We start from the raw sequence: 113,913 nt of genomic DNA, 5'->3' as shown, positions 1-113,913 counted from the left end.
CGCGGGGAAAGGGTTTGCCTGATGAGCCCATTCATGACAAAGCGCGGCTTCTTGCCCCCGATTCCGTTCCCGCGCCTGTTCCCGTTCCCCCTCCCGCCAATCCCGTTCTGGCTGGGCCTTTGGGCGTCAGGAAAAACGGGATCAGGGCCGCGCGCTGTCTGAGCCGAAGGCGAGTTTGCGCGGACCCCCGTTTTTCCTGGCGCTCAAAGGTTGCCCGTAGCGCAGCGCAGGGACCCAGACAGCCGGGTCGCCTTTCTTTTGCCTACTTTTCTTTGGCGAAGCAAAGAAAAGTAGGTTGCCGCCGGGCAACCCCCGGCCAGCAGGCCCAAGCAAAGCTCAACGCGAACAAATCCGCAGCTGAACGGATAACAGGCGCAACACCATGAACCTGTCCGGCCCCTTCATCGACCGCCCTATCGTTCATGCACAAGCGGGGGTTCCCGCACCCGAATCCGCATCCGTTCCCGCTCCCGCCAATCCCGTTCTGGCTGGGCCTGCGATGAGCGGTAAAAGCGGGATCAGGGCCGCGCGCTGTTTGAGCCGCAGGCGAGTTTGCGCGGACCCCCGCTTTTGCTTCTCATCACAGGTTGCCCGTAGCGCAGCGCAGGGACCCAGACAGCCGGGTCGCCTTTCTTTTGCTTACTTTTCTTTGGCGAAGCAAAGAAAAGTGAGTTGCCGCCGGGCACCCCCCAGCCAGCAGGCCAACGCAAAAAAAAACCAGGCCCAAGTAAAAAAACGGTCAGCTATAAATTCAATAGCTACCAACGACCACCCAACCTGCGCAAAAGCAGCTTTCCATATAAATTCAGCAAGTAAACCAGCAGGGGCCAAGCGATGAACCTGTCCGGCCCCTTCATCCACCGCCCCATCGCCACCATCCTCCTGACCCTGGGCCTGGCCCTGGCCGGGATAGGCGCCTTCTTCGTCCTGCCTGTCTCCCCCCTGCCCCAGGTCGATTTCCCGGTCATCTCGGTCAGCGCCTCGCTGCCAGGCGCCTCCCCCGACACCATGGCCAGCAGCGTCGCCACGCCACTCGAAAGACGCCTGGGCGTGATCGCCGGCGTCAACGAAATGACCTCCAGAAGCGGCACCGGCTCGACCCGCATCAGCCTGCAGTTCGAACTGAACCGCAAGATCGACTCGGCCGCCCGTGAAGTACAGGCCGCCATCAACGCCTCGCGCGCCGACCTGCCCGCCACGCTGCGCAGCAACCCGACCTACCGCAAGGCCAACCCCGCCTCGTCGCCGGTCATCATCCTGGCGCTGACCTCCAAGACCCGCTCGCCCGGCCAGATCTACGACGAAGTCTCCAGCCTGGTGCAGCAAAAAATCGCCCAGGTGCCGGGCGTCGGCGATGTCGAACTCGGTGGCGGCTCCTTGCCCGCTGTGCGCGTCGAGCTGCTGCCCTTCGCCCTGAACCGCTACGGCGTCAGCATGGAAGACGTTCGTGCCGCGCTGCAGGCGGCCAATGCCAACCGGCCGCGCGGCGCGATTGAAGGCAACGGCCAGCGGCTGCAGATCTATGCCGCCGGCAACACCGCATTGGGCGGGCTGCGCGCGGCCGATTACCGGGGGCTGGTCATCGCCTGGCGCAACGGCGCGGCGATCCGGCTGAGCGATGTGGCCGAGGTTAGCAATGGCGTGGAAAACACCAACACGCTCGGCCTGTTCAACGGCCAGCCGGCGGTCGTCGTGCTGGTCACGCGCCAACCCGACGCCAACGTGATCGCCACCGTCGATGGCGTGCGCGCGCTGTTGCCCGAGCTGCAGGCGCAACTGCCGCCGGATGTGGATCTGCAGGTGGCATCGGATTCGACCAATTCGATCCGCGCCTCGCTGCACGAAATCGAGGTCACGCTGCTGATCTCGATTGCGCTGGTGGTGCTGGTGGTCAGCGCATTTTTGCGCAGCGTGCGCGCCACCTTCATTCCGGCCGTGGCGACCGTGGTGTCGCTGCTGGGGACGTTTGGCGTGATGTATTTGCTGGGCTTCAGCCTGAACAACCTGAGCCTGATGGCGCTCACGGTGGCGACCGGCTTCGTCGTCGATGACGCCATCGTGGTGCTGGAGAACACCAGCCGCCACATCGAAGCCGGCATGGACCGCTTCAAGGCAGCGCTGCTGGGCGCGCGCGAGGTCGGCTTCACCGTGCTGTCGATCAGCCTGTCGCTGGTGGCGGTGTTCATTCCGCTGCTGTTCATGGGCGGGCAGACCGGCCGGCTGTTCCGCGAATTCGCCGTCACGCTGTCGGCGGCGGTGATGATCTCGCTGGTGATCTCGCTCACCACCACGCCGATGATGTGCGCCTGGCTGCTCAAGCCGCCGTCGAGCAATCAGCCGCCCGGACGTATTTCGCGGGCTTTCGAAAACACCTTCAAGCGCCTGCTCAAGAGTTATGAAACCGCACTGGACTGGGCGCTTTCAGCCAAACTGCTGGTCATGCTGAGCCTCTTGGCCGTGATCGGGCTGAATGTTTATCTGTACATCGCCGCGCCCAAGGGATTTTTTCCGCAGCAGGACACCGGCCAGATCAACGGCTTCCTGCGCGCCGACCGCAGCATTTCCTTCCAGTCGATGCAAAGCAAGCTCAAGCAGCTGGTGGACACCATCCGCGCCGACCCGGCGGTCGATACCGTGGTCGGCTTCACTGGCGGCTCACGCGCTGGCGGCGGCTTCATGTTCATCAACCTCAAGCCAGTCGCGCAGCGCAGCGACTCGGGCCAGGCGGTGATTGCGAGGCTGCGCCCGAAACTGGCGCAGGTCACCGGCGTCAGCATCTTCCTGAATCCGGTGCAGGACTTGCGCGGCGGCGGCCGGCAGAGCAATTCCACCTACCAGTACACGCTGAAAAGCGACAACGCCGCCGACCTGAAACGATGGGCGACGCGGCTGGCCGACCAGATGAAGGGCGCCAGCGCACTGACTGACGTGGACACCGACCAGGAAGAAAACGGCGTCGAGACCATGGTCACGGTGGACAAGGAAAGCGCCGCGCGGCTCGGCGTGAGTTCGCGCGACGTCGACAACGCGCTGTACAACGCCTTTGGCCAGCGCCAGGTGGCGACTATCTATGGCGAGATGAACCAGTACAAGGTCATCATGCAGGTGGCGCCGCGCTACATCGGCAGCCCCGAGGCGCTGAAGGACATTTATGTGCCGGCCAGAAACACGGCCGCCGCCAGCACGGCTTCGGGCGCTACCGGCACGTCCGTCGTGAACCCTGCCCTGCGCGACCCGTCGTCTGGCCAGGTGCTGACCACCGCCGTCACCACCATGGTGCCGCTGTCAGCGATTGCCAGCTTCAGTGAAAATTCGGCGGCGGCATCGATCAGCCATGAAGACGGCGAACTCTCGACCACCATTTCCTACAACCTGGCCACCGGCAGCACGCTCAGCGATGCGCAGGCCGCCGTCCGGGAATCGGAAGCCGCGATCGGCCTGCCCAACAACGTGCGCGGCAGCTTTTCGGGCACGGCGCTCAGTGCGCAGCAGTCGCAGGGCGAGCAGCCGCTGTTGATCCTGGCGGCGCTGGTGGTGATCTACATCGTGCTTGGCATTTTGTACGAAAGCCTGATCCACCCGCTGACGGTGATTTCGACGCTGCCGTCGGCTGGCGTGGGCGCGTTGCTGGCGCTGCTGCTGTTCAAGATGGACCTGTCGATCATTGCGCTGATCGGCATCTTTTTGCTGATCGGCATTGTCAAGAAAAATGCCATCCTGATCATCGACTTCGCGCTGGACGCCGAACGCGCGCGCGGCTTGACGGCCGTGCAAGCGGTGCGCGAGGCTTGTTTGCTGCGTTTTCGGCCGATCCTGATGACCACGATGGCCGCCATTCTGGGCGCGCTGCCACTGGCCATCGGCTTTGGCGAAGGGGCGGAACTGCGCCGGCCACTGGGCATCACCATCATTGGCGGACTGATCGCCAGCCAGTTGCTGACGCTCTTGAGCACGCCGGTGGTGTATGTGCTGCTCGACAAGCTGCGCCGCCGCAGTGTGTCGGAACGCCACCTGAGCCGCCATCCGCACGAGCCGCCTGAGATGTCGGATATGGCGCCGCACCCTCTTGCGCCCTCTCCCTCTGGGAGAGGGCTGGGGTGAGGGCCAGCGGACGCAAAACCATCATAAAAAATCCTGTGCCTGGTCAAGCCCCACCCCGCAACCGTCGGTCCCGCAAAGGCCGGAATGACGAATTCATAAAGCCGCCCATGCGTTCAAAACTGCCTTTTCACCTTTTCACGGTTGCCGCACTGGTTTTAGCGGTCAGCGGCTGCGCCGTCGGCCCCAATTACCAGCGCCCTTCCACGCCGGACATCAGCGCCTTCAAGGAAGCCGCTGGCTGGGTGCCCGCTGCCCCCGCCGATGCGCTGGAACGCGGCCCCTGGTGGTCACTGTTCGGCGACCCGGTGCTCGACCAGCTGGCCGCGCGGGTCGAGGTGTCGAATCAGAACGTCGCGGCAGCCGTGGGCGCTTATGCGCAGGCGCGCGCACTGGTGCGTGAACAGCGGGCCTCGATGTTTCCCTCCGTCACGCTCAATGGCGGAGCCAATCGCTCGCACAGCAGCTCGGGGAGCAGCTCGACCAGCGTCAACGGCGGCAGAACGGGCCACAGCTTCAGCGCCAGCATCGGCACGAGCTGGGAGCCCGATGTGTGGGGCCGATTGGGCCGCGCGGTGGACAGTGCCTCGGCCAGCGCCCAGGCCAGCGCCGCCGACCTGGCGTCGGCCCGGCTGTCGGCGCAGGGGGAACTGGCGATCAATTACCTCACGCTGCGCCAGGTGGATGCGCAAAAAGCGCTGCTGGAAAACACGCTGGCCGGATTTCAGCGCACGCTGGAGATCACACAGAATCGCTACAGCGCCGGCATTTCGGCCAAAACCGACGTGCTGCAATCGCAAACCCAGCGGGCCAATGCGCAGGCCGACGATGCCGGGCTGGTGCGCCAGCGCGCGCAACTCGAACATGCCATCGCCGTGCTGGTGGGCGAAGCGCCGGGCAATTTTTCACTCGCGCCTGCCGCGTGGAACCCCCGGGTGCCCGAAGTGCCGCCCGGCGTTCCGTCCACGCTGCTGCAGCGCCGCCCCGACATTGCCGCTGCCGAACGCCGCGTGGCCGTGGCCAACGAGCAGATCGGCATTGCGAGAAGCGCCTATTACCCCAGCCTGCCGCTGGGTGCGTCGTATGGATTCGGCGCCAGCCGCGTGGCCGACCTGTTCAGCGCGTCCAGCAGCGTCTGGTCGCTCGGCCTGTCGGCGGCGCAAAGCCTGTTCAATGCCGGCGCCACCACCGCACGCGTGCAAGGCAGCGAAGCCGCGCATGCGCAAGCGGTGGCGCGTTACCGACAAACCGTGCTGACCGCCTTCCAAGGCGTTGAAGACCAGCTGGCCGCCACCCGCGTCCTGCTGATCCAACAGGATTTGCGCCGCCAGGCGTCCGAAGCCGCCGACCAGGTCGAGCAGCAGGTGTTGAACCGCTACCGCAGCGGCCAGGTCAGCTACACCGAAGTCATCACCGCCCAGGCCACCGCACTGAGTGCGCGCCGCGCGCTGGTGCAGGCCATGGCCGACCGCCAGACCACGGCCGTGGCGCTGATCCAGTCGCTCGGCGGCGGCTGGCAGGCAGGGCCATGACGCTGGCGGCGCCCGGCACCAACGGTTGATCTTTCTGGACGGGGTTCATTGGATAACTGCCCTGCAACACCGGCCAGGCAACATTTTTGCCAGGCGTTGCGCTGACGATATGCCCCATGTTCCTGAAAATCGTCTGCAACGACCCATTGTTGACCTGGATCAGCATGCCCCTAAAGCGAATGGGGGATAGTCCCATCAACAAAGGGAGCGACCACCATGAAACTGATGACTGACCTGTTTTCCACCGACTATGGCCTGATGAGCATCATCGGCATTGCCTTCATGATGGGCATGGGGGTGTTCTTTCTTCGCCTGTTCACGGGCAAGATGAAGCACGATCCGACGGTCTCCCGCAAATAAGCTGCCCGCGTGCCTGCGGCACCGTCGGTTAACGACCAAACAGGCACTTTGCGCAATACTGGCGAACGTAGGTAGCTATAAAAAATATAGCAGTTTATCTAAACACCGGCGGGTTGTTCCCGCTGATGCAGTGCCGCCAGAAAAAACCGCGTGGCTTCGATCAGCGGCCTGTCCCTTCGGGTGATGGAGCCAAACGATTCCATCTTGTGCCGGATGGGGCATGGCAACACCCGGAGCAGCCCATGGCGCGCGTAGGTGTCGGCAATCGACAGCGGCACGACGCCGATCATGTCGGTTTCTGCAATCAAATTGGTGGTGGTCAGGATGGACGCGGTTTCGATCAGGCCCCGTGGCAAGGGTGCCTGCTGCATCCTGAATTCCTGTTCCAGCACCTCGCGCATCGGGCTGCCGGTGGGCTGCAATATCCACGGGTAGCCCAGTAAACGGTCAAACGGCACTGATTTCTGCCGGGCCAGCGGGTGATGCATGCCGACGACAATGGCCAGTGCCTCGTTTTCGAGCGGCGTGAATTCATAGTCGGCCCACTGCCCGCCGCGAATCCGCCCGACCGCCACAGCCAGCACGCCTTCTCGCAGCAGCTCCAGCAGCCGGTCGCTGGTGTCGAGCGTGACATCGAGCGACAGCAGCGGATAGGCTTTTTTCAGCGCGATGATGGCCTGCGCCAGCAAGGTCGGCGACGGCGCCATGATGCTGTCCACCGACAGGCGGCCCGAACTTCCCAGCTGCAATTCAGCCAATACCCGGGTCATCGACTCGATGGAACCCCGCATTCCCCGGAAATAGCCCAGCACGCTGGTCGGCGGCCAGGTGCAGATGAGTTTTGACACCGATGCCATCGGTCATCGGCCAGATCAGGAATGGCCGCATGAAACCCCTGACGGTAGCCAGCACCAAACGCAATCCGCAACGACCCAATGTGCCCGCCATGGCGGAAGCCGGTCTCAAGGGTGTGGAAATGAATGCCTGGTACGGCATTTATATGCCCGCCTCGACACCCAGGGCAGTGCAGGATCGCGTGTACACCGAAGTGACCCTGCTGGCCATGCCTGAAACGCACAGCCGGCTGAGCGCCATCGGCGCCAACCTGACGCCGATGACGCAGGCCCAGTTCGCTGCCTTTCACACGGCGGAAAACAAACGTTATGCCGAGCAGATCACCCGCAAAAACATCAAGCTGGACTGAAGCCATGAACACGCAGCAGAACCCGGTCACCGCCCTGACCCTGGGCGACGCGGCCGGTATTGGCCCCGAGCTGATCGCCCGCCTCCTCAGCCAGCCTGGCATCACGGACGGCGCCAACATCGTGCTGGTGGGTGACGCCTGGCTGTGGCAGGACGGCCAGGCCATTGCCGGCCACCGTATCGCCACGCAAGCCGTTGCGTCGCTGGCCGAAGTGTGCAGCCGCGCGGTCCAGCATCTGCCCGCATTTCTGGCCGTTGACACGATTCAGCCGGCAGACGTACAGCGCAGCCAGGCGCTGGCCGCCTGCGGCACGGCGGTGCTCAAGGTGCTCGACCTGTGCATGGACGGCGCCAAGCACGGCGAAGTCGATGCCATCTGTTTTGCGCCGTTGAACAAGCAAGCCATGAAGATGGGTGGCATGCAGCATGAGAACGAGTTGCACCACTTTGCCGACTACCTGGGCGTGACCGGCTATTTTTGCGAGTTCAACACGCTGGGCGACCTGTGGACTTCGCGCGTGTCGTCGCACATTCCTCTGAAAGCCGCTGCGGCCATGCTCAGCAAGGAACGCACCGTGGACGCTGCCCGGCTGATCTACCAGTCGCTGCAAGCCAGTGGCACGGCCGCGCCCAAGGTGGCGATTGCCGCCTTCAACCCGCATGGCGGCGACGGCGGCGTCTGCGGACAGGAGGAAATCGACATCATTGCGCCAGCGGTTGAAGCGCTGCACGCCAGCGGTTTTCCGGTCGATGGCCCCTTTCTGCCAACACGATTTTCCTGAAAGCACATGACGGCCACTACCAGGCCATCGTCACCATGCACCACGACCAGGGCCAGATCGCCATCAAGCTCATGGGTTTCAGCAAGGGCGTGACGGTGCAGGGCGGCCTGCCGATGCCCATCACCACACCGGCGCACGGCACGGCTTCATTCCCGAAAACCCGGGAGTCATCCCCATGAAAATCAAATCCGTACGCGCCCGTGTTTTTGAGTGGAAGGGCAAGACCGTTCCGCCACAGGGCAATTTCTGCTCCAACGCCATGGACCTGGTGTATTCCAACACCGAATCCATGCGCACCCTCCGCTTTCATTCGTGGTCGGTGGTCGAGATTGAGACCGACGACGGCATCACCGGTCTGGGCAATGTCGCCCTGGCCCCGGCGATTGCCAAGGCCATCATCGACCAGTATTTGACCCCGCTGGTGCTGGGCCAGGACCCGTGGGACTACGAATACCTGTGGCAGCGCATGTACCGCGCCACCCACGCCTGGGGCCGCAAGGGCGTGACGATGGCGGCGATTTCGGCGATTGACCTGGCGATCTGGGACATCCGGGGCAAGTCGGTCGGCAAGCCGGTGTTCAAGCTGCTGGGCGGGCGCACCAAGGAAAAATTCCGGTCTGTTACTCCAAGCTCTACCGCATCAACCTGGACGAGATGCAGGCCGAGGCGCAAAAATACCTGGATCAGGGCTTCACCATGTTCAAGTCCCGCTTCGGCTATGGCCCCGCGCACGGCACGAAAGGCGTGGCGATTCGCGAGGTCATCGGTTACGACAACGACCTGATGCTGCAGTGCGACATGGGCTGGATCCTGGAATACGCCAAGCGCATGCTGCCCAAGCTGGAAAAGTTTGAGCCGCGCTGGCTGGAGGAACCCGTGATTGCCGACGACATCGACGGCTATGCCGAGCTGAACCAACTCACCAGCATCCCGATTTCGGGCGGCGAGCATGAGTTCAGCCTCTGCGGCTTCAAGCAGTTGCTGGACAAAAAAGCCGTCAGATTGGTGCAGTACGACACCAACCGCGTCGGCGGCATCACGGCCGCGCACAAGATCAATGCGCGGTGCGAAGCCCACAGCGTGCCCGTCATTCCGCACGCCGGCCAGATGCACAACTGCCCCCTGACCATGAGCACGCTGGCATCGCCGATGAGCGAATACTTCCCCATGTTCGACGTCGAAGTCGGCAACGAGCCGATCTATTACATCTTCGACGGCGAGCCGGTGGCCGAAAACGGCTTCGTCCAGCTCGACGACCACAAGACCGGCCTGGGCTTGACCCCGAAGACCGGGTTCCTGGACCAGTTCAACATCATCGAGTGACCATGACAGCACGATACCAGGGCGTATTTCCGGTGGTGCCCACCACGTTCAAGGACGCAGGCGAGCTTGATTTGCCGAGCCAATTGCGCTGCATCGACTTCATGGTCGACGCCGGCTTCACCCGCCTGTGCATCCTGGCAAACATTTCAGCGCAGTTCCTGCTGTCAGACGCCGAGCGCGAGGTGCTGACGGCCGCCATCCTCAAGCATGTGGCGGGCCGCGTGCCGGTGATCGTCACCACCACCCATTTCGGCACTCAGGTCTGCCCCGAACGCAGGCGCCGCGCGCAGGACATGGGCGCAGCGATGGTGATGGTGATGGTCAAGCCGCCCTACCACGGCGCCACCTTGCGGGCCAGCGAGGAAAAGATCTACGAGTTCTATGCCGCGCTGTCGGACGCCATCGACATTCCCATCATGATCCAGGATGCGCCCTGAGCGGCACGCCGCTGCCGGTGCCCTTCCTGGCGTGAATGGCGAAAGAAATCAAGCAGGTGTCGTATTTCAAGATTGAGACCGCAGGCGCGGCGTCCAAGCTGCGCGAGCTGATCCGCCTGGGCGGCGATGCGATTGAGGGCCCGTGGGACGGCGAGGAAGCCATCACGCTGCTGCCCGACCTGGATGCCGGCGCCACCGGCGCCATGACGGGTGGCGCCTTCCCCGACGGCATCCGGTTGATCATGGATGCGTAAACCTCTGGCAACCGAGAGGAAGCCCTCGCCCAATACACCCGCTGGCTACCGCTGATCAATTATGAAAACCGCCAGGGCGGCATCCTGACACCCAAGGCGCTCATGAAGGCCGGCGGCATCATCGACTGCGAAGCACCACGACATCCGTTTCCGGCCATGCACCCCGAGGTGCGCCAGGGCCTGCTGGAAACCGCCCGGCGGCTGGACCCGATAGTGCGGCGCTGGGGAAAATGAAAGGGCACGTAATTGCTATGTATTCAATAGCTATAGATACCCAAGGATACTGCGCAAAATCCTATTTTCATCAATAAATAGCTCTCGCGCCGGGTTCAAGACCGTATAGTGTCGGCCACCCGCTCGGCACAGGCCCTGGCCTGCGCGGCATCACGTGCCTCGACCATCACGCGCAGCAGCGGCTCGGTGCCGCTGGCCCGGATCAGGATACGTCCGGTGTCGCCCAGTTCGGCCGTCACCGCTTTGGTTTGCGCCGCCAGCTCGGTGCTGTCTTTCCAGTTCTGACCCGGCTTGAGCCGGACATTGATCAGGGTTTGCGGAAACAGCACCACATCCGACAGCAGTTCCGACAGCGTCTGCTGGCTGCGCACGCAGGCCTGCAGCACCTGCAGCGCACTGATCAGGCCGTCGCCGGTGGTGTGCTTGTCCAGCGCCAGCAAATGGCCCGAGCCCTCGCCGCCCAGCAGCCAGCCGCGCTTTTCGAGCTCTTCAAGCACGTAGCGGTCACCGACCTGGGCGCGCACAAACTCGAGGCCTTTGGCTTTCAGCGCCACTTCCACGGCCATGTTGGTCATCAGGGTGCCGACGGTGCCAGGAACCTTTTCGCCACGTGCCAGGCGCTCGTTGACCATCAGGAACAGCACTTCATCGCCGTTGAACAACCGGCCTTCGGCATCGACTACCTGTAGCCGGTCGGCGTCTCCATCCAGTGCGATGCCGTAGTGAGCGTTGTTGGCGCGCACGGCCGCCACCAGTGCATCCGGATGGGTTGCACCGAAACCGTCGTTGATGTTCAGGCCATCAGGCGCGCAGCCAATGGCGATCACCTCCGCCCCCAGTTCATGAAACACCATGGGTGCGATCTGGTAGGCCGCCCCGTGCGCGCCATCGACCACAATCTTCAGGCCTTTGAGCGTGAGGTCGTTGGCAAACGTGCTTTTGCAGAATTCGATATACCGTCCGGCAGCATCGTCAAGCCGACGGGTTTTTCCGAGTGACGCTGAATCTGCCCAGACTGGCGGCTCATCAAGTGCGGCTTCCACCGCGGCCTCCCATTCGTCGTTGAGCTTGGTGCCATGCGCACTGAAAAACTTGATGCCGTTGTCGGCAAAGGGATTGTGGCTGGCACTGATCACCACGCCCAGGCTGGCGCGCTGCGCCCGCGTGAGGTAGGCAACGCCGGGCGTCGGAAGCGGGCCGAGCAGCACCACGTCAACGCCGGCTGAGTTGAAACCGGACTCCAGCGCGCTTTCCAGCATGTAGCCTGAAATCCGGGTGTCCTTGCCGATCAGGACGGTCGGGCGTGCTTCGGTCCTGCGCAGCACACGTCCCACTGCATGGGCCAGTCGAAGTACGAAATCAGGCGTGATGGGGGCCTGGCCTACCGTGCCGCGGATGCCATCGGTGCCAAAATATTTTCTTGTCATGGGTGTTGATTTTTGAAGTTGTCCAGCAGTGTTCAGCCCAGGAAAGGCACGACTTGGCACTGATTTTATGGCCGTCCTTTGGACTTGGACGGTGTGATTACCATTTACTGTGCACCGCAACAATCAAGCATCCGGCGCCTGCGGCTGTCAGCTGGCGGCTTTCCAGACTTTCAGCGCCTGCACAGTTTCCCGTACGTCATGGACTCGCACGATACGCGCCCCCCGTTCGACGGCAAGCAATGCGGCCACCACGCTGGGAACCATGCGCCCCGCAGGCGAAGCAGTTGCCGGATCATCGCAAACCGCCGCCAGCGATGATTTGCGCGACCAGCCCGCGAGCAGCGGATAGCCAGCCGCCAGCAATTCACGCTGGCGTGCCAGCAGGGCAAAGTTCTGCTCGACGGTCTTTCCGAAACCAATACCCGGATCCAGCACAATACGGGATTTTTCGACACCCAGGGCTTGCAGGCTGCGGGCTGCCTGCTCCAGAAAAGAAAGCACTTGAGGAAGTACATCACCCTGCATGGGCGTTGTCTGCATGGTTTGCGGCTCGCGATGCATGTGCATCAGGCAGACACCGCAGGACGCATGTGCCGCCACGGCCTGCAGTGCGCCAGGCTGGCGCAGCGCCCAGATGTCGTTGATGATGTCGGCGCCAAGATCAAGTACGGCGCGCATGACCTCGGGCTTGTACGTGTCCACCGAAACCGGGACGCCCAGGGTGACGGCATGGCGAACCACCGGAAGCACGCGGGCCAACTCCTGCTCCAGCGGTACCGGCCATGCGCCAGGACGGGTGGATTCGCCTCCTATGTCAAGCAGGTCCGCACCGTCGTGGACCAGCTTTTCACAATAGGCCAACACGGCTGACAAGTTTTCTGTGGCGGCGTCATAGCGTCCACCGTCAGAAAACGAATCTGGCGTCACATTGACAATGCCCATGACGCGGGGTTGCGACAGGTCGAGCTGAAAGCGCGAGGTTTGCCAGATCACAAAATTTCCTTGCTGGTGACAACGGGTTGAACGATGAAGCGGGTCGTGGCCAAAACGGCAGCCCCAAAGAAAAACCGGGGACGGGCCCCGGTTTCTAGGTTGTGCGGCTAACTTGACGGTTCAATCAGGCAGCGTTGGGCGCCGGGTCAGTCGTGACCGCTGGACTGCCACCACTGGGGCCGGTGCCGCCGCTGCCAACGGAAGGATTGCGCGGCGTCCAGTCCTTGGGAGGACGTGGCTCCTTGCCGGCCATGATGTCGTCCATCTGCTCGACGTCAATGGTTTCCCATTCCAGCAAGGCCTTGGCCATCGCGTGCATCTTGTCCTTGTTGTCTTCGATCAGCTTGCGGGCTATGTCGTATTGCTGGTCAATGATGCGGCGCACCTCGGTGTCGACCTTTTGCAGCGTGGCTTCACTCATGTTGTTGGTCTTGGTCACCGACCGGCCCAGAAACACTTCGCCTTCGTTCTCTGCATAGACCATGGGGCCGAGCGCATCGGTCATACCGTAGCGCGTGACCATATCCCTGGCCAGTCCCGTGGCGCGCTCGAAATCGTTGCTCGCGCCGGTGGTCATCTGGTTCATGAACACTTCTTCAGCAATACGGCCACCGAACAGCATGCTGATCTGGCTGAGCATGTATTCGCGGTCATAACTATAGCGGTCCTGCGCTGGGAGGCTCATCGTGACACCCAAGGCACGGCCACGCGGAATGATGGTCACCTTGTGCACCGGATCGCACTTGGGCAGCATCTTGCCAAGCAGTGCATGGCCAGACTCATGGTAAGCCGTGTTGCGACGCTCTTCCTCGGGCATGACCATGCTCTTGCGCTCGGGGCCCATCAATATCTTGTCCTTGGCTTTCTCAAAATCCTGCATCTCCACCGTGCGGGCACTACGGCGCGCGGCCATCAGGGCGGCTTCGTTGCACAGATTGGCCAGATCGGCGCCAGACATGCCAGGGGTACCGCGCGCAATCACGCTGGCGTTCACGTCCTGGCCCAATGGAACCTTGCGCATGTGTACATTGAGAATCTGTTCGCGGCCGCGAATGTCAGGCAGCGTGACATACACCTGGCGGTCAAAACGGCCTGGGCGAAGCAAGGCCGCATCCAGAATGTCGGGGCGGTTGGTGGCAGCCACCACGATCACGCCAACATTGGTTTCAAAGCCGTCCATCTCGACCAGCATCTGGTTCAAGGTCTGCTCGCGCTCGTCATTGCCACCGCCCACACCGGCACCACGCTGGCGGCCAACGGCGTCAATTTCGTCAATAAAAATAATGCATGGCGCATTTTTCTTGGCATTGTCGAACATGTCGCGAACCCGGGCAGCGCCCACGCCGACGAACATTTCAACAAAGTCGGAACCGGAAATCGAGAAAAACGGGACCTTGGCTTCGCCAGCGATTCCCTTGGCCAGCAAGGTTTTACCCGTACCCGGGGGGCCAACCAGCAGCAAGCCGCGGGGAATGCGACCGCCGAGTTTCTGAAACTTGGCCGGGTCCTTCAGGAAATCGACCACTTCCTTGACTTCTTCCTTTGCCTCGTCGCAGCCCGCGACGTCAGCAAACGTCACGGTGTTGGTGGATTCGTCCAGCATGCGCGCCTTGGATTTTCCAAAACTGAAGGCACCGCCCTTGCCGCCCCCCTGCATTTGCCGCATGAAATACACCCACACGCCAATCAGAAGCAGCATCGGTCCCCAACTGACCAGCAGCGTCATGAGCAACGAGCCTTCTTCACGCGCCTTGACATCAAACTTCACATCGTTGGCAATCAAATCGCCAATCAAACCACGATCCAGGTAGGTGGCGGTAGTCCGGATTTTGCGGTCGTCGGTCGTGGTAGCCACAATTTCAGTGCCCCCCTGACCTTCGGCAATGGTCGCCGCCTTGATGCGCTTGCCGCGCACCTCTTCAAGGAACTCGGAGTAACCCAAGTAATTAGAGCCAGTGCCAGAGCGCGTGTCGAATTGCTTGAACACGGTGAAAAGCACCATGGCAATGACCAGCCAGATTGCTACTTTAGAAAACCACTGATTATTCAAGGACTGCTCCGATATATGAATCCAAAACCGACTGCATCGCACATGCGCCTTATTTTAGGCGTTTCAAGAGGCTAAACCGACGATTAAGGCTTTGCGTCCCTTTGCATGGCACGGATTTAACAGGATGTTTTCAGTTCCAGTAACTGGATTTCATCTTCACGTCACATTTTCAGACTCTTGCCAACCAGAAAGGTTTCAGAAGAATTTGACCGTGAAGCCTTGGGTTTTATGCGTTTGACGACTTTGAAAGTGGATTGAAAAAGCTTGACGAGGTCGTCATAGCCGCTGCCGTGAAACAGCTTCACCACCAGCGAGCCGTCCGGTTTCATGCGGGACTGGGCAAACTCCACCGCCAGTTCGACCAAGTGGGCGATGCGCGCTGCATCCACCGACTCAATGCCGGACAGATTGGGTGCCATGTCCGAAATCACCAGATCAACCTTGACGGCGCCCTGCTCCGAGCGCAAGGCCAGTTCCAGTTTTTCCAGCACGTCGGGTTCCCGGAAATCGCCCTGGATGAAGGCTACGCCTTCAATGGGTTCCATGGGCAACAAGTCCAGCGCAATGATGCGGCCATTGAGCGCGCCCGCAGCGGCGCCGGTCGGCGAGAGCTTGCGCCGCACATACTGGCTCCAGGCGCCGGGCGTGCTGCCCAAATCGACCACGCAGTCGCCAGGCTTGACCAAACCCAGCGTCTCATCCATTTCCTTGAGTTTGAAGGCCGCACGGGCCCGGTAGCCCTCTTTGCGGGCCTGCTTCACATAAGGGTCGTTGATATGGTCGTGCAACCACGCCTTGTTGACTTTTTTACCTTTTGCATCACCCTTGACCGCCACCTTTGGGGTCGATTTGGGGAGGAGCTTGTGGTCTGACTTGGCATTTACTTTCATGGCGCCTATTGTCGTCTTCCCGACACCACCGATAATTGCGTATGGCTCAAATACAACTTACCCCTGCCCAGCGCAAAGACCACCGCGCTGAAGCGCATCATCTCAATGCCGTCGTGATGATTGGCTCTGACGGCCTCACCGACAATGTAAAAAAGGAAATCGACGCTGCACTGTCCGCCCATGGCCTGATCAAGGTCCGGGTCCAGTCCGACGACCGCGCAGGCCGCGAAGACATGTTCCGCTCCCTGGCCGAGGAATTTGACGCCGCGCCCATCCAGCACATTGGCAAGCTGCTGGTGTTCTGGCGGCCGGTTCCCGAGAAAGAGAAAAAAGTCACCGAAGACCGCATGGCCGGCCCGCGCGATGTCAAGGTGCTCAAGAACAGTTCGCGCTACGGCCAGCGGCCGGAAGTCAAGACCTTGCGCGTGCTTGGCAACCAGCGCCTCACCCCGGGTGGCAGCGTCAAGCGCGCCAAGCCCCGGCAGCAAGTCAGCGTCAAGAAACGCTCGCAAGACTGACCTTACCCCCAAGCCTTTAACCGACCTCGCTGGTCGGTTTTTGCATTTTCGTGGCCAAAACAACCTGCGGCCTTTAGATTCCCCCTACCCGCCCACAGCTAACCGTGATGACCAATCCACTCCTCGATTTCTCCGACGTTCCCCTGTTTGACCAGATCCTGCCCGCGCATGTCGGCCCGGCGATGGACGACTTGCTCGCCAAAGCCGAAACGGCGCTGGCGCAGGTCACGGCGGCCGACTTTGCAGCGACCTGGAGCGGCATTGCCGGCGTGCTCGACGTGGCCACCGAAAATCTGGGCCGCGCCTGGGGGGCCGTCAGTCACCTGAACAGTGTGGCGGACACACCCGAGTTGCGCGCCGCCTACAACGCCGCCCTGCCCCGTGTCACCGAATTCTGGACGCGCCTGGGCGCCGACGAACGCCTGTATGCCAAGTACAAGGCCATCGACGTGGCGAGTCTGAATGACGAGCAGCGTCAGGCACACAAGAATGCCATCCGCAACTTTGTGCTCTCGGGTGCCGAACTGACGGGTGCAGCCAAGGAGCGATTCGCGCTAATCCAGGAGCGCCAGGCTGAACTCAGCCAGAAATTCAGTGAAAACTCGCTTGACGCCACCGATGCCTTTGCCTATTACGCCACCGATGACGAAATTGCAGGCGTTCCAGAAGACGTGTTGCAAACTGCCAGGGCGCAGGCCGAGGCCGAGGGCAAGGCCGGCTACCGGCTGAGCCTGAAAATGCCAAGCTACCTGCCGGTGATGCAGTTCGCCGACAGCAGCAACCTGCGTGAAAAGCTTTACAAGGCCTACACTACGCGCGCCAGCGACCAAGCACCGGCCGAATTCAGCCAGTTTGACAACAGCGCCGTGATGCGCGAAATCCTGGCCTTGCGCCAGGAAGAATCGCGACTGCTGGGTTACCAAAATTTCGGCGAAGTCTCGGTGGTGGCCAAGATGGCCAAGTCGCCTGAAGAAGTCGTGACCTTTCTGCGCGACCTGGCCCGGCGCGCCCGGCCATATGCCGAAAAGGACATCGCCGACCTGCGCAGGTTCGCGGCCGAGAAACTGAACCAGTCGGACCCCAAGCCTTGGGACTTTGCCTACATCGGAGAAAAGCTCAAGGAAGAGCGTTATGCCTTCAGCGAGCAGGAAGTCAAGCAGTACTTCACCGCGCCCAAGGTCCTGGCAGGCCTGTTCAGGATTGTCGAAACCCTGTTCGAGGTGCAGATTCGCGAGGATTCAGCGCCTGTGTGGAAGCCCGGCGTGGCTTTTTATCGCATCGAGCGCGATGGCCAACTGGTCGGCCAGTTTTACCTTGACCAGCCCGCCCGTACCGGCAAGCGCGGCGGTGCCTGGATGGACGATGTGCGTGCCCGCTGGTTGCGCCCCGATACCGGCAAGCTGCAAACGCCTGTTGCCCATTTGGTGTGCAATTTTGCCGACAGCGTCGGCGGCAAGCCGGCGCTGCTGACACATGATGACGTGACCACGCTGTTTCACGAATTTGGCCACGGACTGCACCACATGCTCACGCAGGTCAACGAGCACGATGTTTCGGGCATCAGCGGCGTCGAATGGGATGCGGTCGAACTGCCAAGCCAGTTCATGGAAAACTTCTGCTGGGAGTGGGAAGTGCTCGGGCAAATGACGGCGCACGTCGATACTGGCGAGCCGCTGCCGCGCGCACTGTTTGAAAAGATGCTTGCCGCCAAGAACTTCCAAAGCGGCATGCAGACATTGCGCCAGGTCGAGTTTTCGCTCTTTGACATGCTGCTGCACACCTCGCACAACCCGGACGAGGACCTGATGGGCCTGCTCAATGAGGTGCGCCGGGAAGTGGCGGTGATTTCCGCGCCGGCCTACAGCCGCACGGCACATACTTTCAGCCATATCTTCTCAGGCGGCTACGCAGCGGGCTACTACAGCTACAAGTGGGCTGAAGTGCTTTCGGCCGACGCGTATGCGGCTTTTGAAGAAACCGCAGCCGCCAACGACGAAGCAGGAAGCGGCAAATCGACGGTCAGCGTGGAAGCCGGGAGAAAGTACCGCCAGGCCATCCTCGAAGCGGGCGGAAGCCGCCCCGCCATGGAGTCGTTCAAGGCATTTCGAGGCCGCGAACCTTCACTCGACGCCTTGCTGCGCCATCAGGGCATGGCTTGAAACCCTTGCTGAAAATACTTTGCATGACTGGACCGGTCCCATGAAATCAAGCGCATTGTGTTTTTCCGGATGCAAGGCACTGCTGGCGCTGGGGCTGGCAGCCGGCGCACTGGCTTCATTGCAGGTGCAGGCGCAGCAGGTTTACCGCATTGTCGGGCCCGATGGCAAGCTGACCTTTTCAGACCGTCCGCCACCCGCGGCGGCCCCCCATGCAAGTATCAGCGAAGCCAACGCCTATGGTGGCACGAGCACCCCGGCGCGCGCCGGCCTGCCGTTCGAACTCCGACAGGTGGCGCTCAAATACCCGGTGGTCCTGTACACGGGCGACAACTGCTTACCCTGCGGCGCGGGCCGCTCGCTGCTGACCACCCGGGGCGTTCCATTCAGCGAAAAAACGGTCACGACGGTCGCTGACACCGAGGCGCTGCAGCGCCTGAGTGGTGAAGCGTCACTGCCCTTCCTGACCATAGGCAGCCAGCAGCTCAAGGGCTTTTCGGATGCCGAATGGACCCAGTTCCTGAACGCCGCCGGTTATCCAAAGTCTTCGGTCTTGCTGTCCGGTTACCAACTGCCTGCGCCCGTGCCGCTGGTGGCCGGCTCACCCTTGCCGGCGCCGCCGCCTTATGGAGAAAGCAAAGCGCCGAAAGCGGCGACAAAAACCCCTGCGACACGTCCGGTACAGGCGCCTGCCGACAGCAGCAACCCGGCCGGCATCAAATTCTGATCGATGTGAAGACCATGTTATTAGAGCCCGCCGATCAACAGATCGGTTACGGGCAAGCGCTGCGTCATTGCTGAAGTTTTTTGGTTGCACGTTTGGCACTATGCGGCACACAAAGGCCGCCATGCACCAACGAAACAGCGAAGAAATCACCTTCCGCAAGCTGGAGGTTCTGCTGGCGTACATGGAAACCGGCAACCAGACGCGTGCGGCCGAGTTGCTCAATGTCAGCACGGTCAGCGTGCACTGCGCGCTTCACTGCCTGCGATCAAAGCCTTGACCATCGCACGAGCGGCTTGACCGTGAATGTCCGAGACCAGCACATTGAGCCGGATGCCCGCATCGGCCAGCCGTTTGTGCAGCCGGTTCTACTCGCTTGCCAGCATGCCGCCGAGCTTTTGTCGCTGGCGGGCAATCAAACGCTTGTAACGGATGTCGGCCTGCGAGATGAAGGACGCGCGCAGCAAGCCCGCACGCGCCAGCGTGGCGAGCCACTGCGCATCGGCCACATCGGTCTTGCGCCCAGGCGCAGTTTTGACGTGCCGGGCATTGAGAACTCAGGCAACGATGCCTACTTTTTCCAACGCTGCAAACGGACTTTTCCAGTAAATGCCCGTGCTCTCCATGACCACCACCTCGGGAGCAATTGACTTGGCCCACTCGGCCAGCACCCGACGGTCACGCTTGAAGTCGCCAAATTCGCGTGAGTCCACAGTCACCCATCCGTCGGGCTGCTCGGCTACCGCAAAGGCGCTGATCTTGGCTTGGTGAACGTCCAGTCCAATGACGCGTTTATAGATCGGCGTGAGTTCCATCACGCTTCTCCTTGAACGAAAAACACGACACTCCAAGGCGTGTCGTCGCCCAAGGGGGCCTCCATTGAACGGCCTGTCAGGCAAGTCTGACGGCGCTTTTTAACGTGCGCTGTCAGACACCTCGCAAGAGGCGGTGCCAAGCAATCCGGGGTACGAGTCAATGGTGGCGGGTCGAGTTAGGTTTCGCGGTCCAAAGCCATCAAAAGTTTTCGCGACCTCCGCCTCTGGGCGACTACACACCCTCGCAGTGTCTTTCATGATCCGGGGTGCTGCACGCCTTGCTGCATGAAAGTTAGGCGGGTGTCCCGCGACCGGGGGCGAGTTTGAGACTGCATGCTTGCTCCATAAAATCGCATTGAAAGCAAAGATATTCGAGCAGGCCGGCCAAATCAATGAACCTTGCCGTGGATTCATTACGCTGCGCGCAAAGGTTGCAGCCGGGAAAGACACCAACGCCATGAACGGCGGTGCCCGGCAGGCATACGGGGCAAGCTTCAACGCGTTCTGCTGCGTCGTTTCGACACCGTCCGCCAGCGCCAGACCAGCGAGATCACTGCATAGCTGAGCAGCCCCATCAGAACGGCGGTGATGCACAGCCCGACCACCAGCGGCCTGCCCAGGGCGGCGATGCGCTGCCACAGGCTCAGGGTGTTTTCGATCTCCTCCGTGCCGATGACTTCGAGGTCTTTGTGCACTGCCTTCTCGCCCGTGACCCAGATGCCCAGCCGGTAGGCGCCGTAATAGATCGGGGCGAAGGTCAGCGGATTGCTGACGAGCGTGCTGGCCACGGCAGCCGGGACGTTGGCGCGCAGCAGCATGGCCGCTCCCACCGAGAGCGGAATCTGAGCCACCGGAACCAGCAGGCCAAAAAAGACGCCCACGGCCACGCCCATCGCCACGCCGCGCCGGGACCAGTGCCAGAGCTTGGGCTGGTCCAGCCACGGGCCGAGCCAGGCCAGCCAGGGGTTGCGGCTGATCTGCGCACGGCTCGGGATGCGGGCGCGCAATCGTTCAAGCAGGCTCATGTGTCATGGTTTCCGGGTGGACAAGCAGCTCTGACGTTACGCATCACGGCTGCTGACGAACAAAGACAAGGACAACGCGCCCGTCAATGGAAAGGCGCTTAAAACACCAGGGTTTCAACGCCCTCGTCCGTTCCCAGCAAACAAACATGCGCCTTTTGGAACGCAAACACTCCCACCGTCACCACGCCGGGCCACTGGCTGACCAGCGACTCGAAGGCCAGCGGATCGGCAATCGTCAGGCCGGTCACGTCCAGGATGTGCTGACCGTTGTCGGTGACCAGCGGCTGGCCGCCCTTGTGGCGCACGGTGGCCGCGCCGCCCATGGCCTCGAATTGGCGCGCAATGCGCCGCGTGGCCATCGGAATGACCTCGACCGGCAGGGGAAAGCCGCCCAGCGTGGCGACGTATTTGGACTTGTCGGCAATGCAGATGAAGCGGCGCGACTGCGCGGCAACGATCTTCTCGCGCGTCAGCGCCGCGCCGCCGCCCTTGACCATGTGGCCGGCGTGGTCGATCTCGTCGGCGCCGTCGATGTACACCGCGAGTTCGTCGACTTCGGCGGCATCAAAGACCTTGATGCCCAGCGCCTGCAACCGCTCGGTTGAAGCGTTCGAGCTGGACACGGCACCTAGAATCCGGTCCTTCATCGTCGCCAGCGCGTCGATGAACTTGTTCACCGTCGAGCCGGTGCCGATGCCAACGATGCTGCCGTCCTCGATGTAATGCAGGGCGGCCTGGCCAACCAGGGTTTTGAGCTCGTCTTGGGTCATGGTGTGCTTTGTTGGGGAAATGCAGTTGGGATGAAACAGTTTTTGCGACAATCGCGGCTCATGCCTTTCGGGCCCAAGCGCTTCGCCAAGCCCACACAAATCCACCGCTCTCAGCCCGAATTATCCAATGTCCCTGTTCCCCTACGCCCTGGCCCGTCCCTTTTTATTCGGGTTCGACCCCGAGACCGCCCATGACCTGACCATGGCGTCACTGGCGCGCACCCAGGGCACGCCGCTGTCAGCCCTGTATTGCGGTACGCGGGTCAACGATCCGGTCGAGCTTGCCGGCTTGAGCTTTCCCAACCGGGTGGGCATGGCCGCCGGGCTGGACAAGAACGCACGCTGCATCGACGGCCTGGCCGCCATGGGATTCGGCTTTGTCGAGGTCGGCACGGTGACGCCCAAGGCGCAGCCTGGCAACCCGAAGCCGCGTATGTTCCGCCTGCCAGAGGCCAATGCATTAATTAACCGCCTGGGCTTCAACAACGACGGGCTGGACGCTTTCCTCGTCAATGTGCAGAAGTCGAGCATTCGCAAGCCAGGCGCGAAAAGCTCGCTGCTGCTGGGCCTGAACATCGGCAAGAACGCCGCCACGCCGATTGAAAATGCGGTGGACGACTACCTGATCTGTCTTGATGGCGTGTACCCGCATGCCGACTACGTCACCGTCAACATCTCCAGCCCCAACACCAAGAACCTGCGCGCGCTGCAAAGCGACGAGGCGCTAGACGCCCTGCTCGGCCAGATTGCCGAACGCCGCGAAACGCTGGCCAGCCGGCATGGCAAGCGCGTGCCGATTTTTGTCAAGATTGCGCCCGACCTGGACGACGCGCAGGTCGAAGTGATTGCCGCCACATTGAAACGCCACGCGATGGACGGCGTCGTGGCCACCAACACCACGCTGGGCCGCGACGCCGTCAAGGGCCAGCGCCATGCCGAGGAGGCCGGCGGCCTGAGCGGCGCGCCGGTGCTGGCGGCGAGCAACCGCGTCATCGGCCAGCTGCGCGCCGCACTGGGCACGGGCTTTCCCATCATTGGCGTGGGCGGCGTGATGAGCGGGCTGGACGCGGTGTCCAAGATCAAGGCCGGCGCCGACGTGGTGCAGATCTACACCGGCCTGATCTACAAAGGCCCGGCACTCGTCGCCGAGGCTGCAAATGCGATTAAAAAGTGCCGTTAGCGCAATAGCGGCGTGTGCGAGCAGCTATTATTTTGATAGTTTCAAACGATTGAAAAGCTGCTTAACGGTTGCCTGAAAGTGCGCCAGGGCATGTACGTTGATTTCCATGCTGTTGTGACGCGTGAGTTAGCGCATGGCGCGACACCACTTGGTTGCCACGCGACCGCTTTGCGCGCACTCAACGCGGCATCCAGCCCAGGCCGGCCGAAGTTCCTCCTGGCTCGCCGCCCTTTTTCGGACGGTATTCGCAGCCAATCCAGCCGTCCCAGTTGCAGGCCGCCGACACCTCATCGATCACACTGAACAGGTAGGGGTAATTTATTTCGCCGATGTCGGGTTCGTGGCGCTCGGGCACACCGGCCACCTGGAAGTGCCCGACCGTGCCGGTGGGCAGGTACTTGCGGATTTTCATCGCCACATCGCCTTCGACGATCTGGCAGTGGTACAGGTCCATCTGCACCTTGAGGTTGGTCGCGCCGACCTGGGCAATGATCTCGTGCGCATGGTCCTGCCGGTTCAGGAAGAAACGAGGAATGTCCCGTGCATTGATGGGTTCGATCAATACGTCGCAACCTCTCTGCGCGGCCTCTGCTGCGGCCCAGCGCAGGTTGCTTGCATAGGTCGGTTGCACTTCCTCGCGCTCCTGCCCCGAAGCGATCAAGCCCGCCATCAGGTGGACGCGCGGGCAGTCCAGCGCCTCGGCGTAGTCCAGCGCAAGCAGCACCCCAGCGCGAAACTCGGCCTCCCGGCCCGGCACCGACGCCGTACCCCGGTCACCGGATTTTTCCCAGGCCGTGGCAATGGAGGCGGCATCGGTGCCACCGGGTGGCGCATTGAACAACACTTGTTGCAGGTCGTTGATCTTCAAACGCGCAGCCAGTTCCGCTTTGTCAAAGGCGTAAGGAAAGAGAAATTCGACGGCTTTGAAACCATCGCCGGCAGCCGCTTCAAAGCGTTCCAAAAACGGCAGTTCGGGGTACATCATGGACAGGTTGGCTGCAAATCTCGGCATGGCGGTCTCTGGATTGGGTTTAAAAATGATTCAAAATAATAGCTGCTCGCGCAGGCAGGGAAAGGGCAGCAGGCCGACTTGCCCCACAAGCCGCCTACCAGCGCGCACCGAAAGTCTGGCGCAGTGCTTCGATCTGCTCCCCGCACAGGGGCAACGGCGGTTCCTTTGCCAACGTCATCAGCCGCGCAGTTTCTTCCAGCTCTTCCAGCACGGCCATGGCCGCTGCGGGGCTCTGATGCCAGACATTCGGTCCGAGCCGGGCCAGCATCACAGCGCGTATGGGCATACCCTGCCGCCCGTAATGCGTGATGGCCTGCGCCACCTTCGCCGCTGCTGCGGAATCGCCGGGCCGGTGGTATTCAATGAGTGGCACATGACCCACCTTCATGACAAAGTAAGGCGTGATGGGCGGCAACAATTCTTCGCCCACCGCGCGCAGGCTCAATGCGACGCAGTGCGTGCTGTGGGTATGAATCACGCACTGCGTTGACGGATCAAACGGTTCGGCCGAGGCGTAAATGCCGGCATGCAGCGCAATCGTCTTGCTGGCCGTGTCGCCACTCAGCTGCTTCGCGTTGGCATCGAGCCGCGACAGCCGCGCGGGGTCCAGAAAGCCCAGGCAGGCATCGGTCGGTGTGATCAGAAAGCCCCCGCCTTCGGACGCAGCCAGCCGCACGCTGATATTGCCAGCCGTGGCGTGCACATAACCCCGGTCAAACAGGCTTTTGCCCACACGGCAAATTTCTTCGCGTGCCTGGGTTTCGCTCAGCCCAGTCATGTCGCCCGCCAAACAACCACAAGAAAGACCCAGGTTCGCATGGGTGGCAGTGCCGCTATAAAGCGGCAAACGTGGTGGCGGTATTTCATGCCAGCATGCTAAAGGCTTTGGTGAAGAAGTCGTCGCTGCCGAAGTTGCCGGACTTCAGCGTCAGGTGCAGCCCATCGTGGCTGGCCATGGCCGGCACGCGCTGGATAGCAACAGGGTCATCGTCGGCCACTGGGGCTTCAGCGATGACGTTCGGAGCAGATCGCGGGGACGCTGGTCTGGCGTGACACCATGGCACACCGGGATCAATCTGCGGGCCGATCTGTAATTGCGTGATGCCCAGCGCCTGGACACAGGCGCCCGAGGTTTCACCCCCTGCCACCACAAGTTGCCCGACGCCGCATTCCACCAATCCACGCGCCACAGCCGCCAAGGTGCGCTCGACCAGCGCACCGGCCTCTTGCGCACCAAGCCGTGACTGCACGGTTTTGACGTCAGCGCTGTCGGCCGTTGAATACACCAGCACCGGGCCCTGCGCCAGCAGCGGACGGGCCCACGCCAGCACTTCGGCCGCCACATCGGCGCCGGAGGCGATACGCAACGGTTCAATGGCGAGCGCGGGATGGCCCCGCTTGATGAAATCCAGCACCTGCCGGTTGGTCGCCAGCGAGCAACTGCCTGACACGACTGCCTGCAGACCCCCTGCAGCCGGCAAATGGCTGGCCTGCAGCGAGGGGGTGATGCCAAAGTTGGCCGGCAGGCCGATTGCCACACCGGAGCCTGCCGTCACCAGCGGCATGCCCTTGAGGGCGCCCCCCAGACGCAGCAGGTCCTCACTGGATAGGGCGTCCACAATCGCCACGCCCACCCCTTCGGCCTGAAGTTGTGCCATGCGCTCGCGCACCGCGACTTCGCCGCGCGCCACCACCCGGTGGTCGATCAGTCCGACACGGTGCCTGGTCTGGGCCTGCATCACCCGCAGCAGGTTGGCATCCGCCATGGGTGTCAGCGGATGGTTCTGCATGCCGCTCTCATTGAGCAGCACGTCGCCGACAAACAAATAACCCTTGAACACTGTGCGCTGGTTGTCGGGGAAAGCCGGCGTGGCGATGGTGAACCCGGTGTCAAGCGCGTCCATCAATGCCTCTGTCACCGGGCCGATGTTGCCCTGAGCCGTGCTGTCGAAGGTCGAGCAATATTTAAAATAGATCTGCTGCGCGCCCCGGCCCTGCAGCCAGGCCAGCGCGGCCAGCGACTCGGCCACCGCCTGCTCAGCCGGCACGGTGCGCGACTTGAGGGCCACCACCACGGCGTCAACATCGGCGTCCAGGGGGCCGTCAGGCACACCAATGGTTTGCACCACCCGCATGCCGGCTCGCACCAGGTTGTTGGCCAGATCCGTGGCGCCGGTGAAGTCGTCGGCGATACACCCCAGGCTGATCGGCTTCATGATTTTTTCGGCAACTCAATGCCTGGGAAAATCTTGATCACGGCACTGTCGTCTTCTGTGGCAAAACCGGCCGTCGAGGCTTGCATGAACATCTGGTGCGCAGTGGACGACAGCGGCAGCGGAAACTTGCTGGCGCGCGCCATGTCGAGCACAAGGCCCAAATCCTTGACAAAGATGTCCACCGCCGAGAGGGGCGTGTAGTCAGCCGCCAGCACGTGTGCCATGCGGTTTTCAAACATCCAGCTGTTCCCGGCGCTGTGCGTGATGACCTCGTACAGCGCGGCCGCATCCACCCCTTCACGCAGACCCAGTGCCATCGCTTCAGCGGCCGCTGCGATATGAACGCCGGCCAGAAGCTGGTTGATGATCTTCACCTTGCTCCCCGCGCCGGCCGAATCGCCAAGTTTGTAGACCTTGCCAGCCATGGCATCAAGCACCGACTCAGCTTTTGCATAAGCCGCTGGCGCGCCCGAGGTCATCATGGTCATCTCGCCACTCGCCGCCTTGGCCGCCCCGCCAGAGATGGGCGCGTCGATGTACAGCAGGCCCAGCGCATGCAGTCGCTTTTCGAGGGCGATCGACCAGTTGGGGTCCACCGTCGAACACATCACGAAAACACTGCCTGGCCGCATGGCCGCAGCGCAACCGCCAGGCCCGAACAGCACGGCTTCGGTTTGCGCGGCGTTAACCACGACCGAAACAATCACATCACATTGCCCGGCCAGCGCTGCCAGTGAAGGGCTGGCAAAGGCCCCGCCTTCCTCGGCAAACGCGCTTGCGATTTCTGGACGAACGTCAAACACATGCGGTGCATATCCGGCGCGGCGCAGCGACTGCGCCATGCCCTTGCCCATGGCACCCAAACCCACCAAACCTGCGACTGATGTCATGCCCGCTCCTTCAACCAAGGGTGATTTTTGCAAAGCTGGCCACGCGTTTCCACTTCTGCGCGTCGGCTGACATAAACGCGCCCATGGCCGTGGCCGGCATAAAACCAAGCTCGGCGCCACGGGACTCCATGACGCGGATAACCTCGGGCTCCTGCATGATCTTCTGCAGAGCCTGTTCCAGCGTACTGACCACGGCAGGAGATGTGCCCGCGGGTGCCGCGACGCCATACCATGCGCTGACGTCGAATCCCGTCAAGCCAAGCTCGACCAGTGTCGGCACGTCCGGCAGGGTCTTGCTGCGGCGAAGGGTTGTGACCGCGAGGGCTTTCACCGAACCGCCCTGGATCTGTCCCAAAACCGAAGGCAAGTTCTCGAACATCATCTCGACCTCCCCCGAGATCAGGCCAGTGACCGCAGCAGCGGCACCGCGATACGGAATATGCGTGATGAACGTTCCTGTTGTGCTTTTGAAGAGTTCGGCGCTGAGGTGCAGCGACGTGCCGTTGCCATTGGAGGCGTAGTTCATCTTGCCGGGTTCGCGTTTGGCGCGCGCCAACAGGTCTGCAACCGAACCGATGCCGCTTTTGGGGTTGACCACCAGCACATTGGGTACACGGCCGAGCAAGCCGACCGGTGCAATGTTCTCTGGCTTGTACGGAAGACTCTCGTACAGCGCCGGACTGATGGTCAGCGGCGGAGAAGCCATCAACAAGGTGTAGCCATCGGCCGGCGAGCGGGCCACTTCTGCCGCCCCTACATTGCCGCCCGCTCCAGGCTTGTTGTCGATCACCACGGCTTGCCCGAGCTCCTGCGCCAGCCGGGAGCCGACCAGGCGCGCCATGTTGTCGATCAATCCACCCGGTGGAAATGGCACGACCAGGCGAATTGGCCGGGCGGGCCAGGTTTGTGCGATGGCAAGCTGTGGGACGGCAAGTGCGCTGCCACTCCACAACAGGGCCAGTCGCCGCGTGATAGGTTTCATGGTTTCCTCCAGGTTTCAGAAAAGCCGCTATGAGAGCGGTGTGTAGATAAATGAATCAATGTCCTTGCGCAAATGGCCCAGTTCAGGGAATGGCAAATGCACTGCAGCAATGAGGATGTTTTCGCGCACCACCCTGTTCAAAATTTCCTGTTGGGTCTCACGTGCTTTTTAACCAACAAGGAAAAACCATTTAATTTAAGTTTTAACTTATATGGTCATCCTACAACTTTTGGGTATATTGCTCGTACTTGTTTACCCTGAGCATTTCGTAAACCCTCAATGATCTGGCTGAAGATGCTGCGCCATCAGGGTTCGAGCGGGTTGCATAAAACCATGATCAGACGGGGCGCCGTGCGTTGCTGCATGCGCACGCTGCTGCAAATATGCGTGCCAAAGCGCAACCAGCCTTTGTGGAGATGACAGGCTACGAAATTCGTCTGATCGAACGCTGTGGCTTAAAGTTTTCACACCGCTGTGTGCGGTTGAGCGATGCGAAAAAAGCGCCCATGCACGGTCTGTTCCAGCACAGGAGACGAAACTCGATGAGTTGGATGGCTTGGAAAGACAGACCACATAACAGCATGGGCGCAGACCTGCGCGTCTGCTGAAATCGGATTGAAAAGGCGAGTTTGCCGGGAGCGCCAGCACCGGGTGCGGCGCTTACCGCCGGATGGCGCCGGACACCAGCGGGCTTGCCAATTGCACACCGGCCTCTTTCCAAAAGCCCGGATCGGCCTGCTCGATGCGCTTGATGGCGTTGTCCATGTGCCGTGCCGCAACCCGGCGCGCCCTGGTCGCGTCGCCCGCCTCTATGGCCCCGGCGATGGCTTCGTGTTCGTCGCGAACCTGGCGTGCGAAATCCGCTCGCCGGGCCTCGTTGGCACGGGTCACGCGCGTCACGCCGCGCAAAAACTGGCGCAGGTAGTCCAGCGTGCTGATGAGGAACGGGTTTTGCGCAGCATCCGCAATGGCGCGGTGGTAGTTCACGTCTTCATCGGCACCGTCGCCCCCGGCCTTGACCGCCTCGTCCAGGGCCACAATCGCCTGGCGAATGCGCTCGATGTCGGTTGCATTTCGGCGTTGCGCAGCCAGCGCCGCGACCTCTGCCTCCAGCGCGCGGCGCACCTCGACCATTTGAATGACCGCCTGCCTGGACGCCGCCGAACGGGTGTCGAAATTCAGCGGCGCAAAGGCGGCCTGCCGCACAAACACCCCGCTGCCCTGGCGCGACTCGACCACGCCCAGCGACTTCAATCGCGACACCGCCTCGCGCACCACCGTGCGGCTGACCGCGAACTGCTCGACCAGCGCGGCCTCGGTCGGCAGCTTTTCGCCAGCGGCAGGCCGGCCCGCGCGGATTTCGGCGGACAGTGCCTCGGCCACTTGTTCGGACAAATGCACACCGGGCGTGATGGAATGGAAACGTTGGGTCATGGAATGCAGAAATTGGTCATACCACTTTACAACATCCTTGCCCGTCGGGGCTTAAAAACCTGGGCAGTGACGCCAGACCCGGAGCCCAGCAGGCACCCATCGGCTTTTTGCCCGCCAAAGACACCCACCTTCACCAGGCTTGATGCCGTGCCCCGAATCCAAGCCAGCCTTATCGCCCAGGGCCCGGTGCTCGTCGCCAAGACCAATAATTCGATAAAAAATTCCGCTAGCGCAATGAATACGGTCACATTCAGCTATTATTTTTATAGCATTAATGCCCGCAAAAAAACGCTTCATGGTTTGCCAGCGCACGCGGCAGGGCGTGTCCCCCGGAGCACCGCAAGTGGTGCCCGGGGCCATGTCCAAGGGCTACCATGCCGCCAACCCGGACCTGGAGACTGCCCTGGCCACACCGACTTCTTCCGCCCTGCCGGCCTTTGCGCACCTGCTGGCGCCGCTGGACCGGGGCTTCACCATGCTGAAAAACCGGGTCCTGATGGGCAGCATGCGCACCGGTCTGGAAGACGGACGCCAGCATTTCCCGGCGATGGCCGTGTTTTTTGCGGAACGTGCGCGCGGCGGTGTCGGCCTGATGGTCACCGGCGGCTTTGCGCCCAATGTGGCGGGCTCGACCAAGCCGTTTGCCGGCATGCTCGCCACCGCGGGCGCGGCGCGCCGCCACCGGCAGGTCACCGATGCGGCGCACCAGGAAGGCGGCAAGTTCGCGTTGCAGATCGTGCAACACCGGGCGCTACGGCAACCGCCCTTTGTGCGTGGCGCCCTGGCGCCTGCGGAGCCCGATTTCGCCGTTCACGCCTTACGCGCTGAGCGCCGGCGGCGTCGAACGGCAAATCCGCCCCTTTGTGCGCTGCGCCTTGCTGGCGCGTGAAGCCGGCGACGACGGCGTCGAGATCATGGGCAGCAAAGGCTACCTGGTCAACAGCGGCATCGGCTGGCATGAAGCGCGGGTGCCGACAATAGCCACCTCGGTGCCGCGCGGCGCCTTCACCTGGGTCACCCAAAAGCTACGCACCGAACTGCGCACCGCCGGGTTGAGCATTCCGGTCATCCCCAGCAACCGGCTGAACATGCCGAGGTCGCCGAACAGGCGCTGGCGGACGGCTGCGCCGACATGGTGAGCCTGGCGCGGCCCTTGCTGGCCGACCCGGACTTCGTCGACAAGGCCGCGCAGGGACGCAGCCAGGACATCAACGTTTGCATTGCCTGCAACCAGGCCTGTCTGAACCACGCCTTCAACGCCAGGCTGGCAAGCTGTCTGGTCAATCCACGCGCCGGGCATGAAACCGAACGGGTCATCCGCACCGCCCCGGCCAAAAACGCATGGCGGTGATGGGCGCCGGTCAGGAGCCATTTCGCGAGTGGCTGGAGCCGCTGCGCGCCGCAGGCATGAAGACGCACCTGATCGGCGGCGCCGGCGAGACCGGCGAGTTCGATGCCAAGCAGGCGAATGACCAGGGAACGCGGCTGGCGGCAGGGCTGTAGCAGTCTGAGCGTCCGGCCGGCGTACTGCCGGCCAACGGCTCTGGCGGGCACCACACCCTCATCCGCTTCACTGCGTAACATCAGTTACTCGATCCGGAAACTTTCCGCACGCTGGAATGCCGCTATCCAGCGGCTCTGCGTTTAGAGTTGGCAAGCATCCGGCCGATGCCTGCCAAAGCCCGCCATGGTTCTTGCCACCGATGGGCAGGCAGACAGCCTGCCGGAACGGCGTGAAACACATCGGGGTGGCGGCCATGGAACTGCTTCAGCGGCTCAAGGAATCGATTGCCTGGCTCGGCGGTGCCCTGGCGGCATTGACCGCCATCTGCTATGCCACCGGCTACTACGCCTTTCATGCCCACCTGACGATGCTTGGGCTGGGCCGGGTGGTGGATTTCAAGCACGAGGACATGCTGCTGGAAGGCGCCCGGTTCTTCTTTGCCGTGACGGCCCACCTGCTGCAGATGCTGCTGGCCCTGGGCGCCGGAGGCGTCAGCGTGCTGGTGGTGCTGGCGCTTCTGGGCGAAATCGGGCCGCTGGCCAGAAGCGGGCGGCGTGCGCGCGAATGGCTGATCCGGCGGCGCGCCGCACTGGCTGCGGCGCGTCCGGCGCTCAAGGGCACGCTGCTGCTGACGGCACTGGTGGTCTTGCTGATTGCGCATACCGACCGGTTTTTCTACCCGCTGCTGGCGCTGGGGCGCATCGACAGTCTGCTGTTTCGCAGCGGCGCGCAGGCCACGGCGGACTGCCGGGCCTTGATTCCGGTGGCCGGCAGCGGATTGCCGCCGGATGTGGCGGCTTCGCTGCTGATGCAGGGCGAGCGCTGCAATGTGTTCCTGCTGGCCGAGTTCCGGCGCCTGCTCGACGGCTACCTGGTGCTGCTGATGGCCGTCGGCGCGTCGTTTTCCTTCAGCACGGCCATCCGCCCCGAGATGCTGGCGCGGGCCTGCCGCCTGGTGCTGGCCGCCTATGCAATGGTCTACACGCTCTTGCTGCCGGTGGCTTTCGGCATCCTGGTGCGGGCGGCGGTCTATCCGCTGGCCAGCCTTGAATTCAAGGACGGTGCGCTGGCCAGCGGCAACCTCATGACGCGCAACGACAAAAACCTGCTGCTGTGGCTGCCTGCCGACCGAAAGGCCGTGTGGTACCCGAGCGAGACGATTGCGCGGCTCCAGGTGACAGGCCAGGCCAACCTGTTTTTAGTTCCGGAAGGAGGCGCCAAATGACCCTGCCCTGCATTCCCGATCCGTCCAGCCGCTTCGGGCTGGCCATGCTGCTTGCGCTGCTGCCGGCGTGCGCTCCCCTGCCGCCAGCCCCTGCGCCCGTTCCCGCCAGCCAGGGGCAGGCACCGGTGCTGCGCCCGGTCGGCCGCATCACCTTCATCGAGGGACCGAATGCGTTTGTCGACCGGGGCAACCATGGCGCCGGGCAGCCCGCCCAACTGGGTCAGGCGCTGCTGGCCGGCGACCGCTTTTATACCGGCCCGGGAACGCGCATGAAAATCGATTTCTGGAACGGCGGCTACCTTGAAATCGACGAAAACACCGACCCCAGCCTGTTCCAGGACCTGAACTGCCTGGTGGTCAGCCTGTTTCGCAGCGGCAGGATTTTTATCGACAAGTCCGATGCCTGCGTCGAATCGCTGGGCACCAAAAGCCAGCAGTTCAGCAAGGTGGCCTATTCCGTCATGCCGGCGGGCGCCTACCTTCAGATCACCGTGGTGGAGGGCGAGGCCCGCACCCTGCAGCCCGCGCCAGCCACGGTTCCGGCGGGGTGGCGCATCGACCTGACGAGTCGCGGCCTGCTCGGCGACGGCCGCGCCTACCGGGTACCCGAAGAGGCGATCCGACAGTCCATCGGCTGGACGCAGTACTACCGCAACCAGAGCCGCAGCACGCCTGGGCCTGAATTTCCCCCGTTCAGGTTCCCCCGTCCGCAATATCCAGCGCCCGGCCGTGACCAGACACCACGCTCGAAACGATGACCACTTTGCTATAAAAATAATAGTTGCTCGTGCGCGCATTGCATGCGCGGAGTGCCTTTTTACTTGATGGAATAGGGGCTTCACCCAGTTCTAAAACCCGTCATACGTTTGAAAGAGTGGAGACAGCATTTTTTGCTACCGTATTAATAGCTGCCAGCACATACGCAGTTTGCGCAGAAGCCATTTTTGATGCTGAAAAAGTCGATTCTGGTCACTGCGAACGCGCTTCATGAACCCACCCGTTCTTTTTGATACCCACCCTTCGACGTCCGGGTTGCGCCCTTTTCACGCGGGCTGAATCGCCTTTCCTGCGTGTTTCTGTGCAAGAGAAACCGGGGGGTTTTCAGTCCAGCTTGATGCCGGCCTGCTCGACCACCCTGGCCCAGCGGGCTTTTTCGCGGTTGAAGAATTCGTCCTGCTGCACCGGCGTCATGGTCACCACCTCGGCGCCCTGCCCGGCCAGCTTGGCGCGGATCTCGGGCTGGCGAATGACCTTGATCAGTTCGCTGTTGAGGCGGTTCAGGATGGCAGGCGGCGTGCCGTTGGCCACCAGAATCCCTTGCCAGGTGCCGGACTCGAAACCGGTCAACCCTTGTTCGGCCAGCGTCGGCACGTCGCCAATCAGCGGCATGCGGCTGCCTTTGGAAACGCCGAGGATCTTGAGCTTGCCGCTCTGCACGAACGGCAGGGTTGCCAGCATGCCGTTCATCAAAATCTGGGTTTGCCCGGCAATCGTGTCGGTGATCGCCTGCGAGCCGCCCTTGTACGGGATGTACTGCCATGTGGCGCCGCTGGCGCGCTCGACCGCCACGCCCGCCAGGTGCGGCGCGCTGCCCATGGCGGTGACGGCAAAGTTCAGCTCGGTTTTCCTCGACAGCGCCACCAGTTCCTTGAGGTTGCTGGCCGGCACTGACGGATGCACCACCAGCAGGTGCGGTGAATAGGCCAGCATGGTCACGCCGCGCAGATCCCTGGCCGGATCAAACGGCAGCTTGGTGTACACCGACGGGCTGATGGCCAGCGCGCCGGTGTCGCACAGCAGCAGCGTGTAGCCGTCGGGCGCCGACTTGGCGACGTAATCCGCGCCCAGGTTGCCATTGGCGCCGGCCTTGTTTTCGACGATGACGGACTGCTTGAGCGCTTCCGACAGCGGCTGGGCAATCGACCGGGCAATGATGTCCGACGAACCGCCCGGCGGGTACGGCACCACGATCCGGATCGCTTTGGCAGACCAGTTGGGCGACTGCGCGTGGGCAGCGCCCAGGCCAAGGGCCAGCGTGGCCCCCACGAGATCACGACGGTTGATGGACATGATGTGTCTCCTGCGTTGAATGGATGCCTGGGTTGTCTACCTTCAAAGCCGCAGCCCTGAAGGGGTTTGGAAAACGCTTACCCGACGTGTTCAGGCAACCGTGTGGTTGGCCATGATTTCCAGGCTGCGTACCAGCGCCGAATGGTCCAGGTCCTGCATGCCGTTGGCGGCGCAGACCTGCATCAGCTGCGCCGCGCCAGCGGTTTGCGGCAGCGCAACGCCCAGTGAACGGGCACCGGCCAGCGCCAGGCTCAAATCCTTCTGGTGCAGGCCGATGCGAAAGCCCGGGTTGAAGGTGCGCTTGATCATGCGTTCGCCATGCACTTCCAGGATGCGCGACGCGGCAAAACCGCCCATCAGCGCCTGGCGCACCTTGGCCGGGTCGGCACCGGCCTTGCTGGCAAACAGCAGCGCTTCGCCGACGGCGGCAATGTTCAGCGCCACAATGATCTGGTTGGCGACCTTGCAGGTCTGGCCGTCGCCGTTGCCGCCAACCAGCGTGATGTTCTTGCCCATCAGTTCGAACAGCGGCTTGACGCGTTCAAACGCTTCATCAGGCCCGCCAACCATGATGGTCAGGCTGCCGGCCTTGGCGCCGACTTCGCCGCCCGACACCGGCGCGTCGAGGTAGTCGCAGCCCAGCGCATTGATTTTTTCGGCGAATTCCTTGGTGTCCATCGGCGAGATGGAACTCATGTCCACAACGGTCTTGCCCGGGCTCAGGCCGCTGGCCACGCCGTCGCCTTCGAACAGCACCTTGGCCACATCGGGCGTGTCGGGCAGCATCAGGAAGATGATGTCGGCTTTTTGCGCTACCTCCTGGCTAGAGGCGCAGGCGCTCGCCTGGCCGGTCAGCAGGTCGGCAGGCACCTCGCTGCGGGTATGGAGGAACACGTCATGCCCTGCGGCGATCAGGTGGGCGGCCATGGGCGCGCCCATGATGCCGAGGCCGATAAATCCAAGCTTGCTCATTTTTTGCTCCAGTCAAAAAGAAATCGAAAAGGTTGGCGCGTCAGCTGCGGTAGCGGTCGCACAAGGCCTGCGTGGCCGCGCGAAAGGCGCCCAGGTCGCTGCCGACGCCGACGAAGGTTGCGCCCATCGCCAGGTAACGGCGCGCATCGGCCTCGGCCGGCGCCAGGATGCCGGCCGGTTTACCGCAGGCCTTGGCATCGGCAAACACCGCCGCAATGACCGCCTGCACGTCCGGATGACCGGCATTGCCGATGTGGCCCATGCCTGCAGCCAGGTCGGACGGGCCGACGAACAGGCAGTCCACGCCGTCGAGCGCAGCAATTTCTCTGGCAGCGGCCGCGCCGGCCAGGCTTTCAATCTGCACCATCACGCAGATGTGCTGGTTGACGGTTTTGAAATAATCGGGAATGGTGCCATAGCGGTTGCCGCGCTGCGACACCGACACGCCGCGAATGCCTTCGGGCGGATAGCGCGTGGCGGCAACGGCACGGCGGGCCTCGTCGGCGTTTTCAACAAACGGGATCAAAAAGTTGTAGAAACCGGCGTCCAGCAGGCGCTTGATTTCCACCGCGTCGTTGCAGCTGGGCCGAACCACCGGCGCGCTCGGGCTGTCCTTGAGCGCCATCAGTTGCGGAATGAAGGTGGTCACGTCGTTGGGCGAATGCTCGCCGTCCAGCAAAATCCAGTCGAATCCGGCCACACCGAGTACTTCGGTGGTGATGGCATTGGACAGCGACGACCAGCAGCCAATCAGTTTCTTGCCGGCGCGCAAGTCGCGTTTCAGGCTGTTGGGAAAAGGCTGGTAGGGGCTTGCCTGTGTCATGGAATCTCTCCTGTTGCCACTGGCCGGTATGCAACGGCCGGGCGGTTGACAAATAAAAGGGGCTGCTTGCGCAGCACCCCCGAATGGGTCCACAGACTGCTTTCAAGTGCCAAATATGCCTTTTCCGCTTATCCGGCGGACGAAAGCAGCTATGAATTCAATAGCACCAGCAGCCCTTGCCGGTGCAACGCCTTGAAGCAGGGCCGCCTTCTCATGCCGCCCTGGCGCCTCACGCCAGCGTGTAGGCGGTCTTGACGACGGTGTAGAACTCCTGCGCATAGCGGCCCTGCTCGCGCGGACCGTAGCTCGAACCCTTGCGGCCGCCGAACGGCACGTGGTAGTCGACCCCGGCGGTCGGCAGGTTCACCATGACCATGCCGGCCTGGCTGTGGCGCTTGAAATGTGTGGCGTATTTCAGGCTGGTGGTGGCCACGCCGGCAGCCAGGCCGAACGGCGTGTTGTTGGCTTCAAACAGCGCTTCTTCATAGCCCTTGACGCGGATGATGCTGGCGACCGGGCCGAACACTTCCTCGCGGTTGATGCGCATGTCGGCCGTGGTGTCGGTCAGCAGTGCCGGCGCCATGAAAAAACCGTCGGTGGACAGCTTCAGGCGCTGGCCACCGGCCAGCAGCACCGCGCCTTCCTTCTGGCCGATGTCCACATAAGACAGGTCTTGCTCCAGCTGCGACAGCGACGACACCGGGCCAATGTCGATGCCGGCGGCCAGCGCATCGCCGACCTTGAGCGTGGCCATGCGTGACTTGATAGCCTCGACGAACTTGGAATAGATACCGTCGGTGACGATCAGCCGGCTTGACGCGGTGCAGCGCTGGCCGGTTGAGAAGAACGCGCTTTGCACGCTGAGCTCCACGGCTTGGGCCAGGTCGGCATCGTCCAGAATGACCTGCGGGTTCTTGCCACCCATTTCCAATTGCACTTTTTTCAGCTTGACCGCGCACTGCTGGGCAATGTGGGCGCCCACGGCTTGCGAGCCGGTGAAGCTGATGGCATCCACGCCCGGATGGTTGACCAGCGGATCGCCGATCACGCTACCACGGCCCATGACCAGGTTGAACACGCCGGCCGGAATGCCGCTGCGGCTGATGATCTCGGCCAATGCCCAGGCGCAGCCCGGCACCAGGTCAGCGGGCTTCATCACCACGCAATTGCCGTAGGCCAGCGCCGGCGCAATTTTCCAGGCGGGAATGGCCATCGGGAAATTCCATGGCGTGACGATGCCGACCACGCCGACCGGCTCGCGGGTGATTTCCACGCCGATGCCGGGGCGCACTGACGGCACGACCTCGCCCGTCAGTCGCAGGCATTCGCCGGCAAAGAACTTGAAGATATTGCCGGCGCGGGCAGCCTCGCCAATGCCTTCCGCCTTGGTCTTGCCTTCTTCGCGCGCCAGCAGCGTGCCCAGTTCTTCACGGCGCGCCAGGATTTCGGTGCCGATCTTGTCCAGCGCATCAGCCCGCGCCTGAATGCTGGACACGGACCAGGCGGGAAATGCAGTGCGGGCGGCCTGCACGGCGGCGTCGAGTTGCTCGGCACTGGCTTGCGTGTACTCGCCAATCACATCGCCCAGATTGGACGGATTGATATTGGGCGTGTAGCCGGTGCCAGCGATCCATTCGCCGGCGATCAGGTTGTCGTGTTTCTGGGTCATTTTTATCCTTTGAAAATTGTTGTTGAGTCGTGGTTCAGGCCATCAGGTCACCGGCGCCGGGTTGAACAGCACCAGCGCGTTGCGCAGCTTCCAGTGCTCGGCCCAGGTTTTCTTGCGGCCACTGGCCACGTCGAGCATGAACTGGAACAGCTCGCGCCCCACGTCTTCAATCGTCGCGTCGCCGTCGGCAATCCGGCCGGCGTTGATGTCCATCAGGTCATGCCAGCGCCGCGCCAGGTCGGTGCGGGTCGCCACCTTGATCACCGGCACCTCGGCCAGTCCGTAAGGCGTGCCGCGTCCGGTGGTGAACACATGCAGGTTGATGCCGGCGGCCAGCTGCAGCGTGCCGCAGATGAAGTCGCTGGCCGGGGTGGCAGCGTAGATCAGGCCTTTTTGCCTGACCTTCTCGCCCGGCGACAGCACGCCGCTGATGGGCGAGGTGCCCGACTTGACGATGGAGCCCATGGCTTTTTCGACAATGTTGGACAGCCCGCCCTTCTTGTTGCCCGGCGTGGTGTTGGCGCTGCGGTCGACCTTGCCTTTTTCAAGGTAAGCGTCGTACCAGGCCATTTCGCGGATCATGGCCTGCGCCACTTCCGGGGTACTGGCGCGGGACGTGAGCTGGTCGATGCCGTCGCGCACCTCGGTGGTTTCGGAAAACATCACCGTCGCGCCGGCACGCACCAGCAAATCGGTGCAAAAACCCACCGCCGGATTGGCCGTAACGCCCGAAAACGCATCGCTGCCACCGCACTGCACCCCCACCACGAGTTCGCTGGCGGGAACAGTCTCGCGGCGGCGCGCATCGAGTCTTTCCAGATGCAGCTCGGCCGCGCCCATGATCGAGTCGATCATCGACATGAAGCCGACATGGTGTTCGGACTGCAGGCAGACCACATCGAGCGGCGCCTCCGCCGTCATGCCGACATCGGCCACATTGCGCTCGTCCATGATGGGAATCGTGCCGGGCGGCAGCAGCCGCTCGGGCTGCAGTTTTTCGCAGCCCAGGCTGACGACCATGACCTCGCCGCCAAAGTTGGGGTTCAGCGTGATGTTGCGCAGCGTACGGATCGGGATGATCGCGTCGGGCGCGTCAATTGCCACGCCGCAGCCGTAGCTGTGCTCCAGCCCCACCACGTCATCGACATTCGGGAAACGCGGCAGCAGCTCGTCCTTGATGCGCTTGACGGCGAACTCGACCACGCCGGCCACGCACTGCACGGTGGTGGTGATGGCCAGGATGTTGCGGCTGCCGACCGAGCCGTCGGCATTGCGGTAGCCCTCGAAGGTGTAGCCCTCCAGCGGCGGCAAAGGCTCGGGCTTGACGGTGGCGATGGGCAGGTTGTCCAGCCCGCGCGCGTCCGGCATGTCCAGCAGCCGCTCGTGAACCCAGCTGCCGGCCGGGATGTCGCGCGCGGCATAGCCGATGGGCACGTTGTAGCGGCGCACGATGCCGCCCTGCGGCAGATCGACCAACGCGACCTTGTGGCCTTGCGGCACCTTGTCGCGCAAGGTCAGTCCGCTGGCAAAAACGGCGCCTGCCGGCAAACCGCCGTCGTTCACGACGATGGCCACGTTGTCGGCCTCGTGCATGAGGATGTAGCGGGGCTGGGCGCTTGGCAGGAGGGTCATGAAAAGCTCCGGTTGATTACTGCGGGCCAAGCGTCTTGATCAGCGCGGCCAGCGCTTCCATCTCGGCAGGTTTGAGGTCCGTCAATGGCGGACGCACCGGGCCGGCGCTGTGGCCGACGATGGTCGCGCCGGCCTTGACGATGCTGACGGCGTAGCCTGGGTTCTTGTTGCGAATGGCCAGGTACGGCATGAAAAAGTCCTTCAGCAGGCGCTGCTGGGTCGCCATGTCGTCACGCGCCACGGCATGGTAAAAGTCCATCGCCGTCTTCGGAATGAAGTTGAACACCGCTGATGAATACACCGGTGTGCCCAAGGCCTTGTAGGCGGCGGCGTAGACCTCGGCCGTGGGCAGGCCGCCCAGGTAAGAGAAACGGTCGCCCATCTTCAGGAAGATGGAAGACATGGTTTCGATGTTGCCCACGCCGTCCTTGAAGCCGATCAGGTTCGGGCAGCGGTCGGCCAGGATCGCCAAAGAATCAGCGGTCAGCTTGCAGACGTTGCGGTTGTACACGATCACGCCGAAATTCACACTCTTGCAGACCGCCTCGACATGGGCAATCAGCCCTTCCTGGCAAGCTTCCATCAGGTAATGCGGCAGCAGCAGGATGCCGTGGGCGCCCAGCCGTTCGGCTTCCTGTGCACAGGCAATGGCAAAACGGGTCGAGCCGCCGACACCGGCGATGATCGGCACCTTGCCGGCGCAGGTGTCGACTGCCGTCTTGATGATGGCCGGGTACTCGTCACCCGTCAGCGAGAAGAACTCGCCCGTGCCGCCAGCGGCAAACAGCGCCGTGGCGCCGTAAGGGGCCAGCCATTCCAGGCGCTCGGCATAACCCTTGGGATTGAAGTCACCCTGCGCGTCAAAGTCGGTGACGGGGAAAGACAGCAGGCCGGAGCTGACGATGGTTTTGAGGTCGTGCGGGTTCATGGATTGTTCTTGAGTGAAATCTGGGGCGGCATCGATAAAAGCAAAAAAAAGCAGCGGCCAGCACGGCATGGATTTCAGGCCGTGGCGACTGCCCTCCTCCGACTGGCCGCTAGCAGCGGCTCGTCAGGGGGTTGAAAGCGAAAGTGGTTTGGCTGGCAAACATCTTTTAAAAAAGTGCCGGCTTATTTCAGGAAAAGATTGGGCAGCCACAGGGAGAGGCCGGGGATGTAGGTCACCGCAATCAGCACCAGCATCAGCGCACCAAAGAAGGGGTACAGCGCCTTCACCACCTTTTCGATGGGCAACTTGGCCACGGCCGCGCCGACGAACAATACGCCGCCCACGGGAGGCGTGATCAGGCCCATGCCCAGGTTGACCATCATGATCATGCCGAAATGCACCGGATCAACACCCAGCGATGTCACGACGGGCAGCAAGATGGGCGTCATGATCAGGATCAGCGGGGCCATGTCCATCAGCGTGCCCAGCACCAGCAGCAGCACATTGATCATCATCAGGACCACATACTTGTTGTCCGACACACTGGTAAAGAGCGCGGTGATCTGCTGCGGAATCTGCATCAGCGTCATGACGTAGCCAAAGCTCGCCGCAAAGCCGATCAAGATCATCACGATGGACAGCGTCTTCACCGTGCGGTGCACCAGCTTGGGCAACTCGTTCCAGTTGTAGTCGCGGTAGATGAACATCGTGACGAAAAACGCCCAGATCACGGCAATCGCGGCCGACTCGGTGGCCGTGAAGATGCCCGACAAGATGCCGCCCAGGATGATGAACATGGTCATCAGGCCCCAGAGTGCATCGACGCAAATCTTGAGGGCCTGGCGCATGGGAATGCGCTCACCCTTGGGAAAATTGCGTTTCTTCGCAATGAACAGGCACATGATGGCCAGCGTCAGCCCTAGCAGCAGCCCTGGCAAGATGCCCGCCAGGAACAGCGCGGCAATCGACACGCCGCCGCCCGCAGCCAGCGAATAGATCACGGCGTTGTGGCTGGGTGGAATCAAAATGGCCTGGACCGAGCCGCTGACCGTCACGGCGGTCGCGAAGTCGCGCGGATAGCCTTTCTTTTCCATTTCCGGAATCAGCACCGAACCGATGGAAGCGGTATCGGCCATGGAAGAGCCCGAAATGGCGCCAAAAAACGTCGAAGCCAGAATGTTGACCAGCGACAGGCCGCCCCGGATAAAGCCCACCAGCACGCTGGCAAAGGCCACCAGCCGGCGCGACATGCCGCCTTCGGCCATGATGGCACCGGCCAGCACAAAGAAGGGAATGGCCAGCAGCGAGAACTTGTTCACGCCGCTGGCAATTGCAATCATGATGGCGTCCAGCGGAATGTCGATCCACCAGGCGCCCACCAGCGCGGACAGCCCCAGGGCATACGCCACCGGCATGCCGATAATCATCAGGCCCAAAAACGAGCCCAACAGTATGAAAGCGTCCATCAGAGGGCTCCCGCTTCAATTTTTTCGTGGTCGAACGTGACCACGGCTCGCTGGCCCTGGTAGCCGATCAACATGTGCTCCAGAATGAATGCCAGCGTCAACAGGCCGCCCACCGGCACCGGCAGGTAGGTCGCGCCCACCGGCATCCAGGGCAGGTCGCCAATGGTCTGGCCCCAGGTTCCCATGACCAGCTTGAAGCCATAAAACGTCATGAACATGGCCACGGCCAGCATCAAAAGGTCTACTGCACGGGCGCACAGCCAGCGCAGACTGGCGGGCAGGCGGTCGGTGATCATGGCCACGGCAATATGGGCGCCGGCACGGTAGGTGGCGGCCGCGCCGAAAAAGGTGAACACCACCATCAACAGGATGGAGACAGGTTCAGGCCACTGGGAACCAGTGCCCAGCACATAGCGGGCAAAGATGCCCCAGGGAATGATCAGCGACATCACGAAAACCGCCGCACCGGAAATCCAGATGCAGGCCAGGTAGAGGATGTCGTTGAAACGAAGAATATTGTTTTTCATGACGGTATCCGGTCGGACGCAACCCGGGGCGGCGCCATTGCTGGCGGTCGCCCCGGCCAGGTCGCAGTTCTTAGTTGGACTTGGTGGCGTCAATGCGCTTCATCAGGTCAGCGAACTTGGCGCCGTACTTGGCACGCACCGGCGCCGTGGCATCAAAGAAGAGCTTCTGGTCCACCGGCACAAACTCGACACCAGCGGCCTTGAGCTTGGTGGTGTAGTCGGCGACGCTCTTGTCCCACAGCACGCGTTGCTCCATCTGGGCTTCGCGGGCAAGCTTTTTCATCAGCGCCTTGTCGTCGGCCGACAGCTTGTCCCAGGTCACCTTGGACATCACCAGCAATTCCGGAATGATCAGGTGGTTGGTCTGGGCGTAATACTTCATGCCCGTGGTGTAGTGGTTGGACGTGAAAAAGCTCGGGGGATTGTTTTCCGCACCGTCAATCACGCCGGTCTGCAAGGCGCTGAAGACTTCGCCATAAGCCATCGAAATGCCGTTGCCGCCCATGGCGTTCATGGTGTCGACGAACAGCGGATTGCCCATCATGCGGACCTTGATGCCCTTCATGTCGGCCGGTGTCTTGACCAGTGTCTTGGTGTACAGGCTGCGGGCGCCGCCGTCCATCCAGCCCAGTGCCACCAGACGGGCCGGGCTGTTGGTGACTTTTTCCAGCAGTTCGGCGCCAATCGGGCCGTCAATCACGGCGCGCATGTGGGCAACGTCGCGGAACACGAAGGGCATGTTGAACACGTCCACATCAGGCGCCACCGGTCCGACCACGCCCAGCGAGATGCGGGCAATCTGGATGGCACCGATCTGGACCTGCTCGACGGCTTCCTTTTCCTGGCCCAGCACGGCGCCCGGGAACATCTGCACCTTGATACGCCCGTTGGTGGCCGCTTCCAGCTTCTTGCCCATGTTCTCGACCGCCACTACCGTGGGATAGCCGGCCGGATGCGTGTCCACGGCCTTGAGCACCATGTTCTGGGCCAGGGCAGAGAAGGATGCGGAAAATGCCACGGCAGCGACAGCAGCGGCGATGAAGTTTCTACGGAAAGTCATGGTTGTCTCCTTGAAGGACCAAGTTAAAAGTTATGAACGGGAACAGGGGAAAAAATCGGCTCAGGCAGTCCGCGCACGCCAGGGCGCAGCGCAAACACACCGCCGGCCAGCAGCTGGTCAGATAAATCGATGCCTTCGGGGCGGATCGATGTCACGAACAGGGTGTCCAGGCCAGCGCCGCCAAAGGCGCACATGGCCGGCTTCTTGACCGGAACGGCCAGCGAGCGGTCGAGCTTGCCGTCGGGGGTGAAGCGGTGGATCAGGCCGGCATCATTGCCGCAAATCCAGTAGCAACCGTCAGCATCCACAGCCGCGCCATCGGGCCGGCCGGGCAGCGGGTTGAAGTCGATGAACAGCCGGCGATTGGACGGCGTACCGGTCTCAAGGTCGTAGTCAAAGGCCCAGACCGACTGCACCGAGGGATGCGAATCCGACAGGTACATGGTGCGGCCATCGGGGCTGAAGGCCAAGCCATTGGGCGTGATGAAGCCGTCCAGCAGTTTTTGCAATCCACTACTCTTTTGATAGCTGTAGACGCAACCCACGCTTGCGCCAGTGGCCATATTCATCAACATCGTACCGGCCAGGAAGCGCCCCTGGCGGTCGCAGCGGCCGTCGTTGAAGCGCATGCCGGGCCTGGCATGGCTGACGGGCGCCAGGCTTTCAAAGCCGAGCTGTGCGTCGTCCAGGAGTTCGAGCTGAAACAGGCCGCTTTCGGCGCCGGCAATCCAGCGGTTCGATCCGGCCATGGGCGCGACACAGGCCAGCATTTCAGGCGCCCGCCAGCTTCGGCTCTCGCCAGTGGCAGGCGTCCAGCGGCACAGGGTGCGCGCCGGAATATCGACCCAGTAGAGCGCCTGCTCCGTGCCGTGCCAGACCGGGCTTTCACCCGTTCCATTGCGCGCATCGAGCACCAGCTCGGTTTTGATGAAATCGCTGCTCATGGCCGGGTCAGTCGCCGAAGGGTCCGGCCACTACAAAACCGCCGCCCTGGTACTGGGCCACGGGATCGCTCAAGTCTGGATTCGTGGTGCGGGCATAGACGGCGTCGCGGAACACGTCCGAGCTGTCTTGCGGCACATAGCCGATGTGGCGGGCACGGCTGTTGTCCCACCAGGTCACGGCGTTGTCGGACATGCCAAAGATGATGCTGTGGCCAAGGATCGGGGTGGTGAGGCAGGCGGTGATCAGGCGGTGCAGGTCGTCAAAGCTCAGCCAGGTGGCGAGCATGCGGCGGTCCCTGGGCTCGGGAAAAGAGGAGCCGATGCGCACGCAGGCGGTTTCGATCCCATGACGGTCGAAGTAAAAGCGCGACAGGTCTTCGCCGAAGGCCTTGCTCAGCCCGTAGAAGCCGTCAGGCCGGGCCGGATGGTCGGCGGTGATGGTTTCGTTCTGGCGGTAAAAGCCGGTCACGTGGTTGGAACTGGCGAAGATGATCCGCTTGACGCCGTGCCTGCGGGCCGCTTCATAGAGGTTGTAGACCCCCACGATGTTGGCCTGCAAAATCGGGCCGAACGGACCTTCGACCGACACGCCGCCCAGGTGAACAATGGCGTCCACGCCGGCCACCATGGCATCGACAGCCGCTGCATCCGCCAGGTCGGCCAGTGCTATTTCCTCGCCTTCAACGGCCTCGCCAAAGGCCTGGACATCGGACAGGCGCAGGATGGAACAATTGGCCTTGAGACGGTCGCGCAAGGCTTTGCCCAAACCACCGGCCGCGCCGGTCAGCAGCAGCTTGTCATGAACTTTTATCGCCATTTTTTTAAGGCCGTTTCTTTGTAAAACACTGGACAAATCCATCAGGTTTGATAGAGTCAAACCCATCAAATCATCAGTCGTATGTTGTCTGATGACTAAAATTGTCCAATCACCCCTTCGACCTGTCAACGGTTTTTAAATGAATTCATGGAAAACCCCTAGTCCGACCCAGACCGCCGATGCCGGCAACGCGCACCCGACCCGCGACGTGCTTGCGCGTGCACGCCGGCCGCGCGGATTGGTGGGTGAAATCGTCAACAGCCTGGCAGCCAGCATTCGCGCGGGGCAGCTCACACCGGGCGAAAAACTTCCGACCGAGGCGGAAATCATGGCGCAGTTCGACGTCAGCCGAACGGTGGTCCGCGAGTCCCTGTCCAAGCTCCAGGCGTCCGGGCTGGTCAAGACGCGGCATGGCATCGGAACCTTCGTGCTGTCCCCGGAAGAGTCGGGGAACTTCAAGATTGCAGCGGACGATTTCGCGACGGTCACCGATGTCATTTCGGTGCTGGAACTGCGCATCAGCCTGGAAACCGAAGCCGCCGGCCTGGCCGCGCAACGAAGAACGCCCGACAACCTGGCGGCACTGGAAACGGCGCTGCACGCGTTTCGGGAATCGATCAACCGGGACTCGGACGCCGTGCCGCCCGACTTCCAGTTCCACATGGAAATTGCGCGCTCGACCGGTAACCGGCACTTCGCCGACCTGATGACCTACCTGGGCACAATGATCATTCCGCGCACCCGGGTGAACACGGCGCACAACGCCCCCGAGGGGCGGCTGAATTACCTGCAGCGCGTCAACACCGAGCACGAAAGCATCTACAACGCCATCCGCGACCAGGACCCGGAAGCGGCCCGCGCCGCCATGCGAACCCACCTGTCGAACAGCCGCGAACGCCTGCGCAGGGGAAACAATGCACACACCCTGCAGCCTTCGGAACAGCTTGGAAAACGCGTTTTTAAGTAAGCCGCCTGAAATCAAACCATAGATGTAAAACTCATTGATGTTGTACGACAACTAACTGGTTTTACGTTCGCAGACAACATCACCCGCCGGGGAAGCGCTCAAATCCACATGCAAGATCAACCGGCTGCTGCAGCCTCTTCCCCCGACCGTCTGCGCCTGGCCGTGATTGGCGCCGGGCTGGGTTCGGCACCCCACTTCCAGAGCCTGGCGGACCTGGCAGGGGAAGCCGATCTGGCCTGGGTGTACGGGCGAAGCGCCGGGCGTCTTGCCGGCGTTCATGTGCCGGCGCCGGCGCGCAAGACCACGCGGCTTGAAGACATTCTTGACGATGCCAGCGTGCAGGCCGTGCTGGTGCTGACACCACCGAACACGCACCTGGACATCGTCCAGCGGGCGGCCCGTGCCGGCAAGCACGTGCTGGTCGAAAAACCGCTGGAGATCGACCTCGACCGGGCTACCCGGCTGGTGCAGGCGTGCGAAACCGCGGGCGTCACGCTCGCGGTCATGTTGCAGCACCGCCTGCGCGAAGCGGCTGTGGGACTGCAGACATTGTTCGACGCGGGCGAACTCGGCCGGCTGGTCAGCGCGAGCGCTTCCGTGCGCTGGTGGCGTGCGCAAAGCTATTACAACGAACCGGGGCGCGGCACGCTCGCGCGGGACGGTGGCGGCGTGCTGATCACCCAGGCCATCCACACGCTGGACCTGCTGCTCAGCCTGACCGGTTTGCCCGAGCGCGTGACAGCCCTGGTCGCGACCTCGCCGGTGCACCGCATGGAAGGCGAGGACACGGCAGCGGCGCTGCTGCACTACGCAGGCGGCGCCATCGGCGTGGTCCAAGCCACCACGGCGGCCTATCCCGGTTTTCCGGAACGCATTGAACTGAATGGCACGCTGGGCACGGCGACGCTGGAATCTGGCGAACTGCAGGTCAGGTTTGCCAACGGAAAGCACCTGGCGCTGGGTGCGCGCCAGGGCTCGGGCGGTGGTGCCGACCCCATGGCCTTCAACCATGCGGCCCATCGAACCGTGCTGCAGGATTTCATCCGCGCGGTGCAGGCCGGACGAACGCCGGCGGTCAGTGGACGCTCCGCGCTGGGCGTGCAGCAGGTCATTGAAAGCATCATGGAATCGTCCAGGACCGGCTGCGCGATCAGCCTGCCGACCGCGTCTCAGCCTGGATGCAGGCGGCGCTAAAGTGGTCCGGATCACTGAATCGAATGACCCTGGCACTGCGCGCGGACAGAGGGGCGGGAGTCATATTTTTCCGGCTTTGTCTCGGAATCCACACAGCGCGGGCTTTACCAGCTATAAAACTCGTAGCAAAACGGATTTTGCGTTATATTTGGCGGTGGGCCTTTGCCAGGCCTCATTCCCATTCCTGTGACCCCGACCGACCTGAGGAGACAACCCAATGAGTGCCAAAGAAAACGCTGCTGTGAGCCTGTTGCTTGAACTGCTGGAGTCGCGCTACGCACTGCGCGTGCTGTGGGCACTGAAAGACGGCCATCCACAAACCTTTCGCCTGCTTCAGGACAGCATTGGCAACATCACGCCCAATACCCTGAACACCCGCATCAAGGAATTGCGCGCAGCTGGTCTGCTCGGTCATGGGGAAAAGGGCTACAACGTGACGGCGCTCGGCACCGATCTGCTCAAGCGCTTGAACGACCTGCAGGCTTTCGCCGGGAAATGGGTGGTCAGCCAGACAAAGGTCAATGCGGACAAGAGCACCCAGGAATAAGAGTAAGGCCATTGCCGACAAGAAAAAAAACAGGCGAAAGGCCTGTTTTTTTTGCGCGGTACGCCCACGTCGCGGGTGATGACAGATCACCAAACGCGTTCACTGTCGTGACCTTGACCCGAAGGCCAGACGCCAGATCTTCTCGCGAAGTTGAACCCGGGCCCTGGTCCCCCCTACAATCTTGAAGCATCAAACCGGGCGGGCTGCAGGCGCCGAGGCTGCCATCGTTGGCAGCTGCCCTCACGCCACCGGTTCAGGCGACACTTCATTACCAATCCTCAAATCCCTGACTTGAAAAGGGGCTTGTGGTCCCAAGCTATCCCAACTTAGCAGCTTCAAAAACTCCCCTACCAACATGTCCGAGAACAAACAACCCGAACAGAACAACGACCTGACAGGTGCGCCCAGCCCCGAAGAACTCGAAGCCGCACAGGCCGCCAACGAGTTCGACGCCATGAACGCGGTCACCGAGTCCCAGGCCCAGCTGGCCGTCCTCCAGGCCAAGAACACCGAGCTGTCCGACAGCTATCTGCGCGCCAAGGCAGAGGCTGAAAATGCCCGACGACGCGCAGAAGACGAAATCTCCAAGGCGCGAAAATTCGCCCTTGAAAGCTTCTCTGAAAGCCTGCTGCCGGTGCTCGACAGCCTCGAAGCCGGCCTGGCGTTGACGGATGTGACACTGGAACAGATCCGCGAAGGCTCCGAAGCCACGCTCAAGCAGCTCAAAAGCGCCCTGGAGCGCAACAAGGTCCTTGAGATCAACCCAGCAGCCGGCGCCAGATTCGACCCGCACCAGCACCAGGCCATCAGCATGGTGCCTGCGCCGCAGCAGGAGGCCAATACCGTGGTCACCGTGCTGCAAAAAGGCTACCTGATTGCCGAGCGCGTGTTGCGCCCTGCGCTGGTCACTGTGGCGGCCCCGCAGTAAGCACAAATAAACGCCCGAAAAATGTTCACTGCTCTTGAACTTGGAAAACTAATCCGCAAGTCTTCAGCAGCTTGATGAACCGGGCACCCGACCGCGCTTGGGCCGGCACTCAAAACCTCAACGAAACAATAAACAGGAGTTAATCATGGGAAGAATCATCGGCATCGACTTGGGCACCACCAACAGCTGTGTCTCCATCATGGAAGGCAACACCCCCCGCGTCATTGAAAACTCGGAAGGCGCCCGCACCACGCCGTCCATCGTCGCCTACCAGGAAGACGGCGAAGTGCTGGTTGGCGCTTCGGCCAAGCGCCAGGCCGTGACCAATCCCAAGAACACGCTCTACGCTGTCAAGCGGCTGATCGGCCGCAAGTTCAGCGAAAAGGAAGTCCAGAAGGACATCGGCCTGATGCCTTACTCCATCGTGCCCGCCGACAACGGCGATGCATGGATTGAAGTGCGCGGCAAAAAACTGTCGGCCCAGCAGGTCAGCGCCGACATTCTGCGCAAAATGAAGAAAACCGCTGAAGACTACCTTGGCGAGCCGGTCACAGAGGCCGTGATCACCGTGCCGGCCTATTTCAATGACGCGCAGCGCCAGGCCACCAAGGACGCCGGCCGCATTGCCGGCCTGGATGTCAAGCGCATCATCAACGAACCCACCGCTGCCGCCCTCGCCTTTGGCCTGGACAAGCAGGAAAAGGGCGACCGCAAGATCGCTGTGTACGACCTGGGCGGCGGCACGTTCGACATCTCGATCATCGAGATTGCCGATGTCGATGGCGAAAAGCAGTTTGAAGTGCTCTCGACCAACGGCGACACCTTCCTGGGTGGCGAAGACTTCGACCAGCGCATCATCGACTTCATCATTGACGAGTTCAAGAAGGATTCCGGCGTCAACCTGAAAAACGACATTTTGTCCCTGCAGCGTTTGAAGGAAGCGGCTGAAAAAGCCAAGATCGAACTGTCCAACAGCATGCAGACGGACATCAACCTGCCCTACATCACCGCCGATGCGTCGGGTCCGAAACACCTGAGCGTCAAGCTGACCCGCGCCAAGCTGGAAAGCCTGGTCGACGAACTCATCGAGCGCACGATGGCCCCTTGCCGCATGGCGATCAAGGACGCTGGCGTGAGCGTCGGCGATATCCATGACGTGATCCTGGTCGGCGGCATGACCCGCATGCCCAAGGTGCAGGAAAAGGTCAAGGAATTGTTCGGCAAGGAGCCGCGCAAGGACGTGAACCCCGATGAGGCCGTTGCCGTCGGTGCCGCCATCCAGGGCCAGGTGCTGTCGGGCGACCGCTCCGACGTGCTGCTGCTCGACGTGACGCCGCTGTCCCTGGGCATCGAGACCATGGGCGGCGTGATGACCAAGATGATCAAGAAGAACACGACCATTCCGACCAAGTTCGCCCAGACCTTCTCGACCGCTGAAGACAACCAGCCGGCCGTGACGATCAAGGTGTTCCAGGGCGAGCGCGAGATTGCCTCGGGCAACAAGGGCCTGGGCGAGTTCAACCTCGAAGGGATTCCGCCGGCCTCGCGCGGCACGCCGCAGATTGAAGTGTCTTTTGACATCGACGCCAACGGCATCCTGCACGTCGGCGCCAAGGACAAGGGCACTGGCAAGGAAAACAAGATCACCATCAAGGCCAACTCGGGCCTGACCGAAGCTGAAATTCAGCAGATGGTGAAAGACGCCGAACTGAACGCCGAAGACGACAAGAAAAAGGTCGAGTTCGTGCAGGCCAAGAACAGCGCAGAAGCCATGGTCCACAGCGTGAAAAAATCACTGTCCGAGTATGGCGACAAGCTCGACGCCGGCGAGAAGGAAAAAATCGAAGCCGCCATCAAGGACATGGAAGAAGCCCTCAAGTCCGACGACAAGGACGCGATCGAAGGCAAGAATGCCGCGCTCATGGAAGCCAGCCAGAAGCTGGGCGAAAAGATGTATGCCGACATGCAGTCGTCGCAAGGTGCCGGTGATGCAGCCGGTGCGGCCCATGCCGAGCAGGCCCAGGCCAAGCCCGCCGCCGACGACAATGTGGTGGACGCCGAAGTCAAGGAAGTCAAGAAGGGCTGAGGCAAGCCGGCCAGAAACGGCCTGCTGACTGCATGAAAATGCATCGCCAGTACAAGAGCGGAAACCAGGAGCAATCCCGGCTTTCCGCTTTTGTGCTTTGCCGCTGCACACAATGCCCGCTTCTTCTGTGCCACCTTTGCCTGGCCGACCGCTGAATTTTTAACAATGATTGCCTGACCTGACATGGCCAAAAAAGACTATTACGACACGCTCGGCGTTCCCAAGAACGCCAGCGACGAAGACATCAAAAAAGCGTACCGCAAGCTCGCGATGAAACACCACCCCGACCGCAACCAGGGTGACAACAAGGTGTCGGAAGAAAAGTTCAAGGAGGCCAAGGAAGCCTACGAAATGCTTTCCGATGCGCAAAAGCGCGCCGCCTACGACCAGTACGGCCATGCCGGCGTGGACCCGAACATGCGCGGTGGCGGTGGTCCCGGCGCTGAAGGCTTTGGCGGTTTTGCCGAGGCTTTCGGCGACATCTTCGGCGATGTATTCAGTGGCCAGCGTGGCGCCCAGGGGGGCGGCCGGCAGGTCTACCGTGGCGGCGACCTGAGCTATGCGATGGAAGTCACGCTTGAGGAAGCGGCCGCTGGCAAGGAAGCGCAGATCCGCATCCCGAGCTGGGACGATTGCGCCATCTGCCACGGCAGCGGTGCCAAACCCGGCACCAAGGTGGCCACCTGCACGACCTGCCACGGCCATGGCGTGGTGCAGATGCGCCAGGGCTTTTTCAGCGTGCAGCAGACCTGTCCACAGTGCAAGGGCAGTGGCAAGCTGATTCCCTCGCCCTGCATGGCCTGCCACGGCGTGGGCAAGACCAAGTCCAACAAGACACTGGAAGTGAAGATTCCGGCGGGTATCGACGACGGCATGCGCATCCGCTCGACCGGCAACGGCGAACCGGGTACCAACGGCGGCCCGCCCGGCGACCTGTACATCGAGATCCGGCTGAAGAAGCACGACATCTTCGAACGCGACGGCGACGACCTGCACTGCTCGATGCCGATCAGCTTCACCACGGCGGCGCTGGGCGGCGAGATCGAGGTGCCAACGCTGGCCGGCAAGGCGGCCATCGACATTCCCGAAGGCACGCAGGCCGGCAAGCAGTTCCGCCTGCGCGGCAAGGGCATCAAGGGCGTGCGCTCCAGCTACCCGGGTGATTTGTACTGCCACATCACGGTCGAAACGCCGGTCAAGCTCACCGAGCACCAGCGCAAGCTGCTCAAGGAACTCGACGAGTCGATCAAGAAAGGTGGCGCCAAGCACTCGCCCAGCGAAGAAGGCTGGACCGACAAGCTGAAGAATTTCTTCGGCGCCTGAATCGGGGAGCCTACCGGGGCGGAGTGTTAAGGCAGGCGCCGTCAGCGTACTGCCTCCATGAAAAAGCCGGATTCAGTCCGGCTTTTTTTGGCTTCGCTGGACTGCGATGGCGGTTGGCTGCGGTTTTTCCCTGAACTTTGGCACGCTTTTTTTAGGTTGAATTTGGCTTTTTCGCCATGCTGTTGTGCGCTGGCTGCTATTGAATTCGTAGCCCTGCTTACGCTGCGTGGACTGGCTGGCCGGGGGTAGCCCGGCAGCTACTTACTTTCTTTGCTTCGCCAAAGAAAGTAAGCAAAGAAAGGCGACCCCTGCTGTCTGCGACCCTGCGCTTCGCTTCGGGCACCCTGCGGTGCTCAGTCCAGCCGGGGTTCGCGCAAACTCGCCTGCGGCTCAAACAGCGCGCGGCCCTGATCCGGCTGGCCTTGCGCTCCTCAGCGCAGCCAGAAGGGGTGGAGGCGGGGAAAACCCAAAACCGAACAGCCAACAGCCAACAGCCAACAGCCAACAGCCAACAATAACCACGCTCAGCGCCAAAAAATAAGTTCAACGCACTATGAATTCAATAGCTACTTATGCACGCTGGTATTGCGCCAAAGGCACTATTTTTGCAAAAACACCCGAACCCGATCCTGCATTTTTCCCCCACCCCGTTCTGGCTGGGCCTGTGATGTCCGGGAAAAACGGGATCAGGGCCGCGCGCTGTTTGAGCCGCAGGCGAGTTTGCGCGGACCCCCGTTTTTCCCGGGCAGCACAGGTTGCCCGTAGCGCAGCGAAGGGACCCGGACAGTCGGGTCGCCTTTCTTTGCCTACTTTCTTTGGCGAAGCAAAGAAAGTAAGTCGCCCGCCGGGCGAGACCGGCCAGCAAAACGAGGAAAAGCCAGCCCAACCGCCAACAAAAAATAGCCTAACGCAAGCAACCTGCCCGGCTTCCACAACGGGATGCCCCAAAACCCGCCCGTAAAATCCTCCGGGCATGCCCCTCGTCACGCTCATCCTTCTTCCCTTCATCGGCAGCCTGCTGGCAGCGGTCCTGCCGGCCAATGCACGCAATACCGAATCGACCCTGGCGGGCCTGATCGCGCTGTTCTGCACCGTACAGGCGGCGCTGTACTTTCCGCAGATTGCCGACGGCAGCGTGCTGCGTCAGGACATCGCATGGCTGCCGGCGCTGGGCCTGGACCTGGTGATTCGCCTGGACGGCTTTGCCTGGATGTTCTGCATGCTGGTGCTGGGCATCGGCTCGCTGGTGGTGCTGTATGCGCGTTACTACATGTCGCCGAGTGACCCGGTGCCGCGCTTTTTTTCCTTTTTTCTGGCGTTCATGGGCTCGATGGTCGGCATCGTGCTGTCGGGCAATCTCATCCAGCTGGCCTTTTTCTGGGAACTGACCAGCCTTTTTTCATTCCTCCTGATCGGCTACTGGCACCACCGCAAGGATGCGCGGCGCGGCGCCCGCATGGCGCTGACCGTGACCGGCACCGGCGGGCTGTGCATGCTGGCCGGCATGCTGGTGATCGGCCACATCGTCGGCAGCTACGACCTGGACCAGGTGTTGGCCGCCGGGCCGCAGATTCGGGCGCATCCGCTGTATTTGACCTGCCTGGTGCTGGTGCTGCTGGGCGCGCTGACCAAGAGCGCGCAGTTTCCGTTTCATTTCTGGCTGCCGCATGCCATGGCGGCGCCGACGCCTGTGTCGGCCTACCTGCATTCGGCCACCATGGTCAAGGCTGGCGTGTTCTTGCTGGCCCGCATGTGGCCGGTGCTGGCCGATACCGAACCGTGGTTCTGGCTGGTCGGCGGCGCCGGCCTGATCACGCTGCTGATCGGCGGCTATGCGGCGATGTTCCAGCACGACCTGAAGGGCTTGCTGGCCTTTTCGACGATTTCGCACCTGGGCCTGATCACGTTGCTGCTGGGCCTGAACAGCCCGCTGGCCGCCGTCGCGGCGGTTTTCCACATCATGAACCATGCAACCTTCAAGGCGTCGCTGTTCATGGCAGCCGGCATCCTGGACCACGAGAGCGGCACCCGCGACATCCGGCGGCTGTCCGGCCTGCGCAGCCTGATGCCGGTGACCGCCACGCTGGCCATGGTGGCCAGCGCGGCCATGGCGGGCGTGCCACTGCTCAACGGCTTTTTGTCGAAGGAAATGTTCTTTGCCGAAACCGTCTTCGTCCAGGCCACGCCGCTGGTTTCCCTGCTGCTGCCGATGGCCGCCACGCTGGCCGGCATGTTCAGCGTGGCCTATTCGCTGCGCTTCACGGTGGACGTGTTTTTTGGCCCGCCGGCCACCGACCTGCCCCGGCAGCCCCAAGAACCGCCGCACTGGATGCGCGTGCCGGTCGAGTTGCTGGTACTGGCCTGCCTGGTGGTGGGCATTTTTCCGGCCTGGAGCGTGGGCCGCTTCCTCGATGCGGCGGCACGTCCGGTGGTGGGCGGCGAGTTGCCGCTTTACAGCCTGGCCGTCTGGCATGGCGTCAACACGCCCTTGCTGATGAGCATCGTGGCGATGCTGGGCGGCATCGCGATGTACCTGGTGCTGCGCCACTACCGTTCACTCGGCCGGGTGGACGCGCCCCTCTTGATGCACCGCCTCAACGGCAAGCGCGTGTTTGATGGCACGCTGGCCCTGCTGACGCTGACGGGCCGCAAGGGCCGCCGGATGATGGGCACCCAGCGCCTGCAGTGGCAGATGCTGTGGCTGGCCAGCGCCACGCTGGTGGCGGGTGTTCTGCCCTTGTGGACGCGGGGGCTGTATGTGGGCGACCGGGCGTCGCTGGCCCTGTCGCCGTCGTTCGCCCTGCTCTGGGCCGTCGGCGCGGTCTGCGCGGTCGCCGCTGCCTGGCAGGCCAAATACCACCGCATGGCAGCGCTTGCACTGATGGGCGCGGCAGGACTGTGTGTCTGCATCACTTTTTTGTGGTTTTCCGCACCCGACCTGGCGCTGACGCAACTGGTGGTGGAAATCGTCACCACCGTGCTGATCCTGCTGGGGCTGCGCTGGCTGCCCAAACGCCATGAAAGCCTGCGGCTGCCGAACCGGGCCGAGCGGCGCGGCACGCGCTGGCGCCGTCTGCGCGACCTGCTGCTGTCCGTGGGTCTGGGCACGGGCATGGCCCTGCTGTCCTGGGCGATGATGAGCCGGCCTTTTCCCGAAAGCACCTCGACCTTCTTCCTGGAGCGCGCCTTCACCGAAGGCGGCGGCAGCAACGTCGTCAACGTCATGCTGGTGGACTTCCGGGGCTTTGACACCTTGGGCGAAATCGTCGTGCTGGGCATCGTCGCGCTCACGGTCTATGCGCTGCTGCGGCGCTTTCGCCCGGCGCTCGAAACCATGGACCTGCCCGAGCAGCAGCGCGCCCTGCCCGCCGACCTGGCCACCGACCTGCTCAACCCGCGCCAGGCGACAGACACGGCCGTGGGCTACCTGATGGTGCCGGCGGTGCTGGCCCGGCTGCTGCTGCCGGTGGCCGTCATGGTGTCGATCTTTTTCTTCATGCGCGGACACAACGAGCCGGGCGGCGGCTTCGTGGCCGGGCTGGTGCTGTCGGTGGCGCTGCTGCTGCAGTACATCATCTCGGGCACCCACTGGGTCGAGGCCCACCTGCCGCTGCGGCTGCGCCGCTGGATGGCCGTGGGACTGCTGACGGTGCTTGGCACCGGGCTGGCCTCGCTGGCCTGGGGCTATCCCTTTTTGACCAGCCACACCGCGCACTGGGACCTGCCGCTGATCGGTGAGCTCCATGTGGCCAGCGCGATATTTTTCGACCTCGGCGTGTTTGCCCTGGTGGTGGGCTCGACGCTGATGATCCTCACGTCGATTGCCCACCAGTCGGTGCGCGGCCATCGCCACCATGCCCGGATGGCCGAGGAAACCCGTGAGGCCGCGGCCTTGCCTCCTGCCCTGGAAACCCGCTGATGGAAATCATTCTGGCCCTTGCCATTGGCGTGCTGACCGGCTCGGGCGTGTGGCTGCTGCTGCGCCCGCGCACGTTCCAGGTGATCATGGGCCTGGCGCTGCTGTCCTACGCGGTCAACCTGTTCATTTTCAGCATGGGCCGGCTGGGCCTGGCCCTGGGCAAGGCGCCACTGCTCGCGCCAGGTGTGCCGCAGGACCTGCTGCACTATGCCGACCCGATGCCGCAGGCCTTGACGCTGACGGCCATTGTTATCGGCTTTGCCATGACGGCGCTGTTCCTCGTGGTGCTGCTGGCTTCGCGCGGCATGTCGGGCACCGACCATGTGGACGGCAGCAAGGCCGACGATGCCCAGGAACCGCCATGAGTGCAATGCGTGCGATAGGTGCCCTGAACGAAGTCATCGCGCCGCTGATGCCGCACCTGATGCTGGCGCCCGTCCTGCTGCCGCTGCTCACGGCCGCGCTCATGCTGCTGATGGGCGAAGACAAACAACGCGCCAAACTGACGCTGAACATGGCCTCCACCCTGCTGGGGCTGGGCGTGTCGGTGGCGCTGCTGGGCTGGGCCGACCAGCAGGGCCCGGCGTCCACCATGGACGTCTACCTGGCAGGCAACTGGCCGGCGCCCTATGGCATCGCGCTGGCGCTGGACCGTCTGTCGGCCCTGATGCTGGTGCTGACCAGCACCATCGCGCTGGCGTCAAGCGTGTTCGCCGCCGCCCGCTGGCACCGCGCGGGGGTTCACTTCCACCCGCTGTTCCAGCTTCAGCTCATGGGCCTGTGCGGCACCTTCCTGACGGCCGACCTGTTCAACCTGTTCGTTTTTTTCGAGATCATGCTGGCCGCCTCCTACGGCCTGCTGCTGCATGGTTCGGGCCGGGTCCGGGTGCAATCGGGGCTGCATTTCATAGCGGTCAACCTGGCCGCGTCGTCGCTGTTCCTCATCGGCGCCTCAATGCTGTACGGCATCACCGGCACGCTGAACATGGCCGACCTGGCGCAAGGCATTCCGCAGGTGGCTGAAGCCGACCGGGGCCTGCTGCATGCGGCGGCCGGCATTCTGGCCACGGCCTTCCTGATAAAGGCGGCGGTCTGGCCGCTGAACTTCTGGCTGGTGCCGGCCTACAGCGCGGCAACGGCGCCGGTCGGCGCCTTGTTCGCCCTCATGACCAAGGTCGGGATCTACGTGATCCTGCGGCTGTGGCTGCTGCTGTTCGGCGTGGATGCCGGTCCTTCGGCGCACTTCGGCAGCCTGTGGCTTATCGGCGGCGGCATGCTGACGATGGCCTTTGGCGCCATCGGCATGCTCGGCTCGCAGCGACTGGGCTACCTGGCCGGATACGGTGCCATTGTCTCGTCAGGCACCTTGCTGGCCGCCACCGGATTTGGCCAGCCCCTGCTGACGGCCGGACTGCTGTATTACCTGCCGAGTTCGACCCTGGCGATCAGCGCGCTGTTCCTGCTCGCCGACCTGATGGACCGCTGGCGCAACGACGGCGCCAGCCTGGCGCCCTATGACGACGACGACGCGCCCTTCCTGACGGCCGAGTTGATGCCCGTGAAGGGGCTGAACCTGGACGACGACGAGGAAGTACTCACCGGCCGGGTGATTCCTGCCGCCGTGGCGCTGCTGGGCCTGGGCTTCATGGGTTGCACGCTGGTGATTGCCGGCCTGCCGCCGCTGTCGGGCTTTGTCGGAAAGTTCGCGATGCTGACGGCCTTGCTCAATCCGTCCGGGCTGGGCCTGTCGGCCGGCCAGCCACCGGACGCGGCCGGCTGGATGCTGCTGACGCTCCTGATTGGCACGGGCCTGCTGGCCCTGATCGCACTGACGCGCGCCGGCATCCTGCATTTCTGGGCCACCTACGACCGGGCCTCGCTGCAGCTGCGCGTGCTTGAAGGCCTGCCCATCGCCTTTTTGCTGGGCGCCTGCGTGTTGCTGACGCTGCAGGCCGGCGTGGTGATGCGCTACATGCAGGCGACGGCCGATGCGCTGCACACGCCCAAGCTTTATGTGCGGGCGGTGATGTCCGCCCGGCCGATACCGGGGCCGCAGGCGCCACGGGCCGCACCGGCCCAGGAGTCGCCATGAAAAAAATGTTGCCCGCGCCGCTGCTGTCGGCTGCGCTGTTCGTGCTGTGGCTGCTGCTGAACCGCACGCTGGGCGTGGGGCATCTGCTGCTGGCCACACTTCTGGCACTGGCCATTCCGCTGCTGACCGCCGGACTGCGGCCGGTGCGGGTGCGCATCCGAAGGCCGGGCGTGGCGCTGCGCCTGCTGCTCACGGTCGCTGGCGACTCGACGCGCTCGAACATCGCCGTGATGCGCCTGCTGCTCCGGCCGGGCAACCGGCGCCATGCGCCCGGTTTTGTGCAGGTGCCGCTCGACCTGCGGGACCCGAACGGGCTCGCGGCGCTGGCCGTGATTGTCTGCCTGACGCCAGGCACCGCCTGGGCCGAGTTGTCGCTGGACCGCGCCACCTTGCTGCTGCATGCGCTGGAAGTCGATGATGCCGGCGCCATGGCCGCACAGATCAAAACGCGCTATGAGCGCCCCCTGATGGAGATTTTTGAGTCATGAACCCGATTCTTTCCTGGGCACTGCCGCTGGCCCTTTTCATGCTGGTGCTCGCCATGCTTTGCACCATGGTCCGGCTGGTCAAGGGGCCTGCAGCGCAGGACCGGGTGCTGGCGCTGGACTGCATGTACCTCAACGGCATGCTGGCGATGCTGGTGCTGGGCCTGATCTACGGCAACCGGCATTACTTCGAGGCGGCGCTGCTGATCGCGCTGCTGGGCTTTGTCAGCACCACGGCGATGGCCAAGTTCCTGCTGCGCGGCGAGGTGATTGAATGACTGGCACCGGCGTCCCCCTTCCGCTGTGGGCGGAGATCGTCGTCGCCGCGCTGGTGCTGGCAGGCGCCGCAGTGGCGCTGCTGGGCTCTTTCGGCATGCTGCGCCTGAAGACGTTTTTCGAGCGCGTCCACGTGCCGGCCATCATCGCCACGCTGGGCTGCTGGTGCGTGACGTGGGGAACGGTGCTTTTTTTCTCTATCCAGCAAGGCGAACTGGCCATTTTCCCGCTGCTGACGGCGCTGTTCATTGCCATCACGGTGCCCATTCCGACGATTTTCCTGATGCGCGCCAGCCTTTTCCGGGCCCGGCAAATGGGCAAGGATGTGCCGCCCAGCGTCAGCCGCATCGTCCCGCCAGGCGTTCGAGACTCCTGAATTGATAGCTGCTTTCACCCGCCGGAATTGCGCAAGAGCCTGATTTGACTGATAAAACCTTGGCTCAAACCGCGTAGCGCACCACAAACTCGCGGTCGATGCGCTCTTTGCAGCGCCAGAACCCACGCGCCTTCAACGCTGCACCGGCCCCACACGGCAATCGCATGGCGATCTCCGCACCTCAGCCGGTCGAACGAGCGCTGTTGCGGCAGACGGGTCCCGACTGGCCCTGCCATTCAGTGCGCAGGTCGGCCCGCAGCGGCAGACCGGAGCGCACCGCGTACACGGCACTTTGCGCATTCGGCGCATCGACGCGGCTTGCCATTTGGCTGGGAGCAAACATCGCAGGATGGCGGCTGCTTTGCACAAAGGCGCTGACCGCCACAAAGCCGGTTTCATCCCGTAGCAGTCCGCAGGCGGCCGTGCCGGCGCCAGGGTGGCCTGCTTGGGCCAGGCAGGGCAAGATGCCTCATGCCCGCTGATGTGGCGCTTGCCGGAAGAAGTCAAGCTTCATCGGCAGGCCTTGGCTTCAACCAGCGTCATGGGGAAAGCGTGACATCGCCGACGTAGCCCAGGCTCTGGCCGCCGGTATTGTCCGAGTCGCCGCCCACCAGCAGGCTCTGCAAGGGCGGCAGGGTGGCGGCTTCCTTGCCGAAGGCGCGCTGGAAGTCGGCTGCCAGGTCCTGCGAGTGCGCAATCCACTGGCCCAGGTGCAGTTCGCCGCTGTCCACCACGATCATGCGCATGCGGTGCGTGTAGGCGTTGTCGAGCAGGGTTCCGGCCGGCAGGCTGGCGTCCCAGACGTAGCACAAGGTGGCGGCCGGCAGGTTTTCGCCGCTCACCGAACGGGCTGCGCGCAACAAGTTGCGCTCGACGAAGCTGAGTCGCTCCAGCGGCATGTTGAACAGGGCGCAGACCTTGAGCGGGGTGTCGTCGCCGGCCCGTTGCCGCAGATCGGTGCCGCGCAGCGGCTGGTCGAGCCGCCAGCGCCAGCGCAGCTTCATGCCAGGCGCCAGCGCAACGTCCGGCAGGTCATGCACCAGGTTGGCATAGGAATGGTCGGTCTGCACCCGCAGCACCGGGTGGCCGTCCATGGGCACCATTTCAAAGCGGGTGAGCGGCTTGGTGGCCTTGGGCAAACCGACCACGCGCCAGGGAGGCGGCGGAGCAACACCGCTGGCGGACGAAAAAGGGTGCAAATTCACCGCCATAGCTACTGAATCTTCAGCAAATACCGGCTTTGCGCACAACCACAGGGCACCAGCAGCTATAAAAAGCATAGTGGAGCAAAAAAAGGGCAAGCGCCTTGCGGCGAGAGGCAATGTCATGTCAGCTTCGTTTCCAGTCGTGGTATTTGCGCACCCATTCCAGCAGCCGCACCGGCTGGTGCGCCCGCTTCCATTCGCCGGCCGCGTATTTGTTGGCTTCCGACAGCGTCGGGTAGGTGTGAATGGTCGAGAGAATCTTGTTCAGCCCCAGCCCGTGCCGCATCGCCAGCACGTACTCGGCCAGCAGGTCGCCGGCGTGGGTGCCGACGAGGGTGACGCCCAGGATCTTGTCCTTGCCCGGCACGGTCAGCACCTTGACAAAACCGCGCGCCTCGCTGTCGGCAATCGCGCGGTCCAGGTCGTCGATGTGGTACTTCGTGACTTCGCAAGCCACGCCTTGTTCCTTGGCCTCGGCTTCGCTCAACCCGACGCGGGCAACTTCCGGGTCGATGAAGGTGGTCCACGGAATCACCGAGTAGTCGGCCTTGAACAGCCTGAACTCGCCAAACAGCGCATTGACGGCGGCATACCAGGCCTGGTGCGCCGCCACATGCGTCAGCTGGTAAGGCCCGGCCACGTCGCCAGCCGCATAAATGTTGGGGTAGATGGTTTGCAAATAGTCGTTGGTGGGCACCGTGCGTTCGGTCGAAATGCCGAGCTCTTCCAGTCCGTAGCCGGTCAGTCGGGCCGCACGGCCGACGGCGCAGATCAGCTGGTCGAATTCAATGCGCTTTTCAATGCCCTGATGCGCAACGACCAGAGTTTTAACGCTGCCCACGTTCTCGCAGCGCAGCGCCTCGTGGCCGGTCAGCACCTGCACGCCGTCGGCAGCCAGCGCGTCACGGGCCAATGCTGACACCTCCTCGTCCTCGCGGCTCAACAGACACGACCCCTTTTCCACCTGCGTGACCTCTGCGCCCAGCCGCGCAAAGGCCTGCGCCAGCTCGCAGCCAATCGGCCCGCCACCCAGCACCACCAGGCGACGCGGCACGGCGTCGAGCTGGGCAAACGCATCCCACAGCGTGTCGCTGGTGACATAGCCCACGTCGTCCAGGCCCGGCAGCGGCGGCACGAAAGGCCGGGCGCCGGCGGCAATCACGATGCTGCGCGTGGTAAGCGTTTGCGTGCCGCCGCCGTTCAGCGCAATCTCCACCGTCCACGGGTTGACGATGCGGGCATGGCCTTTGAGCACCTCGACACCCAGGCTGGCGTAGCGATCCACGCTGTCGTGCGGCGCAATCGTGCGGATCACGTCCTGGATCCGCTGCATCACGGCCTTGAAGCTGAACTCTGGCATGACGTTGCTCAAGCCATAGTTGGCACCGTGCCGCATCTGGTGCGCCAGCTTGGCGCTGCGGATCAGCGCCTTGGACGGCACGCAGCCGTAGTTCAGGCAGTCGCCGCCCATCTTGTGCGCTTCGACCAGCGTCACCTTGGCCTTGACCACGGCGGCGATGTAGGCCGACACCAGCCCACCCGCGCCGGCGCCAATCACGACCAGGTTGCGGTCAAAACTGGACGGCCGCACGGCCTTCCAGCGCGCGTACACCTTGCGGCGCTTGACGAGCGCCAGCACCTTGTGGACCGCCAGCGGCAGCAGCCCCAGCAGCACGAAGGAGCCAATCAGCCCCGGCGACAGGATCGACTGCAGCGAGTCGATCTTGGCGATTTGCGTGCCCGCGTTCACATAGGCCACGGTGCCTGCCAGCATGCCGATCTGGCTGACCCAGAAGAAGGTCCAGGTCTTGATGCGGCTCAAGCCCATGAGCAAATTGAGCGCAAAAAAAGGCACGACCGGGATCAGCCGCAATGAGAAAAGATAGAACGCGCCTTCCTTGTCGATGCCCTTGTTGACCTCGTCCAGACGCCGGCCAAAGCGCGCCTGGATCGTGTCCCGCAGCAGGTAGCGCGCCGCCAGCATGGCCAGCGTGGCCCCGATGGTCGAGGCAAAGGACACCACCACCGTGCCCCACACCAGCCCGAAACTGGCACCGCCCGCCAACGTCAGAATGGCCGCGCCCGGCAGAGACAGCGCCGTGACGGCCACATAGACCGCAAAAAACACCATCGTCACCATCACCGGCCGTTCATTGAACAGCGCTGCGAAGGAAGCCTGGCTGTCCTTGATGAACGCCAGGCTGAAATAGCGGCCCAGGTCCAGTGCAAAAAAAGCGATGATGCCTGCCAGGAGCAAGGCGGCGATTAGAAATTTGCGTGGGTTCACAGTGGGTCCTTGAGGTTTGTTCTTTTGCTTGCGTCGGACCGAGGTCTGATTTTTACAAAAAAAAACGGTTCGCTGTGTAGGAAGAAGACCGGTTCGTCGCCCAACAAAGCAAAGGGACTTCAGCACAGGACACGCCAGCCTCCCAGAAAAGTCGGACAGAATCAGCGGCTGAACCACTTCAATCCCGTCGCCGGGGCGGTTGCGCAGTCTAACTTCAACCAGGAATTCAAAGCATGAACCAGGCATTGGTCGGCATCATCGGAGGCAGTGGCCTGTACCAGATGGACGCGCTGGAAGGCGCGCAAGAGCATGTGATGGACACGCCGTTTGGCGCACCGTCCGACGTCCTGGTCACCGGCCGCGTGCACGGCGTGCCGGTGGCGTTTCTGGCCCGGCATGCGCGCGGCCACCGCCTGCTGCCGTTCGAGGTGCCCTACCGTGCCAACATTCATGCGATGAAGCAGCTGGGTGTGCGCTACCTGCTGTCGGTGTCGGCCGTGGGTTCCTTGAAGGAAGACATCCGGCCGCTCGACATGGTGCTGCCCGACCAGTTCATCGACCTGACCAAAGGCCGCGACAGCACGTTTTTCGGACGCGGCGCGGTCGCCCATGTGTCGATGGCACAGCCGGTCTGCCCGGCAGCCGCCGGCATGCTGGCGCAGGCAGTGCGCAACGTGCTGGCATTTGAGGCGCCCGGCCACGGCGTGACGCTGCATGAAGGCGGCACCTATGTGTGCATCGAAGGCCCGCAGTTTTCCAGCCTGGCCGAATCGAATTGGTACCGCAGCATGGGCGGCGGCGTGATCGGCATGACCAACATGCCCGAGGCCAAGCTGGCTAGAGAGGCGCAGATGGCCTACACCACGCTGGCGCTGGTGACCGACTTTGACTGCTGGCACCCGCGCGAGGCGCATGTGAGCGCCGACATGGCGCTGGCCAACCTGTTCAAGAACGCCGGCCGGGCGCAGCAGGTGGCGGCCGAGGCGATTCGATTGCTGGGCGCCGGGCAGCCTGCGAGCGATGCGCACACGGCCCTTAAAAACGCGCTGGTGACCCAGCCCGACGCCATGGCGCCCGAGGTGCGCGCGCGCCTGGCCGCGCTGATCGGCTGAACTTTCCGACCGCACAACGACCTATAGACGCATGCACGCCACCCTCCCCCTGCTGAAAAAAATCCGCTTCCCGGCAATTGACCGGGCGCGCCTGGACACGCTGCAAGTCAACCTGGGCTACCAATGCAACCAGAGTTGCGTGCACTGCCACGTCAACGCCGGGCCGCACCGCACCGAGATGATGGACGCGGCCACCCTGGCGCTGATTCCCGAGGTGCTGGCGGCGCGCGGCCTGTCCACGCTGGACCTGACCGGCGGCGCGCCCGAGCTGCACGAAGGCTTCAGGGGCCTGGTGCGTGCCGCCCGTGCCCAGGGCGTTCGCGTGATCGACCGCTGCAACCTGACGATCCTGTTTGAACCCGGCCAGGACGGGCTGGCGGCATTCCTGGCCGAACAGCGGGTCGAGGTGGTGGCCTCCATGCCCTGCTATTCGGCCGCCAACGTCGACAAGCAGCGCGGCGACGGCGTGTTCGACCTGAGCATTGCCGCGCTCCAGCAGCTCAACGCGCTGGGCTACGGGCAGCCCGGCTCCGGCCTGGTGCTGAACCTGGTCTACAACCCGCAGGGCGCGTCGCTGCCGCCTGAGCAGCAAGCGCTGCAGGCCGACTACAAGCGCGAGTTGCTGGCCCACTTCGGCATCGTCTTCAACGCGCTGTTTGCGCTGACCAACATGCCAATCCAGCGCTTTGGCTCGACGCTGGTGTCCAAGGGCGCGTTTGACAGCTACATGGAGCTGCTCAAGAGCAGTTACCAGCCGCAGAACCTGGCCGGCGTGATGTGCCGCAGCACCGTCAGCGTGGACTGGCAAGGCTGGCTGTCGGACTGCGATTTCAACCAGCAACTCGGCCTGCCGCTGGGCACCTCGGGGCTGCAGCGCCACTTGCGCGACCTGCTCAAGACCGGCCTGGACGACCAGGCCATCCGCGTCGCCGGCCACTGCTACGGCTGCACCGCCGGCCAGGGCAGCAGCTGCGGCGGTGCGCTGGAACACTGAGCGCACCATGCCGCCCGCCCGCCTGTCCGTGGTGATACCCGCGCTGAACGAGGCAGCCAGCATGGCGGCCGCGCTGCAGGCGCTGGCGCCGCTGGCGGCACATGGCGTGCAGTTGCTGGTGGCCGACGGCGGCAGCATGGACGGCACCGTGGCGCTGGCGCAGGCCGGCGGCGCGCAGGTGGTCCACGCTCAGCGCGGACGCGCGCTGCAGATGAACGCGGGTGCCCATCAAGCCAGCGGTGACATGTTGCTGTTCTTGCATGCCGACACCCGGCTGCCGCCCGATGCCGACCGATTGGTTCAGCAGGCACTCGCCAAGGGCCCGCAGGTCTGGGGCCGTTTTGATGTGCGCATTGAAGGCAAGCCCCGGATGCTGCGCGTGATTGCCACATTCATGAACCAGCGCTCGCGCTGGACCGGCATTGCCACCGGCGACCAGTCGCTGTTCATGACCCGCGCCGCGTTTGATGCCGTGGGCGGGTTCCCGGCCCAGCCGCTGATGGAAGACATCGAGATGTCGGTGCGCCTGCTCAAGCTCTCGCGCCCGGCCTGCCTGCGCGCGCGCGTCATCACCTCGGGCCGGCGCTGGGAAACGCATGGCGTGTGGCGCACGGTGCTGCTGATGTGGCGGCTGCGCCTGGCCTACTGGCGCGGCGCGGCCCCCGAGCAATTGGCAGCTCATTACAAATGACTGCATTGCACAGCCCCCGGCTCGTGGTTTTTGCCAAAGCGCCGCAATCAGGCGTCGTCAAGACCCGGCTGATCCCTGCACTGGGCGCCGAGGGCGCCGCCGCGCTGGCGCAGCGCATGCTGGCGCATGTTTTGCAGCAGGCGCTGCAATCAGGTGCCGGGCCGGTCGAGCTGTGCATGAGCCCGCCGCCCGGCGACCCGGCGTGGGACCACATCGACATTCCCGCTGCGGTGTTGCGCACCTGCCAGGGCGAAGGCGACCTGGGAGAACGCATGGCCCGCGTGGTACGGCGCGTGACGGCTGAAGCGGTGCAGCCGGTGCTGCTCATGGGCAGCGACTGCCCGGCGCTGACGGCCGCCGTGATCCAACAAGCCGCATGCCAGTTGCAGGCGCATGGTGCGCTGCTGGTGCCGGTGGCCGACGGCGGCTATGTGATGATCGGGCTGAAGTCGCCTTGCCCCACGCTGTTTGACCAGATGCCGTGGAGCACCGCCAGCGTCGCCGCCGAAACGCTGTTGCGCATGGCCGCGCTGGGCCTCTCGGTGTGGCGCGGCCCTTTGCTGCACGATATTGACGAGCCCGCTGACCTCGCACAACTGCCGGCAGGCTTTCTCGGGCCTTGATTTCAGCATTGCCCATGGCACATGGCCCCGAGACCGCATAACGCCTTCCCCCTCTGGAGGAAGGCCGGGATGGGGGCCGGCGGACGTGGGATAGGTCACAACGAATCGCCATCGGGGAGTCCTCGCCCCCGCCCTCTCCCAAAGGGCGAGGGAGCAAGACGGGACCGCATTCGGGAACCCGAGCCGCCACGCGTCAAGCCGCGCCAAAGCCCCCGCCGCCCGGCGTGTGGATCTCGAACACGTCACCCGGCTGCATCTCGGCCTGGCCGATGTGCGCCAGCGCTTCGATCCGGCCATCGGCGCGCACCACGGTGTTTTTGCCAACCTGTCCCGGCTCGCCGCCCGCCATGCCGAAAGCGCCATGTTTGCGGCCATTGGACAGGATGCTCGCTGTCATGGCTTCAAGGAACCTGACGCGCCGCACGCCGCCGTTGCCACCCATCCACTGGCCCGCCCCGCCCGAACCGTGACGAATCTCGTAGCTTTCCAGACGCACCGGAAAGCGGAACTCCAGTACCTCGGGGTCGGTCAGGCGCGAATTCGTCATGTGGGTTTGCACCACGGAGGTGCCGTCAAAGCCCTCGCCAGCCCCCGAACCGCCCGAAATGGTTTCGTAATACTGGTGCTGGTCATTGCCAAAGGTGAAGTTGTTCATCGTGGACTGGCTGGCAGCCATCACACCCAGTGCGCCAAACAGCGCGTTGGTGATGCAGCTGGATGTTTCCACATTGCCGGCCACCACCGACGCCGGCGGGTTCGGATTCAGCATCGAGCCCGCCGGAATGATGACCTTCAGCGGCTTCAGGCAACCCGCGTTGAGCGGAATGTCATCATCGACCAGCGTGCGGAACACATACAGCACGGCCGCCATGCAGACCGCCGTCGGCGCGTTGAAGTTGTTGGTCTGCTGCTCGGACGTGCCGGTGAAGTCGATCTCGGCACTGCGCCGGCGCGTGTCCACGCGGATCGCCACCTGGATCTGCGCGCCGTTGTCCAGTGGCAGCGTGAACTGCCCATCTTTCAGCCGCGTGATGACGCGGCGCACCGACTCTTCGGCGTTGTCCTGCACATGGTTCATGTACGCCAGCACCACATCGAGGCTGAAGTGCCCGACCATCTTGCGCAGCTCCTGCACGCCTTTTTCATTGGCCGCAATCTGCGCTTTCAGGTCGGCCATGTTCTGGGCCGGGTTACGTGACGGGTATTCGCCGCTTTCAAGCAGCGCCACCATCTCGGCTTCGCGCAGCACGCCGCGATCAACCAGCTTGACGTTGTTGATCTGCACGCCTTCTTCTTCGATGCGCGTGGAAAACGGCGGCATCGAGCCCGGCGTGATGCCGCCAATGTCGGCATGGTGGCCGCGACTGCCGACATAGAACAGGGGCCGGGGAAAGCCCTCACCCCTGCCCTCTCCCAAAGGGAGAGGGCGTAAGCCGGATTCACTCCCACTAGCACCGGGAGAGCGTTGAGGTGCAGGCTCGCCGCCTTCGCTCCCTCTCCCACTGGGAGAGGGTTGGGGTGAGGGCTCCCCGTACCCATCCAGATAAACCGGCGTGATCACCGTGATGTCAGGCAAATGCGTGCCGCCGTGGTAGGGATCGTTCAGCACATACACGTCGCCCGGCTGCATCTTGCCGGCGTTTTCACGAATCACGGTCTTGATGCTTTCACCCATCGAACCCAGGTGCACCGGCATGTGCGGCGCGTTGGCAATCAGGTTGCCTTCGGTGTCGAACAGCGCGCAGCTGAAGTCCAGCCGCTCCTTGATGTTGACCGAATACGCCGTGTTTTGCAGCTGCAGCCCCATCTGTTCGGCAATGTTCATGAACAGGTTGTTGAACACTTCGAGCAGCACCGGGTCCACCGTCGTACCGGCTGCGAATTTGATGACGCGCGGCACCCGCCGGTCCAGCACCAGGTGGTCCAGCGCTGTTAAATTCGCTTCCCAGCCAGGCTCGACCACGGTGGTGGCATTCTGCTCGGCAATGATGGCCGGGCCGGCAATGATGTCGCCCGGCCGCAGGTCTTCGCGCACCACCAGCGCAGCGTCGTGCCACTGGCCGCCCGAATACATGCGCACGGTTTCGCGGCGTGGCACTTCGCGCGCTTCGTGCAGCGCATGGCGCGGCTCGGCCGGTGCATCGCCCGCCACCACGGCTTCGACCGACACGGCTTCGACGACCAGGCCCTTGCCCTGCATCAGGAAGGCAAAGCGCTGGCGGTAAGCGGCTTCAAAACTGGCTTGGACCTGCGGCAAGCTGCCAAACGGCACGACCAGTGCGGCGTCGCTGCCTTCGTAACGCACATGCACGCGCTGGTGCGTGGTGATGGCGCCCGTGCTGAGCTGCTGGCGCTGCAGCTCGGCTTGCGCCGTGGCAACCAACGCATTGAGCGCGTCGGCAATCTCGGGCAGCGCGGCGGCTGTCAGCTTGAGTTCCACGGCCTGCTCGCGAATCACGTTCTGGTCGGCCAGCCCCATGCCGTAGGCGCTCAACACGCCAGCCAGCGGATGCACGAACACCTTGGTCATGCCCAGCGCATCGGCCACCAGGCAGGCGTGTTGCCCGCCTGCGCCGCCGAAACACTGCAGCGTGTAGCGCGTCACGTCGTAGCCGCGCGCGACCGAGATTTTCTTGATGGCGTTGGCCATCTGCTGCACGGCGATGCTGATGAAGCCTTCGGCCACTTCTTCGGCACTGCGGCCGGTCTGCGCGGCCAGCTCGTCGAACTTGCGTTGCACCGCCTCGGCACTCAGGGACTCATTGGCCTGCGGCCCAAACACCTTGGGAAAGTAGCGCGGCTGGACCTTGCCGACCATGACATTGGCGTCGGTCACGGCCAGCGGACCGCCGCGCCGGTAGCTGGCCGGTCCCGGGTTGGCGCCAGCGCTTTCGGGGCCGACGCGAAACCGTGCGCCATCAAACGCCAGCACCGAGCCGCCGCCGGCCGCCACGGTGTGGATGCTCATCATCGGCGCGCGCATGCGCACGCCGGCCACCTGGGTTTCAAACTCGCGCTCGAATTCGCCCGCGTAGTGCGACACGTCGGTCGAGGTACCGCCCATGTCAAAACCAATCACCTTTTCGATGCCCGCAATCGCCGCCGTGCGCGCCATGCCGACGATGCCGCCGGCCGGGCCGCTCAAAATCGCGTCCTTGCCCTGGAACGCATGCGCATCACTCAAGCCGCCCGAGGACTGCATGAAAAACAGTTTTACGCCCGGCATCTCGTCCGCCACCTGCTCGACATAACGGCGCAGGATGGGCGACAAATAGGCATCGACCACGGTGGTGTCACCCCGGCTGACAAACTTCATCATCGGGCTGCTTTCATGCGAGGTGCTGATCTGCGTGAAGCCAACCTCTCCGGCGACGCGTTTGGCGGCCTTTTCATGGTCGGTGAAGCGGTAGCCGTGCATGAACACAATCGCCACGCTGCGCAGCCCTTGCTGGTAGTGCGCCAGCAGCTCTGCTTTCAACAGCGCTTCATCCAGCGGCTGCAGCACCTCGCCCTGCGCGCTGACGCGCTCATGGGCTTCGACCACGGCGCTGTAGAGCAGCTCGGGCAGCACGATGTGGCGGTCAAACAGGCGCGGGCGGTTCTGGTAGGCGATGCGCAGCGCATCCCTGAAACCCCGGGTGGTGACCAGCAGCGTCGGCGCGCCTTTTCGCTCCAGCAGTGCATTGGTGGCCACGGTGGTGCCCATCTTCACGCACTCCACCACCTCTGCACTGACCGGCTCACCGGCTTTGAGACCCAGCAGGTGGCGAATGCCGGCGACGGCCGCGTCGCGGTACTGCTCGGGGTTGTCGCTCAGCAGCTTGTGCGTGACGAGCAGGCCATCGGGCCGCTTGCCGACCACGTCGGTGAAGGTGCCGCCCCGGTCGATCCAGAACTGCCAGCGCTTGGTGCCATTTTTTTCCATGAGGTGCCCAGAAGGTGAAGAGGATGAAAGGGTGAAGAGGTCAAAGGCTGGCGGCCGAGCGCGCGGCCTGGTCGTAGATGCCCGACAGCAGGCGCAGCAGGCGTGCCAGCTCGCCAATGTCGCGGTTCAGCCCGTCGTCGGCATTGAGCGCGTTGATCAGGCACGATTCGCGGATTTCGCGGTAGCGCATCACGTGGTCCAGCCCCATGTCGGTGCATGCGTAGGTCACGTCCTTGCCGCTTTTGCTGGACACCACCACGCCCAGGTTCTGCAGTTTCTTGAGCGAGTAGTTGATCAAATGCGTGTCTTCAACATTCATGATGAAGCAGATGTCGGCCAGACGCTTGTTGCGGGCGCGGTGCGTAACATGGTGCAGCACCAGCACATCGAGCGGCGTCAGGTCCGGCAGGCCCGCCGCACTCATGCAGTGCACCACCCAGCGGTGAAAGGCATTGCCCGCCACGATCAGGCCAAACTCGAACTCACTCATCTCGGCGCTGCGGGGCGACACCAGATGCGCCGACGAAACGATGGAAGCAGCAGGCGTGGCACGGGCCGCCGGGAGATCAATTTTTTTCATGGCGCGCAGCCTCCGGAGTGGCATCTTTGTTGCATGGGTAAATTGTAGGCAGTTAAATCACAATTCATCAACGATTTGTTGACATTCAGGGAAAACACCCAGCTGGCGTCCCCCAATGCCAATTACATTTGACAACCAACTTTGCCATTCACCCACTGGAGCTTTCATGAAACGTCGTCTGTTTGCACTGACCACCACCGCGGCCGCGCTGACCCTGGCCCTGGCCGGCGGCGCGGCTTTTGCCCAAACCAAATGGGACCTGCCGGCCGCCTACCCGGCGACCAACTTCCACAGCGAAAACCTGGTGCAGTTTGCCGCCGACGTCGACAAGGCCAGCGCCGGCAAGCTGAAAATCACGGTACATGCCAACGGCGCACTGTTCAAGGCACCCGAAATCAAGCGTGCCGTGCAGGGCGGACAGGCGCAGGCGGGCGAAATTCTGCTGGCCAACTTCCAGAACGAGTGGCCGCTGTTCGGCGTCGATGGCCTGCCCTTCCTGGCCGACAGCTATGACCAGTCGATGAGACTCTACAAGGCGCAAAAGCCTTTCCTGGAGAAAAAGCTGGCCGAGCAGGGCATGGCGCTTCTGTATTCGGTGCCATGGCCCACGCAGGGAATCTTTTCCAAGAAACCGCTCGATGCGGGCGCTGACCTGAAGGGCATGAAATGGCGCGCCTACAGCCCGTCCACCGCGCGCATCGCCGAGCTGGTGGGCGCCCAGCCGGTCACGGTGCAGGCTGCCGAGTTGTCGCAAGCCATGGCCACAGGCGTGATCGAGTCCTACATGTCCTCCGGCTCCACCGGCATGGACACCAAGACCTATGAAAGCCTCAAGTACTTTTATGACACCCAGGCCTGGTTGCCGAAAAATGCGGTCATCGTCAACAAGGCCGCTTTTGATGCGCTCGATGCACCGACGAAGCAAGCGGTGCTCAAGGCAGCGGCAGACGCCGAAGTGCGCGGGCTGGCCGCATCGAAAAAGACCAATGCCGACTCGCTGGAAAAGCTCAAGGCCAACGGCATGAACATTTTGCCGCCGTCGCCGCAGCTCAAGGCCGACATGAAAAAGGTTGGCGACGTGATGCTCAAGGAATGGCTGGAAAAAGCCGGCCCCGAGGGCAAGGCGCTGATCGACGCGTACAACAAGTCCTGAAGCACGACCGATGCGTAAAGCGCTCGATGCCCTGTACAACGGCGCCGCTGGACTGGCCGCGCTGTTCCTGGTTGGCCTGCTGGCGATGGTGGTGCTGTCCATCGTCAGCCGGCAGCTGCATTTTCATGTGCCGGGCACCGACGCTTATGCGGGCTACCTGATGGCGGCCAGCGGATTCCTGGCGCTGGCCCACACGCTCAAACGCGGCGAACACATCCGCGTGACGCTGATTTTGGGGGCGCTCACCGGGCCCTGGAAAAAAGGGCTGGAACTGTGGGCACTGGGCTTTGCCAGCGCGCTGACCGCCATGTTTGCGTATTACTGCTGCCGCCTGGCCTGGCAGTCGCACAGCTTTCATGACATTTCCACGTCGAGCGACGCCACCGCGCTGTGGATTCCGCAACTCGGCATGGCGGTCGGCGCGGTGATCCTGGCGATTGCCTTTGTCGATGAGCTGGTGCTTGAAATCACCGGCAAGCGCGTGCCTTACAGCAGCGCTGAAGCGCTGCGCAATGAATAAACCAATCCACCCTTACGCCTCAAGCGCCCTCTTATGAACGACCTTGCCATCACCGCCGCCCTGCTGGCGGCCCTGCTCTTGATTCTGGGCAGCGGCGTCTGGGTCGGCCTGAGCCTGACCGGCGTGGCCTGGATGGCGGTGACGCTGTTTTCCTCGCGCCCGGCTGGCGACGCCATGGCGGTCACGGTCTGGGGCTCGTCCTCCAGCTGGACATTGACCGCCCTGCCCCTCTTTATCTGGATGGGCGAAATCTTGTTTCGCACCCGGCTGAGCCAGGACATGTTCAAGGGCCTGGCGCCCTGGGTGCAGGGCCTGCCGGGGCGGCTGCTGCACACCAACGTGATCGGCTGCACCATCTTTGCTGCTGTGTCGGGGTCAAGCGCTGCCACCTGCGCCACCATCGGCAAGATGACGCTGCCGGAACTGACGCGGCGCGGCTATCCCGAGCACATGGTCGTCGGCACGCTGGCCGGCGCCAGCACGCTGGGCCTGTTGATCCCGCCGTCGATCATCATGATCGTTTATGGCGTCGCCGCCGAGGTGTCGATCTCCAAGCTGTTCATCGCCGGCGTGTTTCCGGGGCTGCTGCTGGCCGCGCTGTTCTCGGGCTACATCATTTTCTGGGCACTGCGCCATCCCGAGCAGGTGCCGGCCGCCGACAGCAAGACCAGCTTCATGCAAAAAATCGCCAGTTCGCGCAGCCTGATTCCGGTGGTGCTCCTGATTGCCGCCGTGCTGGGCTCAATCTATTCCGGCGTGGCCACCGCCACCGAGGCGGCCGCTGTCGGCGTGGTGGGCTCGCTGGTGCTGTCCACGCTACAGGGTTCGATGAACTGGGCGACGTTTCGCGATGCGCTCATGGGCGCCACCCGGCTGTACTGCATGATCGCCCTGATCCTGGCCGGTGCGGCCTTCCTGACACTGGCGATGGGCTATGTCGGCCTGCCGCGCCACCTAGCCGAATGGATTGGCACGCTGGGCCTGAGCCGGGCGCAGCTGATCGTGGCTTTGGCGGTGTTTTTCATCATCCTGGGTTGCTTTCTGGACGGCATCTCGATGGTCGTGCTGACCATGGGCGTGCTCATGCCGACAGTGCAGGCGGCCGGCATCGACCCGATCTGGTTCGGCATTTTCGTGGTGCTGGTGGTCGAGATGGCGCAGATCACGCCGCCGGTCGGCTTCAACCTGTTCGTGCTGCAGGGCATGACCGGACGCCAGCTGACCTGGATTGCCAAGGTCACCATGCCGATGTTTTTCCTGATGTGCGCGGCGGTGGCGCTGATCTATGTCTTCCCGGGCATCGTCACCTGGCTGCCGCAAAAGATGGCCAACTGACGCCATGGCAGCGGTACTGGCGATTTGCATCGGCGCCTCGGTGGGCGCGCTGTCCCGCTGGGGCCTGGCGCTGTGGCTGTCGCCCGGCGGCCTGATTCCCTGGGGCACGCTGGCCGCCAACCTGCTGGGCGGCTACCTGATCGGCATCGCCATTGCGGTGTTCCAGGCCCTGCCGCAGATCGACCCGGTCTGGCGGCTGCTGCTGGTGACCGGCTTTCTGGGCGGGCTGACGACGTTCTCGACCTTTTCGGCGGAGGTCGTGACCTACCTGCTCGAAGCCCGTTACGGCGTGGCCGCAGGCGTCGCCTTGGTGCATGTGACAGGTTCGCTCCTGATGACCGTGGCGGGCATCAAGTCTGCTGCGTTTTTCATAGCTGTCCGCGCAGGGTAGGCGGGCGCAAAATCACTATTTCCCTTAAATTTCAGGGGTTTAACCGCAGCACCGGCGACGGACAGCCCCCAGAAATCAGCTGTCACCCAGCCCGATCGGCGCCGGCGCCCGCATCACGATGCGCGTGAACAGCCGGTCGTAGGCCGGGTCGGGCGGGTACTTGCCGGTCAGCGGATCGCAGTTCTTTTCGAACGCCGCATCGAGTTCTTTCCATTCGGCATCGGTCAGCACCTTTTGGGCTTCGGGCAGGATCACGGTTTCTTCCAGCCGCATATGTTCCAGGTAGAAGGCCGTGTATTGCTGGCACTGGGCCGTGAACGCGGGCCGGCGCGGCTCGCCCAGCAGTTCCCAGGCGAGCAGCAAATGCTGGAGCTCGCGAACGGCCTTTTCGCCGTTCATGTGGTCGCTTTCCAGCTGCTGTACCGCGGCCATGACCGTCGGCGACGCCCTGACCACGCGCGGGAACAGCAGGTTTGACTCCTTCGGATGGTGCAGTCGCTCGGGAAATTCGTCGATATAGAACAGCATGGCGCGCAGCACGTCAAAAAACTGTTCCGGGTTGTCTCCGGGACCGCGCTCGACCATCATGGTCATGGACCGGAGCATGGCGACCAGCGACGAATGTTCATCGCGGATGATTTGCAGGCTGGTGTGTTTGATGGCAGTCTCCTGGAATTTTCGTGACCTGCGCACAGCATGCCCTGCGCGCGGTCCGCAGGCCATGACACAGGTCAAGTTTTCATCAACTTCAAGGCCTGCGCATACACGGAGCCACAGGCGTCAACGCCAGCGCAAGGGCCCGCATCTCCCTTGAAATCAGGCCTTCCTGCGCGCGCTCAATGCTTGTGGGCGCCGTGGTCAGCCGCTTTTCCTGTCGTGTTGCCTGCCGGGGCCGCCGTGCTGACAGGCACGCTGACTTCCAGGCGGGTTTCCACGCCCTGGGCATCCTGAAGGCGCAGCGTCAGCGGCACCGTGCTGCCCTTGGGCAAGCCCTGCTTCAGGTCCATGAGCATGACGTGGTAGCCGCCCGGCTTGAGGTGCACCGTTTGACCCGCCGGCAGTTCCAGCACGGGCACGGCGCGCATTCTCATGATGTCGCCGTCCATCTTCATGTCATGCACTTCCACCACGCCGGCCACTGGCGATGAAACGCCGACCAGTCTGGCGCCGTCCTTGGCGGTAATGCTCATGAACGCACCCGTGCCTTTCTGGCTGGGCACGGTGGCGCGTACCCAGGCGTCCTTGACTTCGACGGTTTGGGCATGCAGGGTGCTGCAGGCGAACAGCAGGGAAGCGGTGAATAGTTTCAGTTTCATGGGAGTCTCTTAAGGTGAGGTTGAAAAATCCAGTACGGAATTATTTCCGTCTGAACAGGGATCAGTGTTGATGCGCACCAGGGGCATGCGCCGGGGCGGAATCTGCAGCAGCGGCAGCAGTTTCAGGGCCAGTGACTTCCAGCAAGAGCGCCGGAAACTTCAATCCTTTTGAAGACGCGCCTGCTGCCGGAACATCGCTCCAGTCAAGGCTGCCGCTTTCGCAGGTTTGCAGCACCTTGAACCACAGCGGTCCGGCGGTTTCGGGAAGTTTTCCGCGCAGCATGAAGTCGCCGGAAAAGGCATCCTGCAGCGCCGCTTCCTTGCTGGCCGCCGTCCAGCTCACCACGCTCACGTCTTCGGTGACCGGCTTGCCGTGGCTGTCGTAGGGTTTTGCCAGTTTTTCCTGCTTCACAACCAGCGTCCAGCCGGCTTTCGGATAGGGCTTGGCGCCCTGGAAACCGGCGGGAATCCGCACCGTGATGCCGGTGGTGGCCGAGCCCTGGCAACCGTGGCCGACCTGGAAAACCGCTTTGTAGCTGCTGCCAGCCGGGGCCGTTTTCGTTTCCAGAAGAATATGAGAAAAAGCGGGTACGGCCAGCATAAAGATCGCGCTGGCAGCTATTAATTTTGTAGCAAATAAAAATTTCATGATCAGCTTTCTTGATAGATCGGAGCTTTGGGTAGCAGGATCGTTCACAGCACGAACTTCAGTTCGGCCGGGTCAGTGCGCGGGGACAGGGGCTTACTGATCTGCCCATGCAAAACGCACGTCGATGCCAAAGTGTTTGCCGTTGCCTATGTGGGTAAATCCGTTGCCGTTGCTGATGTCCGGACTGAAAAACCGAGCTGCGCTTTAACGCACGCTAAATGTGGAGCCAGACTTGTACGGGTGACAGGTATTTGCCCAGCGTGGTGCGAGCAGTTCTGAGCTGAATTTGGTCAGGCTTGAGCGCCTCGGCAGAGGCTGATCAGTTCAAAGTGCGGGAGGCCCGCGGCTGAATGGCAGCCCGGGTATGGCGGCGGCCAAATCTGCCGGAAAATCAACTTCGGCCACTTGCAGGCCGGGAAAGCTGGGAATGACAAGCACCGCCAGCGGCGGCGATGCCCAGCCCAGCGAAGTGCACAAATTGCAATGCGCGCCAGACTGCGGCGCATCACCCGAGCCGGCATCTGAAGGGCTGGCCAGGTCGCTGTTGACGCTGCAAATGCCGCTCAACTGGCCGCTGCGCACATCCTGGGCCAGCATCGATACCGGCGCCCACAAGGCCGACAGCACGCCGAGAAAACCCAGCCAGGCTGCCAGGCGTGCCCACACGGGACGTGTCGGGCGGGAATGGGGGTGGTAAGGCACGGCAGGATTATAAGAACAAGTGAAATGAACAGCGCGCCGAAACCTGCCGGCGCCTAACCCGCAACAGCCACCACCACCGCGGATTCATCAATGAAAGCTAGTGCCGGCCGGCCCGCTTTCAGGCCGCTGTCTGCGTCGCAAAAACCCACCAGCTGCAGGCCGCCGGCAAGTTCCAGCGCCACTTCACCACCGCCGGCTGCACGCGAAACGCGTGTCGCGCGGCCGTGCAGCCAGTTGCCTGCTTCAGCCGGCATGTCGCCTGCAGACACCTTGACGGCGGTGGCCTTGCACAAGGCCAGCACTGGCTGGCCAGGGCACAAGGCCAGCAGTTGCGCGCTTTCCCGGGTGATGCGGGACGACAGCAGCATTCCACCGGCCAGCCTCAGTTGCACGCGCACCGCCTGCCCCTGCGCATGCAGGCTCAAGAGGGTGCAAGGCAGCTGGTTGCGCAGGCTGGTGCGCAACCCGAGCGCGGCCAGCGCGGAAGACTTGGGCAAGTGGCCAGCTTCACTCGCCAGCCGCGCCAGCACCTGGGCGCGCGCCTGCGCCAGTTCGTCCGCAGCGCGCAGCAGTTCCCGGCCCGCATCACTCAAGCGGGCACCGCCGCCGCCTGCGCCGCCCACCACGCGCTCGACCAGCGCCACGCCGGCCAGGTTGCTCAGCGTGTCAATTGCCTGCCAGCCAGCCTTGTAACTGACACCGGCGGCGCGTGCCGCTTGTGAAATCGAACCGGTCTCGCCAATGCGGCGAAGAATGTCAATCCGCTTGTCAGCGGCTTCATGGCCGAGCGCGCCCGCCAGCTGGAGTTGGGATTTCTTCATGCTTGCATTGTCCGTCTGCCAGATGGCGGACGGCTATACTTTCGCTATTCCATTTTTGAATAGCGGCTTCAACCATGATGAAATTTTTCCGCCTCCTCTTCGCCGTTGGCGCCCTGGCGCTGGGTGTTTCACATGCAGCCGAAGTCACGGTTGCCGTCGCCGCCAACTTCACCGCGCCGATGCAGAAAATTGCCGAAGCCCTTGAGCGCGATACCGGGCACAAGGCTGTTTTGGCCTTTGGCGCTACCGGCAAGTTCTATGCGCAGATCAAGAACGGAGCGCCTTTCCACGTCCTGATGTCTGCAGACAATGTAACTTCTGGCAGGCTGGAGAAGGAAGGATTTGCCGTACCGGGCACTCGTTTCATCTACGCCTCTGGCCGCCTGGTGCTGTGGAGCGCGCAGCCAGGCCTGGTCGACGACAAGGGCGAAGTGTTGCGCAGCAGCAAGGCCGGTCATATCGCCCTGGCCGATCCGAAACTCGCCCCCTACGGCACGGCAGCCATCGAGACGCTGACCCGACTGGGTTTGCTGCAGCGCCTGCAGCCGCGCTTTGTGCAGGGTGAAAACATCGCCCAGGCCTACCAGTTCGCGGCCACCGGCAATGCACCGCTGGGCTTCGTCGCGCTGTCGCAGGTCATGGTTGGGGGCCGTATCAGCAAAGGGTCGGCATGGGTGGTGCCGGCCAGCCTGCATGCGCCGATTCTTCAGGATGCCGTCCTGCTTGCCCCGGGCAAGGACAATCCCGCAGCGCTGGCGCTGATGGGTTATTTGCGCGGCGAAAAAGCCCGTGCCATCATCCGTTCCTACGGCTACGAAATCTGACCGGCACGCACCGTGCCTTTCACTGCACAAGACCTTGCCGCCGTCTGGCTCACCTTCAAGCTGGCAAGCCTGACCACCGTAGTGCTGCTGCTGCTGGCAACACCACTGGCATGGTGGCTGGCGCGCACCCCCTCGCGCTGGCGCGCGCCGGTGGGCGCCGTGGTGGCGCTGCCGCTGGTGTTGCCGCCCACGGTGCTGGGCTTTTACCTGCTGGTTTCGCTGGGCCCGAACGGATGGGGCGGACAGCTGACACAGGCCCTGGGGCTGGGTTTGCTCCCTTTCAGCTTTGGCGGGCTGTTGCTCGGCTCGGTGATTTATTCGCTGCCTTTCGCGGTGCAGCCGCTGCAACATGCGTTTGAAGCCATTGGCAGCCGCCCGATGGAAGTCGCCGCCACACTGCGGGCGCGGCCGCTGGATGCTTTTTTCAGCGTGGCGCTGCCGCTGGCGCGGCCAGGCTTCGTCACCGCCGCCATCCTGAGCTTCGCCCACACGGTCGGCGAGTTTGGCGTGGTGCTGATGATTGGCGGCAACATTCCCGGCCAGACCCGGGTGGTGTCCACCCAGATTTACGGCCATGTCGAAGCCATGGAATACGCGCAGGCGCATTGGCTGGCCGGTGGCATGGTGCTGTTTTCCTTCACCGTGCTGCTGGGCCTGGCGTTGCTGAACCGGCGCAATGGGCGCGTGCTGGCATGACAGACATGCGCAACAACCGGATTCGCCTGTCACTGCAGCGGCCCGCCTTCACGCTCGACGCAGACCTGGTGTTACCGCCACGCGGCATTGCCGTGCTATTCGGACCCTCAGGCTCGGGCAAGACCACGTTGCTGCGCTGTGTCGCCGGGCTGGAACGTGCTGATGGCGCACTGATCGAGATTGCCGGCCAGGTCTGGCAGGACGACAGCCGCCGCATTTTTCTGCCCACCTGGCAACGCCCACTCGGCTATGTATTCCAGGAAGCCAGCCTGTTTGACCATCTTGATGTACGCGGCAACCTGAGCTACGGCCTGCGCCGGGTCAAGTCAGGCGAAACGGCCATGGCGTTGGAAGCCGCCATCAAGCTGCTGGGTATTGGCGAGCTGCTGGAGCGCCGCACCCACCAGCTCTCGGGCGGCGAACGCCAGCGCGTGGCGATTGCCCGCGCACTGGCGACCCGGCCACGGCTGCTGCTGCTGGACGAACCGCTGGCAGCGCTCGACCATGCGCGGCGCCAGGACATCCTGCCCTGGCTGGAGCGGCTGCGCGACGAGTTGCACATTCCGATGCTTTACGTCACGCATTCAGCCGACGAGGTGGCGCGGCTGGCCGACACACTGGTCGTGCTGGACCAGGGACGTGTCGTGTCCGCTGGCGCCGTGGCCGAAGTCTTGGGGCGCGTCGACCTGCCGGTGGTGCTGGGCGAAGATGCGGGTGCGCTGCTGGAAGGTGCCGTGGTGGAACGCGATGCGCGCTGGCACCTGATGCGGATGACTTTTAACGGCGGCAGCCTGTGGCTGAGCGACAGCGGCGTGGCGACGGGCGCCCGTGCGCGGGTGCGCGTACTGGCGCGCGATGTGAGCCTGTCCATGCAGGCGCCGAACGCCACCAGTATTCAAAACCTGCTGCTGTGCGTGGTCAGGGCCATCGTGCCAGACGCACATCCTTCGCAGGCGCTGGTACAGCTGACGTGCGGGGAATCCGTGCTGCTGGCGCGCATCACCGCGCGGGCCGCCGATGCGCTTGGCCTGGAGCCCGGCAAGCCGGTCTGGGCCCAGGTGAAGTCAGCCGCATTGGTCAGCTAGGCCCGACACCCCGCCATGCGGCAGTTGGCGCAACCTCACTTGCCCGCGTTCGGAAAGAACAGCTGCTCGCCGCCGACTTTGTAACTGGCAATCACCCCCTGGCCGGCTGGCGAAACCACCCAGTCAACAAATTTCTGCGCTTCCAGCACCTTGGTCCGCGGATGCCGGACCGGGTTGACCACCATCACGCCGTACTGGTTGAAAAGGCGCTGGTCACCCTCGACCAGCACGGCCAGATCGGCGCGGTTCCTGAATGACAGCCAGGTGCCCCGGTCGGCCAGGACATAGGCACCCAGGCTGGAGGCCATGTTCAGCGCCGCTCCCATGCCGCAGCCGCAGGCCTTGTAGCCGGCAAAGGCAGGGGCCTCAAGACCAGCCGATTTCCAGTAACGAAGCTCGGCCGCATGGGTGCCGCTCTTGTCGCCGCGCGAGATGAAGCCGGCATTGACAGCATTGATTTTTTTAAGCGCTTCCGTGATGTCCTTGCCCTTGACATGGGCCGGGTCAGCGGCCGGGCCGATCAGCACGAAGTCGTTGTACATGAGCGGGTAGCGCTTGAGGACAAAGCCTTCGGCCACCACTTTTTCTTCGGCCACCTGGTCGTGCACGAACAGCACATCGGCATCGCCCCGGCGGCCCATGTCGAGGGCCTGGCCGGTGCCGACCGCCACCACTTTCACGTCGATGCCCGTGGCCCTTTTGAATTCAGGCAGCAGATGGCCAAACAGCCCCGACTGCTCGGTGGAGGTGGTGGACGCCATCACGATACTGGGCGTCTGCGCTATCGAAACAGTAGCTATCAAGGCAAGCGGGACAAGCGCAAGAAACCTGAAAGGCTTGAAAAACATGCCAAAACCGTTCATCCGAGTTCGCCTTTCAAAAAATTCGCGGCTGCTGGCGGCAAAGGCCCGCCGAAAAAGGCTGCCGTCGGCAAATCAGCCATCAGCCGGCCCTGTTCCAGGTACAGCACGCGCCGGGCCAGGCGCTTGACCTGGCCCAGGTTGTGGCTGCTGAAAATCAGCGTCATGCCGTCGTCGGCAAAATCGGCCATCAGCCGCTCGACCTCGCGCTTGGCCGCCGGGTCCAGGCTGGACGTGGGTTCGTCGAGCAGCAAGACCTGGGCTTTCAGCGCCCAGGCCCGCGCCAGCGCCACCCGCTGCTGCTGGCCACCCGACAGGGCTTTGGCATGGCGCCCGGCCAGGTCTGCCAGACCGACCCGATCCAGCGCCTGCAGCGCCTGCGCCTTCGCGGGTTTCCAGGCCACGCCCTTGAGCCACAAGCCCAGGGCCACGTTGTGCAGCACGCTGGCGCGCAGCATGTAAGGACGCTGGAACAGCATCGCCTGGCGCACCCGCGCGTCGTGTTGCAAGTGGCCCGACACTGGTTTGACCAGCCCGTGCAGCGTTCGGAGCAAGGTGCTTTTCCCACTGCCGTTGGACCCCACCAGCGCCAGCCGTTCGCCTGCATGGATGCGCAATGTGCAGCCGCGCAACGCCTGCACATGGCCGAACTGGACGTTGACGGCCTGCAGGTCAAACAGCGTCGTCATGACGACGCGCCCTGCGCGACAGGAGTTGCGACCAGGCCGGCGTCGAGATCGGGCAAGGGATCATCGACCCGCTCGCGCCAGCGCCGGACCAGCGCGATCAGCAGGTTGAGCAGCAGCACCACACCAAGCAGCACCATGCCCAGCGCCAGCGCCAGCGGCAGGTCGCCCTTGCTGGTTTCCAGCGCAATCGATGTCGTCATGACGCGCGTGAAGCCTTCGATGTTGCCGCCCACCACCATCACAGCGCCGACCTCGGAAATGGCACGGCCAAAAGCGGCCATCAGCACCGTCAGCAGGGCGTAGCGCTCGTCCCACAGAAGGATCAGGCTGCGTACCAAGCCGCCGGCATCCAGCGACTGGAATTGCTCCCCGTGGCTGCGGTCGGCGTCGTCGATGGTCTGGCGCACCAAGGCCGTCACCACAGGCAGCACCAGGATGGTTTGCGCCAGCACCATGGCCTTGAAGGAAAACAGCCAGCCTAGGAAACCCAGGGGCCCGCTGCGCGACAGCAGCAGGTACACCACCAGCCCGACCACCACCGACGGCAACGCCAGCGCGGTGTTGAGCACAGCCAGCACCACAGCCCGGCCGCGAAAGCGCGCCACGCCCAGCCAGGCACCCAGCAGCAGCCCGGCGCTGCAGGCGATCAGGCAAGCCAGCGCGCTGACCGCCAGCGACCTGCCCACGATGCCGGCAAATAGCGGGTCGAGCGAAGTGATGAGCGAAAAGGCGGTGAGGGCGCTGTCGGAAAAGGTGTTCATGGCTCAGGTGGTGGCGCGACTGTAGCGCAGCTTCCCCCTCTTCTCGGCCCCTAGGTACTTGTCGTTAGGAAGCAGTTTGCATAGGAAAACCGGGCCACGACATGCCACGACATGCCGTGAGATGCCGTGAGATGCCGGGGACCGCATCGATAATCCGTGCACACGCCATGCACAAAGTCGAACTCTCCTACCTCTTGAGCCCCCGGCGCGGCAAAGACGCCCTGATCCGCAACCCGATGATGGACATCCTGCATGCCGTCAGCGAGCAGGGCTCGATCTCAAAGGCTGCCAAGGCGCTCGAACTGTCCTACCGCCATGTATGGGGGGCGCTCAAGGACTGGGAACAAACACTGGGCCGCAGCCTCATCGTCTGGGACAAGGGCCAGCGTGCGCGGCTAACCGACTTCGGTGAAAAACTGCTCTGGGCCGAACGCCAGGCGCAGGCCCGGCTGGCGCCACAGATCGAAGCCTTGACCCGCGACATCGAACGCGCTTTTTCAACCGCTTTTGACGACAACGCCCATGTGCTGACACTGTTTGCCAGCCACGATGCGGCGCTGTCGGCGCTGCGCGACCAGACCAGCGCGCACGGACTGCATCTTGACATCCGTTTCATGGGCAGCGTCGACGCGATGGCGGCCCTGAACACCGGGCGCTGCATGATGGCCGGTTTTCATGTGCGCGCCCAGCCTCAGCGTAATTCGGCGGCGGCGCACACCTACCGCAGCCTGCTCAAGCCTGGCCTGCACAAGCTGATCGGCTTTGCGCACCGCCACCAGGGCCTGATGGTTGCCAGAAACAATCCGCTACAAATTGAAGGCCTGGCTGATATGGCGCATCCCGGCATGCGCTATGTCAACCGTCCCGAGGGCACGGGAACACGGGTGCTGCTCGACGACTTGCTGACCGAAGCCGGCATGGTGCCGTCCGACATTCAGGGCTATGACAACCAAGAGCCCTCGCACACTGCCGTGGCGCAAGCCATTGCGAGCGGCGCCGCCGATGCCGGCCTGGGCATTGAGGCGGCGGCCCGCGAAAAAGGCCTGGGTTTCGTGCCGCTGGTGCAAGAGCGCTACCACCTGGTCTGCCTGAAGTCCGAACTGCCCACGTTACCGGTTCAGGCGCTGCTCAGGGAACTGCAGAGTGATGAATGGCAAGTCACGCTGGACAGGCTCCCCGGCTACAGTGGCGAGCGGGCCGAGAGCGGCAAGGTGCTGTCCTTGCGTGCCGCCCTGCCGTGGTGGAGCTACCGCAAAGAGAAAGCTGCCTGAGGGTGGCCGGATTCGGCTTCGCTGATCCGAATTACTAAGGAAACAAGCTCCTGCGCAATAGGAACCGGCATGAGCAGCTACTATTTTCATAGTATGCAGAATCTGAATTGCAGAAGCTATGACTTAAATTGAGCCGGGTGCCCCTCTTTGTGTTGCCGCAGAAGTTTCGAAGGTGGCGAAACTGGAGCTTCCAGAAACAGCGTAGATCGCCGTAGAGACAGGTTCATCCGTTAACTTTTAGATTTGCCTAAACGGCTTGGCAACCCGATAACTGTTTGGAAATAAAAGGAGGTGCAGAATTTTTGTCGAGCGGCTGTGGCGCAGCGTCAAGCACGAGGACGTGTACCTCAATGGCTACAGCTCGATGGGCGAGGTGCTGATCGGATTGACGAAATACTTTGCTTTTTACAACGGCGAACGTCCACATCAAGCGCTGCGCAATCTGACACCCGATGTGGTGCACCAGCGTGCTCAGGGCGGTGGCGCCATGATCGTGGACAACTATGGCGCCGCACAAGGACTCCCAATTGCGCTGCGCTCTACAGGGACTGCGTTCGATGAAGTCCGATTAGAGAAGACAGAAATATCGAAGGCAAAAAACCGGGGCAGCGCCGTCCAGCTGTTTGTTCAATCGGGTGCAACTTAAACTGAGTTCAAATTTGTCTTCACTCAGGGTCCACTTTATATAGCGCAATACGGCCGTGCACAGACAGCTACTATTTTTATAGCGCGCAGGATCTGAAACCGCAAAAGATATCGTCCCGTTCTGGCAGATAAAAGTTGCGGTATTTCGGATGCTTCATCCGCGCACGGGTCGCAAATGACCCGCCGCGCAACACCTTGTGCGTGCCAAACCAGGGCTGTGAATAGGTTTGATACGGATCGGGCGCAAAACCCGGATAAGGCCGGAACGTCGTGCCCATCCACTCCCAGACATCGCCCCACCGGAAACCCCGGCGCGCCGCCGTGTGTGCAGCCACTTCCCACTCCACCTCTGCCGGCAAACGGCGTCCGGCCCAGCAACACCAGGCGTCGGCCTCCCACCAACTCATGTGCATGGCGGGCTGATTGGCCTGCATGCGCATGGGCTGGCCAAAGCGCGTCTGGATGACGGCGCCGCTGCCGGTGCCGATCTGCTCGACGTAGCGCGGGCCTCTGCGGCCCTCACCCGCTGCCTGCAACTGCAGCCACTGCCAGCCGTCCGGATGCCACAGTTCCTGCCGGTCGTAGCCGCCATCGCCGACAAACTCGACGTATTGCGCCCAGGTCACGGGCTGGGCGTCGATTTCAAACTCGGGCACCTTGATGGCATGTGCCTGTTTTTCATTGTCAAACGCAAACCCCGATCCTGCGATTGATGGGCTGCCCATTTGCCAAGCCGCAGCCGGAATCAGCATCGGCTCGCGCAGCGCCATCGGTGGCGGCGTAAAAGCCGACAGCAAAGGCTTGTCCAGCGACAAGCCAATGGTCTGCGCCATGGTGGTCAGCGCTTCGCCGTGCATGTCTTCATGAAACAGGCACAGCCGGTAAAAGTACAAGGCGTCATCGTCGCTGCCGGCTTTTTCAAGCAGCTCCAGCGTGCTTTCCAGCGTGTTCAGCAAATACGCGCGGCAATTGTCCATGTCCGGCACATCAAGCGTCCAGCGCGTGTCATGCTTCACTTGGTCCGAGTCCCACCAGCGGTCTGCGTTCGGCTCTATCGAGGCCAACTGGGCCTGCGCGGGCGCGCAGCGCGTGCCCAGCGCACGCTGCAGGTTGCGGCCAATCCAGCGTTCCTGGAACCAGGCTATATGGCCCAGTTCCCACAGAGGTGGATTGAGCGTTGCAAGCAGGGGCACCGCAAAATGTGCGTTTTCCAGCGCATTCTGGTACTGCCCAAAAAGGTGCAGCGTATGATTGCGCGCGTCCATCAGCGCGAGCGACAGGAGTTCCTTGTCCCCCTTGCGCATGAGAGGCGAATCGATCAACTCGGGTGATGCAATAGGTATGGAATCTGAAGCCAAATCAGGGGTCCTCATAAGCCCGGCAACGGCCGAATCAAACAACGGCAACTGGCACACGGCGCACCGCTGGGCACATTTCTTGTCGGGTCATTGTGACATTACGCTGTTGACCCAATGGCCATCGCCATCGCTGCAGGGCGCACCGCAAGCGATGCTGGCACTGCACGCCCGACGTTCGGCGGCCTCGATCCGGGCCTGGGCCGAGGCCTTCCCCGACAAACCGCTGATTGTGGTGCTGACTGGCACCGACCTTTACCGCGACATCCACACCGATGCCGGTGCACAACAGTCGCTGGCACTGGCCACGCACCTGGTGGTGCTGCAAGATGCCGGACTGACAGCCCTGCCCGACATATGGCGCGGCAAGGCGCGGGTGATTTACCAGTCGGCCCTGGCCCTGGTGCCTGCCCGCAAACCAAGCCGCCGTTTTGGCGTGCTGATGGTCGGCCACCTGCGCGAAGAAAAAGACCCGCTGGCTTTCATGCGGGCTGCCGCCCACGACTTTGCAGCCGGCATTCATTTTGACCAGATCGGCCTGGCACTGGAGCCGTGTTTCGCTGAGGCGGCCCGCACCACGGAACAATGCACAGCGCGCTACCGCTGGCTTGGGGGCTTGAGCCGTGCGGCAACGCGCCAGCGTATCAAGAGGGCGCACGTCTTGGTGAACTGCTCGCTCATGGAGGGCGGCGCCCACGTCATCCTGGAGGCGGTGCAATCGGCCACGCCGGTGCTGGCCTCACGCATCAGCGGCAACATAGGCATGCTGGGTGAAAAGTATGCGGGCTACTTTTCGCCCGGCGATGATGCGCAGCTGGCTGCGCTGGTGCGGCGCTGCGCGGCTGAGCCGGATTTTCTGGCGCTGCTGCAAAGTCAATGCAGCGAGCGTGCCCATCTATTTTCCCCCCAGGAAGAAAAACGCCTTGTCATAAACCTGCTGGTTTCTGCGCTCGAGGGCCCTGTCAGCCTGCGCGACCGGCCTGCCCTGTCTTTGCCGCTTTTGTAAGCTTGCTGATGACGACTTCCGACACCCTGAAAACCTGCGCCGTTTCCGAATGGCGTGCTGAGCCAATTTCTGAAAAACTCCAGCAATCAGGCCGGCCTGAACCTGCCGCCCGAATTGCTGGCGAGCATTGAAACCGCCGATGATGCGGCGGTGTACCCGCTCAGCGACGAGCAGGCCTTGATTGCCACTGCCGAAATTTTCATGCCTATCGTCGGTCACCCGGATGACTCTGGCCGCATTGCCGCCACCAATGCCATCAGTGACGTGTGCAGCATGGGTGACACATCCATCAAGGCGTTGGTGTCGCGTCATGCGAAAAGTGTCGGGCGATCGCATCGCCATCGGCGTGCAGTGTAAGGCGCAGCCCGCAGTCAAGGCTGAGAACTTGACAAGGAATCCAATGCCGCGATGTCTGCATTCCGATTGCCGGCGGCCACTCGATTAATTCGGTCGAGCCGATTTAAGACTGGTGGAGCTGATCCAGCCTTCGCTGGTTAATAAAAAATCTCTGGAATCAAGATGGGCGACGTGCTGATTCTGGGCAAGTCGCCGGGTTTCGGCCTGCTGTCTGCAGCGCTTGAAAAAGAGGCCCTGAGCCCTATAGACCATGCGCAAGTGATTGCGGTCGCCATACCGCTGAACAAGCCGGGGAATGCGTTGCCAAAAATGGACGCCGTTCATGCCTTGACCGATGTGATCGGTTATGTCGTGCTCGGCCACAGACCGGAGCTGTAACTGGCGCGCAGCGCGAACTTCAAGATGCAACGCCAGCTTGACCAGATTGCGCTGTGCCCTGTATACCAAACTTGGTGAGCAAGGCATGGTGACTGGCGCTTCACGCCGCATCTGTGAGAATCGCGCAGGGGTTTTCCTGCCCGCCGCCAACAGCCCGGCGCAACAGGCCCTGCTGAGCGACCCGCAAACCCGCGAGGGCTTGCTGGGACCTGCATGCCCCAAGCAGCCGACGCGGTGCTGACATGCTTTCAACGCCACGGCTTTGAGGCCACGCGACGGATTGGCACGATGGCCGAGGACATCGAAGTCGTCTGACTCCAGCGCCTTGAACCCGACCAATGGAACATTGGCCGGCACGCAACAGGCCCGCTAAATTTCAGCGGGCCTGCGCGATAAAACTGGCGTCAAGGAATAAATCTCTTCGCCAGTGCCAAAACAGTTCTTTAGAATCCCCCCGTTACACAAAACTGCATAGGCCAGACTCATCCTGACTGGCCAGATCGTTTGATGTGATGTCGTTCTTTAACCCGGAGACAAAAATTGCGCGCCTTACTCAAACTCTCGCAGGTCGTGGATGGTCTGAACACCGTGGTCGGAAAAATCACGATGTGGCTGATCCTGGCGACCACGCTCATCAGCGCAGGCAATGCCATCGTTCGAAAAATCTTCGACTCCAGTTCGAACTCGCTGCTTGAAATCCAGTGGTACCTGTTCGCCGGGGTTTTTCTGTTGGGCGCCGGCTATGGTTTCCTGAAAAATTCTCATGTGCGAATCGATTTTCTTTCATCGCACCTTAGTGACCGAACGCGCAACTGGATCGACGTTTTCGGCATCCTGGCAGTGCTGTTCCCGTTTTGCATGATTATCATCAAGCTCAGCTGGCCGCTGTTCACGCAGGCGCTGCAGTCGGGTGAAATGTCGCAAAACGCCGGTGGCCTGATCCGCTGGCCGGTGTACGGCCTGGTACCGCTGGGCTTTGGCCTGCTCATGCTGCAAGGCCTGTCTGAACTGATCAAGCGCCTGGCTTTTTTGACGGGCAATGGGCCGGACGTCATGTCCGGTGAGGACGCCAAGTCCGACGAACAAAAACACATCGAAGAGCTGGAGGCCGTTGCCGCCCGCAAACTGGCTGGAGAATCCTGAAATGCAGACCACCTTCCTGGCACAACAGTTTGTGCCACTGATGTTCGGGGGACTTTTCCTGGTCCTGCTGACCGGCTTTCCGGTGGCTTTTGCGCTGGCCGCCGCCGGACTGGGGTTTGGCTTTGTCGGCATTGAAGCGGGCATTTTTCCGGCTTCGCTGTTCCAGGCGCTGCCGCTGCGCATCTTCGGCATCATGCAGAACGACACGCTGTTGGCGATTCCGTTTTTCACCTTCATGGGCATCATCCTGGAACGCTCCGGCATGGCCGAGGACCTGCTCGAAACTGTCGGGCAGGTGTTTGGCCCGCTGCGCGGCGGGCTGGCGATCGCGGTGATCCTGGTGGGTGCATTGCTGGCCGCCACCACCGGCGTGGTGGCGGCAGCGGTGATCTCGATGGGCTTGATCTCGTTGCCCATCATGCTGCGCTACGGCTACAGCCGGGTGATTGCCACCGGCACCATCACTGCATCGGGCACGCTGGCGCAGGCGATTCCGCCTTCGCTGGTGCTGATCGTGCTGGCCGATCAGCTCGGCCGTTCGGTGGGCGACATGTATTCGGGTGCGTTGGTGCCCGGCCTGCTGCTGGTGGGCCTGTACATCCTGTTCATTGTCGTGGTGGCACTCTTCAAACCGGCCCTGGTGCCGGCGTTGCCGCTTGAAGCGCGCATCTACCGCGAGCTCAATGGCAGTTCGGGCCACCGTTCGCTGCTGGTGCTGGTGCTGATCTGCATGGCTGTCGGCTTCGGCTGGGCGCAGGCACACAACCGGCTGCTGACCGTCTGGCTGGACCGCAGCATGCCGGCACCGGGCGATGAAATCGTCATCCTGTCGATGACGCTGGCCTCGCTGACCGGCTTGGCGCTGGCGATCATCAACAAGATCACCCGCATGGGCCTGCTGTCGCGGCTGGCCGAGCAGGTGACGTTTGTGCTGATGCCACCATTGATCCTGATCTTTTTGGTGCTGGGCACAATCTTTTTGGGCGTGGCCACGCCCACCGAAGGCGGCGCCATGGGCGCGCTGGGGGCCTTGATTTTGGGCCTGGGCAAGGGGCGCCTGTCATGGTCGCTGCTCAAGCAAGCGCTTGACAACACGGCCAAGCTGGCATCGTTCGTGCTGTTCATCCTGATTGGTTCAACGGTGTTCAGCTTCGTATTCAATGCCGCAGACGGTCACATCTGGGTCGAGCACCTGTTTGACACCATTCCGGGTGGCGGCTGGGGGTTTTTGATCGTCGTGAACATTCTTGTGTTCATTTTGGGCATGTTCATTGACTTTTTTGAAATCGCCTTCATTGTGATTCCGCTGCTGGCGCCGGTGGCCGAAAAAATCCTGCCGGGCCTGGTTCCAGGCATGACACCCGACGCGGCCATGATCTGGTTCGGCGTCATCATCGCCATGAACCTGCAGACCTCGTTCCTGACGCCACCATTTGGCTTTGCGCTGTTTTACCTGCGCAGCGTGGCGGCCAAAAAGGACTACAAGGACCGCGTGACGGGCGAGAACATCAAGGCCGTGACCACCAACGAGATTTACAAGGGCTCCATCGCCTTCATTGTTCTGCAACTGATCATGGTGGCATCCGTCATGATCTACCCGTCACTGGTGACCGGCGGCATTGTCAAGGAAAAAAGTCTGAGCAATTCGGAAATCATGGACCTGCTCCGCATGCCGGAACCCGAGGCAACGCCTGCCGAGCCTGAGATGCCTGGGAGCGAGGCGGCACCGGCAGAAAACGAAGCTGCTGCGCCAGCCGTCGAGGAAACAGACCCGATGAAGGCCATGAAGGATGCACTGGAAAAGAGCGCCAAGCCGACCCCGTGAATTTTCCTGATGAACTCGTGTGACCGGCGCTGTTTACCCTGCGCAGGGTATTCACCCACCCATAAAAAAAGGCCCGATGGCCTTTTTTTTATGGGTGCTGCAAGCCAGGGATTCCATCGCTCTGCGCTTACGCTTTTGGCGCTGCATGAAACCGTCAAAGCTGGATTTGGCAAAACGGAATCACAAACCTGTTCATGCTGGAAATTGCGGTAGTCGATGTAGATTTTCTTCCAGTCGGCATTAGAGGCGTTCAGCCCGTAACACACCTCCATCAAGGCCTTGAAGGATGCGTTCATGATTGACTGCGGAGACGCGACGACCTTGCCCTGGGAGCCTGCGCGGCAGAAAGGATGTGCGCTGCAAAGCGGCCACGCCGGTCCATTTTTCACTGCCTTGATGCTCAATAACAGGCTATTGGCCAGCAGATTCGGCAAGAATATTCCTCGGCGGAGCTACTTTTCGCCATGCACACCGTCTGCCGCCCAAGCTCCTAGTGTCGCGTCACGAGTTAATTGACGTATGACAATAGGGGGATGGAACATTATAAAGTCACCTTGTCAGAGCAAGAAAGAGCCGAGCTGCAAGACATTGCCAGCAAAGGCACCCACGCAGTGGCCAAAGTCATCAACGCCCTGATTTTGCTCAACTGTGACCAGTCGGGCGGCCGTAGCGAGCGGCCTAGGAGCAGCGACATTGCGGCGATGCTGCGCGTGAGCGAGCGCAAGGTGGACCGGGTGAAAAAGAAGTTTGTTCAGGAGAAGCCGGGAACTGGCCCTGAACCGTCAGGCTTCGCAGCGCGCGTACGCGCTGAAGGTCGATGGCCGCCTGGAAGCGCAACTGGTGGCCATGAGTTGCTCGGAGCCCCCTGACGGCCAGGCACACTGGTCGCTGCGGCTGCTGGCCGATCGGCTGGTGGCGCTCGAATACATCGACAGCGTGTCTCACGAGACGGTCCGGCGGGCGCTAACAAAAATGAACTTAAGCCGTGGAGAAAAATCGGCTGGGTGATTGCGCCCCAGGCCAGCGCCGCCTTCGTGGCGGTCATGGAACAAGTGCTGGACATCTACGGCAGGCCTTACGATGTCAGGCCCCCGGTGGTGTGCATGGATGAGACGCCACGGCAGTTGATTCGTGAAACCCGCGAGCCCATTGCAGCGGCGCCGGGGCGCCCCGAGCGCCATGACTACGAATACGAACGCTGCGGGGCGTGCAAGGTCTTCAGGGCGAGCGAGCCGCTGGCCGGACGACGCTTGAGCAAGGTCACAGAGCGCAGAACGAAAGCGGACTGGGCTTTGTTCGTGCAGGCCATCGCAGCGAGCTACCCCGAAGCTGCGCGCATCACGCTGGTCATGGACAACCTCAACACGCACACACCGGCCTCACTGTACGAGGCGTTTGCCCCCGAGCAGGCCAAGGCGCTGTGGGACCGCTTCGAATTCGTTTACACACCCAAACACGGCAGCTGGCTGAACATGGCCGAGATTGAGATCAACGTCATGGTCAGCCAGTGCCTGGACTGGCGCATCGACAACATTGAGACCGTCACCAGCGAGGTTGCCGACTGGCAGGACCGCCGTGACAAGCTTCAGGCCAAGGTCAACTGGCAATTCACCACCCAGGTCGCCCGCACCAAGCGCAAACGCCTTTATCCGACAATGGCTTCGTGACGTGACACTAGAGGGAATTCATGAAAAACGGACTTGCGCCGCCGATGGCAAAGGCTTCGTTCTTGCCCTGGAAATAACAGGGCGCGGTGTACGATCTCGACCGTGCCGATGTCTAAGCCGCCAACCACGCCGAATGCCGGCATCAGTTCGCCGGCAGTATGCAATGAAAATTCAAGATTGCCGCCGGACTGTCCCCAAGGGTCTTGAAAAACACCTTAGCAGATCCGTAAATGGCGTCCACCGACTTGGGGAAAGCTCGAAGCCAGGCGCCGTCGAAGCGCCGACTGTGCGTGAACCCCCGGGGCAATGCCGGCGTTTTTGACGAGGGAACGACGTTTCATGAACGTGACTTTAAAATTTATCAGGTCATAAAAAAAGGTTGAATCAAGAACCAGGCCGGTCCCCAGGGCAGGGCCCAGGCCTGGTGAAGGTCATTGTCCGCGCAGCGCTTAGATCTTGGCCGACGCCATGTAGTTACTAAAGGCCGATTCCGAGAAACGCGCCCAGAGCAACTGGTCGCGCTGGAATGCGCGCATGTCGGCGTGGATCTTCTTGAACTCGGAGGACTTGGCCTCGTGTTCGGCAAACACTTCCATCGACACCTTGAAGCCGGCATCCATGATGGCTTTGGGGAAGGCCTTGAGCTGCGTCTTCGCGCCGACCAGTTTTTTCAGGGCAATCGGGTTGACGGCATCGTACTTGGCCGTCATGTCGCGGGCAGCAACGGACGTGGCCGCATCGACGATGGCCTGAAACTCGGGGCTCAGCGCAGCATACGCCTTGGTGTTGATGAAGAACTCCAGCTCGGCGCCGCCTTCCCACCATCCGGGGTAGTAGTAGAACGGCGCGACCTTGTTGAAGCCGAGCTTTTCGTCGTCGTAAGGACCAACAAACTCCACTGCATCGAGCGTGCCTTTTTCAAGCGCCTGGTAGACCTCGCCGGCTGGCATGTTCTGCGGCACGACGCCGAGCTTTTGCATGGCTTCGCCGAACAACCCGCCGCCCAGGCGCATCTTCAGGCCCTTGAGGTCGGCGACGGTCTTGATTTCCTTGCGGTACCAACCGCCCATCTGGGTGCCAGTGTTGCCGGCACTGCGACTCTTGATGTTGTACTGTGCATAAAACGCATCCATCAGCTTGCGTCCGTTGCCATGCTCCATCCAAGCATCCATCTGGCGTGCCGTCAGGCCGAAAGGCACGGCGCAGCCAAAAGCAAAAATCGCATCCTTGCCGGTGAAATAGTAAGGCGCTGTTTGCGCCATTTCAACGGTCCCGTTCTGCAGGGCATCCACCACGCCAAAAGCAGGCATCAATTCGCCGGCCGCATGCACCGACACTTCAAACTTGCCGCCGGACAGTGCCTTGACGGTTTTGGAAAACATTTCGGCACTGCCAAAAATGGTATCGAGCGACTTAGGAAAGCTCGATGCCAAGCGCCACCGGACGTTGGCCTGCGCATGAACCGCAGGCGCAACGCCCGCAGCGAGCACACCGGCAATGCCAGCGTTTTTGATGAGTGATCGACGGTCCATAAATACTCTCTTTTTGAAAGGTTAACGATTGCTTGTTTCGTATTTGCCTGTAAGTCAGCACCCAAGATTTCTTGCGGCAATGCCCTTGACAGCCACGATGGCCGCAGGTAGCGGCCTGTCTGACATTTTGTCATTTTTTATACAGCTTTCGCCCCGTTGTTACCCGTAGAAAGACGCAAAAAAGGCTTGCGACAGCAAGCCTGCGCACGCGAGCTCTTCAAGGGCGCTTAACCTGGGAGTGAACGATTAGGTCAGGCAACTGACTTGAGCACCACCTTGGCCAGCGGGTCGTTCACCTTCGCGCCGTTGAAACGCTTGCGGATGGAGGCCTCGATGCCCTCGGCATCCAGGCCCTGCAAGGCCAGCAGATGGGCGGGGTCACCATGCTCGATGAACTCGTCCGCCAGGCCCAGCTGCAGCAGCGGCCGGAGGACGCCTGCCGCCTGCAATGCCTCACCGACTGCGCTGCCCGCGCCGCCCATGATGGCACCCTCTTCCACCGTGACCAGGGATTCATGGCTGGCAGCGATCTTCAGCACCAGCCCGGTATCCAGCGGCTTAGCCCAGCGCATGTTGACTACCGTTGCTCCAAGTTTTTCAGCTGCTTGCAACGCAGGATAAAGCAGCGTTCCGAAGGCGAGAATCGCAATGCCCTGGCCTTCGCGGCGGACCTCGCCCTTGCCGAACGGCAGCGATTTCAAACCAGCCTCGGGCTGGACACCCGCGCCAGCGCCGCGCGGATAGCGAACAGCCACCGGCGAGTTCTGCTCGAATGCGGTAGTCAGCAACTTGCGGCACTCATTTTCATCGGCTGGGCAGGCAATGCCCATGTTGGGAATGCAGCGCAAAAAAGGAATGTCGTAAGCACCGGCATGCGTTGCACCATCGGCACCGACCAGCCCGGCGCGGTCCAGCGCGAACACCACCGGCAGGTTTTGCAGCGCCACATCATGGATCAGCTGGTCGTAACCGCGCTGCAAAAAGGTCGAGTAAATCGCCACCACGGGCTTCAGGCCCTCGCAGGCCATGCCGGCGGCAAAGGTCACCGCATGCTGCTCGGCAATGCCGACATCGTGGTAGCGCTTGGGAAAGCGGCGGTGAAACTCCACCATGCCCGATCCCTCGCGCATGGCCGGCGTGATGCCGACCAGGCGCGGGTCGTGCTCGGCCATGTCGCACAGCCAGCGGCCAAACACCTGGGTGAACGTCTGCTTGGCGGGCGTGCTGGATTTTTGCAGGCCCATGGACGGGTCGAACTTGCCGGGGCCGTGGTAGGCAATCGGGTCGGCTTCGGCAAGCTTGTAGCCCTGGCCTTTCTTGGTCACGACATGCAAAAACTGCGGACCCGCGCCGGTCGCCATCAAATGCTTGATGTTTTCCATCGTGGGAACCAGCGACTCCAGGTCATGGCCATCGATCGGGCCGATGTAATTGAAGCCGAAGTTCTCGAAAAGCGTGGCCGGCACTACCATGCCCTTGGCATGGGATTCGAGCCGCCGGGCCAGTTCGAACAACGGCGGCGCCACGCGCAGCACCTGCTTTCCGACCTGCCGGGCCGACGCGTAGAAACGCCCGCTCATCAGTTGCGCCAAGTGGCGGTTCAGCGCGCCCACTGGGGGGCTGATGCTCATGTCGTTGTCGTTGAGCACCACAAGCAGGCGGCTGTCGTCATGCACGCCGGCGTTGTTCAGGGCCTCGAATGCCATGCCGGCGCTCATCGAGCCGTCGCCGATGATGGCCACGGCATTGCGGTCTTCGCCCTTGAACTGTGAGGCCAGCGCCATGCCGAGTGCCGCCGAGATCGAGGTCGAGGAATGCGCAGTGCCGAACGTGTCGTACTCGCTCTCGTCACGGCGAGGAAATCCCGACAGACCGCCGAACTGGCGCAAGCTCGACATGCGCTCTCGCCGGCCGGTCAGGATCTTGTGCGGATAGGTCTGGTGGCCCACGTCCCAGACCAGCCGGTCGTCTGGCGTGTTGAATACATAGTGCAGGGCAACCGTCAGCTCGACCGTGCCCAGATTGGAGCTTAAATGTCCGCCGGTCTTGGAAACGCTGTCGAGCACATAGGCGCGCAGTTCATCGGCAAGCGTCTTGAGCTGGGCCCGTGGGAGCCTGCGCAGGTCAGCCGGACTGTTGATGGTTTCAAGCAATGAGTACATCGTGGTGTATTTCCGTTATGGCGGGGCCGTGCCGGGACTAGTGCTGCCGGTTGACCAGCATGTCGGCCAGCGCCCGCAAGGCATGGGTATTTTCAAGCTGGCTGGCTTGAAGGCTGTCCAGAGCTTGCGCCAGCAATTCTTGCGCATAGCACTGTGAAGCCTCCAGCCCCATCAGCGACACGAAAGTCGGTTTGTCCTGCGCGGCATCCTTGCCGGCCGTCTTGCCCAGCATGGCTGCATCGGCCGTCACATCCAGGATATCGTCGACCACCTGGAACGCCAGGCCGACAGCGGCGCCGTAGGCACGCAAGGCATCCAGTGCCGCCGGGGATGCGCTGCCACAGACGGCACCCATCATCACGCTGGCTTGCAACAGTGCGCCGGTCTTGAGACGGTGCATCTTGTGCAGTTGCGCCGAGGTCAGCGGCACGCCGATGCTGGCCAGGTCAATGGCCTGCCCGCCCGCCATGCCCTGGTAACCGGCGGCCTGGGCCAGCAGGCGGCACAGGCGAGCCTGTGTGCCGGCACCGACTGATGCATCATCGGGTGTCAGCAGTTCGAACGCCAGCGCCTGCAGGGCGTCGCCGGCCAAGAGCGCACGCGCCTCGCCGAACTGCACATGCACCGTGGGCTTGCCGCGGCGCAGCACGTCGTTGTCCATGCACGGCATGTCGTCATGCACCAGCGAATAGGCATGGATCAGCTCGACGGCGCAGGCAGGGCGCAAGGCTACCGAGGCATCACCGTTGACCGCGTCGCAGGCGGCCATGACCAGCAGCGGACGCAGCCGCTTGCCGCCGTCGAGAACGGCATAGCGCATGGCATCGCCAAGCCCGGCCGGTGCCGGCGCATCGGCCGGGCTGGCCACCCAACGCGACAGGGCACGCTCTATGGATGCGAGTTGCCCAGCGCTCCAGGCGCCCAGGTCAAACAGGGAAAGAGGTTCAGGAGCGTTCAATTCAGAGGTCTTTAGCGCTGGGGCGGTGACGCCGTTGATAACAGGGTGCATGGAGATGTTTCAGTACAAGCCAGCCTTCGCACCGATACACCTGCAGCGCTGCGAGCAAGGGCGAGGCATGGGATGAGATGGATGCATTGAAACCGAAAAGGATTTACGCCTGAGCCCAGGGCTTGAGTTCGGTGCCTTCCAACACCTTGATCTGGGTTTCGACCGCTTCGAGCCGGTCCCGGCAAAACTTGAGCAACTGCGCACCGCGCTGGTAACCCGTGAGCAACTGGTCCAGCGGCAACTGGCCGGACTCCAACCGGGCTACCAGCCCTTCGAGTTCCTGCAATGCGGACTCGTAAGTGGCAGGCAATGACGGGACGGGAGTGGCGCTGGCGTCCGGAACACGCGGGGATGCAGTAGATGAAGCGGAGCTTTTGGCCATGTGAATAGGGTTCCGGGACTGATTTTAAGGGCTTGCAGCGATTCTGGAGGCGGGCACCCGCAAAGCCGGGCGATGTCGCATTATCCCGCTGGCGGCAAAGGGGCACTTGCAGGAACTGCGCGCGGGTACACTTGATAACCATTCTCGATACCGGAACCGGTCACACACATGGGATGTTCACCCTATTTTTTGTCAGCAGGCCGCTTCCCGCCTGCTTGTTCACATGGCTTTTGCACCGTTGCCTCGCCCGGCTTCGGCAGCCTGTTGAGAGAAACCGATGCTCGATAAAAGCCTTCGGCTGTTGCAAGCCACCAGCCAGCTCCCCATTTCTAGCTATTTCGACGCCGGGATTTACCAACGCGAACAGCAAAAACTGTTTGCGCGCGGACCGCGCTACCTGGGCCACGAACTGGCCGTTCCCCATCTGGGTGACTACTACACCCTGCCTCACGAAGGCGATGGCCGCGCACTGGTGCGCAATGCCTCGGGCATCGAACTGATTTCCAACGTTTGCCGTCACCGTCAGTCCACCATGCTGCAGGGACGGGGCAACACCGGCAACAACATCGTCTGCCCGCTGCACCGCTGGACCTACAACACCTCGGGGGAATTGATTGGTGCGCCGCATTTCGAGGTCGATCCCTGCCTGAACCTGAACCGCTACAAGACGACGACCTGGAACGGCCTGGTGTTCGAGGACACCGGCCGCGATGTGGCCACTGACATGGCGGCACTGGGCCACATGGCTGACCTTGATTTTTCCGGCTACCAGCTCGACAAGGTGCATCGGCATGAGTGCAACTACAACTGGAAGACCTTCATCGAGGTCTACCTGGAGGACTACCATGTCGGCCCCTTTCATCCGGGCCTGGGCGGCTTTGTCACCACCGACGACCTGAGCTGGGAACTGGCGCCAAGCTATTCGGTGCAAACCGTGGGCGTGTCCGACAAGCTCGGCAAGCCTGGCACCGATGTTTACAAGAAGTGGCATGACGTGGTGCTGCAGTACCGGCAAGGCCAGGCGCCAAAGTACGGCGCCATCTGGCTGACGTGCTATCCCAACATCATGATCGAGTGGTATCCACACACCCTGGTCGTCAGTTCGCTGCATCCGCAGGGGCCGGACAAGACGCTGAACGTGGTGGAATTTTTCTATCCCGAGGAAATCTGCGCCTTCGAGCGTGAGTTCATCGAAGCCCAGCAAGCGGCCTACATGGAAACCTGCGTCGAGGATGATGAACTCGCGCTGCGCATGGATGCCGGCCGCAGGGCGCTGATGCTGCGCGGCGACAACGAATTCGGCCCTTACCAGAGCCCGATGGAAGACGGCATGCAGCACTTTCACGAGTGGTATCGCCGCGAAATGGGCGCCAGCAAAACCACACAGATGATCTGAGGCGTGGCTCACGTCTTAATTTTGCTATATATTTAATAGCATTAAAGCCAATTTGGGTGTGCGCAAAAGGCCTTTTTAACTCATAAAACTGAAAATCAAGCGATGCAAGCCGTATGGATGGTCCTGTCCTCGTTCCTGATTGCCTCCATGGGCGTGTGTGTCAAGTTCGCGTCCGCGCACTTCACCAGCGCCGAACTGGTGTTTTACCGGGGCTTGGTGAGCGTTCTCTTCATGGCGCTGTACGCGCGTTTCCATGGAACTTCGCTGCGCACCAGTTATCCAGCCATGCATGCCTGGCGCAGCGTGATCGGCGTGATGTCGCTGTCGGCCTGGTTCTATGCGATTGCCCACTTGCCCCTGGCCACCGCCATGACGCTGAACTACATGAGCAGCGTGTGGATTGCCGCTTTTCTGGTCGGCGGCGCGCTGATGCTGGGCAAGCCCGGCAGGAAAGGTCCGAAACAGGGTCCGCTGGTGCTGGCAATTCTGGCAAGCTTTGGGGGAGTGGTGATGCTGCTGCGTCCCGCCATGGACCAGAACCAGAGTTTTGCCGGTCTGGTCGGGCTGCTGTCGGGGCTGGGTGCGGCCTTTGCCTACATGCAGGTCATGGCGATTTCGCGCATGGGCGAACCCGAAATACGCACGGTGTTTTATTTCGGTGTCGGCACGGCAGTCGCAGGTGCCATGGGCATGGCCCTGACCGGCACATCGGCCTGGAGCTGGCAGCAGGCCCTGTGGCTGCCGCCCATCGGCATCCTGGCGTCGCTCGGGCAACTGGCCATGACCAAAGCCTATTCGATGTCGAAAAACCATGGCAGCACCTTGATGGTCGCCAACCTGCAATATTCGGGAATCGTGTTCGCCGCCCTCTACAGCCTGGTTCTTTTTGGTGACAATATTCCCCTGACGGGCTGGGCAGGCATGGCGCTCATCATCGTCAGCGCTGTTGCTGCCACGATGCTCCGGGCCCGTGCGGCGCCCAATGCGCCGGCTGAAGAGCATTGAGTCCGCTACCAAGGAAACCCTCATGACGAACTACACCACCCTGATCTCGACCGAGCAAGTGCAGGCACTGATGAAAAGCGGCCAGCCACTGCGCATCTTCGACTGCAGTTTTGATTTGATGCTGCCGTACGCCGGCAGGCAGAACTACCTCAAGTCGCATATTCCCGGTGCCATCTACGCTGATCTGGAAACTGCTCTCACGGCCCGTCACGGCGTTCCCGGCGCGCATGGGTTGATCACGGCCTCAGGCGCCGATGCCCCGGCTTCGGGCGGACGCCATCCCTTGCCCAACCGTGAAAAGTTTGCCACCTGGCTGTCCAGCGTCGGCATGGGCAATCAGATGCAGGCGGTCGTCTATGACCGCAACCAGGCCAATTACTGCGGCCGCCTGTGGTGGATGCTGAAATGGGCAGGCCATGAAAACGTCGCCGTGCTCGATGGCGGTCTGCAGGCCTGGCAGACGGCAGGCGGCGCTGTCAACAGCACCGAAGAACCCGCCCATTTCCAGACGAACTTCCTGACCGGACCTGAACGCGTCCAGCTGGTGGATGCTCAAACCGTTGCCAGCCAGCTCGGACGACCTGCCCAGACCTTGGTTGATGCGCGGGCCACGGCACGCTTCAAAGGCGAAGTCGAGCCGCTCGACCCGGTCGCCGGCCATATTCCGGGTGCGCTTAACCGTCCTTTTGGGCTAAACATGACGTCAGACGGAAAATTCAAGCCCGCCGATCAGCTCAAAGCTGAATTTATTGCCTTGCTCGGACAATGTGATCCCGCCACCGTGGTCCACCATTGCGGCAGCGGCGTCAGCGCCCTCCCCAACCTGATTGCAATGGAACTAGCAGGTCTGGGGCGCACCGCGCTGTATGCCGGCAGCTGGAGCGACTGGTGCAAGGACCCAAACCGGCCCGTCGCGCAAGGCTGAGACGCCAAGACACCGATTTCACGAGAAAAAAGCCCCTGCGCAGTCAGCGCCTGGGGCTTTTTCAAGTGCGAGTCAGAAGTCTCGCAAAAACCTCAACCACCACTGCCGCTGGCGGCACTGGCTGGCGGCATGGCAGAACCGCTTCCCATACCTGAACCCATGGTTCCCGGTGTACCGGATGAGCCCGTCGAGCCCTTCGAGGGACTGGTGGAAGATGACCCCGGCGTCTTGGTGGTTGAATTGTCAGCAGTCTTGTTGCAGCCAGCCAGTGCCAGCGCAGCGGCCAGAGCAAGCGCCATAGCAGTTCCGGTTTTAAATGTTGATGCACGCATATCAGTTTTCCTTTAAAGAGGTGAGCGGCTGACCGTCAGCCAAATGTCAATTTAGCTGCTCACCTTTTACAAGACACATGAGACGCATGCCTCACGAAACGTAGGGATTTTTCGCGTCGATCCCTTCGCCTGGGACCAGCCATCGAGAAGGATGAAGACAAACCCGAAGCCTTTACTTCCTGCTGTCCTACATAGGCAGTTGAACCAATAATGACAAAATTGCTAAAAATAGCGGAAAAACAAAAATGTGGCAAGTCATGGCGATGCGTCACTTTCGTCCATGAGGCGCTGGCATGGAGTGCATGTTTTCAAGGCGTATCCCTAAAGGAGATATCGAAATGGCAACCAGCAAACAAGACAGCAAACCCTCTGGCAAGCAGGGCGGTAAATCAGAACGTGGCTTCGCGGCCATGGATCCCGAACGTCAGCGTGAAATTGCCAGGGAGGGCGGCAGGGCTGCGCACCAGAGCGGAAATGCTCATGAGTTCACTTCTGAGGAAGCGCGCGCGGCAGGCCGCAAGGGTGGTCAGGCAAGCAGCAAGCAACGTTAAGGGCCCTGTCCCATCCGGAAGATTGGCGCTTCAAGCGCACTTTTTGTCAGCCTGAAGCTGATCGTAATTTGATTCTGCCTTTCGCCCTTTCACAAAGGCTGACCTGTCCGGGCTGCCATTGCCAGCCGTTCCGGCCACAACCGGCAGCATCGCAGAACGCGGTTGGAAATGATTTCCCCTGGGCAATAACCGCGAAATGGTGTACCCCTGATCGAGCGAGCCTTCAGTCGATATTGCGCTGTTGCCGTCAATGCCGAAATGTACGCTTGCCAGATTCTCAGTTGGTGCCCCACGCATGACGCGACAAGCTTTGCCGTTTGTGAGGATTGTCTTTCCAAGGCCCGGAGTTCGGGCCTTGTTCTTTCCAGCCTGTGGAGCCGTTGTCCGGACGCTCGAGATGGTTCCTCGAAGGTTTCAGTTCACGCTCGCTGTCGGGCTTGTGGGGTTTCATGATGGCATCCTTGATGGCGAGCAACTGTTTGGCCGTGAAAAACGGGCAGCGACAGCATGTCATGTCTTAGGTTGACTCTAAGCAACGCAACCCATTAGCCTTGTAGGAAGTTATTGTTAATGTCATAAGGAAAGTCTTACCCGGTTCAGTAAAACTTCATCACGTTTGAAAAAATGGCAATCTCTTCTATCGACATGGGGTTTTTTCTCTTCAACCGAGGAGGTGTCTATGCAGTGTTGGAAAAAAAATCGAGCAGCCACGACATGCAATAACGCCAGACTGAACATATTGAGAAAGTCTATGGAACATAGTCGAACATGAAAACAAGGCAGCCCGACACACTTGGTTAACACAGCACAAGACCAGCGCCTTTCGTCCATGCCGGCAGTGCGAAGTCAAACCATTCTTTGATCGCGACACGTCATCCCCGACAGGTTTTGCTACTGGATTCATAGCATGCGAGACTTGCTGTTTAAGCAACAGAGGAAAAGTTCGTGGATGGCAGTTCGCGATTTGGGGCCGTAGGCAAGTCCTTGCCCCCTGTGCCGCGTTAAATCATGGGAATGACTGGACATTCATAAGATGTGACGCTTGCCAGAGCGTTGTCGGCTTACAAGTTGCCGAATGAAAAAAGGCTGGTCTTGTGGCGCGCGTCAAACTTCGCCAGCACGGGAAATCGTTGGCATCGGCGTTGGCTGGACTTCTCCCGGTTCAGGCGGCGTCGACAAGGGCTGGACGGGCTCGGGCGGAGGTACGTTGGGATTGGTGGCCATGTATTGCTTTCAATGTGCTTGGCTGGACGGATCGGGCTGGCTGGCTGGCTCGCTCAATTCGGGACGTTGCGGCAAGTCGCGAATCATGGCCTCGCCAATCGCATCCCGCCCGTCTGAAGGCAGATCGGGCTCAAGTGCCATGTCGGGCTCTTCGCTGCCCGGCTTGTGACGCGGGGCAAAAGATGCTGCGCCAGAATCTACTTGCTGATCAGCCGCTGTTTTCGCGTGGCGGGCTCCCTCCGGATTCGCAGGCGCCAGGGCTTGTTTTATCTCGCTTGCGTTACAGGGATCTGCGGAAATAGTCATTTCAGAATCCTCCGAGCATCAAGGGATCGTCGTGACTGGCAACGGTGACTGCTGCGATCATTGAAACGAATACCGCCGCAACAAAAGCCATGAAGCCGGCAATTCTGGAATGGAGTTTTCCGGACTGGCGTGTGCGGGAACTGGCGGTTCGCGGCCGCTCTCGGTACGCATCCGGGCGCACACCGCGCTCGACAGGTTTTTTGGGTTCTCGGGTCAGGTTCGAAGAACTTTTGACTGGAATTGAAATGGCTGGAAGCTTGTTCATGGTGGGCCTGCCTTCATTCCGGGGTTGGTATATTTCACTGACTTGATCTTGCGCCACGCAATACATGCGCTTCCTAGTCCGCCAAGCCCTGACGCTGTAAGCGTTCGGCTGACAACCGGGAAAGCCCAAACCGGCACGGCCGTGCGCGGTCAGGAACGCCAGGCACGGCACCCGGCCAGTGGTCATTGGTGTTGCATCGCCAAGTTGTGCGGCAACGAAAAACCGGGCTAAAAGTACGGCACGCCAAGAACGCCAGCGCTGACATTGCCGCCGCCATTGAAATATTGATGAAAAACAGGTATTGCGCACGCTACATATTATTTTTTCGCTATAAAAATCATAGTTTTTTTGAAACCTCTGACGTCCTGCTGGCAGTGCTACCATTCCTGAAACTGGTTTCAAAGCCTTGTCAAAACCTGCCTGCTTTTCACCCTAGTCCTGTCCATGCCTTTGCCAAAAACCCAGCCTTCCACTTCCCGGTCCCCGGCGCGCGCCACGATTGCAGACGTGGCCCGCGAAGCCGGCGTTTCCAAAGCCACGGTGTCGCGCTTCCTGAATCACCGCGAAACCCTGCTCACGCCCGACATTGCCGCACGGGTCGAGGTGGCGGTGGCCGCGCTGGCCTACAGCCCCAGCCCCATGGCGCGCGCGCTCAAGCGCGGCCGCTCGCGACTGATCGGCCTGGTTGTGGCGGACGTGACCAACCCTTTTTCGGTTGCCGTGCTGCGCGGTGCAGAAAAAGCCTGCCAGCAGGCCGGCTACCTGCTGATGCTGTTCAATCTGGGAAACGACAGCCAGCGCGAATGCGAAGCCATCCAGGCGCTGGCCGCCTACCAGGTCGAAGGCTTCATCCTGAACACGCTGGGCCGCGATGCCGGCGCGGCCGCCGATGCGGCCCGCCTTGGCAAACCCGTGGTGCTGGTGGACCGGCGCCACCACAACATGCAGGCCGACTTTGTCTCGCTCGACAATGCGGGCGCCGTGCAGTTGGGGGCGCGTCATCTGGTCGATGCCGGCTACCGCGAACTGCTGTTCGTCTCGGAGCCGATGAGGAATGTCAGTTCCCGAATGGAACGCGATGCCGCGTTTCGCAGTTTCATCGGCGACGCTGCGCCAGAGCTGCCCGGTCTTCAGGGCCGCACCTTTGAAAGCACGGAGGACAACGGCGATGCGCTGGACAACGCGCTGCGCGACCAGCGCCAGCGTGCTGGCGGGCGTCTGGCGGGCCTCATTTCGAGCAATGCCGTGGTCACGCTGCGGGTGGTGGCCAGCCTGGCGCGTCTGGGCTGGCAACTGGGAACCGACCTGGGGCTGGTGGGTTTTGACGACACCGAATGGTCGCCTTTCATCGGCCCGGGCTTGACCACCATTGCCCAGCCGACCGACGAGCTGGGCCGCCTGGCCGCCAACTGCCTGATGGAACGGCTTCAGGGTCTGGACCTGCCGCCGCGCCAGATCCTGCTGTCGGGCCGCCTCTTGCCGCGTGGCTCATCGGTACCGGCGTCACCCGCAATTATTTCAGCAACCTAGGGTTTTCACGGAGTTACAGACCGGGTGCGCCTGATTTTATAATTCAATGAAACCGGTTTCAGAACGACCAAAATTCAACCCCTTGTCATGTCTTCAGAAAAAATTATCTTTTCCGCCGTACGCAAAGGCTTGACGTCCTTTGCGATGCCAGAGCGCCACCCATGAAGTACACGTTTCAGTTCGGCGACGTTTTTGCAGCCTGGCCGCTGCTGCTCGAAGGCACTTGGAACACCATCGAGCTGTCGCTGCTGGCCATGCTGCTCGGGCTGGTGGTGGCCATCGTCTGCGCCTGGGGCAAGACCGCCGGCCCGAAGCCGCTGCGCTTCGTGATCAACGTCTACATCGAGCTGATCCGCAACACGCCGTTCCTGGTGCAACTGTTCTTTTTCTTTTTCGCCCTGCCTGCGTTGGGCCTGCGCTGGTCGGCCTACACCGCTGCGCTGACAGCGCTGGTCATCAACCTGGGCGCCTACGCCACCGAAATCATCCGCGCCGGCATTGAGTCAATTCCCAAGGGACAGATCGAAGCCGGCCTGGCGCTGAACTTGAAGCGCCACGAGATCTTCCGCTTCGTCATCCTGAAGCCCGCGCTCAAGGCCATCTACCCGGCGCTGACCAGCCAGTTCATTTTGCTGATGCTGAGTTCGGCGGTGGTGTCGGCTATTTCCGCCGACGACCTGACCTCGGTCGCCGCCAACCTGCAGTCGCAAACCTTTCGCAGTTTCGAGATCTACATCGTCGTGGCCGGCATCTACCTGCTGCTCGCGCTGTCGTTCTCGGCGCTGTTCCGCGCGGTCTACAAGATCAGCCTCAACTACCCGGACCGTCGGTGATGCGTACTTTCGGATTTCCTGAGTTCCTGTTCATCCTCCAGGCCGCCCAGTGGACGGTGGCGCTGTCGCTGATCGCCTTCATCGGCGGCGCCATCGGCGGCCTGCTGGTGGCCCTTGGTCGCACGTCCAGCAACCGGCTGGCGCAGTTCCTTTCGGGCGGTTTCATCCAGATCTTCCAGGGCACGCCGCTGCTGCTGCAGCTGTTCCTGGTGTTCTTTGGCGCGCCAGTGCTGGGCTTTGACATCAACCCCTGGGTTGCAGCAGGCGTGGCGCTGATATTGAACAGCAGCGCCTTCCTGGGTGAAATCTGGCGCGGTTGCATCCAGGCCATTCCCGCCGGCCAGGTCGAGGCGGCGCATGCGCTGAGCCTGTCCTACGTCTCGCGCATGCGCTTTGTCATCCTGCCGCAGGCTGGCCGAATTGCGCTGGCGCCCACGGTTGGCTACATGGTGCAGATCATCAAAGGCACGTCGCTGGCGGCAATCATCGGTTTCACCGAAATCACCCGCGCCGGCCAGATCATCAACAACGCCACCTTCCAGCCGCTGATCGTGTTCAGCCTGGTCGCGGCGATTTATTTTGGGCTGTGCTGGCCGCTGTCGCTGCTGGCCGCGCACATGGAACGCCGGCAGGCTGCGGCACTGGCACGCTGATTCCAGCTGCAATTTCCTTTCGACTTGTTTTTCAATATCCACCGGAGACATCCACCATGATCAAGCACCTGCAACGCCGCCTCTTCACCAGCACCGCAGTGGCCGTTGGCCTGGCCGCCACACTGGGCGCCTGGGCACCCGCCGCCAGCGCCCAAACCGTGGCCGACATCAAGAAAAAAGGCGAGCTGACGGTCGGCATGCTGGTGGACTTTCCACCCTACGGCACCATGAACAGCAGCAACCAGCCGGACGGCTACGACGCCGACGTGGCGCGCCTGATGGCCAAGGACCTGGGCGTCAAGCTCAACCTGGTGCCGGTGACCGGCCCGAACCGCATCCCGTTTCTTCTCACCAACAAGGTCGATCTGCTGGTCGCCTCGCTGGCCGTGACGCCCGAGCGCGCCAAGCAGGTGCAGTTTTCCAAGCCGTATGCGGCCGCCAGCATCGTGCTGTTCGGCGACAAGAAGGCTGAACTGAAAGCACCAGCCGACCTGAAAGGCAAGCGCGTCGGCGTCGCCCGCGCCAGCACGCAGGACGTGGCGCTGACCGCCGTGGCGCCCGAGGGTACCGAGATCCGCCGCTTCGACGACGACGCTTCGGCCATGCAGGCGCTGCTGTCCGGACAGGTGGACGCCATTGGCTGCTCGACCACGGTGGCGGCGCAGATTGCCAAGCGCGCCCCGGCCAATGCGTATGAAAACAAGTTCCTGCTGCGCCAGCAGGTCATGGGCGTGGCCATGCGTCCCGGCCAGGACGAGTTGCTGAAAACCGTGGACGACTTTGTCGCCCGCAACACGGCCAACGGCGAACTCAACAAGCTGTACCAGAAATGGCTGCAGACCGACCTGCCCAAGCTGCAGTAATGCTTGAAACGCGACGGACCACGGTGCTTTCATGACAGACACAATGCAATCCCCCTCCGCCGCTGCCGCCACTGCCGCCGCTGCCGCTACCGCTACCGAGCCCATCATCCGCATCGAGGCGGTGGACAAGTGGTTTGGCAAGTTCCAGGTGCTGACCGGCATCAATCTGAACGTTGCGCCCGGCGAGCGCATTGTGGTCTGCGGGCCTTCGGGCTCGGGCAAATCGACGCTGATCCGCTGCATCAACCGGCTGGAAGTGGTGCAAAAGGGGCGCATCGTGGTCAATGGCATCGACCTGACAGCCGGCGGCAAGAATGTCGATTCGGTGCGCCAGGAAGTCGGCATGGTGTTCCAGCAGTTCAATTTGTTCCCGCACCTGACGATTCTGCAGAACTGCACGCTGGCGCCAATGCGCTCGCGCGGCTTGAGCCAGGAGGAAGCCGAAACCATCGCGATGAAATACCTCACCCGCGTGCGGATTCCCGAGCAGGCCAAGAAATACCCGAGCCAGCTTTCGGGCGGCCAGCAGCAGCGCGTGGCGATTGCGCGGGCGCTGTGCATGACGCCCAAGATCATGCTGTTCGACGAGCCGACGTCGGCACTGGATCCGGAAATGGTCAAGGAAGTGCTCGACACCATGATCAGCCTGGCCGACGACGGCATGACCATGCTGTGCGTCACGCATGAAATGGGTTTTGCCCGCAGCGTGGCCGACCGGGTGATCTTCATGGCCGACGGCCAGATCATCGAGCAGGCGCCGCCGCAGCAGTTCTTCAGCCATCCGCAAAACGAAAAAACCCGCAATTTCCTCGGCCAGATCCTGAATTCGCAACATGCCCACTGATGTCTCCAGCGCAGCAGCGGCTGCCCCGCCCATCCTGGTTTCCTTGGGCGCCTTTGGCGCCGCCGAAGTACGCCGCCATGGCCAGCACTGGTTCGCCCGGCTTTGCCATGAAGCCGGTGCCGACGGCGTCGAGGTGCGCAGCGAACTGCTGGTCGATGCCGCCCGCGAACTGCCCGCCATGGCCCAGGCGGTTCACGCCACCGGAATGCGCGTGGTCTATTCGAGTGCCGACGGACTGTGGGCGGCTGATGGCGCGCTGGACAGGACCGCTCTCCGGCATTCGCTGGAGGCTGCCAGAACCCTGGGCGCGCCCCGGCTGAAAATGGCCATCGGCGGCTTTGGCGCCGCGTCGCACGCCAGCCTGATGGCGCTGCGGGACTGCCTCCAGGCCGCCGACATAGAACTGGTGATCGAGAACGACCAGACGCCGACGGCCGGCACCCTGCCCGCGCTGCGGGACTTTTTCGACGCGACCCATGGCCAGGGCTTGTTTTTGGGCATGACGTTCGACATGGGCAACTGGCACTGGACCGGTGAATGTCCGCTGCGGGCTGCTGCCGCGCTGGGCCCGCAGGTTCGCTATGTGCACTGCAAGGGTGTGCAACGCCTGCCCCACCGCTGGGTGGCCGTGCCGCTGGCTGAATCGAGCGCGCCCTGGCGCGCCGTGCTGCGCACCCTGCCGGCCGATGTGCCATGGGCCATCGAATATCCGCTGACCGGCGACGACCTGCTGGCGGTCACGCGGCGGGAAATCGACCAGTTGCGCAGCGTAGGCGCCGCCATGGCAGGCCGCGCCCCTGTTTCCTTGTCGCAAAAATGAAATGCCCATGACTGCCGCCCTGGATGTGATCACCTTTGGCGAAGCCATGCTGCTGCTGGTGGCCGACCGGCCCGGCCCGCTGGAGCAGGCCGAGGCCTTTCACAAGCGCACCGCCGGTGCGGAAACCAATGTCGCCATTGGCCTGGCACGCTTGGGTCTGAAGGTCGGCTGGGGCAGCCGTCTGGGCACCGATTCCATGGGTCGGTATTTGCTGGCGGCCATGCAAAAGGAAGGCATCGACTGCTCCCATGTGGTGTGCGATTCGTTTCAAAAAACCGGTTTCCAGTTCAAGTCCAAGGTGTTGGATGGCAGCGACCCGGAGGTGGAATACCACCGCCAGGGTTCTGCTGCCAGTTACATCTGTGTAGATAACATTGACGAAGCCTGGCTGCTGTCGGCCCGCCATTTGCATGCCACGGGTGTGTTTGCCGCCCTCTCGGCCAGCACCCTGCCCGCTGCGCGTCAGACCATGGACCTGATGCGCGCGGCAGGCCGCAGCGTGTCGTTCGATCCGAACCTGCGCCCGACCCTGTGGTCAAGCCCCGAGCTGATGCGCGAATCGATCAACGACCTGGCCACGCGCGCCGACTGGGTGCTGCCTGGCCTGGAGGAAGGCCGCTTTCTGACCGGCGAAGCCAGCGCCGAAGACATTGCCCGCTTTTACCGCCAGCGCGGCGCCCGGCTGGTCGTCGTCAAGCTCGGCGCCGATGGCGCCTGGTTTGACAGCGACACCGGCGGCACAGGCCATGTGCCAGGGTTCCCGGTGGCCCAGGTGGTGGACACCGTGGGCGCAGGCGACGGATTTGCAGTGGGGGTGATCAGCGCCTTGCTCGACGGGCTCGGCGTGGTGGAAGCGGTCAAGCGCGGCGCCTGGATCGGCGCCCGCGCGGTGCAGGTGCCGGGCGACAGTGAAGGCCTGCCGACGCGCACTGAACTTGCTAAATTCACGGAACTCCATCCGGCAAGACGCTGAAAATGCCTGTTTCCACTGAACGCAAGAAGATTCTGGTCTTCAGGGAACTGCCCCCAGACCAGCTGGCGCGGCTGCAGGCCCGGCACGACGTGACGCTCGCCAATCCGCGCCTTGCAGAACAACTGCCCGCCTTCCAGGCCGCGCTGGCGACCGTCGAAGGAATGATCGGCTCCAGCTACCCGGTAGACGACGCGCTGTTGGCCAGGGCGCCACAGCTCAAGGTCATCTCCAGCGTGTCCGTCGGCGTGGACAACTACGCGCTCGATGCCCTGGCGGCGCGCGGCATCATGCTGTGCCACACGCCCGGCGTGCTGACCGAAACCACCGCCGACACCATTTTTTCACTGATCATGGCGACCAGCCGCCGCATCGTCGAGCTGGCCAGCCTGGTACGCGAAGGCCGCTGGACGCGCAACATCGGCGAAGACTTGTTCGGCCGGGACGTGCATGGCAAGACGCTCGGCCTGCTGGGATTCGGCCGCATCGGCCAGGCCGTGGCGCGGCGCGGCGCCCTGGGCTTTGGCATGCCGGTGCTGTACCACAGCCGCCGCCCGGTGGACCTTGCCAGCCAGGCGCCGGACCTGGCGGGCAAGGCAGCGCACACGCCGCTCGATGAACTGCTGCAGCGCGCCGACATCGTGGCCGCCGTGCTGCCGCTGTCCCGCGAAACCCGTGGCTTGATGGGTGAGCGCGAGTTCGGCCTGATGAAGCCCGGCGCGATTTTTGTCAACGGCGGACGAGGCGCCACAGTACGGGAAGGCGCACTGCTCGACGCCCTGAACACCGGAGGCCTGCGCGCGGCCGGCCTGGATGTGTTTGCCACCGAACCGCTGCCAATGAATTCGCCACTGCGCCTGCATCCCAAGGTGACGGCACTGCCGCACATCGGCTCGGCGACATTTGAAACCCGTCATGCCATGGCGGTGCTGGCGACGACCAACCTGCTGCAGGCACTGGCCGGCGAACGCCCGACAGCCTTGTTCGAAGGGTCAGCTTCATGACCTGCCGCCTTCAGGGCAAATGAAAATATTCGCAAAGCGCGGCTTTTGCGCCATCAGCATCGGCATGCAGATGCTAAAAACGCAGCGTTTCTGGTTTGGAAATGCTACTCCGGTCAGTGGGTTCAGTTGCCCAGCGGGGGACGGGCAATGCGGGTCTGTTCATCCATTTCATGGTTGACCAAACCCTCATTTCCAGCGCCTTCGGGATCACGCGCCGCATGACTGCCTTCGTCAGTGGCTTGCGGTTCCGTGAGCGGCTTTTCGCCTGGAGAATGCCGTGACTTGCGGCTGGCGGGAGTCGAATCTATGGGCATGCGCATCTCCTTCAAGGACGGATTATGTGGAAATTCTGGCAAAAGGACGCAGTCGGTTTCCGACCCGGGCGTTGATATTACGCCGCATGGTCAGGACGCTTCAGGTTTTTCCGACGACGGCTGCGGACGCTCTTTCTCGCCGATCACTCTGGCCTGATCAATATCTGGCTCGACAGGAGGAACTCTGTGATTTCTTTCACTTTCGGAGTGCCGGTCCTGTTTCCCGGGAAGTACAGAATGGTGGTCATGGTCAGGAATAACGTGCGGGCAGGAAGACGCCAAAGCACCAGGCAGCTTGCAAGCCATGGTTAATGACGTCTTCGATTTCATAAAGCCTCCTGAAAAGGCATTTCAGGTTAGTCGCCTGGCCAGGCGCGACGTATAGGCAGCAAGCGCGGCTGCCTGTCAGTGTCCGGCTGACAAGCAACAGCGCACGCCTCAGTGCGCGTGCGCCAACCAGCTGACCCCCACCACCAGCCCAATGCCAATGGTCAACCAGGCAATCTGCGCGGCGGTTTCCTGCATCGAGGCGCGTTTTTGCAGTTGTGGAATCAGGTCGGCAAGGGCCACATACATGAAGCTGCTGGCCGCCAGAATCAGGAAAAACGGCAGGTAGGCATACAGCTGGTCGACCAGCGCGTAACCGACCACGCCGCCCAAGGCCGTGACGGCGCCTGCCAGCGACACCTTGATGATGGCGATTCGGCGGTTGTTGGCGCTCTGGCGGCGCAGCACGATCAGGTCGCCCATGTGGTGCGGCACTTCATGCACCAGCACCGCCAGGGCGGCAACAAAACCCAGGCGCATGTCAGCAATGAAGGCCGACGCAATCAGGATACCGTCACCGAAGGCATGGACACTGTCGCCGGCCAGGATGGCCCAGCCACCGGGCGGATGGCTGTGGCCATGCGCGGCATGGTGATGGTGGGGTGCATGCGCGTGGCCCGATGATTCGCCATGGTGTTCATGGCCGTGGTGCCACAACTCCGCCTTGTCGAGCAGAAAGAAAAACACCACACCGACCAGCAGCGTGGCAAACAAATCGTCTGGCGCAACCTGGCTTTCAAATGCCTCGGGCAACAGATGCAGGAAGGCAGTGCCGAGCAAGGCGCCAGCCGCCAGGCTGAGCATGTGCTGGGTGTAGCGGGCCAGTGCGCCAAAACTGAGCAGCGCCGCCAGCCAGACACTGCCAATGCCGGCCGCCATGGTGCCCAACAAGATTGCCGTTAAAACCATAGCTGCCTGCGCCCGTCCTGATTGGGCCAGAGCCCTGAATGATGAATAAATACTAAAAAAACCCGGTATCCGTCAGTGCTGTCGAAGACCGGGGTCCTTTATATTATCCAGCCTGGCAAATTCCTCGGTCTTAAAAAGCGGCCTGCCGCTGGTCAGGCTGCTGGCATGGAGCCGCCGCCGACACCATGGGCAGCGAACCAGTCCAGCGCGCGCCTGAAGCCGTCTTCGGCTGCATCCTGGCGGTAACTGGGGCGGTAGTCGGCATGAAAGGCATGCGGCGCATCCGGATAGACGACGAATTCCGAAGCCCTGGCGGCGGCATTGCCTTGGATGCCAGCCTGTGCCAGCGCATCCTTCATCTGGTTGACCGTTGTCAGCGGAATCCCGCCGTCCTGTCCGCCATACAGGCCCAGCACCGGCGCCTTCAGGTTGGCGGCCAGGTCCAGCGGATGCCCGGGCGTCAGCGCCGATGGCGTGCCCACCAGACGCCCATACCATGCCACACCCGCCTTGACATGCCTGCTTTGCCCGGCATACAGCCAGGTGATGCGGCCGCCCCAGCAAAAGCCGGTGATGCCGACCTTGCGCAAGTCGCCGCCATTGTTGCCAGCCCATTTCACCGCACCATCCAGGTCGGCCATGACTTGCGCATCAGGCACTTTGGAAACAATCTCGGCCATCAGCTTGGCGACTTCGCCGTAGACCAGCGGATCGCCCTGGCGGGCATACAGCTCGGGTGCGATGGCCAGGTAGCCTGCCCGGGCAAAACGCCGGGCTGTGTCCGCAATGTATTCATGGACGCCAAAAATCTCCTGCACCACCAGGATCACCGGCAAATTGGTCTTACCGGCCGGTGCCGCATACACCGCAGGCACCTTGAAACCATTGACATCGAAGGTGGTCTGACCGGTACGCAGCCCCTGCGTGGGGGTCTTGATGGCGGTCTGCGCCATCAGCGGCATGGCCGCCACTGCATAGCCCACGCCCAGCGCGGCCTTGAGCGCGGTCCGCCGGCTGGCGCCGACCTCGGTGGAGTCGCCGGGCAGCAAGGCATTGAAATCGTTTTTCTGATCCTGGTTCAACATAAAAAGGTCCGTGGCTGGGGTTGATGAAGCAGACTTTACGAGTCGCTTCAGGCGCAAAGGTTCTTGCCGGAAAAAAAGGTATGAGGAATTTCCCAGGCTGTCACGTGGCCGGACCCGCAGGACTTAAACGATCCTGACGCTGAGTTCCGGCAAACCGTCGATGTGGCATTCAATGACATCTCCCCTGACGACAGGTCAGGGACAAATCAACGCACCTGTCGCGTCCTGGCACCCGACTCGGACCTGGGCGAATGGGTCCGTCGCCAGCAACAGGCTGACAGGCACATCCCGGAGAGCCTGAAATCCTGGCGCCAAAACTGTTGCAGTAGGCCTTCGGCGTGTTGCCGAATCGCTGGTGAAAGCGACGGACGAAACAGGCTTCATCGGCAAGGCCTGAAGCATGCGCGATGCTGGCCACCCGCTGGCTGCTGTGCATCAGCAGGCCTTGGGCAAATTCCAGGCGCCGGTCGGTGACCCAACCGGTGAAAGTCTTGCCCGTTTCTTTTTTCAGCAGGTGGGCCAGGTAGTTCGGCGACAGGACTGCTGCGGCGGACACGTCGGCCAGGCTGATCTCACCGACCAGAGATGGTCGCAAATGTAGCGAACGGCGTGCTGCGGTCTGGCGTGCCGGCTGCTCTGCTGCGCATGGCTGGCCGAAAGGCGAAGCAGGT

General features: G+C 62.4%; 100 protein-coding genes and 11 pseudogenes. 59 read left to right on the top strand and 52 right to left on the bottom strand.

What is annotated here, in order from left to right; all coding sequences use genetic code 11:
- Nucleotides 1–834 precede the first annotated feature (834 nt).
- From IWX85_RS01120 to IWX85_RS01110, 3 genes are all read left to right on the top strand, one after another.
- On the top strand, nt 835–4,101 hold the full coding sequence (locus IWX85_RS01120; protein WP_231379440.1) for an efflux RND transporter permease subunit: 3,267 nt from the start codon (nt 835–837) through the stop codon (nt 4,099–4,101).
- 107 nt (nt 4,102–4,208) lie between these two features.
- A complete protein-coding gene (locus tag IWX85_RS01115) occupies nt 4,209–5,630 on the top strand; it encodes an efflux transporter outer membrane subunit (RefSeq protein ID WP_196868449.1) in 1,422 nt (473 codons plus the stop codon).
- Nucleotides 5,631–5,846: 216 nt separating this feature from the next.
- The gene (locus tag IWX85_RS01110; RefSeq protein ID WP_196868448.1) at nt 5,847–5,990 is read left to right on the top strand and encodes a DUF3149 domain-containing protein; all 144 of its coding nucleotides are present in this window, start codon (nt 5,847–5,849) and stop codon (nt 5,988–5,990) included.
- 98 nt (nt 5,991–6,088) lie between these two features.
- Here the strand turns inward: IWX85_RS01110 and IWX85_RS01105 are convergent, their stop codons facing one another.
- Nucleotides 6,089–6,838, bottom strand: coding sequence for a LysR substrate-binding domain-containing protein (locus IWX85_RS01105; RefSeq protein WP_370584163.1), 750 nt, complete (start codon nt 6,836–6,838; stop codon nt 6,089–6,091).
- Between IWX85_RS01105 and IWX85_RS01100 the strand changes: the two are divergent.
- From IWX85_RS01100 to IWX85_RS01085, 4 pseudogenes are all read left to right on the top strand, one after another.
- Nucleotides 6,804–7,194, top strand: a pseudogene (locus IWX85_RS01100) (Bug family tripartite tricarboxylate transporter substrate binding protein); the annotation flags it as partial. The gene IWX85_RS01105 and the pseudogene IWX85_RS01100 sit on opposite strands and share 35 nt — an antisense overlap.
- A 4-nt stretch (nt 7,195–7,198) precedes the next feature.
- A pseudogene (locus IWX85_RS01095) lies at nt 7,199–8,121 on the top strand (4-hydroxythreonine-4-phosphate dehydrogenase PdxA); the annotation flags it as partial.
- Nucleotides 8,122–8,150: 29 nt separating this feature from the next.
- A pseudogene (locus IWX85_RS01090) lies at nt 8,151–9,298 on the top strand (L-rhamnonate dehydratase).
- Between the two features lie 2 nt (nt 9,299–9,300).
- Nucleotides 9,301–10,223 (top strand): annotated as a pseudogene (locus tag IWX85_RS01085) (dihydrodipicolinate synthase family protein).
- A 95-nt stretch (nt 10,224–10,318) separates the two neighbouring features.
- On the opposite strand, the gene glmM reads toward IWX85_RS01085, so the two are convergent.
- The 4 genes from glmM to IWX85_RS01065 form a co-directional block, all read right to left on the bottom strand.
- On the bottom strand, nt 10,319–11,650 hold the full coding sequence (glmM, locus tag IWX85_RS01080) for a phosphoglucosamine mutase (RefSeq protein ID WP_036810667.1): 1,332 nt from the start codon (nt 11,648–11,650) through the stop codon (nt 10,319–10,321).
- Between the two features lie 147 nt (nt 11,651–11,797).
- Nucleotides 11,798–12,643, bottom strand: coding sequence for a dihydropteroate synthase (folP, locus tag IWX85_RS01075; protein WP_196868447.1), 846 nt, complete (start codon nt 12,641–12,643; stop codon nt 11,798–11,800).
- Between the two features lie 124 nt (nt 12,644–12,767).
- Nucleotides 12,768–14,693: an ATP-dependent zinc metalloprotease FtsH gene (ftsH, locus tag IWX85_RS01070; protein WP_196868446.1), complete on the bottom strand. Its 1,926-nt coding sequence runs from the start codon at nt 14,691–14,693 to the stop codon at nt 12,768–12,770.
- A 161-nt stretch (nt 14,694–14,854) separates the two neighbouring features.
- Complete coding sequence (locus IWX85_RS01065) at nt 14,855–15,583, bottom strand: RlmE family RNA methyltransferase (RefSeq protein ID WP_196868445.1); 729 nt, start codon at nt 15,581–15,583, stop codon at nt 14,855–14,857.
- A gap of 41 nt (nt 15,584–15,624) precedes the next feature.
- Here IWX85_RS01065 and IWX85_RS01060 point away from each other — a divergent pair, with 41 nt between their 5' ends.
- The 4 genes and pseudogenes from IWX85_RS01060 to IWX85_RS01045 form a co-directional block, all read left to right on the top strand.
- A complete protein-coding gene (locus tag IWX85_RS01060; RefSeq protein ID WP_036810657.1) occupies nt 15,625–16,101 on the top strand; it encodes a YhbY family RNA-binding protein in 477 nt (158 codons plus the stop codon).
- 107 nt (nt 16,102–16,208) lie between these two features.
- The gene (locus tag IWX85_RS01055; protein WP_196868444.1) at nt 16,209–18,260 is read left to right on the top strand and encodes a M3 family metallopeptidase; all 2,052 of its coding nucleotides are present in this window, start codon (nt 16,209–16,211) and stop codon (nt 18,258–18,260) included.
- A gap of 40 nt (nt 18,261–18,300) precedes the next feature.
- On the top strand, nt 18,301–18,984 hold the full coding sequence (locus IWX85_RS01050; RefSeq protein WP_196868443.1) for a glutaredoxin family protein: 684 nt from the start codon (nt 18,301–18,303) through the stop codon (nt 18,982–18,984).
- A gap of 121 nt (nt 18,985–19,105) precedes the next feature.
- Nucleotides 19,106–19,246 (top strand): annotated as a pseudogene (locus IWX85_RS01045) (LysR family transcriptional regulator); the annotation flags it as partial.
- On the opposite strand, the pseudogene IWX85_RS01040 reads toward IWX85_RS01045, so the two are convergent.
- The 3 genes and pseudogenes from IWX85_RS01040 to rpiA all read right to left on the bottom strand — a co-directional run.
- Nucleotides 19,242–19,796: pseudogene (locus IWX85_RS01040) on the bottom strand (transposase); the annotation flags it as partial. The pseudogenes IWX85_RS01045 and IWX85_RS01040 overlap by 5 nt on opposite strands.
- Nucleotides 19,797–20,290: 494 nt before the next feature.
- Nucleotides 20,291–20,821, bottom strand: coding sequence for a DUF2062 domain-containing protein (locus tag IWX85_RS01035; protein WP_196868442.1), 531 nt, complete (start codon nt 20,819–20,821; stop codon nt 20,291–20,293).
- Between the two features lie 98 nt (nt 20,822–20,919).
- Nucleotides 20,920–21,591, bottom strand: a complete 672-nt coding sequence (rpiA, locus tag IWX85_RS01030; protein WP_036810649.1) for a ribose-5-phosphate isomerase RpiA — start codon at nt 21,589–21,591, stop codon at nt 20,920–20,922.
- A gap of 127 nt (nt 21,592–21,718) precedes the next feature.
- Between rpiA and IWX85_RS01025 the strand changes: the two genes are divergently transcribed.
- On the top strand, nt 21,719–22,771 hold the full coding sequence (locus tag IWX85_RS01025) for a quinone-dependent dihydroorotate dehydrogenase (protein WP_196868441.1): 1,053 nt from the start codon (nt 21,719–21,721) through the stop codon (nt 22,769–22,771).
- Nucleotides 22,772–22,949: 178 nt separating this feature from the next.
- Here IWX85_RS01025 and otnI read toward each other — a convergent pair whose 3' ends face one another.
- From otnI to IWX85_RS00995, 6 genes are all read right to left on the bottom strand, one after another.
- On the bottom strand, nt 22,950–23,783 hold the full coding sequence (otnI, locus tag IWX85_RS01020; RefSeq protein ID WP_036810643.1) for a 2-oxo-tetronate isomerase: 834 nt from the start codon (nt 23,781–23,783) through the stop codon (nt 22,950–22,952).
- Between the two features lie 94 nt (nt 23,784–23,877).
- Nucleotides 23,878–24,552, bottom strand: a complete 675-nt coding sequence (locus IWX85_RS01015) for an aldolase (protein WP_036813731.1) — start codon at nt 24,550–24,552, stop codon at nt 23,878–23,880.
- A 94-nt stretch (nt 24,553–24,646) separates the two neighbouring features.
- Nucleotides 24,647–25,999 carry a 3-oxo-tetronate kinase gene (otnK, locus tag IWX85_RS01010; RefSeq protein WP_196868440.1) on the bottom strand — a complete coding sequence of 451 codons (1,353 nt, stop codon included), beginning with the start codon at nt 25,997–25,999 and terminating at the stop codon, nt 24,647–24,649.
- Nucleotides 25,996–26,889 carry an L-threonate dehydrogenase gene (gene ltnD, locus IWX85_RS01005; RefSeq protein WP_196868439.1) on the bottom strand — a complete coding sequence of 298 codons (894 nt, stop codon included), beginning with the start codon at nt 26,887–26,889 and terminating at the stop codon, nt 25,996–25,998. Before ltnD ends, otnK begins: the two co-directional genes overlap by 4 nt.
- A gap of 10 nt (nt 26,890–26,899) precedes the next feature.
- On the bottom strand, nt 26,900–27,871 hold the full coding sequence (locus IWX85_RS01000; RefSeq protein ID WP_196868438.1) for a tripartite tricarboxylate transporter substrate binding protein: 972 nt from the start codon (nt 27,869–27,871) through the stop codon (nt 26,900–26,902).
- A gap of 660 nt (nt 27,872–28,531) precedes the next feature.
- Nucleotides 28,532–29,305 carry a FadR/GntR family transcriptional regulator gene (locus IWX85_RS00995; RefSeq protein WP_196868437.1) on the bottom strand — a complete coding sequence of 258 codons (774 nt, stop codon included), beginning with the start codon at nt 29,303–29,305 and terminating at the stop codon, nt 28,532–28,534.
- 475 nt (nt 29,306–29,780) lie between these two features.
- Here IWX85_RS00995 and fadH point away from each other — a divergent pair.
- The 4 genes and pseudogenes from fadH to IWX85_RS00975 form a co-directional block, all read left to right on the top strand.
- A pseudogene (gene fadH / locus IWX85_RS20230) lies at nt 29,781–30,667 on the top strand (NADPH-dependent 2,4-dienoyl-CoA reductase); the annotation flags it as partial.
- Nucleotides 30,656–30,808, top strand: coding sequence for a hypothetical protein (locus tag IWX85_RS00985; RefSeq protein WP_231379438.1), 153 nt, complete (start codon nt 30,656–30,658; stop codon nt 30,806–30,808). The pseudogene fadH and the gene IWX85_RS00985, both read left to right, overlap by 12 nt.
- 230 nt (nt 30,809–31,038) lie before the next feature.
- The gene (locus IWX85_RS00980; protein ID WP_196868436.1) at nt 31,039–32,034 is read left to right on the top strand and encodes a hypothetical protein; all 996 of its coding nucleotides are present in this window, start codon (nt 31,039–31,041) and stop codon (nt 32,032–32,034) included.
- Entirely contained in the window at nt 32,031–32,792 is a 762-nt protein-coding gene (locus tag IWX85_RS00975) for a hypothetical protein (protein WP_196868435.1), read from the top strand. The genes IWX85_RS00980 and IWX85_RS00975 overlap by 4 nt, the downstream gene beginning before the upstream one ends.
- Nucleotides 32,793–33,135: 343 nt before the next feature.
- Here IWX85_RS00975 and IWX85_RS00970 read toward each other — a convergent pair whose 3' ends face one another.
- From IWX85_RS00970 to IWX85_RS00920, 11 genes are all read right to left on the bottom strand, one after another.
- Nucleotides 33,136–34,104 (bottom strand): tripartite tricarboxylate transporter substrate binding protein, encoded by a 969-nt coding sequence (locus IWX85_RS00970; RefSeq protein ID WP_196868434.1) that lies wholly within the window; start codon nt 34,102–34,104, stop codon nt 33,136–33,138.
- Nucleotides 34,105–34,194: 90 nt separating this feature from the next.
- Nucleotides 34,195–35,076 (bottom strand): 2-hydroxy-3-oxopropionate reductase, encoded by an 882-nt coding sequence (locus IWX85_RS00965; RefSeq protein ID WP_196868433.1) that lies wholly within the window; start codon nt 35,074–35,076, stop codon nt 34,195–34,197.
- A 40-nt stretch (nt 35,077–35,116) separates the two neighbouring features.
- Complete coding sequence (garL, locus tag IWX85_RS00960) at nt 35,117–35,899, bottom strand: 2-dehydro-3-deoxyglucarate aldolase (RefSeq protein ID WP_036810611.1); 783 nt, start codon at nt 35,897–35,899, stop codon at nt 35,117–35,119.
- A gap of 229 nt (nt 35,900–36,128) precedes the next feature.
- Nucleotides 36,129–37,568, bottom strand: a complete 1,440-nt coding sequence (locus IWX85_RS00955) for an aldehyde dehydrogenase family protein (RefSeq protein WP_196868432.1) — start codon at nt 37,566–37,568, stop codon at nt 36,129–36,131.
- A gap of 42 nt (nt 37,569–37,610) precedes the next feature.
- The gene (gene garD, locus IWX85_RS00950; RefSeq protein ID WP_196868431.1) at nt 37,611–39,200 is read right to left on the bottom strand and encodes a galactarate dehydratase; all 1,590 of its coding nucleotides are present in this window, start codon (nt 39,198–39,200) and stop codon (nt 37,611–37,613) included.
- A 16-nt stretch (nt 39,201–39,216) separates the two neighbouring features.
- The gene (gene kdgD, locus IWX85_RS00945; protein ID WP_196868430.1) at nt 39,217–40,128 is read right to left on the bottom strand and encodes a 5-dehydro-4-deoxyglucarate dehydratase; all 912 of its coding nucleotides are present in this window, start codon (nt 40,126–40,128) and stop codon (nt 39,217–39,219) included.
- 182 nt (nt 40,129–40,310) lie between these two features.
- Nucleotides 40,311–41,594: a TRAP transporter large permease gene (locus tag IWX85_RS00940; protein ID WP_196868429.1), complete on the bottom strand. Its 1,284-nt coding sequence runs from the start codon at nt 41,592–41,594 to the stop codon at nt 40,311–40,313.
- A complete protein-coding gene (locus tag IWX85_RS00935) occupies nt 41,594–42,121 on the bottom strand; it encodes a TRAP transporter small permease (protein WP_196868428.1) in 528 nt (175 codons plus the stop codon). Before IWX85_RS00935 ends, IWX85_RS00940 begins: the two co-directional genes overlap by 1 nt.
- 70 nt (nt 42,122–42,191) lie before the next feature.
- Nucleotides 42,192–43,181: a TRAP transporter substrate-binding protein gene (locus IWX85_RS00930; RefSeq protein WP_196868427.1), complete on the bottom strand. Its 990-nt coding sequence runs from the start codon at nt 43,179–43,181 to the stop codon at nt 42,192–42,194.
- 23 nt (nt 43,182–43,204) lie between these two features.
- A complete protein-coding gene (locus tag IWX85_RS00925) occupies nt 43,205–44,125 on the bottom strand; it encodes an SMP-30/gluconolactonase/LRE family protein (protein ID WP_196868426.1) in 921 nt (306 codons plus the stop codon).
- Between the two features lie 7 nt (nt 44,126–44,132).
- The gene (locus IWX85_RS00920; protein ID WP_036810592.1) at nt 44,133–44,942 is read right to left on the bottom strand and encodes an NAD(P)-dependent oxidoreductase; all 810 of its coding nucleotides are present in this window, start codon (nt 44,940–44,942) and stop codon (nt 44,133–44,135) included.
- Between the two features lie 139 nt (nt 44,943–45,081).
- Here IWX85_RS00920 and IWX85_RS00915 point away from each other — a divergent pair, with 139 nt between their 5' ends.
- The 12 genes from IWX85_RS00915 to IWX85_RS00860 all read left to right on the top strand — a co-directional run bounded on the left by IWX85_RS00915 (nt 45,082) and on the right by IWX85_RS00860 (nt 59,135).
- Nucleotides 45,082–45,909: a FadR/GntR family transcriptional regulator gene (locus IWX85_RS00915; protein WP_196868425.1), complete on the top strand. Its 828-nt coding sequence runs from the start codon at nt 45,082–45,084 to the stop codon at nt 45,907–45,909.
- A 108-nt stretch (nt 45,910–46,017) separates the two neighbouring features.
- Nucleotides 46,018–47,103: a Gfo/Idh/MocA family protein gene (locus IWX85_RS00910; protein ID WP_196868424.1), complete on the top strand. Its 1,086-nt coding sequence runs from the start codon at nt 46,018–46,020 to the stop codon at nt 47,101–47,103.
- 217 nt (nt 47,104–47,320) lie between these two features.
- A complete protein-coding gene (locus IWX85_RS00905) occupies nt 47,321–47,650 on the top strand; it encodes a helix-turn-helix domain-containing protein (protein WP_036810590.1) in 330 nt (109 codons plus the stop codon).
- Between the two features lie 355 nt (nt 47,651–48,005).
- Nucleotides 48,006–48,578 carry a nucleotide exchange factor GrpE gene (gene grpE / locus IWX85_RS00900; RefSeq protein WP_036810588.1) on the top strand — a complete coding sequence of 191 codons (573 nt, stop codon included), beginning with the start codon at nt 48,006–48,008 and terminating at the stop codon, nt 48,576–48,578.
- 145 nt (nt 48,579–48,723) lie between these two features.
- Nucleotides 48,724–50,664, top strand: coding sequence for a molecular chaperone DnaK (gene dnaK, locus IWX85_RS00895; protein WP_036810586.1), 1,941 nt, complete (start codon nt 48,724–48,726; stop codon nt 50,662–50,664).
- 183 nt (nt 50,665–50,847) lie between these two features.
- A complete protein-coding gene (gene dnaJ / locus IWX85_RS00890; RefSeq protein ID WP_036810584.1) occupies nt 50,848–51,987 on the top strand; it encodes a molecular chaperone DnaJ in 1,140 nt (379 codons plus the stop codon).
- A 973-nt stretch (nt 51,988–52,960) separates the two neighbouring features.
- The gene (locus tag IWX85_RS00885; RefSeq protein ID WP_196868423.1) at nt 52,961–55,906 is read left to right on the top strand and encodes a monovalent cation/H+ antiporter subunit A; all 2,946 of its coding nucleotides are present in this window, start codon (nt 52,961–52,963) and stop codon (nt 55,904–55,906) included.
- Nucleotides 55,906–56,271: a Na+/H+ antiporter subunit C gene (locus tag IWX85_RS00880; protein ID WP_036810578.1), complete on the top strand. Its 366-nt coding sequence runs from the start codon at nt 55,906–55,908 to the stop codon at nt 56,269–56,271. Before IWX85_RS00885 ends, IWX85_RS00880 begins: the two co-directional genes overlap by 1 nt.
- Nucleotides 56,268–57,998: a monovalent cation/H+ antiporter subunit D gene (locus IWX85_RS00875; RefSeq protein ID WP_196868422.1), complete on the top strand. Its 1,731-nt coding sequence runs from the start codon at nt 56,268–56,270 to the stop codon at nt 57,996–57,998. The genes IWX85_RS00880 and IWX85_RS00875 overlap by 4 nt, the downstream gene beginning before the upstream one ends.
- The gene (locus IWX85_RS00870; protein ID WP_196868421.1) at nt 57,995–58,486 is read left to right on the top strand and encodes a Na+/H+ antiporter subunit E; all 492 of its coding nucleotides are present in this window, start codon (nt 57,995–57,997) and stop codon (nt 58,484–58,486) included. Before IWX85_RS00875 ends, IWX85_RS00870 begins: the two co-directional genes overlap by 4 nt.
- Entirely contained in the window at nt 58,483–58,761 is a 279-nt protein-coding gene (locus IWX85_RS00865; protein ID WP_196868420.1) for a K+/H+ antiporter subunit F, read from the top strand. The genes IWX85_RS00870 and IWX85_RS00865 overlap by 4 nt, the downstream gene beginning before the upstream one ends.
- Nucleotides 58,758–59,135 carry a monovalent cation/H(+) antiporter subunit G gene (locus tag IWX85_RS00860; protein ID WP_036810571.1) on the top strand — a complete coding sequence of 126 codons (378 nt, stop codon included), beginning with the start codon at nt 58,758–58,760 and terminating at the stop codon, nt 59,133–59,135. The genes IWX85_RS00865 and IWX85_RS00860 overlap by 4 nt, the downstream gene beginning before the upstream one ends.
- A 181-nt stretch (nt 59,136–59,316) precedes the next feature.
- Here the strand turns inward: IWX85_RS00860 and IWX85_RS00855 are convergent, their stop codons facing one another.
- The 3 genes from IWX85_RS00855 to IWX85_RS00845 form a co-directional block, all read right to left on the bottom strand.
- Nucleotides 59,317–59,598, bottom strand: coding sequence for a hypothetical protein (locus IWX85_RS00855; protein ID WP_036810568.1), 282 nt, complete (start codon nt 59,596–59,598; stop codon nt 59,317–59,319).
- A gap of 76 nt (nt 59,599–59,674) precedes the next feature.
- Complete coding sequence (locus IWX85_RS00850) at nt 59,675–60,334, bottom strand: DUF3047 domain-containing protein (RefSeq protein WP_231379437.1); 660 nt, start codon at nt 60,332–60,334, stop codon at nt 59,675–59,677.
- A gap of 130 nt (nt 60,335–60,464) precedes the next feature.
- Nucleotides 60,465–62,627 carry an FAD-dependent oxidoreductase gene (locus IWX85_RS00845; protein WP_370584152.1) on the bottom strand — a complete coding sequence of 721 codons (2,163 nt, stop codon included), beginning with the start codon at nt 62,625–62,627 and terminating at the stop codon, nt 60,465–60,467.
- A gap of 233 nt (nt 62,628–62,860) precedes the next feature.
- Here IWX85_RS00845 and mtnP point away from each other — a divergent pair, with 233 nt between their 5' ends.
- The 4 genes from mtnP to IWX85_RS00825 are packed head-to-tail and all read left to right on the top strand — an operon-like array spanning nt 62,861 to nt 66,047.
- On the top strand, nt 62,861–63,739 hold the full coding sequence (mtnP, locus tag IWX85_RS00840; RefSeq protein WP_196868417.1) for an S-methyl-5'-thioadenosine phosphorylase: 879 nt from the start codon (nt 62,861–62,863) through the stop codon (nt 63,737–63,739).
- A gap of 31 nt (nt 63,740–63,770) precedes the next feature.
- The gene (gene arsS, locus IWX85_RS00835; RefSeq protein WP_036810556.1) at nt 63,771–64,733 is read left to right on the top strand and encodes an arsenosugar biosynthesis radical SAM (seleno)protein ArsS; all 963 of its coding nucleotides are present in this window, start codon (nt 63,771–63,773) and stop codon (nt 64,731–64,733) included.
- Between the two features lie 7 nt (nt 64,734–64,740).
- On the top strand, nt 64,741–65,424 hold the full coding sequence (locus IWX85_RS00830; RefSeq protein ID WP_196868416.1) for a TIGR04283 family arsenosugar biosynthesis glycosyltransferase: 684 nt from the start codon (nt 64,741–64,743) through the stop codon (nt 65,422–65,424).
- Nucleotides 65,421–66,047, top strand: a complete 627-nt coding sequence (locus IWX85_RS00825) for a TIGR04282 family arsenosugar biosynthesis glycosyltransferase (RefSeq protein WP_231379436.1) — start codon at nt 65,421–65,423, stop codon at nt 66,045–66,047. Before IWX85_RS00830 ends, IWX85_RS00825 begins: the two co-directional genes overlap by 4 nt.
- Before the next feature lie 193 nt (nt 66,048–66,240).
- Here the strand turns inward: IWX85_RS00825 and IWX85_RS00820 are convergent, their stop codons facing one another.
- Nucleotides 66,241–69,972 (bottom strand): hydantoinase B/oxoprolinase family protein, encoded by a 3,732-nt coding sequence (locus tag IWX85_RS00820; RefSeq protein ID WP_196868415.1) that lies wholly within the window; start codon nt 69,970–69,972, stop codon nt 66,241–66,243.
- 40 nt (nt 69,973–70,012) lie between these two features.
- Entirely contained in the window at nt 70,013–70,552 is a 540-nt protein-coding gene (locus IWX85_RS00815; RefSeq protein WP_036813705.1) for a winged helix DNA-binding protein, read from the bottom strand.
- 166 nt (nt 70,553–70,718) lie between these two features.
- Between IWX85_RS00815 and IWX85_RS00810 the strand changes: the two genes are divergently transcribed.
- The 4 genes from IWX85_RS00810 to crcB are packed head-to-tail and all read left to right on the top strand — an operon-like array spanning nt 70,719 to nt 73,951.
- Complete coding sequence (locus IWX85_RS00810) at nt 70,719–71,705, top strand: TRAP transporter substrate-binding protein (protein ID WP_196868414.1); 987 nt, start codon at nt 70,719–70,721, stop codon at nt 71,703–71,705.
- A 10-nt stretch (nt 71,706–71,715) separates the two neighbouring features.
- Nucleotides 71,716–72,225 carry a TRAP transporter small permease gene (locus tag IWX85_RS00805; RefSeq protein ID WP_036810543.1) on the top strand — a complete coding sequence of 170 codons (510 nt, stop codon included), beginning with the start codon at nt 71,716–71,718 and terminating at the stop codon, nt 72,223–72,225.
- A gap of 33 nt (nt 72,226–72,258) precedes the next feature.
- Nucleotides 72,259–73,560, top strand: a complete 1,302-nt coding sequence (locus IWX85_RS00800; protein WP_196868413.1) for a TRAP transporter large permease — start codon at nt 72,259–72,261, stop codon at nt 73,558–73,560.
- Nucleotides 73,561–73,564: 4 nt separating this feature from the next.
- On the top strand, nt 73,565–73,951 hold the full coding sequence (gene crcB / locus IWX85_RS00795) for a fluoride efflux transporter CrcB (protein ID WP_036810537.1): 387 nt from the start codon (nt 73,565–73,567) through the stop codon (nt 73,949–73,951).
- Nucleotides 73,952–74,026: 75 nt separating this feature from the next.
- On the opposite strand, the gene IWX85_RS00790 is transcribed toward crcB, so the two are convergent.
- The 5 genes from IWX85_RS00790 to IWX85_RS00770 form a co-directional block, all read right to left on the bottom strand.
- Entirely contained in the window at nt 74,027–74,674 is a 648-nt protein-coding gene (locus IWX85_RS00790) for a hemerythrin domain-containing protein (protein WP_255529359.1), read from the bottom strand.
- 113 nt (nt 74,675–74,787) lie between these two features.
- Nucleotides 74,788–75,267 (bottom strand): copper chaperone PCu(A)C, encoded by a 480-nt coding sequence (locus IWX85_RS00785; protein ID WP_036810534.1) that lies wholly within the window; start codon nt 75,265–75,267, stop codon nt 74,788–74,790.
- Nucleotides 75,268–75,328: 61 nt separating this feature from the next.
- The gene (locus IWX85_RS00780) at nt 75,329–75,916 is read right to left on the bottom strand and encodes a YcnI family protein (RefSeq protein WP_196868412.1); all 588 of its coding nucleotides are present in this window, start codon (nt 75,914–75,916) and stop codon (nt 75,329–75,331) included.
- Between the two features lie 324 nt (nt 75,917–76,240).
- Nucleotides 76,241–76,618: a DUF2946 family protein gene (locus tag IWX85_RS00775; RefSeq protein WP_196868411.1), complete on the bottom strand. Its 378-nt coding sequence runs from the start codon at nt 76,616–76,618 to the stop codon at nt 76,241–76,243.
- A gap of 53 nt (nt 76,619–76,671) precedes the next feature.
- Nucleotides 76,672–77,439, bottom strand: a complete 768-nt coding sequence (locus tag IWX85_RS00770) for a TOBE domain-containing protein (RefSeq protein WP_196868410.1) — start codon at nt 77,437–77,439, stop codon at nt 76,672–76,674.
- 77 nt (nt 77,440–77,516) lie between these two features.
- On the opposite strand from IWX85_RS00770, the gene modA reads away from it, so the two are divergent.
- Genes modA through modC form a run of 3 tightly spaced genes read left to right on the top strand, consistent with a single transcriptional unit; the run spans nt 77,517 to nt 80,044 of the window.
- A complete protein-coding gene (gene modA / locus IWX85_RS00765; protein ID WP_196868531.1) occupies nt 77,517–78,263 on the top strand; it encodes a molybdate ABC transporter substrate-binding protein in 747 nt (248 codons plus the stop codon).
- Nucleotides 78,264–78,275: 12 nt separating this feature from the next.
- Nucleotides 78,276–78,959, top strand: coding sequence for a molybdate ABC transporter permease subunit (gene modB / locus IWX85_RS00760; protein WP_036810521.1), 684 nt, complete (start codon nt 78,276–78,278; stop codon nt 78,957–78,959).
- Between the two features lie 5 nt (nt 78,960–78,964).
- The gene (gene modC / locus IWX85_RS00755; protein WP_370584150.1) at nt 78,965–80,044 is read left to right on the top strand and encodes a molybdenum ABC transporter ATP-binding protein; all 1,080 of its coding nucleotides are present in this window, start codon (nt 78,965–78,967) and stop codon (nt 80,042–80,044) included.
- Between the two features lie 35 nt (nt 80,045–80,079).
- Here modC and IWX85_RS00750 read toward each other — a convergent pair whose 3' ends face one another.
- From IWX85_RS00750 to IWX85_RS00740, 3 genes are read right to left on the bottom strand one after another with little or no spacing between them, the layout of a single operon-like run.
- Nucleotides 80,080–80,907, bottom strand: a complete 828-nt coding sequence (locus IWX85_RS00750) for a substrate-binding domain-containing protein (protein WP_196868408.1) — start codon at nt 80,905–80,907, stop codon at nt 80,080–80,082.
- Complete coding sequence (locus IWX85_RS00745) at nt 80,904–81,593, bottom strand: phosphate ABC transporter ATP-binding protein (RefSeq protein WP_036810512.1); 690 nt, start codon at nt 81,591–81,593, stop codon at nt 80,904–80,906. The genes IWX85_RS00750 and IWX85_RS00745 overlap by 4 nt, the downstream gene beginning before the upstream one ends.
- Nucleotides 81,590–82,354: an ABC transporter permease gene (locus IWX85_RS00740; protein ID WP_196868407.1), complete on the bottom strand. Its 765-nt coding sequence runs from the start codon at nt 82,352–82,354 to the stop codon at nt 81,590–81,592. The genes IWX85_RS00745 and IWX85_RS00740 overlap by 4 nt, the downstream gene beginning before the upstream one ends.
- A gap of 167 nt (nt 82,355–82,521) precedes the next feature.
- Here IWX85_RS00740 and IWX85_RS00735 point away from each other — a divergent pair, with 167 nt between their 5' ends.
- Complete coding sequence (locus IWX85_RS00735; protein WP_196868406.1) at nt 82,522–83,625, top strand: substrate-binding domain-containing protein; 1,104 nt, start codon at nt 82,522–82,524, stop codon at nt 83,623–83,625.
- 298 nt (nt 83,626–83,923) lie between these two features.
- Nucleotides 83,924–84,130 (top strand): annotated as a pseudogene (locus tag IWX85_RS20220) (integrase core domain-containing protein); the annotation flags it as partial.
- Nucleotides 84,131–84,347: 217 nt separating this feature from the next.
- Here IWX85_RS20220 and senA read toward each other — a convergent pair.
- Nucleotides 84,348–85,574 carry a selenoneine synthase SenA gene (gene senA / locus IWX85_RS00725; protein WP_196868529.1) on the bottom strand — a complete coding sequence of 409 codons (1,227 nt, stop codon included), beginning with the start codon at nt 85,572–85,574 and terminating at the stop codon, nt 84,348–84,350.
- On the opposite strand from senA, the gene senB reads away from it, so the two are divergent.
- From senB to IWX85_RS00695, 6 genes and pseudogenes are all read left to right on the top strand, one after another.
- Nucleotides 85,573–86,631 carry a selenoneine biosynthesis selenosugar synthase SenB gene (senB, locus tag IWX85_RS00720; RefSeq protein ID WP_370584162.1) on the top strand — a complete coding sequence of 353 codons (1,059 nt, stop codon included), beginning with the start codon at nt 85,573–85,575 and terminating at the stop codon, nt 86,629–86,631. The genes senA and senB overlap by 2 nt on opposite strands.
- Before the next feature lie 54 nt (nt 86,632–86,685).
- Nucleotides 86,686–86,988 (top strand): AIR synthase related protein, encoded by a 303-nt coding sequence (locus tag IWX85_RS00715; protein ID WP_370584149.1) that lies wholly within the window; start codon nt 86,686–86,688, stop codon nt 86,986–86,988.
- Between the two features lie 162 nt (nt 86,989–87,150).
- A complete protein-coding gene (locus IWX85_RS00710; RefSeq protein ID WP_051984345.1) occupies nt 87,151–87,366 on the top strand; it encodes a hypothetical protein in 216 nt (71 codons plus the stop codon).
- Between the two features lie 540 nt (nt 87,367–87,906).
- Entirely contained in the window at nt 87,907–88,509 is a 603-nt protein-coding gene (locus tag IWX85_RS00705; protein WP_036810498.1) for a TRAP transporter small permease subunit, read from the top strand.
- Nucleotide 88,510: 1 nt separating this feature from the next.
- Complete coding sequence (locus tag IWX85_RS00700; RefSeq protein ID WP_196868404.1) at nt 88,511–90,334, top strand: TRAP transporter large permease subunit; 1,824 nt, start codon at nt 88,511–88,513, stop codon at nt 90,332–90,334.
- Between the two features lie 533 nt (nt 90,335–90,867).
- Nucleotides 90,868–92,001, top strand: a pseudogene (locus IWX85_RS00695) (IS630 family transposase).
- 13 nt (nt 92,002–92,014) lie between these two features.
- Here IWX85_RS00695 and IWX85_RS20215 read toward each other — a convergent pair.
- From IWX85_RS20215 to xseB, 5 genes and pseudogenes are all read right to left on the bottom strand, one after another.
- Nucleotides 92,015–92,342 (bottom strand): annotated as a pseudogene (locus IWX85_RS20215) (ABC transporter substrate-binding protein); the annotation flags it as partial.
- A gap of 108 nt (nt 92,343–92,450) precedes the next feature.
- A complete protein-coding gene (locus IWX85_RS00690; protein ID WP_036810492.1) occupies nt 92,451–93,533 on the bottom strand; it encodes a TRAP transporter substrate-binding protein in 1,083 nt (360 codons plus the stop codon).
- Nucleotides 93,534–93,784: 251 nt separating this feature from the next.
- Entirely contained in the window at nt 93,785–95,695 is a 1,911-nt protein-coding gene (gene dxs / locus IWX85_RS00685; protein ID WP_196868403.1) for a 1-deoxy-D-xylulose-5-phosphate synthase, read from the bottom strand.
- Between the two features lie 37 nt (nt 95,696–95,732).
- Nucleotides 95,733–96,704 carry a polyprenyl synthetase family protein gene (locus IWX85_RS00680; RefSeq protein ID WP_196868402.1) on the bottom strand — a complete coding sequence of 324 codons (972 nt, stop codon included), beginning with the start codon at nt 96,702–96,704 and terminating at the stop codon, nt 95,733–95,735.
- Between the two features lie 103 nt (nt 96,705–96,807).
- The gene (gene xseB / locus IWX85_RS00675; protein ID WP_036810486.1) at nt 96,808–97,086 is read right to left on the bottom strand and encodes an exodeoxyribonuclease VII small subunit; all 279 of its coding nucleotides are present in this window, start codon (nt 97,084–97,086) and stop codon (nt 96,808–96,810) included.
- 277 nt (nt 97,087–97,363) lie between these two features.
- Between xseB and IWX85_RS00670 the strand changes: the two genes are divergently transcribed.
- From IWX85_RS00670 to IWX85_RS00655, 4 genes and pseudogenes are all read left to right on the top strand, one after another.
- The gene (locus IWX85_RS00670) at nt 97,364–98,482 is read left to right on the top strand and encodes an aromatic ring-hydroxylating dioxygenase subunit alpha (protein ID WP_036810484.1); all 1,119 of its coding nucleotides are present in this window, start codon (nt 97,364–97,366) and stop codon (nt 98,480–98,482) included.
- Between the two features lie 102 nt (nt 98,483–98,584).
- Nucleotides 98,585–99,487: a DMT family transporter gene (locus tag IWX85_RS00665; protein WP_196868401.1), complete on the top strand. Its 903-nt coding sequence runs from the start codon at nt 98,585–98,587 to the stop codon at nt 99,485–99,487.
- A gap of 22 nt (nt 99,488–99,509) precedes the next feature.
- Nucleotides 99,510–100,412, top strand: coding sequence for a sulfurtransferase (locus IWX85_RS00660; RefSeq protein WP_196868400.1), 903 nt, complete (start codon nt 99,510–99,512; stop codon nt 100,410–100,412).
- 670 nt (nt 100,413–101,082) lie between these two features.
- A pseudogene (locus IWX85_RS00655) lies at nt 101,083–101,292 on the top strand (KGG domain-containing protein); the annotation flags it as partial.
- A gap of 280 nt (nt 101,293–101,572) precedes the next feature.
- On the opposite strand, the gene IWX85_RS00650 reads toward IWX85_RS00655, so the two are convergent.
- The 3 genes from IWX85_RS00650 to IWX85_RS00645 all read right to left on the bottom strand — a co-directional run bounded on the left by IWX85_RS00650 (nt 101,573) and on the right by IWX85_RS00645 (nt 103,090).
- Nucleotides 101,573–101,746 (bottom strand): hypothetical protein, encoded by a 174-nt coding sequence (locus IWX85_RS00650; protein WP_196868398.1) that lies wholly within the window; start codon nt 101,744–101,746, stop codon nt 101,573–101,575.
- 782 nt (nt 101,747–102,528) lie between these two features.
- Entirely contained in the window at nt 102,529–102,660 is a 132-nt protein-coding gene (locus IWX85_RS20690; RefSeq protein ID WP_255529358.1) for a hypothetical protein, read from the bottom strand.
- A 166-nt stretch (nt 102,661–102,826) separates the two neighbouring features.
- A complete protein-coding gene (locus tag IWX85_RS00645; RefSeq protein WP_196868397.1) occupies nt 102,827–103,090 on the bottom strand; it encodes a hypothetical protein in 264 nt (87 codons plus the stop codon).
- Nucleotides 103,091–103,534: 444 nt separating this feature from the next.
- On the opposite strand from IWX85_RS00645, the gene IWX85_RS00640 reads away from it, so the two are divergent.
- From IWX85_RS00640 to IWX85_RS00605, 8 genes are all read left to right on the top strand, one after another.
- Nucleotides 103,535–104,620, top strand: a complete 1,086-nt coding sequence (locus IWX85_RS00640) for a substrate-binding domain-containing protein (protein ID WP_196868396.1) — start codon at nt 103,535–103,537, stop codon at nt 104,618–104,620.
- A 161-nt stretch (nt 104,621–104,781) separates the two neighbouring features.
- Nucleotides 104,782–105,453 (top strand): amino acid ABC transporter permease, encoded by a 672-nt coding sequence (locus IWX85_RS00635; RefSeq protein WP_036810478.1) that lies wholly within the window; start codon nt 104,782–104,784, stop codon nt 105,451–105,453.
- The gene (locus IWX85_RS00630) at nt 105,453–106,106 is read left to right on the top strand and encodes an amino acid ABC transporter permease (RefSeq protein ID WP_196868395.1); all 654 of its coding nucleotides are present in this window, start codon (nt 105,453–105,455) and stop codon (nt 106,104–106,106) included. Before IWX85_RS00635 ends, IWX85_RS00630 begins: the two co-directional genes overlap by 1 nt.
- 56 nt (nt 106,107–106,162) lie before the next feature.
- Nucleotides 106,163–106,969, top strand: a complete 807-nt coding sequence (locus IWX85_RS00625; protein WP_196868394.1) for a transporter substrate-binding domain-containing protein — start codon at nt 106,163–106,165, stop codon at nt 106,967–106,969.
- Nucleotides 106,970–107,012: 43 nt separating this feature from the next.
- The gene (locus IWX85_RS00620; protein WP_196868393.1) at nt 107,013–107,813 is read left to right on the top strand and encodes an amino acid ABC transporter ATP-binding protein; all 801 of its coding nucleotides are present in this window, start codon (nt 107,013–107,015) and stop codon (nt 107,811–107,813) included.
- Complete coding sequence (locus IWX85_RS00615) at nt 107,803–108,633, top strand: sugar phosphate isomerase/epimerase (protein ID WP_196868392.1); 831 nt, start codon at nt 107,803–107,805, stop codon at nt 108,631–108,633. The genes IWX85_RS00620 and IWX85_RS00615 overlap by 11 nt, the downstream gene beginning before the upstream one ends.
- Before the next feature lie 7 nt (nt 108,634–108,640).
- Nucleotides 108,641–109,606: a sugar kinase gene (locus IWX85_RS00610; protein WP_196868391.1), complete on the top strand. Its 966-nt coding sequence runs from the start codon at nt 108,641–108,643 to the stop codon at nt 109,604–109,606.
- 2 nt (nt 109,607–109,608) lie between these two features.
- A complete protein-coding gene (locus IWX85_RS00605) occupies nt 109,609–110,607 on the top strand; it encodes a D-glycerate dehydrogenase (RefSeq protein ID WP_196868390.1) in 999 nt (332 codons plus the stop codon).
- 122 nt (nt 110,608–110,729) lie between these two features.
- Here the strand turns inward: IWX85_RS00605 and IWX85_RS00600 are convergent, their stop codons facing one another.
- The 5 genes from IWX85_RS00600 to IWX85_RS20210 form a co-directional block, all read right to left on the bottom strand.
- Nucleotides 110,730–110,921 (bottom strand): hypothetical protein, encoded by a 192-nt coding sequence (locus tag IWX85_RS00600; RefSeq protein WP_196868389.1) that lies wholly within the window; start codon nt 110,919–110,921, stop codon nt 110,730–110,732.
- A gap of 90 nt (nt 110,922–111,011) precedes the next feature.
- On the bottom strand, nt 111,012–111,251 hold the full coding sequence (locus IWX85_RS00595; RefSeq protein ID WP_196868388.1) for a hypothetical protein: 240 nt from the start codon (nt 111,249–111,251) through the stop codon (nt 111,012–111,014).
- A 108-nt stretch (nt 111,252–111,359) separates the two neighbouring features.
- Nucleotides 111,360–112,157 (bottom strand): ZIP family metal transporter, encoded by a 798-nt coding sequence (locus tag IWX85_RS00590; RefSeq protein ID WP_196868387.1) that lies wholly within the window; start codon nt 112,155–112,157, stop codon nt 111,360–111,362.
- Nucleotides 112,158–112,309: 152 nt separating this feature from the next.
- Nucleotides 112,310–113,242: a dienelactone hydrolase family protein gene (locus IWX85_RS00585; protein WP_196868386.1), complete on the bottom strand. Its 933-nt coding sequence runs from the start codon at nt 113,240–113,242 to the stop codon at nt 112,310–112,312.
- A 169-nt stretch (nt 113,243–113,411) separates the two neighbouring features.
- A complete protein-coding gene (locus IWX85_RS20210; RefSeq protein ID WP_370584160.1) occupies nt 113,412–113,798 on the bottom strand; it encodes a helix-turn-helix transcriptional regulator in 387 nt (128 codons plus the stop codon).
- Nucleotides 113,799–113,913: the final 115 nt, after the last annotated feature.

It is taken from the genome of Polaromonas sp. CG_9.11 (assembly GCF_015752225.1).
Taxonomy (GTDB): domain Bacteria; phylum Pseudomonadota; class Gammaproteobacteria; order Burkholderiales; family Burkholderiaceae_C; genus Polaromonas.
Note: the sequence above shows the minus strand (reverse complement) of the source record. Positions and strands in the feature narration are given on the sequence as shown.

Bases quoted from the DNA above. Each gene is read 5' to 3' on its own strand.
- IWX85_RS01120 (WP_231379440.1), top strand. From the start codon at position 835: ATGAACCTGTCCGGCCCCTTCATCCACCGCCCCATCGCCACCATCCTC.
- IWX85_RS01115 (WP_196868449.1), top strand. From the start codon at position 4,209: ATGCGTTCAAAACTGCCTTTTCACCTTTTCACGGTTGCCGCACTGGTT.
- IWX85_RS01110 (WP_196868448.1), top strand. From the start codon at position 5,847: ATGAAACTGATGACTGACCTGTTTTCCACCGACTATGGCCTGATGAGC.
- glmM (WP_036810667.1), bottom strand. From the start codon at position 11,650: ATGACAAGAAAATATTTTGGCACCGATGGCATCCGCGGCACGGTAGGC.
- IWX85_RS01065 (WP_196868445.1), bottom strand. From the start codon at position 15,583: ATGAAAGTAAATGCCAAGTCAGACCACAAGCTCCTCCCCAAATCGACC.
- IWX85_RS01060 (WP_036810657.1), top strand. From the start codon at position 15,625: ATGGCTCAAATACAACTTACCCCTGCCCAGCGCAAAGACCACCGCGCT.
- IWX85_RS01055 (WP_196868444.1), top strand. From the start codon at position 16,209: ATGACCAATCCACTCCTCGATTTCTCCGACGTTCCCCTGTTTGACCAG.
- IWX85_RS01050 (WP_196868443.1), top strand. From the start codon at position 18,301: ATGAAATCAAGCGCATTGTGTTTTTCCGGATGCAAGGCACTGCTGGCG.
- IWX85_RS01035 (WP_196868442.1), bottom strand. From the start codon at position 20,821: ATGAGCCTGCTTGAACGATTGCGCGCCCGCATCCCGAGCCGTGCGCAG.
- rpiA (WP_036810649.1), bottom strand. From the start codon at position 21,591: ATGACCCAAGACGAGCTCAAAACCCTGGTTGGCCAGGCCGCCCTGCAT.
- IWX85_RS01025 (WP_196868441.1), top strand. From the start codon at position 21,719: ATGTCCCTGTTCCCCTACGCCCTGGCCCGTCCCTTTTTATTCGGGTTC.
- otnI (WP_036810643.1), bottom strand. From the start codon at position 23,783: ATGCCGAGATTTGCAGCCAACCTGTCCATGATGTACCCCGAACTGCCG.
- otnK (WP_196868440.1), bottom strand. From the start codon at position 25,999: ATGAAGCCGATCAGCCTGGGGTGTATCGCCGACGACTTCACCGGCGCC.
- ltnD (WP_196868439.1), bottom strand. From the start codon at position 26,889: ATGACATCAGTCGCAGGTTTGGTGGGTTTGGGTGCCATGGGCAAGGGC.
- IWX85_RS01000 (WP_196868438.1), bottom strand. From the start codon at position 27,871: ATGAAACCTATCACGCGGCGACTGGCCCTGTTGTGGAGTGGCAGCGCA.
- IWX85_RS00995 (WP_196868437.1), bottom strand. From the start codon at position 29,305: ATGACCCAACGTTTCCATTCCATCACGCCCGGTGTGCATTTGTCCGAA.
- IWX85_RS00985 (WP_231379438.1), top strand. From the start codon at position 30,656: ATGGGCGCCGGTCAGGAGCCATTTCGCGAGTGGCTGGAGCCGCTGCGC.
- IWX85_RS00975 (WP_196868435.1), top strand. From the start codon at position 32,031: ATGACCCTGCCCTGCATTCCCGATCCGTCCAGCCGCTTCGGGCTGGCC.
- IWX85_RS00970 (WP_196868434.1), bottom strand. From the start codon at position 34,104: ATGTCCATCAACCGTCGTGATCTCGTGGGGGCCACGCTGGCCCTTGGC.
- IWX85_RS00965 (WP_196868433.1), bottom strand. From the start codon at position 35,076: ATGAGCAAGCTTGGATTTATCGGCCTCGGCATCATGGGCGCGCCCATG.
- garL (WP_036810611.1), bottom strand. From the start codon at position 35,899: ATGACACAGGCAAGCCCCTACCAGCCTTTTCCCAACAGCCTGAAACGC.
- IWX85_RS00955 (WP_196868432.1), bottom strand. From the start codon at position 37,568: ATGACCCAGAAACACGACAACCTGATCGCCGGCGAATGGATCGCTGGC.
- garD (WP_196868431.1), bottom strand. From the start codon at position 39,200: ATGACCCTCCTGCCAAGCGCCCAGCCCCGCTACATCCTCATGCACGAG.
- kdgD (WP_196868430.1), bottom strand. From the start codon at position 40,128: ATGAACCCGCACGACCTCAAAACCATCGTCAGCTCCGGCCTGCTGTCT.
- IWX85_RS00940 (WP_196868429.1), bottom strand. From the start codon at position 41,594: ATGGACGCTTTCATACTGTTGGGCTCGTTTTTGGGCCTGATGATTATC.
- IWX85_RS00935 (WP_196868428.1), bottom strand. From the start codon at position 42,121: ATGAAAAACAATATTCTTCGTTTCAACGACATCCTCTACCTGGCCTGC.
- IWX85_RS00930 (WP_196868427.1), bottom strand. From the start codon at position 43,181: ATGACTTTCCGTAGAAACTTCATCGCCGCTGCTGTCGCTGCCGTGGCA.
- IWX85_RS00925 (WP_196868426.1), bottom strand. From the start codon at position 44,125: ATGAGCAGCGATTTCATCAAAACCGAGCTGGTGCTCGATGCGCGCAAT.
- IWX85_RS00920 (WP_036810592.1), bottom strand. From the start codon at position 44,942: ATGGCGATAAAAGTTCATGACAAGCTGCTGCTGACCGGCGCGGCCGGT.
- IWX85_RS00915 (WP_196868425.1), top strand. From the start codon at position 45,082: ATGAATTCATGGAAAACCCCTAGTCCGACCCAGACCGCCGATGCCGGC.
- IWX85_RS00910 (WP_196868424.1), top strand. From the start codon at position 46,018: ATGCAAGATCAACCGGCTGCTGCAGCCTCTTCCCCCGACCGTCTGCGC.
- IWX85_RS00905 (WP_036810590.1), top strand. From the start codon at position 47,321: ATGAGTGCCAAAGAAAACGCTGCTGTGAGCCTGTTGCTTGAACTGCTG.
- grpE (WP_036810588.1), top strand. From the start codon at position 48,006: ATGTCCGAGAACAAACAACCCGAACAGAACAACGACCTGACAGGTGCG.
- dnaK (WP_036810586.1), top strand. From the start codon at position 48,724: ATGGGAAGAATCATCGGCATCGACTTGGGCACCACCAACAGCTGTGTC.
- dnaJ (WP_036810584.1), top strand. From the start codon at position 50,848: ATGGCCAAAAAAGACTATTACGACACGCTCGGCGTTCCCAAGAACGCC.
- IWX85_RS00885 (WP_196868423.1), top strand. From the start codon at position 52,961: ATGCCCCTCGTCACGCTCATCCTTCTTCCCTTCATCGGCAGCCTGCTG.
- IWX85_RS00880 (WP_036810578.1), top strand. From the start codon at position 55,906: ATGGAAATCATTCTGGCCCTTGCCATTGGCGTGCTGACCGGCTCGGGC.
- IWX85_RS00875 (WP_196868422.1), top strand. From the start codon at position 56,268: ATGAGTGCAATGCGTGCGATAGGTGCCCTGAACGAAGTCATCGCGCCG.
- IWX85_RS00870 (WP_196868421.1), top strand. From the start codon at position 57,995: ATGAAAAAAATGTTGCCCGCGCCGCTGCTGTCGGCTGCGCTGTTCGTG.
- IWX85_RS00865 (WP_196868420.1), top strand. From the start codon at position 58,483: ATGAACCCGATTCTTTCCTGGGCACTGCCGCTGGCCCTTTTCATGCTG.
- IWX85_RS00860 (WP_036810571.1), top strand. From the start codon at position 58,758: ATGACTGGCACCGGCGTCCCCCTTCCGCTGTGGGCGGAGATCGTCGTC.
- mtnP (WP_196868417.1), top strand. From the start codon at position 62,861: ATGAACCAGGCATTGGTCGGCATCATCGGAGGCAGTGGCCTGTACCAG.
- arsS (WP_036810556.1), top strand. From the start codon at position 63,771: ATGCACGCCACCCTCCCCCTGCTGAAAAAAATCCGCTTCCCGGCAATT.
- IWX85_RS00830 (WP_196868416.1), top strand. From the start codon at position 64,741: ATGCCGCCCGCCCGCCTGTCCGTGGTGATACCCGCGCTGAACGAGGCA.
- IWX85_RS00825 (WP_231379436.1), top strand. From the start codon at position 65,421: ATGACTGCATTGCACAGCCCCCGGCTCGTGGTTTTTGCCAAAGCGCCG.
- IWX85_RS00820 (WP_196868415.1), bottom strand. From the start codon at position 69,972: ATGGAAAAAAATGGCACCAAGCGCTGGCAGTTCTGGATCGACCGGGGC.
- IWX85_RS00815 (WP_036813705.1), bottom strand. From the start codon at position 70,552: ATGAAAAAAATTGATCTCCCGGCGGCCCGTGCCACGCCTGCTGCTTCC.
- IWX85_RS00810 (WP_196868414.1), top strand. From the start codon at position 70,719: ATGAAACGTCGTCTGTTTGCACTGACCACCACCGCGGCCGCGCTGACC.
- IWX85_RS00805 (WP_036810543.1), top strand. From the start codon at position 71,716: ATGCGTAAAGCGCTCGATGCCCTGTACAACGGCGCCGCTGGACTGGCC.
- IWX85_RS00800 (WP_196868413.1), top strand. From the start codon at position 72,259: ATGAACGACCTTGCCATCACCGCCGCCCTGCTGGCGGCCCTGCTCTTG.
- crcB (WP_036810537.1), top strand. From the start codon at position 73,565: ATGGCAGCGGTACTGGCGATTTGCATCGGCGCCTCGGTGGGCGCGCTG.
- IWX85_RS00790 (WP_255529359.1), bottom strand. From the start codon at position 74,674: ATGGCCTGCGGACCGCGCGCAGGGCATGCTGTGCGCAGGTCACGAAAA.
- IWX85_RS00785 (WP_036810534.1), bottom strand. From the start codon at position 75,267: ATGAAACTGAAACTATTCACCGCTTCCCTGCTGTTCGCCTGCAGCACC.
- IWX85_RS00780 (WP_196868412.1), bottom strand. From the start codon at position 75,916: ATGAAATTTTTATTTGCTACAAAATTAATAGCTGCCAGCGCGATCTTT.
- IWX85_RS00770 (WP_196868410.1), bottom strand. From the start codon at position 77,439: ATGAAGAAATCCCAACTCCAGCTGGCGGGCGCGCTCGGCCATGAAGCC.
- modA (WP_196868531.1), top strand. From the start codon at position 77,517: ATGAAATTTTTCCGCCTCCTCTTCGCCGTTGGCGCCCTGGCGCTGGGT.
- modC (WP_370584150.1), top strand. From the start codon at position 78,965: ATGCGCAACAACCGGATTCGCCTGTCACTGCAGCGGCCCGCCTTCACG.
- IWX85_RS00750 (WP_196868408.1), bottom strand. From the start codon at position 80,907: ATGAACGGTTTTGGCATGTTTTTCAAGCCTTTCAGGTTTCTTGCGCTT.
- IWX85_RS00745 (WP_036810512.1), bottom strand. From the start codon at position 81,593: ATGACGACGCTGTTTGACCTGCAGGCCGTCAACGTCCAGTTCGGCCAT.
- IWX85_RS00740 (WP_196868407.1), bottom strand. From the start codon at position 82,354: ATGAACACCTTTTCCGACAGCGCCCTCACCGCCTTTTCGCTCATCACT.
- IWX85_RS00735 (WP_196868406.1), top strand. From the start codon at position 82,522: ATGCACAAAGTCGAACTCTCCTACCTCTTGAGCCCCCGGCGCGGCAAA.
- senB (WP_370584162.1), top strand. From the start codon at position 85,573: ATGAGAGGCGAATCGATCAACTCGGGTGATGCAATAGGTATGGAATCT.
- senA (WP_196868529.1), bottom strand. From the start codon at position 85,574: ATGCGCAAGGGGGACAAGGAACTCCTGTCGCTCGCGCTGATGGACGCG.
- IWX85_RS00710 (WP_051984345.1), top strand. From the start codon at position 87,151: ATGGGCGACGTGCTGATTCTGGGCAAGTCGCCGGGTTTCGGCCTGCTG.
- IWX85_RS00700 (WP_196868404.1), top strand. From the start codon at position 88,511: ATGCAGACCACCTTCCTGGCACAACAGTTTGTGCCACTGATGTTCGGG.
- IWX85_RS00690 (WP_036810492.1), bottom strand. From the start codon at position 93,533: ATGGACCGTCGATCACTCATCAAAAACGCTGGCATTGCCGGTGTGCTC.
- dxs (WP_196868403.1), bottom strand. From the start codon at position 95,695: ATGTACTCATTGCTTGAAACCATCAACAGTCCGGCTGACCTGCGCAGG.
- IWX85_RS00680 (WP_196868402.1), bottom strand. From the start codon at position 96,704: ATGCACCCTGTTATCAACGGCGTCACCGCCCCAGCGCTAAAGACCTCT.
- xseB (WP_036810486.1), bottom strand. From the start codon at position 97,086: ATGGCCAAAAGCTCCGCTTCATCTACTGCATCCCCGCGTGTTCCGGAC.
- IWX85_RS00670 (WP_036810484.1), top strand. From the start codon at position 97,364: ATGCTCGATAAAAGCCTTCGGCTGTTGCAAGCCACCAGCCAGCTCCCC.
- IWX85_RS00665 (WP_196868401.1), top strand. From the start codon at position 98,585: ATGCAAGCCGTATGGATGGTCCTGTCCTCGTTCCTGATTGCCTCCATG.
- IWX85_RS00660 (WP_196868400.1), top strand. From the start codon at position 99,510: ATGACGAACTACACCACCCTGATCTCGACCGAGCAAGTGCAGGCACTG.
- IWX85_RS00650 (WP_196868398.1), bottom strand. From the start codon at position 101,746: ATGAAACCCCACAAGCCCGACAGCGAGCGTGAACTGAAACCTTCGAGG.
- IWX85_RS20690 (WP_255529358.1), bottom strand. From the start codon at position 102,660: ATGGCACTTGAGCCCGATCTGCCTTCAGACGGGCGGGATGCGATTGGC.
- IWX85_RS00645 (WP_196868397.1), bottom strand. From the start codon at position 103,090: ATGAACAAGCTTCCAGCCATTTCAATTCCAGTCAAAAGTTCTTCGAAC.
- IWX85_RS00640 (WP_196868396.1), top strand. From the start codon at position 103,535: ATGCCTTTGCCAAAAACCCAGCCTTCCACTTCCCGGTCCCCGGCGCGC.
- IWX85_RS00635 (WP_036810478.1), top strand. From the start codon at position 104,782: ATGAAGTACACGTTTCAGTTCGGCGACGTTTTTGCAGCCTGGCCGCTG.
- IWX85_RS00630 (WP_196868395.1), top strand. From the start codon at position 105,453: ATGCGTACTTTCGGATTTCCTGAGTTCCTGTTCATCCTCCAGGCCGCC.
- IWX85_RS00625 (WP_196868394.1), top strand. From the start codon at position 106,163: ATGATCAAGCACCTGCAACGCCGCCTCTTCACCAGCACCGCAGTGGCC.
- IWX85_RS00620 (WP_196868393.1), top strand. From the start codon at position 107,013: ATGCAATCCCCCTCCGCCGCTGCCGCCACTGCCGCCGCTGCCGCTACC.
- IWX85_RS00615 (WP_196868392.1), top strand. From the start codon at position 107,803: ATGCCCACTGATGTCTCCAGCGCAGCAGCGGCTGCCCCGCCCATCCTG.
- IWX85_RS00610 (WP_196868391.1), top strand. From the start codon at position 108,641: ATGACTGCCGCCCTGGATGTGATCACCTTTGGCGAAGCCATGCTGCTG.
- IWX85_RS00605 (WP_196868390.1), top strand. From the start codon at position 109,609: ATGCCTGTTTCCACTGAACGCAAGAAGATTCTGGTCTTCAGGGAACTG.
- IWX85_RS00600 (WP_196868389.1), bottom strand. From the start codon at position 110,921: ATGCCCATAGATTCGACTCCCGCCAGCCGCAAGTCACGGCATTCTCCA.
- IWX85_RS00595 (WP_196868388.1), bottom strand. From the start codon at position 111,251: ATGAAATCGAAGACGTCATTAACCATGGCTTGCAAGCTGCCTGGTGCT.
- IWX85_RS00590 (WP_196868387.1), bottom strand. From the start codon at position 112,157: ATGGTTTTAACGGCAATCTTGTTGGGCACCATGGCGGCCGGCATTGGC.
- IWX85_RS00585 (WP_196868386.1), bottom strand. From the start codon at position 113,242: ATGTTGAACCAGGATCAGAAAAACGATTTCAATGCCTTGCTGCCCGGC.